The following is a 115,343-nucleotide window of genomic DNA, read 5'->3' on the forward strand; positions in this document are numbered from 1 at the left end:
ACTGGGCAACCGCGGAAGACCGTATGGTGCCGTGGCATCGTGCGCGCAAGATCCCCCTCACCTGTGAAGCGGTGGCTCGCAAGCGCCACGCCATCCACGCATTCGCCAGCCAACTGGAAGGCGACCCGCAGATCGGCCTGCCGCCGGTGCTGGCGCCGTATGTGGTGGAGCGCCTGCTGCAACCTTTTGAAGTGGTATTCGTATGAGTGTGGCTACACCTTATTTCGACCAATTGTTCGCTGAAAACGATGACCCCTGGGCTTTTCGCCAGCGCTGGTACGAGCGGCGTAAACGCGCCCTGACCCTGGCGCTGCTGACCAAGCCACGCTACGCGTCGATCTTCGAGCCCGGCTGCGCCAATGGCGAGTTGAGCGTTGAACTGGCAGCGCGCTGCGATCGCCTGCTGTGCTGTGACACTGCGGCGGCGGCGGTCGCTCTGGCGCGCACGCGGCTGTTGGGCTGCCCCCATGCACAGGTGCGCCAGAGTCGATTGCCCGCGCAGTGGCCTGCCGGCCAGTACGAGCTGATTGTGCTCAGCGAGCTGTGCTATTACCTGGACGCCGACGACCTGGGCCGCCTGATCGAGCGCGCCCTCGCCTGCCTGAGCGCCGATGGGCAGATCCTGGCCTGCCACTGGCGCCCGCCCATCGAGGGTTGCCCGCAAACCGCCGAGCAGGTGCATGCCCTGCTGGAAGCGCGGCTGGGCATGCCGCGTATCGCCAGCCATCACGACCACGACTTTCTCCTTGACCTGTGGAGCCGCGACGGCACCTCGGTCGCCACCCTTGAGGGCCTGCGATGATCGGCATTCTGATTCCGGCGCACAACGAACAAGCGCTGTTGGCCGAGTGCCTGGACGCCGCGCTGAAAGCGGCCCGTCACCCCGATCTGCTGGGCGAAACGGTGCAGATCCTGGTCATGCTCGACAGTTGCAGCGATGGCAGCGCCGCGATTGTCCAGGCCTACCCGGTGCAGTGCCTGGAAGTTCAGGCACGCAATGTCGGGCACGCCCGGGGCGTCGGCGCGCGGCATCTGCTGGACCTGGGCGCGCGCTGGATCGCCTGCACCGATGCCGACAGCCGCGTGGCCCCGGACTGGCTGGTGGCACAGTTGGCGCTGGAAGCCGATGCGGTGTGCGGAACCGTCACGGTAGACGGCTGGAGCGAAGGGTTCGACCCCGCCGCGCAGATCCGCTACCACCAGGGCTACGAAGCGCGTGACGGTCATCGGCATATCCACGGCGCCAACCTGGGCGTGAGCGCCGACGCCTACATCCGTGCCGGTGGCTTTGAGCCCCTGGCCTGCCATGAAGATGTGCAACTGGTGCGTGACCTGGAGCGCTGCGGCGCATCGATTGCCTGGAGCCATCGTCCGCAGGTGATCACCAGCGCACGCCTGGAAGCCCGAGCCACGGGCGGTTTTGGCGATTACTTGAAAAGTCTGTTGGCCGGCGCTGAAAAAAACGCCGTGGCGCCACGGTAAAGCGCGGGATCCTTGTCTATGCTGAGGACGCCTTGCTGGTAATTCAGGGTTGAATTGCCATGCACCCATCACGGCGGAGTCCGTGGTGACTATAAGAGAGTCGTCCCGTCAACGGGGTACGACCGCGTCTCACTCGACAAGGATGTGACACCCATGAAGCCTGCCTCGCTGAGCGAAGGCCGTCGCGGCCCCGCCCAAATCTGGAACAGTGCGCCGCAACTGGCGCAAATCCCCCTTGTCGCCCCCACCGCCCTGGTACCACCCGGTGCGCGCGTGGTGGTGGTTGCGCCCCACCCTGGCGACGAAGTGCTCGCATGCGGGGGGCTGCTGCAACTGTTCAGTCAACTGGAACACCCTCTGCAACTGATCTCCATCACCGACGGCAGCGCCAGCCACCCAGGCTCCCTGGTCTGGCCGGCGAGCCGCCTGAGCGTGGTGCGCCCGCAGGAAAGCGCCGAAGCGCTGCGGCGCCTGGGCATGCCGTTGCACAGCCTGAAGTGGATTCGCGGCGGTTTCTGCGACAACGCGCTGGCGGGCCGCGAACCGCAGTTGAGCCAATTCATTGCGCGCTACCTGCACCCTGGCGACGTGGTGTTCACGACCTGGTGCAACGATGGCAACCGTGACCACGACGCCGTCGGCCGCGCCACGGCCACGGCCTGCGACCTGATAGGCGCACGACTGTATGAATTGCCGGTATGGGCCTGGCACGGCCCGGTCCGCCAGGCGGCGACAGTGCCTTGGCCGAGGGCGCGCAAAGTGCGCCTCGACACCTGGAGCGTGGCGCGCAAGCTTCACGCGGTACACGCTTATGCCAGCCAACTGGCCGGCGATCCGGAGATCGGCCTGGCGCCGATCCTTGCCCACGTGCTGCTGGAGCGCATGCGCGAGCCGTATGAAATCGTATTGATCTAAGCTCGTCTGTACCTGTTATTTCTGACAGTAGCGTGGGATTGCAAAGCTGACTACCGTTGAAAAAGCGCTGTGCCCCTTCAGGCGCAGTCGAGAAAGCCATGCCAACTCCCTGCATTGGCCGGTGTTTTCGAACAGGTAACCCGCACTCCCTGCTCCGTATCGCGCAACGCGTTGTCATGGTCTGGCCCGCACCCCCTGCCACGGGTGCTGGAGTAACCGAGCCTTTCAGCGAGGACGAATCATGCGTACACGGATGCTTCTTCTGCTGCACCTGCTTGCACTGGCGGCGACGCCATTGGCCTCTTACGGCGCATGCAGCATCAACAACACCCCCGGCAATGACACTTCCACCTGTGACAGCGGATCGACTCCCGGCTTCATCGACACCGGTGGCAATAACAGCCTCACGGTGAGCGGCACGGGCCAGGTGTCAGGGTCCGTGACCTTCGGTGCAGGCAACGATAGGACCGAGATCAACGGCCCGGGCGCCAAAATCGTTGGCGGACTGAGCCAAGGAGCGGGCATTGACGACTTCATCATGAGCAGCGGCGAAGTCAAGTTTGTGGATCAGGGTGACGGCCTGGATACCTTCAGGATGACAGGCGGTGTGATTGTCGATGAGTTCAGCGCCGGCGATTACGCCGTCATGACGGGAGGCACCATCGGCAACGTGAATATGAGGCTCGACGACAATACGTTTCTTATGTCCGGCGGCAAAATCCTGCGCAACCTTATCACCGGCTTCGGAACGGACTTGGTCAGACTCTCGGGCGACGCAGAAGTGGTGGGCAATATCAGCGTCAGCGGCGGCGACGATATCGTGGAAATCCTGGGCGGCAAGGTCGGGGGGAGCGTCCTGCTCAGCGCCGGCAAGGATAGGTTCCTCTGGTCCGGGGGTACGCTGGGGAAGCTCGTGGACGCTGGCTTGGATGACGATATTGCGGTGTTGCAAAACCTGCCCCTCACCAACGAGACGAAAACCACGCTGGACGGCGGCCTGGGCAACGATACGCTGATCTTCGATCACAGCCAGGTCAGCAACAATCCAAGCCAGTACGTGAACTGGGAAACCGTGAATTTGACCAACGGGACGACGCTTACCCTCGAGGGTAAATTCGTGCTGGGCGACAGCGCCTCGAACACCGGCACCCTGACCATTGATAAGACCAGTGCAATCCTGGCCGGCACGGGCTTCATCAACTCCCTTGGCGGTAAGCCAGTGACGCTGGACAACCAGGGCCTGATCGACATGACGGGCAATACCCGCGCCAGCGACTCACTGACCGTCAGCGGCACCTACAAAGGCAACGGCGGCCGGCTCGCGCTGCAAAGCGTGTTGGGCGCCGACGGTTCGGCCAGTGACAAACTGGTGGTCAACGGCGGCCCGATACAGGGCACTACGCCGATCGACATTAAGAACCTGAACGGTGCCGGCGCACAGACCGTGCAGAACGGCATCCTGGTGGTCGAGGCCATCAACAATGCCAGCGGCGCGGCCAGCGCATTCAGCCTCGGCAAGCCCGTGTCCGCCGGTGCGTACGACTACTACCTGTTCAAGGGCGGCGTCACAGCCGGCACCTCGGAAAACTTCTACCTGCGCTCGACCGTCCCGGCCAAACCGACCGACCCGGTCATCACCCCCGTGCCCACGCCCGACCCCGAGGGGCCGCCGCTGCCGCCCAACCCCGGCATCACGCCGCTGCCGATTTATCGGCCGGAAGTGTCGGTGTACGCGGTGCTGTTCCCTGCCGCCCAGCAGATGGTGCAGGACATGCTGGGTACCTACCACGAACGCATGGGTGACCAGAGCCAGCAACAGCAGACCGGCGCATTTCCGGCCGGCTGGGGCCGTGTGTATGGCAACAGCCGCCGCCAGGGCTTCGCCGGCACCGTCAGCCCGTCGCTGAACAGTTCCGTATCGGGCTTCCAGATAGGCAGCGATGTCTACGCAGGCCAGCTCGACAACGGCCTGCAGCACCGCGTGGGGTTCTTTGTCGGCCACAGCACCCTCAAAGGCAACGTCAAAGGGTTCAGCGATGCCCGGCTGGACCAGGACACGGGCAAGACGACCCTGCGCGGTGACAGCCTGGGCCTCTACTGGACGTTGATCGGCGCCAACCAGGCATACCTCGACCTGGTGCTGATGGGTACCCGCTTCGACGGTCACAACGAATCAGACCGTGGCGTGAAGATGAAAACCCGTGGGCATAACCTCACCGCTTCGGCCGAAGTCGGCTGGCCGCTGCCGATCAGCGACACCTGGGTGGTTGAACCGCAGGCTCAGGTCATCGTCGGCAAGACCCGGCTGGATCGGCAAAACGACGGCATCTCCGATGTGTCCTATGACGCCGATACCAGCCTCACCACGCGCCTGGGCGTGCGCCTGCGCGGCGACTATCAGGTCAGCGGCATGCCGTTGCAGCCCTATGCACGGGCCAACGTCTGGCACACCCGCGCCGGCCAGAACACCGTGCGGTTCGACGATGTCACCGACATCGACACCGAACAGAAGTCCACCACCCTGGGGCTGAGTGCCGGCGCCACGCTCAAGGTTGCCACGGACGTCAGCCTCTACAGCGAGGTGGGCTACAGCCGGAACCTGGACAGCAACACGTTTAATGGCCGCCAGGGCACGCTGGGCCTGAGAATGGAGTTCTAGCAAACCTGTGTATCGCAGTGTGTATACCGCCCACTGCGATACAAAACCTTTAACCCGGCGAGTTTTCCGAAACAGGCCAGATACAGCGCGGCGTTCAACTGGGTGCCAGGTATCCATCGCGCCGCAGGAGGCTCGCCATGCACAATCCATCGACACGCCGCTTCATACGTCATCCACTCGCCCTGGCCTTCGCGCTGTTGCCCTTGGGCATGGTCGGCCTGGCCCGGGCCGAAATGCCCGAGGTGAACACACCGATGCAAATCGCCCCGTCATCCGGGCTGGGCGCGCTCAAGCACATCAAGGCCGGCCTGCTGGATGTGGCCTACGCGGAGGTCGGCCCTGCCGACGGCCCGGTCGTAATCCTGCTGCATGGCTGGCCCTACGATATCGACAGCTATGCCCAGGTCGCGCCATTGCTCGCGGCCAAGGGTTACCGCGTACTGGTCCCCTACGCCCGCGGTTACGGCGGCACCCGGTTTCTGTCGGACGCGACCCCGCGCAACGGTCAACCGGCGGCGTTGGCCAGGGATGTGATCGACTTTATGGACGCGCTGAACATCCGGCGCGCGGTGCTCGGCGGCTATGACTGGGGCGCACGCTCAGCGGATATCGTCTCGGCGCTGTGGCCCGAACGCGTCAAGGCGCTGGTCTCGGTCAGCGGCTACCTGATCGGCAACCAGGCCGCCGGCCAGAACCCCCTGCCGCCCAAGGCTGAGCAGCAATGGTGGTATCAGTTCTACTTCGCCACCGAGCGCGGCGCCGCCGGTTATCGCAAGAACACTCACGATTTCGCCAAGCTGATCTGGCAGACCGCGTCGCCGAAGTGGGCCTTTGACGACGCCACCTTCGAACGCAGTGCCAAAGGCCTGGACAACCCCGATCACGTGGCCATCACCCTGTTCAACTACCGCTGGCGCCTGGGTCTGGTGAAGGGCGACGCCCACTACGAACCCCTGGAACAGCAACTGGCCAAAGCCCCTGCTATCCAGGTTCCTACCATCACCCTGGAAGGCGATGCCAACGGTGCTCCGCACCCGGCGCCCGAGGACTACGCCAAACGCTTTACCGGCAAATACCAGTTCCGCCTGATCAACGGCGGCATCGGCCACAACCTGCCGCAGGAAGCGCCCGAGGCATTTGCCAAGGCGGTAATCGACGCCGATCACTTGTGATGAAGCACCAATGGCTGGCGCCCTTTTCCCGTGGGTTGCAGGAGAAGCAGTATCCAGCGATGTGAAAAATTCGTTAACTAATTCTGCCCCAAGGCTTTTTCCTACAGACTCAATCTGCCAAACTCACGCGAATAATTCTCAACACCTTTATCATTAGCCACGGACGGCACGCGGGAGAGTCAGTTTCATGTCTGTGCAATCACCTGGCGGCAATGTTTTTTCACTCAGTCTGATGACCTTGGCGGTGTGCCTGGCCACCCCACACGCGGCGGTCGCCGCCGACACCCCGGCACCGGCCGCCACGCTGGAATTGGGCGCCACGCAGATCTCCGGCGAAGGCCAACTGGGTGAAACCACCGAAGGCACGCAGTCCTACACCACTGGCTCGATGAAGACCGCGACCAAGCTGCCGCTGACCCTGCGCGAAACCCCACAGGCGGTCACCGTGGTGACGCGTCAGCGCATGGACGACCAGGCGATGACCAGCATCAACGACGTGGTCAACGCCACGCCGGGCCTGTTCCTGAACTACTCCAACGGCCCTGGTCGGCAGTCCTACACCTCGCGTGGCTTCGATATCGATAACCTGATGTACGACGGTATCCCAAGTGGCTACAACGGTGCGTCGGTGGGCGCGCAGCCGAACCTGGCGATGTTCGACCGCGTCGAAGTGGTGCGCGGCGCCACCGGCCTGGTCACTGGCGCGGGCAACCCGTCAGCCGCCATCAATATGGTGCGCAAGCGCCCGCTGGATGAGCAGAAGGTCACCCTCACCGGCGCCGCCGGCAGCTGGGACGATTATCGCGGTGAACTCGACGCCTCCAGCCCGCTCAACGACAGCGGCACCCTGCGCGGCCGAGTGGTGACGTCCTACCGTGATGCCAACAGTTTTATCGACAAAGCCGAAAACAGTCATGGTCTGTTCTACGCCGTCACCGAAGCCGATCTGAGTGAAGACACCACCCTGACCCTGGGTTTCTCCAATCAGAAGGATAAGACCAACTACTTCTGGGGCGCCTCGATGATCGGCCAGGACGGCCACCACCTGGATCTGTCGCGGTCTTACAACCCCGGCACCGACTGGGAAAACAAGGATCAGGAAATCAACACAGTCTTCGCCGAACTGCGCCAGCGCCTGGCCAATGACTGGAGTCTGCAGGTCAACGCCAACTACGCCGAACAAAACGCATTGTTCTCCGGTTCGTATCAGTCGCGCTGGGTCAACAACACCCTGGCACGCACGGTGTACCAGGCCAAGTACGATGAAAACCAGGCCGGGGTCGACGCCTTCGTCAGCGGCCCGTTCCAGGCATTCGGGCGCAGCCATGAACTGGTGGTCGGCGCGAGCAAGCGCATCTACGACATGACCACCCACAACTACAGCCCCTACGACACCAACTGGCCGCTGACGGCGGGCAAACCGGACTTCGTGCACACCAACAACGAGCGCGAAGTCACCACTCAGGACAGCGTCTACGTCACCACCCGCCTGAGCCTGGCCGACCCGTTGAAGTTGATCCTCGGCGGGCGCCTGGACTGGTACGACTACGATAACCGCGATGGCGACGGCGACTACCACGTCACCCGCAACCTCACCCGCTACGCCGGCCTGATCTACGAGCTGGACGATAACCACTCGGTGTACGTCAGCTACAGCGACATCTTCACCCCGCAAAAAGAAAAGGACACCGGCGCCGCGCCGCTCAAGCCTATCGTCGGCAAGAACTATGAGGTCGGCATCAAGGGCGAATACCTGGGCGGTGCGTTGAACGCCAGCGTCGCGCTGTTCCGCATCGACCAGGAGAACCGCGGTGTGCAGGTGGTGGCACCGAACTGCCCGCAGGCCTCATGCTACGAAGCCTCCGGTGAGATCCGCAGCCAGGGCATCGACTTCGAACTGCAGGGCGCATTGACCGAAAACTGGCAGGTCGGCGGTGGCTACACCTACGCACGCACCCACACCATCAAGGACGACGCCAAACCGCAGTTGGTCAACAAGCAGTTCGATACCGACGTCCCGGAACACCTGTTCAAGTTGACCACCCGCTACAACTTCCAGGGCCCACTGGAAAAACTGCGGGTGGGCGGCAACATCTCCTGGCAGAGCCGCCTGTACAACGACATCGCGTTGGCCGACGGCAGCACCTACCGCCTGCAACAAGGCGCCTACGCCGTCACCGACCTGATGGCCGGCTACAAGGTCAACGACCACCTCGACCTGCAGGTCAACGCCAACAACATCTTCGATCGTCGCTATTACTCCACCATCGCCAACTCGGCGAGCTATGGCGGCGACGCCTACGGCAACCCGCGCAACATGATGCTGACGGCCAAATACAGCTTCTGAGGTTCCAGGCAACGCGCGCCGGCGGACACTACCGCCGGCGCTAGTGCTGACGGCGGCAACGCATCAGCGTTGCCCGCACCACCAGCTTGTGAAACGGGCGAATCAGCACAATGTAGACACGCCCCAGTCGATTGTGGGTGTGCACCGCCGTCGTGGCGATCAGGACTTCACCCTGCTCGTCGCGCCGTCGAAGCAGCGAAAGACGAAAATCCAGGTGGCTGTCATTTTCCCCCAGCACCATCTCGTCAGCGCTTTGCTCAAGCACCGGGAAAAAGTCGATATGGGCTTTATCGGAATGCGCGCGTCGCACCTCGCCGGAGGTCCGTACGCCCAACGGCCCCATCACACCATCGCGGATCGCTATCAGCACCTTGAACCACACAGGCGGCGAACCCAAGGCGCGTACGGCGAGGTCATTGATAGAGACGTCAGCCGCCTCGATAGGAACGACAAAACTGTCAAGCAACTGCGCGTTCGCGTACCAGTCACGGATCAGGCTTTCTGGCGGTGGATCGATAGGCCGGGCAAGCATCGTCATGTGAGGGGGTTCCCTGAATGAATGCAGCTGAGTCGTGAGACTGGTCGGCTGTCAGGCCACCATCGGGGGCAAGCCCCCTCCCACATTCAAAACGTTATCGATCGACCTGCTTGGCATCGATAAACGGCACCGTACTGTTTGGCAACATGGTGGTCGGCAGTACGCCGTTCCAGCGCTCGGCCTTGGTCAGCTCGATCAGGTTCTGGTTGCTGGCCAGGGCCTTGGCGCGGGCCTGGATCGCGTCGGCTTCGGCGTTGCCGCGCAAGCGCGTGGACTCGGCATCCGCCTTGGCCTGGGCCAATTGCGAGTCGGCCTCGGCTTGGGCCTGGGTCACCCGGATCTGCGCCTGCACCTGCTCGGTCTGCAGCATTTGCTCGCGAGTTTTGACTTCCACTTCGGCCTTCATGCGCAAGGCAATCGAACGCTCGTAGTCATCGCTGAAGTCGATGTTTTCGATCTGTACGCTGTCGATCACCACTGGCCCAACCACCGAATCGCGGATGGCCTTGGTCACATCCGCGACAAACTTGCCACGATTCTGCACCGCCGACACCGCGTTGTACTGGCCGAACACGTTTTCCACCTGGGTCGGCACCTGACGGGCGATCAGGCGGTCACGCACGCCATCCAAGTCCTTGTAACTGGTGTACACCTTGGCGACATCGCTGGTAGGAATGTGCCAGGAAACCGAGACCTGCAACTTGGCGGTCTGCTGGTCCTTGCTGTACGCCTGGAGGTTGGCGTACTGGGTAGCCTGGCTTTGAATGCTGATAAACCGCACCGACTCAATGAACGGCAGCTTGAACGACAAGCCCGGCTCCACCACGCCTATCATCGCACCGTTACGCAACAGCACACCCCGCTCGGTCTCATCAACCGTGAACCAACTGGTGGCCAGAGACACCACCACGACCAAACCCACCGCTGCAGCGGCATAGGTAACCATTTTATTCTTCATCGAAACGTCGCGTCCCTTCGTTAAGTTGGCGGCACGATACCCTGAACCGCGTCCCAGGTGGGGTGATAAGTACGCGGACGTTGCAGTACTGATAGGGACGTCACAGTCCAACTGCCGGGCGACGGTCAAAGAAGCCTGCATAGCGCCTTCGTCGACTCACTGATACTCGATGGTAAATGCCACTTTCGCCTGCACCGGCCCGGCCGCTATTGAATAGGCACTTCTGCATGATCGACTCCCTGTCACAGAACTACTTATAGGTGATGGTGAAATTTGCCGTGGCATTCGCTGCCCCTGGCTGCGGGCCGGTGGCAGCGGTGCTGGTCTGGATGTAGCGCGCACCGAATTGCAGATTGGTCACCCCGTCCTGCACCTGCGCCACCGGGACGTCCACGCCCAAGGGCAACGGGGTGCCGTCCTGCTTGAGTACCTGCACCGCCACGCCCTTGGCGGTGGAGGAGGAGTTCAGGCCGAGGATGCCCCCATCAGCGTTAATGATCGTCGAGCCTTTGGCGCCATCCAGACGGATATTGGCGTTATTGCCCTTGAAGTAGTTCCAGCTGGGGTTGTTGGCGTAGGTGCCCGCCAGGCAGCTGTTCAAGGTGATGCCAAACGGCTGGGTATCGGTGAACGTCCCTTTGCCGTTGAATACACGTTTTTCCCAGGACCGCATCGGCACTTCGATGATGTTGCCGGTGGCTTGGGGCAGGCTGCAGCCTGCGACCGTCACGCTGCCGTTGATAAAGCCTTTGACCCACTCCAGCGGCGTGCCGGTATCGTTGAGGTCAATGCGGTAAATTTGCAGGTTATTCAAATCGTGGCGCCCCGGCGCGATAGGTCCGGTTTTTACCAGATAGGCGTTGTTGTGAAAGTTGTAAGTGTAGCCACCCGAATTGCAATCGGTATAAACCCAAGGAAAACTCTCGCTGCTAGTCGCCAGACATAAGAACGCAGGTTTGGCGACGGTCCTTACGGCCACACCAAGGCCGGGGATATTGGTTTCGTAAATCGCACCTTTGATTGAATTGCCCGCGGCCACCGCCGCCATGGTTGGTGCCTTAGGCAGCAACATGACGGCCTCTACCGTGAGCGGCTGGGTCGGACAGCCCAGCGATAGCCAAGTGTCGACAATGCCGGGGCCGACTGCGGAGCCCAGCGGAGCATCCTGAGGAATATAGGCATCGCCGAAATCGTATGTGTTGACCGTCGGTTTTTTATCGAAGCACTCCGCCCACGCCGACTCCCCAAACAGCACCTGCGCCACACCCAACGCCAGCAGCGACGTCAATGTTTTGAACCCACCGAGGCGCTTTGCCCCGGCCTTTTTCGCGTTAGAAATCTTCATTTGCTTGGTACTCCACACACAGCATCCATCACCCGATAGCCATCGGTGACCGGTGCCTGACTTATATCCAGGCGGATCGCGCAACGTTGCGCGGCTTGCTCGCCCCATTTCATGGTGTAAGTCTTGCCGTCGCCCACCGACAGCAGCACTTGCCCGCCCTGCCCGACCACGCCGGCCACACCGTCGGTGTCATCCATCACAGTGGTGCCGAACGGCAGCAACGAGCCGTCTTGCAGGCGCACGTTGAGCAGGACTTTTTCCGAGCGGCTGGCGGCGAAGGTGGTCTTGACCACCGCGCCGCGACGCGGCGTCACGTTACTCACGCCCTCGGCAATGTCGACATTGGTGTCCACCGCGCTGGTGTCCACGGCGATACGGTTCTTGCGGTACGGTGTGACATACGGCACCAGGGCATAGCCCTTTTTGTTGGTGACGGTGCCCGGCGCGTTGAGCAGGCCCACATTCGGCGTGTCCTTGACCTCCACCAGCGCCACGGTTTCGCCCAGGGTCTGGCCGAACTCGATGCCATCGGCATGGCCGAGTACCGAACCGCTGGCGCTCACCGACGTCTGCTTGTAGCCCTGCCCAACGCTGACGCCGGCGCCCAACTGGGCGAACGGCGCGCGGTAACCGAGCAATACCGAGCCAGTGCTGCCGCGGGTTTCGCCGTGATTGGCGTCGACCGAGTAGTTGAGGTTGCCGTCGCGACCACTGAGCCCGGCGCGCTGGTCGAACGTGCCGTCGGTGTTGCGGGTGACGCTGTAGCTGCCGGTGTTGCGGGTTTGCCCGAACGGCATCGACACGGTGAACACCACTTGGTTGCTCTCGCCGAACGAGTCGGTCAGGGTCTTACTGGCGTAGACGCCGTAGGTCACGCCTTTGTGCTGAGTGTTGAACCCCAACTGCATCTGTTTATCGGTGCGGCTGGAACCCCAATAATTCTGTTGGCTCACGTTCAAATACAGCGAGCCGTAGCTGTCCAGGGCCTGGTTGATACTGGCCTCGACTTTGGTGCGCTTGCTGATACCGCCGTATTCGTTGGGCTGCTGCAGCGCCACCGCGTCACTGAAGTCCTGATAACCCTCGGTGGAATAGCGATAACCGGCGAAGCGTACCGACGTACCGGTCTCGAACGCCTTGCCGTAGCGCACACCGACACTGCGGCCCTTCTCGCTCGTGCCTTTGGTTGAAAGGCCCTGAGGGATGTCGGTCTGCGCCTGGGTCACGTCCAGCGACACCGCGCCGAGGCTGCCCAGGCTCTTGCCTACGCCCACCACGCCGGCACGATAGAAATCCGCACCGAGCAGGCCGCCGTATAAAGTCAGGTCAAATGGCAGCCCGTAGGCCAGCGAGCCCTGCACGAAAGCCGGGCGGGCACCGCCGGATGAGTCGTTGTACTCGCCCACGGTGGCGCTGTAGCGCCACGTCTTCTCACGCAGCATGTTGCCCAAGGTGGCATATGGCTGGGTGAAGCGGCGCTCACGGCCGTCGGCTTCGGTGATGATGATTTCCAGATCACCGCTGCCACTGGCGGCGTTCAGATCGTCGATTTCGAACGCACCCGGCGCCACGTAGGTGGTGTAAAGCGAATAGCCGTTCTGGCGCACCTCGACCTTGGCCTGGGTGTCGGCAATGCCACGGATCACCGGGGCGTAACCTTGCATCGAGTCGGGCAGCATGCCCATGTCGGATGCAATCTGTGCGCCGCGAAACGGGATGGTGTCGAACACATCGCCCGGGGTGAAGCTTTCGCCCAGGGTCAAGGTGCCCTTGATCGCAGTGAGGTCACGTTGCGCATAGGTGTTGCTGCGCTGCCAGGAGCGTTGGCCATGGTTGTCCTGGCGGAACGAAGAGCTTGAGCGAAAACGCCAGTCGCCCAGGTTGAAACCACCGTTGGCGTACAGACTGTATTGGCTGCCGTGGCCCTGGGCATCGCTTTGGGTCTGAGCCGCCGAAAACTGGTAGTTGAGCATCGCGGCATTGATGCCACGGTCCCAATCCTGCGGCGCCACGTAACCGGCGGCGTCGCGGCGCAGGGCAATCTGCGGCACACTGATGTCCAGGGCCAGGCGATGGGCGTCGAAGCTCACCGAGGCACCTTCGATCATGCTGGGCAAATCCACGCAGTCCGGCAGCGCCTCGCCCGGCTTCACGAAGGCCTCGAGCTTGATTCCCAGGTCCTTGAGGAAGGCTTCGGACAGGCACGCTTTAACGTCACCGCTGGCCGCGTCTTTGGCGAACGTCATGTCCCGACGGTCGAAAAAGCTCTGGTTCAAACGCACCAGCACCGGGTAAATCCCTGGGCCGATTGTGCCGTTATTGGCGATGGCATCCAGGTCGAGGTTAGGCCCGGCGTTGGCGCCGCCGAAACTTTGCATAAAGCCGGAATCGAATTTATCGCCACTGTCGGCCTGTGCCACGCTGCCCAGCAGCGCACTGAGGACGGCAACACACAATGGCAATGGCACCGATGGAATCGACGAACGTGGCGTGGTGAAGGTGGCGCTTCGCATAACGATACTCGACAAGCAGCCCCCGCGAAGTCACAGCGGCGAGCAGATTAAAAAAAGGGCGAAAGTGCGGCGTTAAGGCATGTTGCCCAGCGGGGCGGTCAGCGGTTCGGCGTACCCGCCAAAGTCGTTGATGAAGCTGAACATCACTTCACCGTTGTTGCCTTTAAAGCCCGGCAGTGCAAAACGCTGGGTGCTCATTGGCGCAACCATCTTCGGCTCCACCACTTCCACTTGCTGTGGACCGGCGCTGACTTTCACCGCGATAAACGACACGTGATAAGCGCTGGGGTTGTTCACTTGCAACGCGGTCTTGCCGTTGTCCTGCACCAGGCTCCAGCGCAAGGCGTTGGGCGCGTCGTAGGCCGAGCCGGGCAACTTGGCCGGGCGATAGAACAGTTTGATGCGGGTACGCATGGCCACTTTCAGGGTGTTTTCATTGCCTTTGCCGGCCACCGGGATTTCCTGGGCGTTGAAATAGAACACCGACTCACGGTCTTGCGGCAGCGCGCCTGGCACCTTCTGGATGCGCACCATTTGCTCTTTGCGCGGGTCCAGGCGGAACAGCGGCGGCGTGGCCACGAACGGTGTGGTGGTGGTGTTGTCGTCGGCCGCGGTGTTGATCCAGGTCTGCACCGCATAAGGTTGCGCGGTGGTGTTGCTGACCATGATCGAAGCGTCGCGCTTGTTGCCGTCGAACACGATACGGGTGCCGCCGAGCATCACGCCGGCCTGGCCGGCAGTGCTCAACAACACACTGCCCAGTACTACGGCTGCCAGGGGCAACCGCTTGGAAAAAAGGGATAGAGCGTGCATCTGATTCATCCTCCTGCCGCCCGGGGCCAGGCCCCGAGGCGTGTGGGACGACAGCCGCGCGTCTCGCGGCTGTTCATCGGCCGACTTACTGGTAGTCGACGGTGAACGCAGCCTTGGCGTTGGCCGGGCCGGAGGTCGCCGTGCCGGTGGCGATGTAGTTGGCTGTAAAGCGCAGCGGTTGGGTCAGGTCCAGGTACGGAGCGGAGCCCAGCCCCAGTTGCACGTCGTTGCCGTCTTTATCTTTGATCTGTACAGCGACATTGCTGGCGTGTCCGGCGTCCGGGGTGATGCCAATCCATTGGCCGCTGGCGCTGGCGGTGCCGCTCAGGGACAAGAACTTGACCACCGCTTTCTTGCCAGTGACGCTGCAGCCTGGGGCGGTAGTGTCGATGGTCAGGGTGAACGCGCCACCACCAGCCACGGCACCGGCAGTTGCCAGGGAGCTGGCAGGGACGCTGCCCAGAGACACGTCGCCGGCGCCGGCCGAACCGTTCAGGTCGCTGACCACTACCGGGCACGTGTTGTCGGTCACACTGCCGACGAAGTTGATTTCGCCGTCAGCGGCCATGGCAGCCTGAGAACCAGCAGCCAGAACCAGAGCAGCGACCAAACCTTTGAGAGCAAACTTGTTCATTTTCATATTCCAGATAAGAGAGATGTGGGGAAGCGTGAGTGCTTCGATTCGTCGTGATCGCATTGCCGCCCGGGCGGTGTATTGTGCGTCTCAACGGGGCTCATTATCTGGAGGGGGGTACCCTTTCCACGTAGGACTAATGCCGCACGCCTGTAGGAATTTTCCTAGCGCTATTTAAAGGGCAACACGCTTCAGACCAGCTCATTGCGCCGCGCGAAGGCGGCCAGGCACACCACCGACTTGACCTTCAGCTTCACGATCAAACGGGTTTTGTAGTTGCTCACGGTCTTGATGCTCAGCAGCATGGACGCGGCGATTTCCGGGTTGCTCAAGCCCATTGCCAACTGCTGCAGGATGGCCAGTTCTCGATCGGTGAGGCTATGGATCAGCTTCAGGTCCTGGCTCTGCACTTCGCTGCGCGCCACCGAATGCATGCCCAGGTTGGGAAAGAAGGTGTAGCCGTCCATCGCTGCCCGCACTGCCTTGACCAGGTAGTTGAGGTCGTCGGCCTTGGAGATAAACCCGGCGGCGCCGGCGCGCATGCTGCGCATGGAATAGAACAGCGCCGACTGCGAGGTCAGCACCAGAAATTTGCATGACAGGCCCAGGGCGCGCACGCGGGCGATCACTTCCAGGCCGTCGAGACGTGCCAGGGTAATGTCCAGCACCATCAGGTCGGGCCGATGCTCGCGCGCCAGTTGCACCGCGTCGGCGCCGTTGTCGGCCTCGGCGACCACGTTGAACTGCTGCTGTTGCAGCACCATCCGCACCGACGCGCGAATGCACGGATGATCGTCCGCCACTATTGCTTTGAGCATAAGCCCCTCTCTGAATCGCCGCCCCGGCAACGGGGCTCAGTAGTAAACGATCTGCACCACCATCACCGCGTCGAACGGCCCGACTTTGGGGTCACCCAAGGGCACCAGGGTCGCGTTGAACGGCACGTCGATATGGCTGACGTCCGCCGCGAAGTTGGCCAGGGGAAACGGTTCGTTGATCGGCACCTGGTTGTTGCGCGCATCGCGGATCTCGATGCCGAACTGGCTGTCGCTGGCTGGCAGGATGTAGTCGCCTTGCACGCTGTTGCTCAGGAACGTCGCACCGATGTTGAGCGCGCTGCTGCATTTCTTTTCCAGTGCCAGGCTCAAAGGTTTGGTCGGACGCGGCGGCGAGAAGCCTGTGGACGACTTGCCGACCGCGCCGAAGTCGACGATGCCCGGTTCCGGCGTAACTTTAACGTCCACCGTGCAGGCCGTGCCGACGATGTTCTGCAAGCCACTGAGCTGGAACCGAAAGTTGCCGAACGGGTTACTCGGCCCACCGTTAAGGCCGTATAAACCGTCGAACTGGAATACGTCGTAGGTGTCCTGGGATGGCCGTTGCAACGGCAGCAAGCCGCGCTTGCGGATGACCACCTGGAACGCAATGGTCGGGTTAACCAGGGAACACGCCAGCATGTCTTCGGCGCTGTGTGCATCCGGGCAACCAGGGGAAACAAACCCGCTGTCCACACCTTGTGTGGGGTTGGCACTCCAGTCACCGTCCCAGGCCGTCACCTGCCTGTACACCAGGCCGAACTCGATGCCCCATGGCGTAGCGTCGAGGCCTGCGGGGTTACCGTAAAAATAGATCGGGTCGTTTTCAGCGTAGTGAATATCGAATTTCTTCCAGCACTTGGCAGAAATCACATGGGTCTTGGAGCGCCAGATGATGGTGCCATCGGGCACCGTGTCCGGCACCGAAACCGGGCCGATATAATCCGTCAGGTAGCTGCCATCGCTCAGCGACGTGCACTGCATTCCCCAACTGACCTGGGCGCACAACAGCAGCAATGCGGCCAGGCACAGTTTGCCAAGCGTCATGGTTTGACCCCGGTGCAGGTTTCTCCGGCGCATTTGAACAACGTGTCTGACTGCCCGCCGAAGTCATTCATGTTGGAGATGCGCAGCGTCTTGAAGCTCGTATTCGCCAAGGCAAAGCGTGCACCGGAAAACGGCGCGATCATGGTCGCAGGCAGCGGCACCGAGGTTTTTTCCTCTCCCGTCAACAGACCGACCACGGTGATATGGAACGGCGAAGGGTTGTCCAGCAGCAGTTGCTTGCCGGCGCTGTCGATCTTCACGTTCAAACGCAAGGCCAGATCTTCGCCACGCTCGCGCTTGACCACCGCCGGGCGGTAAAACAGCTTGATCTTGGACTGTAAGGCGATCTGCATCGCGTTCACCACCTCGGTCTTCGGCGGAATCTCGCGCACATTGAGGTAGAACACCGATTCGCGATCCTTCGGCAACCCCAGCTCCGGCAGCTTGACGATGCGCAGGATGCTGCTCTCGTTGGCCTCCATCCGCTGCAACGGTGGCAGCACCATGAACGGCGCGGTGACCTTCTGCCCCGCTTCGTTCTCGATCCAGGATTGCACCACGAACGGCAGTTGCGGGTTCTTGTTGCTCAGGGTCACGCTCACCGAGGGAGCGCTTTCCTCAAACACCAGGCGGGTACGGTCGGGGACCACGGCGGCATTGGCCAGTAAAGGCGCGCTGGCGAGCATGGCCAGGACCAGGCGGGTAAACAGGCGGTGTGCGTTTACAAAGGAAGTAGGGTGCATGGTGTTTCTCCAAAAAGTTCAGGTTCGCGCCGCTATGGCGCGCGATTCAAAGGCATTGCACAGGCTTGGGAATATCGGTGAGGGCTTGGTCCGTGGGCAGCTTGCCCACTGCACAGTGCTCGGTGTCGTTCCAGCGCACGACCAGGCGGATGTCGGCGCTGATCCCCAGCAGATAGGTCACACCGCCCTCCCCTACGATGCCCAGCTCACGGTTGTTCTGCGCGTCCTGCACCGAGGCGCCGAAGGGCACCGGGCGGCCGTCGGAGCGGGTCAGCACGATGTAGGCGTTAAGGCCCTGGCGCGCGGCGAAGTCGACGTAGCCGATCGCACCCTCGGTCAACGCCAGCCGCTGCACAGGGTTGGAAACCTCGGTGTTGAGCGGCAGTTTTTCCATGTTGATGCGCGCGTCGTAGCCCTGGAACGACGGCACACCATCCAGTACGGCATAACCGTTTTTGTTCGAATGGACCTGACCGGTCAGCGCCACGTCCGGCACACCATTGGTGGACACCAGCAGCCGCGTGTCACCGTTGATGCCGTTACCGTGGGCCGATACGCCATAGCGGGTGGCGATCAACGAACTGTCGATTTCACCGGTGACCGAGCTGTAGGTGCTGCCGTCGGTGGACACCGACGCGTTGGCGCGGTACGTCGACGTACGCTTGCCCACATAGGCGTTGACGTAGCGGTTATCGCTCACGCCGCCGTACACCTGATAGTTCAGGCCATCACCATCGTCGTGGCTGTAGCCGACACTGCTCGACGCCCCGCCGCTGCTGGAGCGCTGCATGCTGCTGGAGATGGTCGAATTGCCGCCCAGGGGCACGGTCACGCCCAGGTAGATCTGCGAGTCGTAGCGCCGACTGCTCTGGGATTGGTACGCCGACAGGTTGACGTTGACGTTCCTGACGTTACCCACCGAGAAACTGCGCGCCAGCGTCAGCCCGAAGCGTTCGGTCGGCGAGGCGTTCCAGTAGGTGGAGTGGTCGTAGGAAAGGGTGGTCGACAGCCCCGAGAATCGCTTGGAGAGCATCACCGAATAGCGCTGTTTGCTGGCATTGGACGCATAGGCGTCCGGGTCGCCCACAAACTGCGAAAAGTTGGTAAAGGTACGGTCGGAAAACCGGTAGCCCAGAAAGCGCAGGTCGGTACCCAGGCTGTCGAAGTGCTTGGAATAGTTGATGCGGTACGAGTTGCCCACCACTTTTTCGCCACTCCAGCGCAGCTTGGCACGCGAGGTGGTGACATCGGCGGACAGCGCACCCAACGCACCGAGGTCCTTGCCCACGCCGACTGCGTTCGACAGGTAGTCGGTAGCCGCCAACACGCCGCCATAGACCGTCCAATCCAAAGGCAAGCCATAGGCCACTTCCGAGGCGACGAAACCAGGCTCGATACTGCCGCTGCCGTTTTGGCGGGGCTCACCGGCGCTCACCTTGTAGCGCAACTCGCCGGCACGGGCCAGGAACGGCACGGCGGCCGTGCTGACGCTGAAGGTTTGCTCGGTGCCGTCTTCCTCGCGCACGGTCACGTCCAGTGTGCCCTGGGCGCTGCTGCCCAGGTCCTGAATCGTGAAGGCGCCAGGAGTGACCGTGGTCGAATACAGCACACGACCCTGTTGCGACACCGTGACCCGCGCATTGGTGCGCGCCACCCCATTGATCAACGGCGCATAGCCACGCAGACTCGGCGGCAGCATGCGGTCGTCACTGCTCAGGCTGACGCCGCGCAGGGCAAAGGTGTCGAACACGTCGGAGTTCAGGTAATCCTCGCCCACCGACAATTTCGAGCGAATCGACGGCAGCGCGCGGTAGGCATACAGGCGGTTGAGCTGGAACGCCTTCTCTCGCTCGCCACGGTCCTGGGTTGTCGACTCTTGCTGGGCCTGGTAGTCGGCGCGCAGGCGCCAGGCGTCGATATTCACCCCGGCGGTACCGTAGCTTTGCAACGAGCGCGAACTTCCCGAGCCGCCCGCACCCCAGGTCTGCCGGTTGTTGGCGATCACGCGGTAATCGAGCATCGCCCCATCGAGGCCATCGCTCCAGGCGGCAGGCGGGATGTAAGTGGGATCGTCATACTCGAATGCAGCCTGAGGCAGGCTGATCGCCAGGCGCGCGAGGTTTTTCTGGTATTTGACGCTGGCCCCTTCGATGCCGCTGAGGTCGACACACTGGCCGTCGGCCAGGCGCGGTAGACCTTTGAACACAGCCGGCTTGAGGCCAAACGTGGCCACCCATGCTTCGGGCAGGCAGGCATAACTTTCCTGCCCGCTGGCATCGGCTTTGAATTCAACGGAACGGGTGCCGAAATAACGCTGGTTGACACTGGTGTCCAACAAGTAAGTGCCAGGCACTGTGTATTGCGCACGCGTGAACTGACCGAGGCTGATATCGTCATTATTGTCGATATTCAGAAACTCGTTATTGAACTCCACGGCATAGGAATACTGCGCAGCGGAAGTTAATAAATAGATCACGATAAGTTTGCGGCAGTACACGGAAAGTACCCTATCAATTTGTTTTGGCAGGCAAGAAAAAAGGGGCTTTCACCCCTTTTATCCAGAGCTGCTTAAACCGTTGAATCAGTTGTAAGCAACGGTGAAGTTGGCGACGCTGTCTGCTTCACCGGTGGTTACGGAAGCGGCGGTGGCTTCGTACATGGCAGCGAAACTCACTGTGTTGTTACCGTTCAGCAGCAAGGTCGGAGCAACCTGCTCCTTGCCGTTTTCCAGCAGTTCGCCGGCACTGCTCTGCAGGCGGATACCGACGTTCTGAGCCAAACCGGTGGTGGCGAACAGGGCCGGAACAGTTGGATCAGTGGTGCCAGTGAAGGTGAAACGGGCGTTCTTGTAAGTCGTGGTATCACAATCGGTCAGGACGATGTCGAAGCCTTTCGGCTCCGAGCGGTCGGCAATTTTCTTGAACCGGTTGGAAGGCACCTGGCCCAATGGCACGGTCTGGTCCAGGGAGTTGGCATCAATGCCGCATGCGCCGGAAACGATTTCACCGGTAAAACGTATAACACCTGGGTTGCCGGTTGGTGAAGACGCCGCGTTGGCGAAAGAAGCAAGGCTCATAACTACGGTAGCGGCGGTAACAGCGACAATCTTTTTCATTTAATGTTTCTCAGAGAAAGTAAGTGATCGGACCAGTTGGCCTGGCTTCGCAACCTTATCGGTAGTGGCAACTTCACTTATTTTAAGCACAAGTGCTGAATCGACGACTGAAGCCGAACAACTCCATCGCGCTGGTTATCCCCATAACGCTTTAATGTTCAACCAGCTTTCGAAACAGTGATGCCGTACTGACTTAGTAAAGAGGCCTGAGCAATGTTGCTCCGAGGAGAATAATGCGCGATGGGACTTACCGCTCTCGTAGGGGTTTTCTCTTCGAGATGTAGGAATTTTCCGCAGGACAATTCAATCGCGATCAGCTCACCCAGATTGACGAAACCTTGCGCTGAAGCGAGCAAGCTTGTTTGCGCGGGGCGCGCAGCGGCCCCAAACCGGACGGCTGGGGTTTATCGCAGAGAACACCGTTTAAAGATGCGGCTCAAGCCGTTCTTTCAAACGTTCCATCGCGCCCAGCAACAGGTCGACGGCTTCGGGCAGTGTCGCGGCATCAGGGCTGTCACAGGCCACTTCCAGGGCTTCGCAGCAACGGATCAGTTCCTCGGCGTGGATAATCCGCGCGCCGCCCTTGACGCGGTGCGCCAGGTCGGCCAAGCCCGGCAGATCGTGCTGGGAAAACAGCAGCATCAGGCGCGCCATGTCTTTGTCATTGCTGAGCATCAGGTCGTTGAGCAGGCGACTGATGGACGCGGCGTCGCCTCGCGTCAGTTGGCGCAGGCTGGTCATCTCGATACTGTCCGGAGCGTCATCACGCCGTGACGGCGGCTGTTCTTCCAGCGGCGGCAGCTGCGGCAGCTGCGGTGCGACAGAGGCCAGCCGTGCGCTGAGGTGCTTGAGGCTGATGGGCTTGAACAAACAGTCATCCATACCCGCAGCCAGGCAGCGATCTTTTTCCTCGGCCTGGGCATTGGCCGTGAAGCCAAGAATCAGGCACGGAGCCAGCTCACGGCTGCGCTCATCGTCACGGATCGCGCGGGCCAGTTCGTAGCCGTTCATGATCGGCATGTTGCAGTCGGTGATCACTACATCAAACGGGCGCGACAGCCAACTGCGCAGCCCATGGGCGCCATCCTCGGCGTCCTCGACCCGGTGGCCCAGGTAGCTCAGCTGCTGAATCAACAGCAGGCGGTTGGCCGGGTAATCATCGATAACCAGAATATTCAGCGGCCGCCCAGGCGCCTGGACCTCCAGCGCGGGTGGTGCGACTTCAGTCAGCGGTGCCATCACCGTCAGGTTCAACTGCACCACCACCTGCGTGCCCCGCCCCACCACGCTGTGCAACTGCAGTTCACCGCCCATCATTTCGCACAACGTGCGGCTGATCACCAGACCCAGGCCGGAGCCGCCGTGCAGCGACTGGTTGTTGGAATTGGCCTGGCTGAACGGTGCGAACAGGCGTCGCTGATCGGCCTCGGAAATGCCGCAGCCGGTGTCCTCGACCTCAAGGGTGATACCCAGGCGCTCATGTTCGGCGCTGCCATTGACCCGCACGCTCAATCGCACCTGGCCGCTCTCGGTGAACTTGATCGCGTTGCTCAGCAGGTTGGACACCACCTGTTTAAAGCGCATCGGGTCGATCAGCACATCGCAATAGGTGCCGGCATCCAGCTCCAGCACCAGGCGTAGATGTTTCTGCCGTGCCACGCCATCGAACACCCGCACCACCGACTCAAGCAGTTCGCGCAGGTTGGCGCGCTCCGGGGTCAGCGACAGACGCCCGGACTCAATGCGCGCGATGTCGAGGATGTCGCCGATCAGGTCCAGCAGACCGCGGGCCGCGCCTGAGGCCACCTCGATAGCGAAGCGATCCATCACGCCCTGGTCGGCTTTTTTCAAGGCCATTTCCAGCATGCCGATCACCGCGTTCATCGGCGTGCGGATTTCGTGACTCATGGTCGCCAGGAAGATGGTCTTGGCGCGGTTCGCATCGTCGGCGCTCTGCTTGGCGCTTTGCAACTGCGCCAATAAGTGCTGACGCTCGCTGACATCAATCCAGCCGGCGATCATCCCGGCCACTTCACCGTCGTGGCCGCGGTACGGCAGGATCCAGTGATAAATCGTCAGCACACGCCCGTCGGGCATGGTCAATGGTCGATCATGGGCCTGGGAAGTACCCTTCTCCATCGCCTCCAGGTAATCGCGGTGATAGTCGGCGGCTTCGCCGATGCCCCCCAGGCCGCCATCGATCAGGGTTCTACCGATCACCGTGTCACGCTCGACATTGAAGACTTGCAGATAACCGGCGTTGCAGATCACCAGCCGCCCCTGACGGTCGCGCACGTAAATCGGGTTGGGTGTGCCGTCGATCAACACCCGCATGAATTCCATCTGGTCATTCAGCGCCAGCTCCGCCAGTTCGCGGCGCCGCACCTGGCGACGTAAGTACGCGATCCAGGCGATAGCCAGCAGCAGCAGGACACTGGCAAACACGAAGCCTTGGATAATCGCGCTGCGATGACGCATCCAGTAGCTGTCGTCAGTCAGCAGTTCACCGCGCCAGTTGTCGCTCAGTTCATCCATCTCTTCGGGGCTGATGCTGAGCAGGCCCTTTTCAAGGATCGAATAGAGTTCCAACGCACCCCGGTCGGTGGCGAATGCCACGCGGGCCGGCTCGGTGCCGACGGTGCTGCCGATCTGTAAACGGTCGCGGTATTGCCGCGAGATCAAGTAGCGCGCGCTGACCAACGAATTGATCGCGCCATCGGCGCGGCCCTGGGCGACCATTTCCATGGCGTCCAGCGAGCTTTCGGCGGTGACCGTGCGCACCTCGGGAAAGGTCTCGTGCACGTATTGCTGCAACAGATTACCGCTGATCACCGCCAAGCGCTTGCCGGCCATCTCATCCAGGATGCGCGGCGCACCATCGCCCGCCGGCGTTACCAGCACAAACGGCACGGTCAAGTAAGGCCGGGTGAAGCGCAGCTCGCCTTCGCGCTCGGAGCTGGGGGTGAAAGCGGCGAGCATGTCAGCCTTGCCCGTAGCCACCTGGCTGACCAGGTCGTTAACCGAGTCAAGGTGCACCACATCGAACTTGAGCCCGGTGCGCAGGCTGATCTTGGCCAGCACATCGGCGCTGATACCACGAAAACGCCCGTGCTCATCCAGAAAAGTAAACGGCAGGAAGTTCTCGTTAATGGCGACCTTGATGCGCGGATGTTTTTTTAACCAGGCGTACTCGTTACGGCTCAAGTCGAGTTTCTGTTTACCCAATACCGAAGTCCCTCCCGCCCCCCAGCGACGCAGGATCGCCATGCGTTCGTTGGTCGGAATTGCCGCCAGAGCCTTGTCGACCACCTGCACCAGGGCGGCATTATGCGGCGCGAAGGCGAACGCGAACGGCTGAACTTCCATGCGCGAGAAGTCCGCCAGCTGCACATTATTGAGGTAATTTTTGCTGATCAGGTAGTTGGAGGTAATCGCATCGCCCAAGTACACATCGGCCTGGCCGAACGCCACGGCACCGAGCGCGCTGAGCGCCGAGGTGTACAGGCGGATATCAGCCTTCGGGTAGTAATCCTCCACAGCCTTGGGCGGCAGGTAATTGTCCAGCATCGCCACCTTCATGCCGGCGAGGTCATCGCTCAGCACCGGGGCCTCGCCCTCACGGGTGACCAACACCGGTTGGTCGTCGGCATAGGCGCTGGACATCAGCAGCGCTGCATCCTGCGCCTCGTACCCGTTGGCGCCGCCGACCATATCCACCCGGCCCTCTTTGAGCGCCGTCAATGCCTCGGTTCGCGAAGGGTAACGATGGACCACCACCGGGGTGTGCAGCAATTGCGCGATCAACTGCGCATAGTCGGCGGTGAGACCTTCATAGTCGCGGCCGCTGACGCTGATGCCGAGGGGGGGAAAGTCCGGCGCGGAGGTCCCCAGCACCAGGCTGCCCTTCTGACGCAGCAACCGCCATTCCTGCTCATTGAGCTGGACCTGGTAATCCTTGACGTCGGAACGGCCGAGTACCTTCAACACCATCGGTTCCTGATCGGCCCGTGCCGTCATCAACAGAAACGGTGCCAGCACCACTACCAGCCAGCTGCGCAGTAATGAGCGCATCTAGATCAGGTTATTGCGCTTGGCGAAATCGGCGAGGTACACCACCGATTTCACGTTGAGCTTTTCGATCAGCCGAGTTTTGTAAGTGCTCACCGTTTTGGCACTCAACAGCAACCCGTCGCCGATTTCCTTATTGGTCAAGCCGATGGAAAGTTGCTGCAAAATCGTCAACTCACGGTTGGACAGGCTCTGGATTAAGTCCAGGTCGGTGGCGTCGGTGTCTTTACGCCGCACCGAGCTGTTAGGCAGGTCCGGGAAAAACGTGTAGCCGCCCATCACCGCCTTGATTGCCTTGACCAACTCATCCAGGCCGTGGGTCTTGGAGATATAGGCCGCAGCGCCGGCTTTCATGCAGCGATTGGAATAGAACAGCGGCGACTGAGACGTGAGCACTAGAATCTTGCTGGGCAGCTCCAGTGCGCAGATGCGATTGATCACTTCCAGGCCGTCGAGCTTGGGCATGGCAATGTCGAGGATGATCACATCCGGGGCGTGCTCGCGTGCCAGCTGCACGGCGTCGGCGCCATTGTCGGCTTCCCAGACCTCGCCATAACCTTCCTGCTTGAGCAGCATGCAGACCGAAGAACGAATGAAGGGGTGGTCATCCACCACTAATGCTGTGTTCATTTGAACCCCTGTAAGGCATCACTAAAACTGGCCATGGGTACGACAGGAATGCGCAAGCGTGCAGGTTGAACGCGGCAAACCTTATCGCACAGCCGACAGCCAAGTCGCCATAAGCTGTAGGAAGTATCGTCGCTTTTCTGAAGAACCTAAACTTTCTTTAAAACCGGTGCCGGCAGCGTCTCCAACCATCGCAGGAAAACACCCGCATTCATCGGCAATGCCAGGTGGTAACCCTGGCCGATGCGGCAGCCCATGGCCGTCAATGTGTCCTGCATGGTCTGGCTGCTGACCCCTTCGATCACCAGTTCCATGTGCAACGCACGGGTCAAGGCCAGCGCGCCCGCCACTACGGCGCGGCTGCCGGGGTTGACCAGGTCGTGGATCACCGAACCGTCCAGTTTGAGCTGGTTGAACGGTAGTTGACCGAGCATCTTCAACGACGAAAACCCCATGCCGAAGTCATCCACCGCCAAGGAACAGCCGAGCATGCGCAGGCACACCAGGTTTTCCTGGGTGGCGGGTTTCAGGGCCAACAGGCCGTTTTCGGCCAGTTCGAAGGTGAAGGACTCACCGGGCAGTTCATGCCACAGCAAGGTGCGCTGGATATGCTTGACCAGTGCCGGGCCGTCGAGCTGCGAGGCGTGCAGGTTGAATGACAGCTCCAGATCGATCCCCTGCAGGCGCAGTCCCTGCAGCAGGCCCATGGCCTGGTCGAACAATTGCTTGAACATCTCGTCGATCAGGTTGTATGCCACCATCCCCGCCAGAAACACCTGGGGCAACAGCACGCCTCTGGACGGGTGTTCCCAGCGCACCAGCACTTCGGCGCCCGCCAATTGCCCGGTGTCCATGACGCGTTTGGGTTGGTACCAACCACGAAATTCCCCCAGGGCCAGGCCCAGGCGCAGATCCGCCTCACTGGGCAGCTCCATATTGGCGAGCGAGGCACTGCTCCCAGCGTCGGCGGGTCGACGGTACTGGCTCAGCACTTTGTGTAACGAACGCAGGCTCAACGGGCGGTCGAAGACGCCGATCAGCGCCAGGCCACCGAACGACGGCATGTGCCCCAGTGCACGGCGAATATCCGGCGGCGTATCAACCGCCAGAATCAGCGCTTCGGCCAGGCCTTGCTGACTGACTCTGTCCAGAAACTCCAGGCCCTGGCGATCGCGACCGGTGATGTCACACAGCACCACATCCACTGCGCCCTGTTGCCGTAAATGCATCAATGCCTGATCGCCATCCACGGCCAGCACCAGATCGCGCGCTCCCAGACGCTGGAGCATCTTAACCAGCGCACTGCGCTTGAAACCTGGGTTCTCAACAACCAGCACACGTGGATAAGCCATCGGCTCAAGTCCCTTGGCAGCGAACAGTGTCTAGATGGCCAGCGCCGAATGGGCGCACGAAGAATCTGTATTGGTCGTAGGCAGCGAGTTCAGATCGTAGATGTAGGCGCTGCGAATATTGCGGCTGCGCCGGATAAAGTCAGCCATGTCCACACCGGCTTCGGTCGCCAGGGAAGCATTGACGATGACCAGGTCGAAGATCCAGGCATCGGCCTGGGTCAGCACGTCAAGTTCGTGGTAAGACGCTACCGGCGCGATGCGATACTGGCCCAGCAGGTTCAAGCGTTTTTCGATCAGCAGCCGTTGGCTGTGACGTTTGTCGGCGATCAGTATCCGCAGGCGTTGCATGGTCATGGCAGTCGGTTCCCGCACAATGAATGGAGTGGTCGTTTGCTTACAAGCGATAGGCCATCCTAGGCAGGGACCGGCTCAAACAGAGAAGGAAAACGCCCGCAACCGTGTAGGGCTTTTCCTACAGATTGTTGGATGGCGATGGTTGCCGTTGCAGCCATTGCAGAAAATTCGCTTCATTCATTGGCCGCGCGTACAGATAGCCCTGACCCACTTCACCACCCAGGGCCAACAATTGCGCGCGTTGCGTCGGGGTTTCGATGCCTTCGATCACCACGTTCATGCCCAAAGCGTGACCGAGGGCCAGGGTGCCACAGATCACCGCTCGGCAACGTGGCTCGTCGTCCAGCGTGCGGATGAACTCACCATCAAGCTTGATCTCGTTGAAGGGCAACTGGCACAGGCGCTGCAACGAGGAAAAACCGGCGCCGAAATCATCGATGGACAAGCGGCAGCCCATCATGCGCAAGCGCACCAGGTTTTCCAGGTTGGGCACGGCAGCCTCCAGCAGCCCGACTTCCGTCAGCTCAAAGGTCAGGCACGAAGCGGGTATGGCATGCAGACGCAGGATGCCCTTGATGGTCGCCACTAACGCAGGGTTGGCCAACTGCGACGCGTGCAAGTTGAAGGCGGTGTTTACCTGGAGGTCAAGTTCGCGCAGTCGACGTTGAAAGCTCAGCACCTGATCGAGTTGCGCGAACAGCAGCGTATCTATCAATTCCAGGCGTTCCAGCACCGGCATGAAGGACGCCGGCGTCACTACCCCCAATGTCGGGTGCTGCCAACGGCACAATATCTCCGCCCCGCAAACCTCGCCGGTCAGCAGATTGAATTTGGGTTGATACCACGGCTGGAACTGCTGCTCGGCGATGGCGGTGCACACCTGCTCCTCGGTGGCCAGCCACACTTCTGGTCGCGCCTGTTTACTCACCGATGAATTCAAGTATCTGTTGATCAACTGCCGCAGCACATCACACGGCAACGGTTTGCCTACATCGCCGAGCAAATCCAGCCCTAGGATTTTGATGATCTGATGGATCGACCGACGCAGATCGGCGGGCAGCGAGCTGCTGATAATGATCGACTTGACCTGCCCTGACACACCTACCCGCTTCAAGAACTCCAACCCGTCCATGCCCTCCATTTGCAGGTCGCACAGAGCAATATCCACCCGTCCGACGGCATCCAGCACCGTTAACGCCTCGTAGCCATCGCTGGCTTCGAACACCTCATCACAGCCGAGGGAACGCAAGAGGTTTACAGCGACGGAGCGCTGAAAAACATGATCTTCGAGGACCAGAACGCGAAGCGGTAAACGGGACATGGGCGGCGGCTCTTGGGTTGGACGGTGCAAGTCTGCGTGCGATCGGGCTCTATTTGCGCATGAAAAAGCCTTTCTGCGTGTAGGAAAATTCCCAGCAACATCACCATGCTCCAAGCGGACGTTATTCCGTCATCAATGGGCATCATAGTAAGAGGCTCGCCAGCGCCAGGAGCCCATCAATGATTCGCAAAGCACTCCCCTGCGACGCCCCGGCGATCGCCCAGGTGCATATCCGCAGCTGGCAGCACGCCTATCGTGACCTGATGCCTGCCCACTACCTGGACTCCCTGGACGCAACCCTGGCTCGCCGTGAAACACACTGGCGACGCGCGCTTGAGTCCGAGCAGTCATGCGTATGGGTCGCACAACTGAACGAGCAAGTCATTGGTTGGATCTGCGTCGGCGCCAGCCGTGACGAAGATTCTACCGGGGGCGATGTGGGTGAGATCGAAGCCCTCTATGTCATCGCCAGCCATTGGCACACCGGCGTCGGGCTGGCGTTGTGGAACGCCGGTGTGCGGGCGCTGAAGGCACAGGGCTTTAAGCGCGTGACACTTTGGGTCCTGAGCGGTAACGAACGGGCTCGGCGTTTTTATCAGCGGGTGGGGTGTCTAGAAGAAACCGGCAGTCGGCGCCCGCTTGAACGGGGTGGTGCCAGCCTGGCAGAGGTGAGATACGGCTTCTCCTTACACACAACATAACGCTGTGGTGGCCACAGAGAAGCTCTAGAGATTGCCCCGCCGCCCCGCCCAACCTTATGCTCGAACGCTCCCCGCTCACCCGCACCCGGAGCCGCCATGGACCTCGCCACCCTCGCCCTCTTCCTCCCCGCCTGCTTTGCGCTGAACATGGCGCCCGGCCCGAACAACCTGCTGTCGGTCAGCAACGCGACGCGCTATGGCTATCGCACCTCGTGCCTGGCCGGCGTCGGCCGCCTGTTGGCGTTCGCCGGGATGATCGCCCTGGCCTCGGCCGGCCTGGCGGTGGTGCTGCAAACCTCGGAGCTGCTGTTCTACGTGATCAAGCTGCTCGGCGCGGCGTATCTGTTGTATCTGGCGGTGCAGCTATGGCGCGCCAATCCCGAGGCGCCGGCCGACTCCGCGACCGCCAAAGTCGGCGTGTGGGTGCTGGCGCGTCAGGAGTTTCTGGTGGCGGCGGGCAACCCCAAAGCCATCCTGATCTTCACCGCCTTCCTGCCGCAATTCGTAGTGCCCGATCAGCCCGTCACGCCGCAATTCGCCGTGCTCGGCGCGATGTTCCTGGTGCTGGAATGGATTGCTATCTGCCTCTACGCCTTTATGGGCCTGCATATGCGTCGCTGGTTTGCCGAGCCGCGTGGCAAGCGCTGGTTCAATCGCTGCTGTGCAGGGTTGTTGTCGGCGGCGGCGTCCGTGTTGCTGATGGCCCGCCGGGCGTAAAGCGCGTGGTCTAGACTGTGCCCACCCCTTCACGGCGGAGACCGATCATGCCCAGCAAAAATACCGTCTGCCTCTGGTACGACGGCACGGCCGAAGACGCCGCGCGCTTTTACGCCAAGACCTTTCCAGACAGCGGCGTGGACGCCGTGCACAAAGCGCCCGGCGACTACCCGTCAGGTAAGCAGGGCGACGTGCTGACGGTGGAATTCCGCGTGATGGGCCTGCCGTGCCTGGGCTTGAACGGCGGGCCGATATTCCCGCAGACAGAAGCATTTTCGTTCCAGGTGGCCACTGACGACCAGGCCGAGACGGATCGTTACTGGCACGCGATCATCGACAACGGCGGCCAGGCCAGTGCCTGCGGTTGGTGCAAGGACAAGTGGGGCGTGTCATGGCAGATCACGCCGCGGGCGTTGACCCAGGCGATTACCCATCCCGACGCCGCCACCGCCAAGCGCGCCTTCGACGCGATGATGGGCATGGGCAAGATCGACATCGCCGTCATCGAAGCGGCGGTGAACAGTCCCCAGCTTGGCAAAAAAATCTAAAGATCAACCTCCGGCGGCCGTCACCCTGGCATCCCCGAATGGACTCAATGAGGCTCATGTGCGCGTTTTAACTTCTGTATTGCTTGCCGGTGGCATCGCCAGCCTGTCCGGTTGTGTCACCCAGTCCGGCAAGGTCGAGCAGATGCTCGCCGACACGCTGGCCCAACCGCTGGTGGAAAACAGCATCGTGCGCGAAGGCGACCTGCTCAGTTTCGAGCTGCTGATGCCCGACTCCACCGGCGGCGTGCGGCGCACCATGCAGTTCGAGGCGGCGTGCTCGACCAGGCAATTGCACCTGCTGTACCTAGATGGCTCCCAGCGCGTGTACCCGCTCAAGGCCGGGCGCTATACCGAGGCGCGCAAACTGTCTGACACGCTGTACACCGCGTTGGCCGCCAACCAGACATTCGTGCGTGCCTGTGCCGAAACGCCAGCACCGGACTGGCGCCTGGTCCAGACCGATGCGCGCGATAACTGGGTGCTGCTCGACGCCGCCAGCCTCAAGACCGTGCAGGGTGAAACCCGTTTCTGGGCCGCCTTCGATAACCCGACGGTGCTCAATGACCTGCCCTATGACGCGCCCTATGCGCAAAAACGCCAGCACTTTGCGGTGTCCTGCGCCAGCGGCACGTACAAGGAACTGGCCGGCTACGACCTGGACGTGCGCAACCGCGTGAGCGATGGCCGCGTCGACAGTTTCCCGACGCCACAACCCATCGCCGGCAGCGACGCCGACTATGTATTGCTGTTCAACACGGTGTGCGCCAACCCCGAAAAAATCGCCAAGCTGGCGCCCTTCAAGCCGCGCCTGAAAGCGCCGGCGATCATCGCCCTGTCGTCGGTGCAGCCCCAGGTGCTGGCCGCGCTTGCGCCGTTCAACCAGGACAAGCCCGCGCGCACCTTGAAGTACGTGCACTTCACCGGCACATCGACCCTCAAAGGCAAGACGTCCAACAGCACCAGCGAGCACTTCATCAGCCAGGACAAGGCCAGTGGCCAACTGCAGATCGTCCATCGCGGCGACGGCTATGAGTCCCAGTCGGTGAGCTGGCGCAACCTGGTCTCGCTGGTATCGAAGACAACGTACGGCGGCACCGGCATGGCCGAAAGCTCGACCTTGACGCAGTTGAGCTTGACCGGCAATTGGAAAGCCTTGCCCGTCGGCGAAACCGTGGTCTACCAGACCACCCGCTCGACACTCAACAGCCTGGTGGGCAGCTATAACAAGGTGCAGACCAACCGCTGCGTCGTCGAACGCCAATTGCCGGCCCGCGAACTCAACCCCAACCTGCTGGGGAACGCCAAGGCCTTGTCATGCCGCACCGATGACGATAAGTACAACCGCGTCGAACATCTGTACTACCTGAGCGATTACGCCTACTTCTACGAATCGAGCACGGACAAGAACGAGTTTTTCTACGCCGATACGCGCATCGATAAGTTCGAATAACAGGTAACACTTCAGCGTCTGGCTTTGGGGCCGCTGCGCAGCCCAGCGCAAGCAAGCTTGCTCACCACAGGGAAGCGCGGTGCGACCACTCTCTGTGGTGAGCGGTTTCTTGTGTTGAACGGGCCTTTTTAGTGAGCAGTCCTTTTGTGGTGAGCAAGCTTGCTTGCTCACCACAGGGGAGCGCGGTGCGACCACTCTCTGTGGTGAGCGGTTTCTTGTGTTGAACGGGCCTTTTTAGTGAGCAGTCCTTTTGTGGTGAGCGGGCTTGCCCCGCGCTGGGCTGCGCAGCGGCCCCTCCCATCCACCGTGTACTTTCAGGTAAACCCCACCGCCTGGCTTTGGGGCCGCTGCGCAGCCCAGCGCAAGCAAGCTTGCTCACCACAGGGAAGCGCGGTGCGACCACTCTCTGTGGTGAGCGGTTTCTTGTGTTGAACAGGCCTTTTTAGTGAGCAGTCCTTTTGTGGTGAGCGGGCTTGCCCCGCGCTGGGCTGCGCAGCGGCCCCCTCCCATCCACCGCGTACTTTCAGGTAAACCCCAGCGCCTGGCTTTGGGGCCGCTGCGCAGCCCTGCGCAAGCAGGCTTGCTCACCACAGGGGAATTGGACAAGACACACTCGTTGCGGCGGGCCTGTCTTTTGCTGTGGTGGGCAAACTGCGCCAAAGGCTTATCGGATGGACACCGCCGCTCGCGCGCTGTGCAGCTTCTTGTAGCTGTCGATCAAGCGCAAGTGCCGGTCCAGTCCTTCGAGCTTCATGCTGGTCGGGGTCAACCCATGGAACCGCACGCTACCGTCGACCGAGCCGATCACCGCATCCATGCGCTCATCGCCGAACATGCGCCGGAAGTTGGCCTCGTAGTCCGCCAGTTCCAGGTCGTCGTCCAGTTCCATCTCCAGCACGGCGTTGAGCGCTTGGTAGAACAGCCCGCGCTCGGCGGTGTTGTCGTTGTACTGCAGGAACATCTCCACGCACTCCTTGGCCTCTTCATACTGGCGCAAGGCAAGGAAGATCAGCAGTTTCAGCTCCAGGATGGTGAGTTGGCCCCACGCGGTGTTGTCGTCGAACTCGATGCCGATCAGGGTGGTGATGTCGGTGTAATCGTCCAGCTCGCTTTCGATCAGGCGCTCAACCAAGGCCTCCAGCTCTGCGTCGTCCAGGCGGTGCAGGTTGAGGATATCGGCGCGGAAAAACAGGGCCTTGTTGGTGTTGTCCCAGATCAGATCTTCCACCGGGTAGATTTCCGAGTAGTCCGGCACCAGGATCCGACAGGCCGTGGCGCCAAGGTGGTCGTACACCGCCATGTAGGACTCTTTACCCATGCTATCGAGAATGCCGAACAACGTTGCGGCTTCCTCGACGTTGGAGTTTTCGCCCTGACCGGAGAAGTCCCATTCGACAAATTCGTAATCCGAACGGGCACTGAAGAAACGCCACGACACCACGCCGCTGGAGTCGATGAAGTGCTCGACGAAATTATTCGGCTCGGTCACCGCCTGGCCTTCGAACGTCGGCTGCGGCAGGTCGTTCAGGCCTTCGAAACTGCGGCCCTGCAGCAGTTCGGTGAGGCTGCGCTCCAGCGCCACTTCCAGGCTCGGGTGCGCGCCGAACGAGGCGAACACGCCACCGGTGCGCGGGTTCATCAGGGTCACGCACATCACCGGGAACTCACCGCCCAGCGACGCATCCTTGACCAGCACAGGGAACCCCTGGGCCTCCAGGCCTTGAATGCCGGCCAGGATGTTCGGGTACTTGGCCAGCACCTCGGCGGGCACATCCGGCAGGGCGAATTCACCTTCGATGATTTCGCGCTTCACCGCCCGCTCGAAAATCTCCGACAGGCACTGCACCTGGGCTTCGGCCAGGGTGTTGCCGGCACTCATGCCATTACTGAGGTAGAGGTTTTCGATCAGGTTGGACGGGAAATACACCACCTCGCCATCCGAGCGGCGCACGAACGGCAGCGATACGATGCCGCGCTCTTCGTTGCCGGAGTTGGTGTCGAACAGGTGCGAACCACGCAGTTCGCCGTCGCGGTTGTAGACCTTCAGGCAATAGGCGTCGAGGATGTCTGTCGGCAGTTCATCGTTCGGACCGGGCTGGAACCAGCGCTCATCCGGGTAATGCACGAACGGCGCGTTGGCCAGCTCTTCGCCCCAGAACTGATCGTTGTAGAAGAAGTTGCAGTTGAGCCGCTCGATGAACTCACCCAGCGCCGACGCCAGGGCGCCCTCTTTGGTCGCGCCCTTGCCATTGGTGAAGCACATCGGCGAGTGCGCATCGCGGATATGCAGCGACCACACGTTCGGCACGATATTGCGCCACGACGCGATTTCAATCTTCATGCCCAGGCCCGCCAGAATGCCGGACATATTGGCGATGGTCTGCTCCAGCGGCAGGTCTTTACCGGCGATATAGGTTCCGCCGTCGGACAGCGCGCTGGGCATCAACAAGGCCTGGGCGTCGGCGTCGAGGTTGTCGACTTCTTCGATCACGAATTGCGGCCCGGCCTGCACCACTTTCTTCACGGTGCAGCGGTCGATGGAACGCAGGACGCCTTGACGGTCCTTATCGGAAATGTCCGCAGGCAACTCGACCTGGATCTTGAAAATCTGGTTGTAGCGGTTTTCCGGGTCGACGATGTTGTTCTGCGACAAACGAATATTGTCGGTGGGGATATTGCGTGTCTGGCAGTACAGCTTCACGAAATACGCCGCGCACAGCGCAGACGATGCCAGGAAATAATCAAAGGGGCCCGGCGCCGAGCCATCGCCTTTATAGCGAATGGGCTGGTCGGCAATCACCGTGAAGTCATCGAACTTGGCTTCAAGCCGGAGGTTGTCGAGAAAGTTGACCTTAATTTCCATGCGGGCACACCAGAATAACGGGCTAAACAAAAATGGCCGCCATTATGGGGTTTTTCATCGGGAAGTTTCAGGCTTTTGACCAGCGGCGGATCAATTGCCAAATGAATATTAACTTTTTGTGACTTGCCGCCGATGGACTGGGCGCAACCAGGGAGTAGTCCGAATGCGCAACAACCAGCCCGTAACACAGCGTGAGATTTCCCTCGCGCCGCAGCAGAAACTCATCTCCGCTACAGACGTGCAGGGGATGATCACTTACTGCAACGACGCTTTCGTCGAGATCAGCGGTTTCAACCGCGACGATCTGATCGGCGCCCCGCAGAACATCGTGCGCCACCCCGACGTGCCACCGGCCGTGTTCGAACACATGTGGAAAGCTCTCAAGCAAGGCCAGCCCTGGATGGGCATCGTCAAAAACCGCTCGAAGAACGGCGACCATTATTGGGTCAACGCCTACGTCACGCCGATCTTCGACGGCAGTCGGGTGGTAGGTTTCGAGTCGGTGCGGGTCAAGCCCACCGCCGATGAAATCCGCCGCGCCCAAACCCTCTATCAACGCATCAGCCACGGCAAAACCGGCGTACCGCGCCAGGACGCGTGGCTGGCCGGCCTGTTGAACGGTGTGCCGTATGCGGCCAGCGGTATCGCCGGCAGCCTGGCCGGGTTGTTTCTCAGCGCACCGGTGGCCGTCGCGGTTGCTGTAGCGGTGGCGTTGCCGATAGGCATGCTCTGCTCAAGGGCACGCCACGGCAGCACGCTGCGCCTATTGCAAGGGGTCGAGCCCTCCACGTCGGATGCGTTGATCGCGCAGATGTACAGCGACGCGCGCGGCCCGCAGGCACGTTTGGAAACCGCGTTCCAAAGCCAGAACGCGCGCCTGAAAACCTGCCTCACCCGCCTGCAGGACAGCGCTGAACAACTCAGCACCCTGGCCGGGCAATCCGACCAGTTGGCCAGCGCCAGCGCCCGGGGCCTGGACCGCCAACGGGTGGAGACCGAACAGGTGTCCGCTGCCGTTAACCAGATGGCCGCGACGACGCAGGAAGTCGCCAGTCACGTACAGCGCACCGCCGACGCCACCCAGCAAGCCAACGTGCTCACCGGCCGCGGCCGCGAAGTGGCGCGCGATACCCGTCACGCCATCGAGCGGCTGTCGGCGGTAGTCGGCGAGACCGGCGTCTCCGTGGCGCAACTGGCGCGTGACAGCGATGAAATCGGCACCGTGGTCGACGTGATCAAAGGCATCGCAGACCAGACCAACTTGCTGGCGCTCAACGCCGCCATCGAAGCCGCCCGCGCCGGTGAGCAAGGTCGCGGCTTTGCGGTGGTGGCCGATGAGGTTCGTCAACTGGCCCAGCGTACCTCACAGTCAACGACCCAGATCCACGCGTTGATTACGCAACTGCAAACGTCTTCCAGCAACGCGGTGCAAAGCATGCACAACGGTCAGCGCCAAGCGCAGGAAGGCGTGGCGCGGGTGCTCGAAGCAGACCAGGCGCTGGCGGGGATCAGCGAGGCGGTGTCGCATATTACCGAGATGACCACTCAGATCGCCGCCGCCACCGAAGAACAAAGCGCGGTGGCCGAAGAGATCAGCCGCAACATCACCACCATCGCCGAACTGGCCGACCAAACCTCGATGCAGGCCCGTCAATCGACAGACCTGAGCAGGGAACTGACCGACACAGCGTCGACTCAGTACGCGTTGGTTGAGCGGTTCAATCGCTGAAGCCGCGACAACGGTGTGACCGAGGTGCATCACCGGCAGCATCAAGGCTGCCGGCGATACATCCCGGTCAGGTAGTCGGGAAAGTCCGGCTCTGCGTTGTGCCTGATCACCGCGAAATCTTTTACCAGTTGGATGTGATACGGCCCGGTGCCTTTGCTGGCCAAAGGTGCACGCACGATGATCAGGTTCTCGGTTTCCATCGGCACGCGCTGCTGCGTGGTGACGATAGGTTTTCCGCTGGCGGTGTCGTGGAGGGTCACGCTGAATTGCGCCACTTCGCGGCCCTGGGCATCGCGCTGGGGCAGGATCTTCAAGTCCAGGTCACCGTCGCGGCCCAGGTAGTCGTCGCGCATCTGGTAATGGCCGCTGCGCTGGTCGCGGGCTACGTCGCCGTACTTGGGGTACTCCGGCTCGCGGTCCTCGACATGCAGTTGCACTGCCAACTGCGACGCACCTTTCTTGCCGCTGCTGACCCAGGCGCCGCGGTAGTCGAAGGGTGCGACGCTGTCACGGGTGATCTGCCAGGTGCCGGTCTGATGGCCGTCGTCAGCCGATTCGTGCAGGTAAACGAAGGGTTTGTCCTCATAGTCGCCCATCGAGCCCACCAGTTTGATCGGTTTGCCGCTGCCACTTTTGGTGTAGCGCACTTCGCCGATCAGTACCTCGCCTTGCTGCTGATACCAGAGTTGCACCGGGATCTTGCCGTTGAGAGTGCCGGCGAGCATCTGCGGATCTTCATTGACCGGCCCTTCCAGGCGCGGGGTTTCACGCCACTGGCCGTCCTTCCATTCGCCGCTGGTGCGCAGCATGTAGCCTTTGGGCATGCTGGTGCCGTCGTCGCTTGCCGGTACTTCTTCCTGCGTATAGGCGCTGAGTCGCACCAGCTCGCCGTGGCGCATCTGCCAACGGCTGGCGCGCGTCCAGCAGCAGCCCCGGTCGGTTTGCGAATGGATGATGCCGTCCTTGGGATTGACCGAGAACATGCCGCCGGAGGTCTCGTTCGCCAGGTCGGTGAGTGGGCGATTGAACACCCAGCGTGGCTGCTGCGGATCTTGCAGGTACACGTCGTAGTTCGACTGAAAGCCCGCATCGGCGCCGTCGCCGTTACGGATCGCCAGATCCTGGCGACCGTCCTGGTTGATATCGGCGAAATACACCACGCCATTTTCGCCGACCAGGCGCCACTCCAGAGTCTTGCCGTCGCCGTCGAGCGGCACGCTGGCAGCAGGCGTGCGCAGTTGCTGGAGGATCGCCAGGGTGGTTTTATCGCGCAGGGTGACCAGCGCCGGCGCCAGTTGCTGCAGGTCTTGCGGCACGTCAGGAAACAGCACTTCCAGCAGAAACCGGCCGCTGGGGTCATTCAGCGAAAACGAGCGGGGCTCGGCCATGGCCGTGGTCGCGAACATCGTTGAGACAAACACTGCGCTGACGAGCGAACGCATGGAAAGCATCCTTGCTGAAATCCGGGGGCCGCAGTGTAAAGGCAAACCGCGAAGGCTTCGAACAAATTGCTGTGGGCGCGCGGGCGGGCTGTTATGTTGCGTGCTTCTTATGCCTAGGGAGGTGTCATGGAACCGTTAGCCGACAACGCAGCCTTGCTGCTTATCGACATGCAGCAAGGCATGAACCAGCCGACCCTGGGGCGGCGCAACAACCCGGATGCCGAGCGGCATATGCAGCAATTGCTCGTCGCCTGGCGCCAATGCGCGCGTCCGGTGGTGCATGTGCGGCATATCTCCCGTTGAGCAACCTGGCGATGGACTATGCCAACGTGGTCGAAAGTTCACAGATACTGGACTTAAAGGCTGACACATAAACCTGTGGTAAGCGGGCTTGTCGAATCGTCGCACCGCCCGCGCTGGGCCGCGAAGCGGCCCTGTTCCCAGACACCGCGGTGTGCCAGGCAAAAACGCCTGGCAGGTTTTGGGGCTGCTGCGCAGCCCAGCGCAGGGCAAGCCTGCTCACCACAATAACCTCACATTGCTCAGGCTCTGTGTTCTATCGAAGAGGTCTAGATACCTGTGCCTATCGGGGCAGGCTCCCACATCGTGCTCTGTGTAGGTCAGGATTCAGCAAGACACTTGCACCTCCACCATCCCACCCTTCAACCGCACCGGCCACACCCGCAGGCGCTGGCGCGGGGTTTCCAGGCATTGGCCGTCGTGCAGGCGGTAATGCTGTTTGTAGATCGGCGCGGCCACCACCAGCTCGCCCTTGAGGCTGCCCACCAGGCCACGGCCGATTACATTGGCGCCGGACTCCGGGTCGTGGTTGTCGATAGCGTAAAGCGTCTGTGCTTCGGCGTCGGGCAGGTAGAACAGCGCCACCTGTGCGCCGTCCAGCCACACCACCACGCCGGAATTGCGCACCAGGTCGGTTTCATTGCAAACGGCTTTCCAGCTGGCGAGTGTACGTAAGGTATTGGGCTGGCTCATCAGGCAATCTCCTCGGCGACGGCAATCAGGTTGAGTTCGGCGGCCATGATCGGGCGACGCTGGCCGCGTTCCTGGACGAAGTGAATGTCCGGGTCCGGGCGTTTGTCGTTGACGAAGGTGCGGAAGCGCTTGAGTTTTTCCGGGTCTTTGAGGGCGTTGGCCCATTCGCATTCGTAGCGGTCGACCACCTGTTGCATCTGCGCTTCCAGTTCGGCGCCCAGGCCCAGGCTGTCGTGCACGATCACATCCTTGAGGAAATCCAGGCCGCCTTCCAGGCTTTCGCGCCACACCGAAGTGCGTTGCAGCTTGTCGGCGGTGCGGATGTAGAACATCAGGAAGCGATCGATGTAGCGAATCAGCGTAGCATCGTCGAGGTCGGTGGCGAACAGTTCGGCATGCCGTGGACGCATGCCGCCGTTGCCGGCGATATAAAGGTTCCAGCCTTTTTCGGTGGCGATCACCCCCACGTCCTTGCTCTGGGCTTCGGCGCATTCGCGGGTGCAACCGGACACCGCGAACTTGAGTTTGTGCGGCGAACGCAGGCCCTTGTAGCGGTCCTCGATCAACAGCGCCATTTTCACGCTGTCCTGCACGCCATAACGGCACCACGTGCTGCCGACGCAGGATTTGACCGTGCGCGTGGACTTGCCATACGCATGCCCGGTCTCGAAACCGGCCGCGATCAGCTCGCCCCAGATGTCCGGCAATTCGTGCAGTTGCGCGCCGAACAGGTCGATGCGCTGGCCGCCGGTGATCTTGGTATAGAGGTTGTATTTTTTCGCCACCTCGCCGATCACGATCAGCTTGTCGGCAGTGATCTCACCGCCCGGTATCCGTGGCACCACCGAGTAGGTGCCGTTCTTCTGCATATTGGCCATAAAGGTGTCGTTGGTGTCCTGCAACGGCACCAGCGACGGGTCCATGATCGGCTGGTTCCAGCACGAGGCCAGGATCGAGCCCACCGCCGGTTTGCACACGTCACAGCCGATGTGACCACGGCCGTGCTTGGCCAGCAGTGCTTCAAAGCTGAGCACCCCTTCCACACGCACCAGGGCATACAGCTCCTGACGGGTATAGGCGAAGTGCTCGCACAAACGCTTGTCGACACTGACGCCACGGGCCAGCAGTTCATGTTCGAACACCTGCTTGAGCAACCCGGCGCACCCGCCGCAGCCGGTGCAGGCCTTGGTCTGCGCCTTGAGCACGCCGAGGTCGGCGCAGCCGCCGTCGATGGCTGCGCAGATCGCGCCCTTGGTGACGTTGTGGCACGAACACACCGTGGCCGATTCCGGCAACGCGCCGGGGCCGAGGGTTGGTGCGCCGGCCGAGGACGGCAGGATCAGGCTGGCGGGTTCGGCCGGCAAGGCGATGCCGTTCTGCAGGTATTGCAGCAGCGTGTCGTAGTAGCTGTTGTCACCCACCAGCACCGCGCCGATCACCTGCCTGCCGGCGGCATCCACCACCAGACGGCGGTAGCTGGCGGTGGCCTCGTCGATAAACTGATAGCTGCGCGCGCCCGGCGTGTGGGCGTGGGCGTCACCGATGGAACCGACGTCGACGCCGAGCAACTTGAGTTTGGTCGACATGTCCGCCCCCACAAACGGCTCGGCGCCCTGCCCGCACAGCAACGCCGCCACGCCACGGGCCATCTGGTAGCCGGGCGCGACCAGGCCGAACAGGCTGCCGTTCCACGAGGCACACTCACCGATTGCGTAGATATGCGGATCGCAGCTCTGGCATTCGTCGTTGATCACCACCCCACCGCGCGGGCCGATCTCAAGCCCCGCCTGGCGCGCCAGAGCGTCCTGGGCGCGAATACCGGCGGAAAACACGATAAGGTCGGTTTCCAGAAATTCGTCGTTGGCGAAATTCATGCGATAGCGATACTGCTCGCCAACGCTGATCGACTGCGTGGCACGGGACAAATGCACGCCGACGCCCAGTCGTTCGATCTGCGCCTTGAGTGCCAGGCCGCCGAAGTCATCCAGCTGCACCGGCATCAGGCGCGGCGCGAACTCCACCACATGGGCTTCCAGGCCCAGGCTTTTGAGGGCGTTGGCCGCTTCCAGGCCGAGCAGCCCACCGCCGACCACCACACCGCGCCGCGCATTGGCGGCGGCCGCACGGATGGCGTCGAGGTCCTGCAGAGTGCGGTACACCAGGCGCGAGTCACCTTCGGCGCCCTCTATCGGGGGTACGAAGGGATATGAGCCGGTGGCCAGCACCAGCTTGTCATAGGTGACGCGACCCTGGGCGGTGACCACCTGGCGCTGGGCGCGGTCGATATCCAGCACCTGCACGTCAAGGTGCAGGGTCACGCCCGGCGTCTGGTACAGCGCCGCGTCGGACAGCGCCAGCGACTCGGCATCGCGGCCGGTGAAGTATTCGGATAAATGCACGCGATCATAGGCGCGCATCGGCTCTTCGCTGAACACATGCAGTTGGTAGTGATCCAGCGCGCCGCGTTCGATCAACTGCTCCACGCAGTGATGACCGACCATGCCATTGCCGACGACGATCAGGGTTTGCAGCTGGTTCAGACTGGCGTTATTGGCGTTCATATCAGCACCCGACAAAACTCATCACGGTTTGAAAAAAGCAAAAAAAAACGCCTGAAACCTTACGGTTCCAGGCGTCTTTGCCTGTTCTTATACGGTTGGCATCGGACGACTTCGCCGATTCCACCGCTGTTGCCCATGTTGTCGATCGTCGTTGACCGAAGGGGGTTACCGGTGATCTTGCAGGCTCTGTGCCAACCTGTCGCAACCCCGTACCCACAGCCTCCACGCCCGCGCCCCCCTGCCGAACACGCCTCCAACTGGTGCGCAGCGCGTCATAAAAGGGCACAGGACGCTTGCTCCCGCGAGTTCGCGCGGCGGCGGCAAGCACCCTCACCACCATCAGTACGGCACCTTGAACAACCTGGCGCGCCGCTTGCTAGGTACAGCGCCACAGAGCAGTCAACGCTGATTGCCCATCCACGACAAAGGCGCCGTGTAATCCCCGTTCCAACGGAGGGTTACGCGGCGCTTTTTTTTGCCGGGCAGAAAAGATTCGAGGGTTATCGATGGCCAACCAACGCGTACGCAGTGTGTGCCCCTATTGTGGCGTGGGCTGCGGCATCGTCATGCAGGTCGAAGACAATAAGGTGGTCAAGGTGATCGGCGACCCCGACCACCCCACCAATGCCGGTCGCCTGTGCACCAAGGGCAGCACCTGCGGGCAAGCCATCGCCGAGTCCGGGCGCATGGAAAATGCCTACCTGCGCCAGGCCCGCGACCGCGACCCGGTGCGCATCGCCATGGACGAAGCCATCGCCAGGACCGCCGGGCGCCTGCGCAACGTGCTGGAGCGGCATGGCCCCGATGCATTGGCGTTTTATGTGTCCGGGCAGATGTCGCTGGAAGCCCAGTACCTGGTCAACAAGTTAGCCAAGGGCTTTGTCGGCACCCGCCATATCGAATCCAACTCGCGGCTGTGCATGGCCAGCGCCGGCAGCGGCTACAAGCTGTCACTGGGTTCCGATGGGCCGCCGGGCTCCTATGAGGACTTCGACCGCGCCGACCTGTTCTTCGTGATCGGCGCCAATATGGCCGACTGTCACCCCATCCTGTTCCTGCGCATGATGGACCGGGTCAAGGCCGGGGCTAAGCTGATCGTGGTCGACCCACGGCGCAGCGCCACCGCGGACAAAGCTCACCTTTACTTGCCGATCAGGCCCGGCACCGACCTTGCGTTGCTCAACGGCCTGCTGCACCTGTTGGTGAAAAACGGCCATACCGATCCGGCCTTTATCGCCACCTTCACTGAGGGTTGGGAGGTCATGCCTGCGTTCCTGGAGGACTACTCACCGCAGCAGGTCGCCGCCATCACCGGCCTGGCCGAAGCCGACATCCGCCAGGCCGCCGCCTGGATCGGCGAGGCTGCCGAGTGGATGAGCTGCTGGACCATGGGCCTCAACCAGAGCACCCACGGCACCTGGAACACCAACGCCTTGTGCAACCTGCACCTGGCCACCGGCGCCATCTGCCGCCCCGGCAGCGGCCCGTTCTCCCTCACCGGCCAACCCAATGCCATGGGCGGGCGTGAGATGGGCTACATGGGCCCTGGCCTGCCGGGGCAGCGCTCGATGCTGGTGGAGGCCGATCGCGCCTTTATCGAAGACCTCTGGCAGATTCCCGCCGACCGCCTGCCGCGCCAGGCCGGCGACGGCACCGTGGCAATGTTCGAGCAGATGGCCGCGGGGCAGATCAAAGCCTGCTGGATCATCTGCACCAACCCGGTGGCCAGCGTGCCCAACCGTCAAACGGTGATCGATGGGCTGCAGGCCGCTGACCTGGTCATCACTCAGGACGCCTTCCTCGACACCGAAACCAACCGCTACGCCGACATCCTCTTGCCCGGCGCGTTGTGGGCCGAAGCCGAAGGCGTGATGATCAACTCCGAGCGCAACCTGACCCTGATGCAACACGCCGTGGAGCCGCCGGGCGAGGCCCTGGCCGACTGGCGGATCATCGCCCGGGTCGCCTGTGCGATGGGCTATGCCGAAGCGTTCAGCTACGCCAATGCCAGCGAGGTGTTCGAAGAAATCAAACGCGCCTGCAACCCCGCCACCGGCTACGACCTGCGCGGCGCCAGCTATGGGCGTCTGCGCGAGACGCCGCTGCAATGGCCGCTGGCGACGGCCGAGTCGGCGCCGCGCAACCCGATTCGCTACCGCGAGCACGGCGCGCTGCGTTTCGCCACCGCCGGCGGCAAAGCCCAGTTCTTTGCGCGCCCGCACATGCCCCCGGCGGAACTGCCCGACGACACCTTCCCATTCGTGCTCAACACCGGCCGCGTGCAGCACCAATGGCACACTCTGACCAAGACCGGCAAGATCGCCACGCTGAACAAACTCAACCCCGGCCCCTTCGTCGAGATCCATCCCGACGACGCCGCGCGCCTGGGCATCCGGGCCAGGCAACCGGTGCAAGTGCTGTCGCGGCGCGGGCGCGCGGTGTTACCCGCATTGATCAGCGACCGCGTGCAACCGGGCCACTGTTTTGCGCCATTCCACTGGAACGATGTGTTTGGCGAACACCTGGCGATCAATGCCGTGACTTCGGACGCGGTCGACCCGATTTCATTGCAACCGGAATTCAAATGCTGCGCGGTCAGCCTGGCGCGCGTCGAGTTGATCGACCATCAGTTCCTCGACACGCCCCCCCAGGCGGCCACCGACCTTCCCGCTCGCGCAGAGCAATCCACCCTGTCGCGCATCGACGCCTTCGCCGAAATCGCCGGCCTGCGGCCCCTCACCCCGCCACCCTTGAGCGACAACGAACGCACCTACCTCGCCGGTTTCATCAGTGGCCTGCGCGCCGACAGCGCACGCCAGCCAGGGGAGGTGCCGGTGTTGCCGCCGAACGCGCCGCTGGCCGGCGAAGCGCGGCTATGGGTCGATGGTTTACTCGGCGGGCTGTTCAGTCGCGCGCACGCGACGGGTGTCAGCACGCTGCCCGCCGCACCTGCCTTGACCTTGCTGTGGGCATCCCAGACCGGCAATGCCGAAGCATTGGCCGAGCGCTGTGCCCAACGCCTGCGCGAGGCCGGTATCAGCGTCGAGCTGAGCGCGATGGCGGATTTCCCGGCGAGCCGACTGGCAAGCACCCAGAACCTGGCGCTGATCAGCAGCACCTTCGGCGACGGCGACCCACCGGACAACGGCGAAGGTTTCTGGCACAGCCTCAGCCGCAGCGAAACGCGCCTGGAATCCCTGCGTTTTGCCGTACTGGCCCTCGGCGATCCAAACTATGACCAGTTCTGCAACCACGGCAAACGCCTCGACCAACGCCTGCTGGAATTGGGCGCCACGCGCCTGTTGGAGCGTGTCGATTGCGATACCCAATTCCACGACCGCGCCGATACCTGGCTGCTGCGCCTGCAGCACAGCCTCAACCCGACCAAAGCGCCCGCAGCCGCCACGCCCGCCGGCAAGACCAAGCTGTATGGCTCGCGCCTGTTGCTCAACCGCCACCTCAACCCGCACAGCCGCCATAAGGAAACCCGCCAGTTCGCCCTGGACCTGGCCGACTCCGGCCTCAGCTATGAAGCCGGCGATGCCCTCGGCGTAAGGCCGCGTAACTGCCCCGAACTGGTCCACGAACTGCTCGCGCTGACCGGCCTTAAAGCATCGACCAGCGTCAATATCGAGACCTTCGGCGAGGTCTCTCTGCAACAGGCGCTGACTCAGCATTTTGAAATCGCCCGGCCCAGCAGCGAAACCCTGGCGTTTATTGCCGAGCGCAGCGCTGACACGGGCCTTGAGCAGTTGCTGCGGCCCGAACACAAAGCCGAACTGAACGACTGGCTATGGGGTCGGCAACTGGCGGACGTGTTGCAGGCCTACCCGATCGAGTGCTCGGCCGCCGAACTGTTGGGCACGCTGCGGCGCCTGCAACCGCGCCTCTATTCGATTGCCTCCAGCGCCAAGGCCCACCCCGGTGAAGTGCACCTGACCGTCGCGGCCGTGCGCTATGGCAAACGCAAAGGCGTGTCTTCGACCTTTCTCGCCGACCGCGTCGGCGACGGTGAAGTGCCGGTGTTCGTACAGCCGTCCAAGCATTTCCGCGCGCCCAGCGACGGCGATGTGCCGATGATCATGATCGGCCCCGGCACCGGCGTGGCACCGTTTCGCGCGTTCCTGCAGGAGCGTCGTGCCCTCGGGCATCAAGGCCGCAACTGGTTGTTCTTCGGCGAGCAGCACGCCGCCAGCGACTTCTATTACCAGGACGAACTGCAAGGCCTGCAGCGCGACGGTCTGCTCACCCACCTGAGCCTGGCGTTTTCCCGCGACCAGGCGCAAAAGGTCTACGTGCAGGACCGCCTGCGCGAACAAGGCGCCGAGCTGTGGCGCTGGCTGCAGGACGGCGCCAGGGTGTACATCTGCGGCGACGCCCGCCAGATGGCCAAGGATGTCGATCAGGTACTGCGCCAGATCGCACAAACCCACGGCGGGCTGGACCCGGAGCGTGCCGTGGACTATTGGCGCCAGCTGAGCGAGCAGAAGCGTTACCTGCGTGATGTGTACTGATTGGATACAGAACAATCACCGATTGTATTGTGTACAAAAAACCCTAAAGATTTACCCAGACCACGCCGAAACAGCGGTGATAGCAAATCGCCTCGCTTCTTTCCGAACGCGAGTCGCTTTGGCCGCCCCTCCACGCTGATGGTCATCTTGATGAAAATAAAGAACAAGCTTGTACTGGCGTTTGTCTCGGTCGCATTTATCCCGGTCAGCCTGGTGGCGGTGATTTCGGTCATGAACACGCGCAGCCAGGCGGTGGAGCAATTCATCGACGGCAGCACTCGGGAGATTCGCCAGATCGACGGCAATATCCGCCAGTTCTTCGACGGCACTTTGCAGAACGTCGATCAGATGGCCACCGATTCTGTATACACCTCCGTCAGCACCCTGAAGAATTACCAACCCGCCGACGCGCCCGCTCAACCGATGCCCGCCGAAGCGCAAACGGTGATCGAGCGCTTCGCGCGCTACGGCGCGACCCACCCGGCGGCGGCGATCCTGTCTATCGGCCTGGAAGACGGCACCTACGTCAAATGGCCGGATGACCCTCAGTTGGCCAAATACGATCCGCGCGCACGCCCTTGGTACAAAGCGGCGATGGCCAGCCCCGGCAAAACCGTGCGCACACCGGCCTATTACTACGACAAAGACGACGTGGCCCTGGTGGGCACGGCGCGCGCCATGCTCGACGGTGCCGGCAAGCCCAAGGGTGTATTCGTGGTCAGTGTGTCGCTCAAAAACCTCACCGAACTGGTCAAGAGCATCAAGCTCGGTGACAGCGGCTATGTGATGCTGATCGAAGACGGCGTGGTGCTGGTCGACCCGCGCGACGCCGCCCACAGTTTCAAACCGCTCAAGGACCTGGGCACGGCTTACGCGCAACTGGCCCAGACGACTCAAGGGTCCACCGAGGTGGAGATCGAGGGCGTGCGCTACATGGCCAACGTGTGGACCTCCCCTGGTCTGGGCTGGCGCTATATCGGCCTGATCGAAAAAGCCGAAGTGATGGCCGAAGCCACCCGCATGACCTACCTCACCGCGATCATCGTCGGCGTGCTGGTGCTGATTTTCGGCCTGATCGCCGCGGCGTTTTCCAAAGTGATCGTCAAGCCGATCGGCCAGGTCAGCACGGGCCTGCAGTCGATCGCCGAGGGTGAAGGCGACCTGCGCCATGAGTTGCAGGTGCAGGGCAAGGACGAAACCGCCGAACTGGCAGGCTGGTTCAATAAGTTCCTCGCCGCCATTCGCCAGTTGATCCAGCACATCGGCGCGGCCTCGGCCAACCTGCATATCGCTTCGAAGGTCAACAGTGAGGTGGCCCACAACATGAATGAAGCCGCCGGGCGCCAGCGCGAAGCGGTGGAACTGGTGTCCACTGCATTCAATGAAATGGTGGCCACGGCCAACGAAGTCGCGCGTTCCTGCAGCGGCGCGGCCGAATCCGCCGAGAACGGCCACCGGCGCGTGGCCGAGGGTAAACAGCAGATCGAAGCGACCACCGACAACGTCAACCGCCTGGGCCGCCGCTTGAGCGAATCGTCCCAGGCCATGGTCGAGCTGGAGGCCGGCAGCCGCAGCATCAACCAGATCCTCGGCACCATCCGCGCGATTGCCGAACAAACCAACCTGCTGGCCCTCAACGCCGCCATCGAAGCCGCGCGCGCCGGCGACCAGGGCCGCGGCTTTGCCGTGGTGGCCGACGAAGTCCGCGCCCTGGCCAAGCGCACCTCCGACTCCACCGGCGAGATCGAGCACCTGCTCGGTACCCTGGAAACCAAGACCCAGGAAGTCACCCAGAAGATGGGCAGTTGCATGGACCTGTCGAAAGCCAGCGTGTCGTCCATCGAGAACGCGCGGGACAGCTTCGAAGGCATCCAGACCTCGGTCAACGAAATCCGCGACCAGAACCTGCAGATCTCCGCCGCCGCCGAAGAGCAGCACAGCGTGGCCGAAGAGATCAATCGGCATATCCAGCAGATCTACGACGAAGCGCGCCTGGTGGAAAGCCTGGCCAACTCGGCCCAGGACGACTCGGGTCGGCTGTCGAAGCTGTCGGATGAGTTGAATGGCTTGGTGGGGCGGTTTAAGTCCTGAGGAGGGTGTCGCGCTGGTGTGAAACCAACCACTCCAGAAACACCTGCAGCCGCGCGCAGAACTGATCGCTCGCGGCGCCAGGGTTGCGCGCTTCAAACAGAAAGAACGCTACCTGGGTGACCATCGCCGGTTGACTCTGGAGGAACATCGCCACATGTTCTTCCAGTGTTTGTGGCCATATCGTTGCCGCTTCCGGGCGCAATATCTGCGTCGCCCTGATCAGTTTGCGCGACGCTTCCCGCTGCAAGCGCAGCCGATCCGACTCGATAACCGTTTGCCCGATAGCGCAGATATAGGTGTTCAATACCGAATAGACGTCTCCATTTAACGCCAGCGCGATTTCACGGCATGGGCGAAACCGCTCGAAATGGACGGAGAGGTCATTGCCCCAAATACAACGACACTGATGCTTGAGCCAGAACCCCCAAAGGTTGCGGTTTTCAACCGCCATTACCTGCGCGCGCTCGCCGATATCGAAGTCGACTTTGGTGACGTGCGGGTGTCGCCGTTCAAGTTCACGGCGAACGCGTTCCAATTGCTCTGCTACCTGCGGGGTCTGCGGCTCGCGCAGCACCAGTGTAAGGTCCAGGTCGGAATGACCGGGGGTCGCGTCACCCCGTGCGACGCTGCCGTAAACATACAAGCCATCGAGCCCCAACGTTTGCTGCGACAGCAGTGAGCAGGCATCCGCCAACACCGACTCATACTCAGCCTGCACGGGCGCCTGCGCCACGGTGAGGATAAAACCCTCGGTGTCCAGGCCTTGTGACGCTGAAACGCTCACGGCCGATGCACTTCAATTACCAGCCCCTCAACCTCGCTCGGCACGCAGAAGTGCCGGGTGATCAGGTCGAACTCGGCGTCGGTGGCGGCAAAGTCGTGTTCGCCGCCGGCATTGCGTGCATGCAGGCGGGCGCGGCAGGTGGCGTCGTCCAGTTCCAGGTAGTGCAGGCAGTGCGGCACTTGGGCGCTGTGTGCCAGGCTCAGCAGCCATTCGCGATTGGCCAGGGTGTTGGCCGGAAAATCCAGCACCACATTGACGCCGGACTTGAGCAGGTCGATCACCAGCGGCCCCATCACGCCGCGCAGGCGTTGAGCACTGCGCAGGTAGTCGGCGATGGACAGCACCTCACCGGGGTACAGTTGCGCCAGCCAAGTGTCTTCGCTGAGCAGGACCGCGCGGTGTTCCGCCACCAGGCGCCTGGCCAGTGTGGATTTGCCGGCGGCGATCTTGCCGCACAACAGGTGCAGGGTGGGCATGCCGGGAAACTCCTTTTTGTTTAACTGGCCTGTGACTGCCAGTATTCGTAGAACGCTGACGATGCCACGTTCTTGTCCTTGGCTTCCAGCATGATGTCGAAGCGATCCAGAAACTGCAGGGCGTAGTCGTTGGTCCAGCGGTTCCACATCTGCTCGCTGTGGGCGTACAGCTCGCGCTTGGAGACCACCTGCAACAGCGCCGTCATTTCCAGCTTGTGTGCGGCGTCGAACCCCAGGTCCTGCAGGCGCTCCTGGGGCTGGGAGTAGTGCATGGTGGGGCGCACGCCGCGCCAGCTGTCGATCACACGGGCCACCCGAGGCGAGTCGGGGTCGATATAGGCTTCCTCGTGAATCCAGCAATGGTGGATATCGAGCACCACCGGTGCCAGGTCGGCGACTTGCAGGCAGTGGTCAAGGCCGTAGGTTTTTTCATCGTTCTCGAAGGTGATGCAATGGCGCGCCACCTCCGACAGTCGCGCCCACACCGCGCGGGTGCCTTCCACGCCAAGGCGGCCGGCGATATGCACGTTGCATTTGAGGTCCTGAAAGCGCCGGCCGTAGCCCATCATGCGGATCATGTCGGCGTGGTACTCAAATTCGGCCACGCTGTTTTCCACCACATTCGGGTTTTCCGAGCCAAGCACACAGTATTGGCCGGGATGAAACGACAGGCGAATGTCCGAGGCCCGCGCCAGCTCGCCGATGGCGGCGAAGCCCTCAATCAATTGCGCCTGGATAGCCGGGTCGCGGTAGACAGGCGCCACTTTGGGATGGCTGTAGAACGGTAACAGATCACTGCTCAGGCGCAGCATGCGCAAGGTCGGTGGCAGCGTGGCGACGTAACTTAGCAACTGCAATTGTGCTGCCAGGTTGTGGGTGACCACTTCGACCAATTTGTCACGGGCGACGCCGGGGTCGACGCTGTCCATCCAGCGCAATGTGGTGGTGCGCGGGTTGAACGGGCCTTCAATCAGTTTCAGCGCGCTGGTCGAGAGCACGCGGTCGGGGTGTTTGTACTGGCAGGCAAAGCCGATGCGAGGGTGGGTCATGGAAGGGCCTGGACTGAGTGAGGGCGAGATCATAAGGGCTTGGGCCGAGGAACACGCCACGCGGTTCATAATATTTCGACACGTATCCTCGGTATAACATCTATGAACTTTCCTACAAATGACACGCTCCTTTCCTATGCGAAGTCACTGCGTCCCTGAGCCCAGGGCGCTGCACGATAAGGAGCCGCTTCCCCCATGACTACCCTCCCCACCTACCCCGATATCCGGCCCGGTCCGCTGCACGCGACCCTGCTGGCCGGCAGCGTGCCGCTGTTTTTGGGCGCCCTGCTCAGTGATATCACCTACGCTCAGACCTTCCAGATTCAATGGGCCAACTTCGCGTCCTGGTTGATTGCCGGTGCACTGGTGTTCTGTGGCCTGGCCCTGGTGTTCGCGCTGGTCAACCTGCTGCGCGCCACCCACAAAGCCGGACGCCCTGTCGCCTATGTACTGCTGCTGTTGGCCACTTGGGTGCTGGGGTTGATCGATGCGTTCCAGCACGCCAAGGACGCCTACGCCATGATGCCCGCCGGCCTGGTGCTGTCGGCAATCGTAACCGTGCTGGCAATCCTCGCCACCTGGACCGGCCTGCGCACCGGAGGTGCCCGATGAAAACCTGCCATGCATTGACCGTGATAAGCACCGCCCTGCTGCTGAGTGCCTGTGGCGCTGAAGGCGACAAGACCCAGGCGCGCGGCCCCGATCCCAAATTGCCCGAACAACAAAGCAGCCTGCTGCCGAGCATGAAGATCGCCGAGCCAACGCCCTGGGGCGAGCAGAAACCCACCGTACCCGAGGGCTACAGCGTCACGGCGATTGCCACCGACCTGGCCATCCCACGCCAGACCCTGGTATTGCCCAACGGCGATATCCTTGTCGCCGAGGGCCGGGGCGGCAGCGCGGCCAAGCTCAAGCCCAAGGACGTGATCGCCAGCGTGATCAAGGCCCAGGGCAACACCCAGGTCAAGGGCGGCAACCGCCTCACCCTGCTGCGCGACGCCGACGGTGACGGTACCTACGAGCTCAAGACAGTGTTCGCCGATAACCTCAACGCGCCCTACGGCCTGGCCTTCGCCGAGGGCAAGCTGTACGTGGCCAACCAGGACGCGCTGGTGCGATTCGACTACACCGATGGCCAGACCAAGGCCAGCGGCGCGCCGGTCAAAGTCACCGACCTGCCGGCGCAGATCAACCACCACTGGACCAAATCCCTGGCCGTGAGCGCCGATGGTCGTCAGTTGTATGTGGGTATCGGTTCCAACAGCAACATCACCGAGCGCGGCATGGAAGTGGAAATCGACCGTGCCATGGTCTGGCAGATCGATGCCCAGACCGGCGCGCACAGGCCCTATGCAACCGGCCTGCGCAACCCGACTGCGCTGACGATCCAACCGGATTCCGGGCAATTGTGGACAGTGGTCAACGAGCGCGACGAACTCGGCCCCGACCTGGTACCGGATTACCTGAGCTCGGTGCGCGAGGGTGCATTCTACGGCTGGCCCTACAGCTACTGGGGCCAGAACGTCGATCCGCGCGTGCAACCGCAGAACCCGGCGAAAGTCGCGGCGGCGATCAAACCCGATTACAGCCTGGGTTCCCATGTGGCCGCCCTGGGCGTGGACTTTTCCCTCCCGGCGCTGGGCGAGCGCTTTGCCGACGGTGTGTTTGTCGGCGAGCACGGCAGTTGGAACCGCGATCAGCCGGTGGGCTACAAGGTGATTTTCGTGCCGTTCAAGGACGGTAAGCCGGCCGGTGAACCGCTGGACTTCGCTACCGGCTTTCGCGGCGAGGATGGCAAGACGCGTGGGCGTCCGGTGGGGGTGACGGTGGACCCGAAAGGCGCATTGATCATCGCCGACGACCTGGCCAACACCGTGTGGCGGGTAACGCGCAATCGTTGATCGCGCGCTGCCGGAGCGGTGTGCCCGCTCCGGCAGATTGATTTACAGGTCAGTGATTTCCTTGTGGCGTGGCACCAGGGTCTTCATCACGCTCCAGGCCACCAGATACGCCAGGGCACAGATCGCGAACATGATCATGTAGCCGGTGTGGATGTCATTGATGGACTTGTAGTAGTCAAATACCCAGCCGCCGATCTTGGTCATCACTACACCGCCCAGCCCGCCGGCCATGCCGCCAATGCCGACCACCGAGGCCACGGTTTTCTGCGGAAACATATCGGACACCGTGGTGAAGATGTTGCACGACCATGCCTGGTGCGCCGAAGCACCGACGCCGATCAACAATACCGGCACCCAGAAGCTGATGTAGCCCAACGGCTGCGCCAGCAGGACCACCAATGGGAACAGCGCAATCACCAGCATGGCTTTCATGCGGCCGTCGTAAGGGGCGTCGCCTCGGGCCATGAAGTAGCTGGGGAACCAGCCGCCGCCGATGCTGCCGACCATGGTCATGCTGTACAGCACGGCCAGGGGCATCACGATATCGGCGCCTTTCATGCCGTATTGCGCCGCCAGGTAGGTGGGCAACCAGAACAGGAAAAACCACCACACGCCGTCGGTCATGAACTTGCCGAACGCAAAGGCCCAGGTTTGGCGATAGGTGAGCAACTTGAACCACGAGACTTTTTTCGGCGTGGCGCCTGCAGGTGCCTGGGCGAACGGCTGAACGGTCTGGTCGCTGCGGATGTAAGCCAACTCCTCGGCCGACAGGCGTTTCTGCTCTTCAGGCTTCTGATACAGCCCGATCCATACCGCTACCCATACGAAACCGAGCATGCCGATCACGATGAAGGCGGCTTCCCAGCCCCACAGGCCGGCGATCAGCGGTACGCAGATCGGCGCCAGGATCGCACCGACGTTAGCACCGGAGTTGAAGATACCGGTGGCCAGCGAGCGTTCTTTTTTGGGGAAGTATTCAGCGGTAGCCTTGATCGCAATCGGGAAGTTACCCGCCTCACCAACCGCCAGCACCGCGCGGGACAGCATGAAGCCGGCAATCGACACCGGGATCACCGCCAGCCCGATGGCGCCACTGATGGCGGCGATGCCCTCGCCCATCGGCACGGAGAACGCATGCATCACCGCACCCGTGGACCAAATGGCGATGGCGATCACATAGGCCGCCTTGGTACCGATTTTGTCGACGAAGCGTCCGGCGAACAGCATGGAAATGGCATACACAAACTGGAACACGGCGGCGATGTTGGCGTAATCGGTGTTGCTCCAGCCGAATTGCGTCGACAACTGCGGCGCCAGCAGGCTGAGCACCTGGCGGTCGAGGTAGTTGACGGTCGTGGCGAAAAACAGCATCGCGCAGATGGTCCAACGATAGTTGCCGACGGCCTGGCCGACACGATGGGCTTTGATGGGCTCGCTTAGATTCATGGCATCACTTTTTATTTTTGTTAGATAGGACATACGCAACGTCATATGTCGTCGTACAACTGCGACTTTTATATCGGGCCGCGTGGACGCTGTCAATCCGGCATTACCGGTAAATTAGGCAGCCTCGTTCAAGCAAGGTCATATGATGACAAGGCGGGTAATCACCGTTTTATCAGCGGGAGAAACGCGGTGTGCTTTTGAGGGGCTGCTGCGCAACCCAGCGCGGGGCAAGCCCGCTCACCACAAAAAAACCGCTCACCACAGCGCTGTTGGTCAGCCCTCAGGCCGGTTCAGTCGCTGGGCGGCAAACCCGCAGCACCAGGCTCGGTGCCTGGCCGGGAACGTCGTCGAGCAGGCCGTGGCGCTGCATGCCGATCTTCTCCAGCACGCGGATCGACGCCGTGTGGTCCGGACGCACCAGCCCGAACACTTCGGGCAATTGGAGGGTTTCGAACGCCAGTGTCAGCGCGTCGCGGCCCAGTTCGGTGGCATAGCCCTGCCCCCAGGCCTGAACGGCAAAGCGATAACCAAGGTTGATACGCTGCTGGCCGAGGTAATTCATAGGCGCGATACCACCAAAGCCGATGATGTGGCATGGCGTGTCGCGATGGGCAATCGCCCACCAGCCGTAGCCGCCGCTGGCCCACTGCGCCATCCATCTGTCGAGCAGCCGTTGTGCATCCGCCCAATGCTGCATAGGCCCCGCCGGGTTGAACAGATTCGTCTGGGGGTCGCCGAAGATCGCGAACAATCGCTGCACATCATCGAGTTGTGGCGCACGGTAAACCAGGCGTGAGTGGCTGGACGGCATTCGCTGATTGCTCCTTAGGGGTTAAGGCCACTCACCCTATCCGCAAAAAAACGCAAATAGCGGTGAATTATTTCGCATGCACTTGTATCTGAAGTGACAGAGCGGTGCTATCGCAGTGATAGCACCTCCCCTGTTCTGTTTTAGAGTGGTCCGCATGAAATCACGTAAGAAAAGCGTCAATCCCATCGGATTGAATGACATCACCATTGTCGATGACACCAAGATGCGCAAGGCGATCACCGCTGCTGCACTGGGTAACGCCATGGAATGGTTCGACTTTGGCGTCTACGGGTTTGTCGCCTATGTGCTGGGCAAGGTGTTTTTCCCGGACGCTTCGCCCAGCGTGCAAATGATCGCCGCGCTGGCCACCTTCTCTGTACCGTTTTTGATTCGTCCGCTGGGTGGCCTGTTCTTCGGCGCCCTGGGCGACAAGTATGGGCGGCAGAAAGTCCTGGCGGCGACCATCGTGATCATGTCGCTGAGCACCTTCGCCATCGGCCTCATCCCCGGCTACGACAGCATCGGCATCTGGGCGCCGATCCTGTTGCTGCTGTGCAAGATGGCGCAAGGTTTCTCGGTGGGCGGCGAATACACCGGCGCATCGATCTTCGTCGCCGAATACGCGCCGGACCGTAAGCGCGGCTTCCTCGGCAGTTGGCTGGACTTCGGTTCCATCGCCGGCTTCGTGCTCGGCGCCGGTGTGGTGGTGCTGATCTCCAGCATCCTCGGCGAAGCCCAGTTCGAGTCCTGGGGCTGGCGCCTGCCGTTCTTCCTTGCCCTGCCTCTGGGCATGATTGGCCTGTATCTGCGCCACGCACTGGAAGAAACCCCGGCGTTCCAGCAGCACATGGACAGCCTCGAACAAGGCGACCGCGAAGGCCTGTCCCACGGCCCGAAAGTCTCGTTCAAGGAAGTCGCCACCAAACACTGGCGCAGCCTGCTCACGTGTATCGGCATCGTGGCCGCGACCAACGTGACGTACTACATGCTGCTCACGTACATGCCGAGCTATCTGTCCCACAATCTGCATTACAAAGAAAACAGCGGTGTGCTGATCATCATCGCGATCATGGTCGGCATGCTGTTCGTGCAACCGTTCATCGGATTTGTCAGTGACAAGATCGGCCGCAAACCCTTCATTATTGCCGGTAGTATCGGCCTGCTGTTGCTGGCGATCCCGGCCTTTATGCTGATCACCAGCGGCAAGATCGGTCTGATCTTCGCGGGGCTGTTGATCCTGGCCATCGTGCTGAACTTCTTTATCGGCGTCATGGCTTCCACGCTGCCGGCGATGTTCCCCACGCACCTGCGCTACAGCGCGCTGGCCAGCGCGTTCAACGTCTCGGTGCTGATCGCAGGCCTGACCCCGACCGCCGTCGCCTGGCTGGTGGAAACCACCAATGACCTGTACATGCCCGCCTACTACCTGATGGCGTTTGCGGTGGTCGGCCTGATCACCGGCCTGACGATGAAAGAAACCGCCAACCGCCCTCTGCGAGGTGCGGCTCCGGCTGCCTCGGACATGGAAGAAGCCAAGGAACTGCTGCAAGAACACCATGACAATATCGAGCAGAAGATCGAAGATATCGACGCCGAGATCGCCGAGCTTGAAGCCAAGCGTGAAAACCTGGTGCAACAGCATCCTCGCATCAACTAAGACCTGTCCGTGCGCGGTGGCCACCACCACCGCGCCTTTGGAGTGTTCAGCATGCTTTCCAGCGTCACCGCACCACTGTCATTGCTCAGCCCGGAAGAACGCGCCGCCATCGCCGAAATCGAAGCCACCACCAGCATCCTGCAACTCGTCACGCGTCTGACCGGCATGCGCTTTGCCGGCATCGCCAAATTCACCGACCTGGAATGGGTGGTGTGCTCGGTGCATGACCCTTTCGACATGGGCATCCATCCGGATGACGTGCTCGATCTGGAAACCACGCTGTGCAGTGAGTTCTGCATCAACCCGCAGACCCTGTTCATCCCCCAGGTCAGTCAGAACGGCCGCTTCGCCACGCGTCCGGTGGTCAAGCAGTACGCCATCGAGAGCTACGCCGGTGCTCCGATTTTCCTGCCCGACGGCCGTCTGTTCGGTGCGCTGTGCGCGCTGGACTCCAAGGCGATGCTGTTCGACGACCCCAACCTCGCCGAAACCCTGAGCCTGTTCGCGCGCCTGATCGGCTGCATCTTCTTCGCCAACCTCACTGCCCACGAGCGCTAGTGGATGCCTCGGCGCAGCCCGGCGATATCGCGCTTGGGCGGCAAGCCGAACAGTCGACTGTATTCGCGGCTGAATTGCGACGGGCTTTCATAGCCCACCCTGAAGGCCGCGCTGGAAACGTCGTGATGCTCGTTGAGCATCAACCGGCGTGCCTCGTTCAAGCGCAACCATTTCTGATACTGCAACGGGCTCATCGCCGTCAGCTGGCGAAAGTGATGGTGGAACGTGGCCGCACTCATCTGCACGCGCGCCGCCAGCTCATCCACACGCAGCGTCGCGTCGTAGTTGAGCTTTAACCAGTCGATGGCTTTGGCGATGCGATAGCCCTGCCCGTCCACGGCACAGATGCGTCGCAGGCGACCGGCCTGATCGCTCTGCAGGAGCCGATAATGGATCTCGCGCTGGATCAACGGCGCGAGCACCGGGATAGCGGCGGGTTCATCCAGCAACGCCACCAGACGCACGAACCCATCGAGCAGGCCGCCGGTGACGGTGCCGATACCTACGCCTGTCAATGCGGCCCGCTCACGGGTGGGCGGCGTCTCGCCCTGGGCGATCAACTCCGCAAGCATGCGCAGGTCGAGCTTGAAGGTCAGGCCCAGGCACGGCTGCTCGGCGCTGGCGCGCACCACCTCGGAATTGGCCGGAATATCCAGGGACGTCAGCAGGAAGCGCGCAGGGTCATAGCCGTAGCCATGGCCGCCGACCCACAACTGCTTTTCGCCCTGCGCCACCAGCACGATGCATGGCTCGACCATGCACACCACGGGAGGCTGCGGCCATTCACGTCGATAGAAACCCAGGCCTGGAATCGGCATCGGGCGGTCGCCGGGGCTTGGCACATGCCGGGCAATCGACTGGATCAGCGCGTCCAGGGGCGCTTGATGGAGGTTCATAAGGGGCTCTCTGCTGTGGTCAGTGCACTGTAGCGCGCCACCGCGATACTGTCCCGGTGGGCACGCATGACTCAGAGGATCAGGCAAGTAATCCAGGGTAACGCACTACAGATGCCCGGAGGTCTTGAGGACAATAGGCACACCCCTTTCCTCCAAGGATCATCCGATGAAACGCCTCTTGCTCGCTCTGGGTTTGCTGGTGACGTCTTTTTCTTCACTGGGAGCCGATATGTCCAACGGTGCCGACAACTTCTACACCAGCCCACAAGTGACCGTCGAAAAGGTCTCTTTCAATAACCAATACGGCCTGCGGGTGGCGGGCAATCTGTTCGTGCCCAAGCACCTCGCCCCCGGCACCCGAAGCGCCGCGCTGGTGGTCGGCCATCCCATGGGCGCGGTCAAAGAACAAAGCGCCAATCTCTACGCCACCAAAATGGCCGAACAGGGTTTTGTCACGCTGTCCCTGGACCTCTCGTTCTGGGGCGAAAGCGCCGGCCAGCCGCGCAATGCCGTGCTGCCTGACCTGTATGTCGAGGATTTTAGTGCCGCCGTGGATTTCCTGGGCACTCGGCCCATGGTCGACCGCGAACGCATCGGCGTGATCGGTATCTGCGGCAGCGGCAGCTTCGCGATTGCGGCGGCCAAGATCGACCCGCGTTTCAAAGCCATCGCCACGGTCAGCATGTACGACATGGGCGCGGCCAACCGCAACGGTCTCAAGCACGGCATGACCCTGGAGCAACGGCGCAAGGTCCTGCTGCAGGCGGCCAACCAGCGCTATGTGGAGTTCCAGGGTGGCGAGACCGCCTACACCGGCGGCACGCCGCTGACCCTGACCGGGGACGCCGTGGGTGACGAGTTCTACGACTTCTACCGCACCCCGCGTGGCCAGGTCACGCCCGACGGCGCCTCGGCCCAGACCACCACGCGGCCGACGTTGACCAGCAATGTGAAGTTCATGAACTTCTATCCGTTCAATGACATCGAGACGCTGTCCCCGCGCCCATTGCTGTTGATCGCAGGTGCCGACGCACACTCCCTGGAATTCAGCGAGGACGCCTACCAGCGCGCCGCCGAACCCAAGGAACTGCTGATTATCCCAGGGGCCGGCCATGTAGACCTTTACGACCGGGTCAACCTGATTCCCTTCGCCAAGCTCGGCGCCTTCTTCAAGCGCCAATTGCAATAACCGACGAGCGCGGTGGCCTGGATCACCGGGCTGCCGCCGTTTGCGCTCTACAGGATTCATGTTCATGAACGCTACCCCGCATTCCCCGCGTTGGGGCGCCGTATTCGCGATGGCGCTTGCCGCTTTCACTTTGGTCGCCTCGGAATTCATGCCGGTGAGCCTGCTCACGCCGCTGGCCACGGACCTGCATATCAGCCAGGGCCAGGCCGGCCAGGGCATATCGGTGTCCGGGCTGTTCGCCCTGCTCACCAGCCTGATGATCGCCGCGGTCGCCGCGCGGATGGACCGCAAGCGCCTGCTGCTGGGCTTGACCGCGCTGATGATCGTGTCCGGCACGGTAGTGGCGATGGCGCCCAGCTTTCAGGTGTTCATGCTTGGCCGCGCGCTGATCGGCGTGGCGATCGGTGGTTTCTGGTCGTTATCGGCGGCCACTGCCATGCGCCTGGTGCCCGAGGCCCAGGTGCCGCGTGCCTTGGCGCTGGTCAATGGTGGCAACGCCTTGGCGACAGTGATCGCGGCGCCGCTGGGCAGTTTTCTCGGCGGCATCATCGGTTGGCGCGGAGCGTTTTTCTGCGTGGTGCCGGTGGCGGTGCTGGCGTTGGTGTGGTTATGGGTGAGCCTGCCATCGATCACGTCACCGCGACGGGCCGGCACCGGCAACGTTTTTGCGTTGCTCAAGCGCACGCCGGTGGCCCTGGGCATGCTCGCCGTGAGCGCATTTTTCATGGGCCAGTTCATGTTGTTCACCTACCTGCGCCCGTTTCTGGAAGACGTGACCCACGTCAGCGTGACGCTGCTCTCGTTGATTCTGCTGGTGCTGGGCGTTGCAGGGCTGGCGGGCACGCTGCTGATCGAACGCTTTGTGCAACGCAACCTGTATCGCACCTTGACCTTGATTCCCCTGGCGATGGCCGTGATCGCCCTCGCCTTGGTGAGCTTTGGCGGTTCAGCCGTCATCACCACACTGTTGCTGGGGCTCTGGGGGCTGGTGGCCACCGCCGCGCCGGTGGGTTGGTGGACCTGGCTGGCCCGCACCCTGCCCGACGCCGCCGAAGCCGGCGGCGGCCTGATGGTGGCGATCATTCAATTGGCCATTGCGGCCGGGGCTATGCTGGGCGGCGCGGTGTTCGATCTGCTGGGCTATCAGGCTACGTTCGAACTGAGCGCGGCGGTCCTGTGCGTGGCGGCGATCCTGGCCTGGGCCACGGCCCGCGTCAGCCGGCGCGCCTGCGGCCATAACGCCGAAGGCAGTCTCGCCTGAGTTGCTAAATATTTCTGAGGGAGCGCCGATAAACTGTCATATCCATGACTTGCAGCGACGCCCTGCGGGAAATAATGCCAAATACTCTCGCTCCTATCGTCCGTACCCTCTCCACCCGCACCAGCCTTTCGCTGACCCGCACCTCACTGCTCAATTTCATGGCCTTGTTGGCGTGTGTGTTTATCGCAGCGGCTTATTCTCTGGTGTACATCGCGCACGACCTGGACCACACCGAGCAGGTCGAAAGCGCTTTTTATACGCGCAAAGCCATGCAGTCGCTGGAAAAATCCCTGCGCTTGACCGTCAAGGACTACGCGTTCTGGAGCGATGCCTACAAGCATCTGCACGTCACCGTCGACACGGAATGGGCCTACGTGCGTGAAAACGTCGGCCCGACGCTCTTCAAGGATTTCGGCTTCCAGGGGCTGTTTGTGGTCAACGAGGCCGACCAGACGGTCTACGCCGTGGTCGAGGGCGAAATGCAGAGCGTCGAACTCAGCCAATGGCTGGGGCAGCCCATCACCGGCATTCTTGAGCAGGCCCGCGCCGGTGCCGAGGACCAGGCTCCGGTCACGCGTTTTATCAACGTACGCGGCAGCCCCGCGCTGGTGGCCGCCGCAGCCATCACCCCAGGCACCGATCCCACGGTCACCGTCGATGGCCGGCTGCCCTCGGTGCTGGTGTTCGTCGACCTGCTCACCGCCGACAAGCTGGCGCTAATCGGCCGTGAATTCGGCGTGAACAATCTGCACATCGCCACGCCCGATGACATCGGCAATGTGCTGCTGGTGCCCCTGGGCGAAAACGGCGACGCCGGCAGCCTGCATTGGGACCCCGAACGTCCCGGCCTGCGCCTTATAGGCATTGGCCTGCCGCTGCTGAGCCTGGCCGCATTGCTGGTGTGCCTGATGGCCTGGGTGATTTCACGCCGGGCCACGGCGGACGCCCTGGCCCTGGATGCCAGCCATGCCTCGCTGCAGAACAGCCAGAACGCCTTGGCCACCAGCGAAGCGCGTTTTCGCGACGTGGTGGAGGCCAGCTCCGACTGGGTCTGGGAAATCGACGCACACTGGCGCTTCACTTACCTGTCGGAGCGTTTCCAGAGTGTCACCGGGCTGGACCGCCACGCCTGGATCGGCGCGGCCATGGTTGACCTGCTCGGCACCGAGGCAGGCCTGCTCTCGCAATGGCTGGGCGACCCCGAGCGCCGTCCGGACTTGAGCCTGCAATGTCGCTACGTAGATGCCCAGGGCCAGGAGCGCATGACCCGCCTGGCCGCGCGGGAAATGCCTTGTGGGGGGTTTCGTGGCACCGCGACGGACGTCACCGAAGAAGTCGAGGCACGCCGGCGTATCGAGTTCCTGTCCCAGCATGACGCGCTCACCGGGCTGGCCAACCGCACGCGCCTGCAGGCATTCCTCAATGGCAAGCTCAAGACCTTGCCATCTCCGGACCGTCCGCTGGTGATGCTCAGCCTGGACCTGGACCGCTTCAAACCGGTCAACGACCTGCTCGGTCACGCCGCCGGCGACCGGGTGCTCAACGAGGTCTCCGGGCGCCTGGCCGATTGTGTACGCCACGGCGACCTGGTGGCCAGGGTCGGCGGCGATGAGTTTGTGTTGATCCTCAGCGATGCCGGCACCCAGGACGAGGTCGAGAACCTGTGTCGACGCTTGATCGCCTCCATCGAGCAGGCCGTGCGGATCGACGAGCAGGAGGTGTTTATCAGCGCCAGCATCGGTATCGCCCTGGCGCCCAATGACGCCGGCAACGTAACCGAGCTGTTGCGCTATGCCGACATTGCGCTCTATGAAGCCAAGTCCGCGGGGCGTAATACCTGGCGTTTCTACTCCGGGGAAATGAACGCGCGGATCATCGAGCGGCGCCGCCTGGAAAGCGACCTGCGCTTCGCGATCAAGCACGCCGAACTGCGCCTGCACTTCCAGCCGCGTTACCGCATCACCGACGGGCAAATGGTCGGCGCCGAAGCACTGGTGCGTTGGCAACATCCGGTGCGTGGGCTGATCGCGCCGGACACATTTATTCCGATTGCCGAAGAGTCCGGGCTGATCCTGGCGCTGAGCGACTGGGTCCTGGAAACGGCCTGTGCTTATGCGGCGCGCTGGCCGGACCTGCTGTTTGTGTCGGTGAACCTGTCGCCCACCGAGTTCAAGCGCGGCAATCTGGTGGAGCGCGTGCAGCAGGCGTTGCAGGCCTCGGGCATTGATCCGGCGCGGGTCGAGCTGGAAATCACCGAAAGCGTGATGCTCGAAGACGCTCCCGGCGCGCTGGAAGTGATGCATGCCCTCAAGCAGCTTGGGGTGCGCATCGCCATGGACGATTTCGGCACCGGCTATTCATCGCTGAGCTACCTGCGCGCGTTTCCGTTCGACGGCCTGAAGATCGACCGCAGCTTTCTCAATCGCCTGGAAGAAAGCGAGGATGACAAGGCTATTATCCAGGCCATCGTCGGCCTGGGTCGCGCACTGTCGCTGACGGTAACCGCCGAAGGCATCGAGACCGCCGAACACTTGGCGATGCTCAAGTCGGTGGCCTGTGACGAGGGCCAGGGCTATTTCCTGAGCCGCCCGCTGGACATCACTGCGTTCCATGGGTTGCTGGGCTGACGCGACGGCTTAGGTAAAAAACTGACTCGGCGTTTTGCCGAACTGTTTCTTGAACATGCTGGTGAAGGCGCTGGGGCTGTCGTAGCCCAGCGTCAGCGCCACGTCGATGATTTTCTCGCCCAGCGCAATGCGCTCCAATGCCAGTAACAGGCGCGCCTGCTGGCGCCACTGCCCGAAGGTCATACCGGTGTCTTTGCGGAACAGACGCTGGATGGTTTTCTGGTCCAGCGCCAGCCGCGCGCTCCAGTGGGCGACGGTGGAGGCATCACCGGGATCGTGCTGCCAGGCCTCGCAGATCTGCCGGATACGCGGGTCGGCCGGCTGCGGCAGCGACAGTGGCAAGGCCGGTAACAACGCCAGCTCATCCAGGATCAAGTGCATGATGCGCGCGTCCCGCGAGTCTTCTGCGTACGGCGGCTTGAGGCTGACCGATGCCTTGATCAGCTCGCTCAGCAGCGGCGAAATGCTCACCGCCTTGGTCTCGCTCGGCAAATTCGGGAAACTTTCGGGACGCACGAACACGCTGCGCATTTTCAACGCGCCCACGCAGCGCAGGGAATGAACATGACCGCTGGGCATCCAGAAACCGCGATGGGGCGGCACGGTCCACTGGTTGTGCGCCGAATGCACCACCATCACACCCTCGGTGGCGTACAACAGTTGGTGCTTCTCGTGACTGTGGTCGGGGATCACCCAGTTTTCCGGGTAGTCGGTGGCCGAACTGATCACGGCCCAGTCGCCCTCGTCGATCTCGCGCAGGAATGTGTCCAGTGATTTGATCATTTCGCCCTTTTTGCAATGATTGCCGCCCCAATTACGCGAGACAGGCATTTGCGCCGAATCTAGCATAAACACCGCGTCCAGATAGAGAGCAGCGATTCATAGCATCGCTGCCCGTCTCCACACCGTTTGCTGCCTTGTATGGAATGCCTGCATGTCGACCCTGACCGCCTCACCTGTCGCCACCCCGAGCCCACCCCAAGCCAGTCCGCTGGTGCTGCGCGTCATCGGCGCCTGCGCCCTGGCGCACCTGATCAATGACCTGATCCAGGCGGTGCTGCCGTCGATCTATCCGATGCTCAAGGCCAACTATGGGTTGAGCTTTACCCAGGTGGGCATGATCACCCTCACCTTCCAGCTCACCGCTTCGCTGCTGCAGCCGTGGATCGGCTATCACACCGACCGTCATCCCAAACCGTGGCTGCTGCCGGCCGGCATGGTCTGTACGTTGGTCGGCATCCTGCTGCTGGCGTTTGTCGGCAGCTTCGCGGCGATCCTGCTCGCCGCCGGCCTGGTGGGCGTGGGCTCGTCGACCTTTCACCCGGAAACCTCGCGCGTCGCGCGCCTGGCCTCCGGCGGTCGCTACGGCCTGGCGCAATCGACCTTCCAGGTCGGCGGCAACACCGGCAGCGCATTCGGCCCGCTGCTGGCGGCGGCGATTATCATCCCCTACGGCCAGGACCATATCGCCTGGTTCGGCCTGTTTGCGGTGTTCGCCATCGGCGTGTTGTATGGCTTGAGCCGCTGGTATCGCAACCACCTCAACCTGTTCAAGCTAAAGCAGGGCGGCCAGGCCACCCACGGCCTGTCCAAGGGCCGCGTGACGTTTGCCCTGGTGGTGCTCGCGGTGCTGGTATTTTCCAAGTACTTCTACATGTCCAGCCTGACCAGCTACTTCACCTTCTACCTGATCGAAAAATTCCACCTGTCGGTGGCCAATTCCCAGCTGTACCTGTTCCTGTTCCTCGGTGCAGTGGCCGCGGGCACGTTCTTCGGCGGGCCGATCGGCGATCGCATCGGGCGCAAGAAAGTCATCTGGTTCTCGATCCTCGGCGCCGCGCCGTTCACCCTGGCGCTGCCCTATGTCGACCTGTTCTGGACCGCCGTGCTCAGCGTGGTGATCGGTTTTATCCTGGCCTCCGCGTTCTCGGCCATCGTGGTGTTCGCCCAGGAGCTGGTGCCGGGCAATGTCGGCATGATCGCCGGCATCTTCTTTGGCCTGATGTTCGGCTTCAGCGGGATCGGCGCAGCCTTGCTCGGCCTGCTGGCGGACAACCACGGCATCGAATATGTCTACAAGCTGTGTTCGTTCCTGCCGTTGGTGGGGATACTCACGGTGCTGCTGCCGTCGACTAAAGGGGTTTGACCGCCGGCCATCGGATGGCGGTATGCCATTACGGTTTATGTTCTGAAAAACCTGTGTGTGCGCTTACAATTCGCGTTTAAACGCACACCAGGCAGTTCTGCACGCTATGACGCTCGACCCACCCACGATCCTGGCCCTGACCGTCGCCCTGGCGGCCGCGGCTGCACTTTACCTGTTGATTGAATGGCGCAGTGTGCGCGAACCCTCCTTGCTCTGTTGGAGCGCCGGTTTCGCCACCATCACCGTCGGCTCGACCCTGGCGCTGCTGCGTATCAATGGCTACCTGGTGATCGGCATCTGGTTCGCCAACGGTTTGCTGGTGAGCGCACATTTTCTGTTTTTGCTCGGGGTGGCGCGGTTTACCCAAGTGCGTTTGTCAGCGCTTTGGGCACTGATGCTGCCGGTCTGGCTTGGCATGCTGATGCTGCCGGCCGACCTGCCGTGGTCAAAGGCGATGTTGGCGGTGCAGTCGCTGCTGGTGGCGTTGCCGACGTTGCGCGCCAGTTCTCTGCTGCGTCCCCATGGCAAATCCCTGAGCGTCGGCGCGGTGCAACTGCGCTATGTTTTATTGATTCATGGCGCTTTCTACGTGGCCAAGGCTGCGTCGGCGGTGGTTCCCGGCACCTTGATCGACCTCGCGGCGTTCAAGGGCGAAATCATCCAGGTGTCACTGGTGGAAGGCGCCATGGCGATCATGCTGATTGCGCTGTCGATGACCGGCTCGGAACGCTATCGCCGCGAACAGCACATCGCCCGCCTCGCCGCCCGCGACCCGCTCACCGCGCTCTACAACCGCCGCGCCCTGAACCTGCGCGCGCCACGCCTGCTGGCCCAGGCGTCGGCCGCACAACCGGGCGCACTGCTGCTGATCGACATCGATCACTTCAAAAGCGTCAACGACCTGCATGGTCACAGCGCCGGTGACCACCTGCTGATCGCATTGAGTGAAATGATCCGCAGCGTCACCCCCGACGGCGCCTTGGCCGCGCGCCTGGGCGGTGACGAATTCGCCATCCTGCTCAATGCCACCAGTGCGCAGGGGATCGTGGAACTGGGCAATCAACTACGCGGGCAATTCCAACAACTGGCCTGCCAACGCTTCACCACGCCGCAACCGGTGACACTGAGCATCGGCGCCCTGCTGTTCGACCAACCGCCGGCCAGCCTGGCGGCGTTGATCGAACAGGGGGATGCCACGTTGTATGAATCCAAGCGAGGTGGGCGTGACCGGATTCAGTTGGTGAGTGGGACGGGGGCTGGCGTTTGAGGCGCCGACTGTTGTGCTGAGCCGATTCGCTACCGCAAGCAGCATCTACCAGAGCGGAGCTATCTGCGCGCTGGCGGGGTAAAACCCTTCACCACGAGATACAACAACGGCCCCACCGATACGAACACCGCCGTCAGCAACCAGTACGGCAGCACCGACACCATCGGCCGCCCGCGCCGACGCGTATCGCGATACATCCACACGCAGGCCAGCACTGCCATCAAGTACAGGTCGATAACCACCTGCGCCGTGTCCGGGCGTGACAGCAGTTGCCGGCCAAAAGCCAATAGCGATTGCTCGGCAGTGAGCAGGGTCACAAGGGTATACAGGGAAAACCCCAGCAACGCGGCCAGGGCAATGAAAGGTCTGTGCATAGTCTGCTCCTTGATGTGATCGAGCATCACCCTAGTGATAAGGTGACGCTCCTCGCAATGACCAAGGAGGTCATGAATTGGCCATGGACACCCCTTCGACTGCCGGCGCACAACTGCGCCAATTGCGCCGCCGCGCCAAGCTGAGCCAGTTGGAACTGGCGCTGGTCACCGGTGTGTCCCAGCGCCATCTCAGTTGCGTCGAAACCGGCCGCGCGAGGGCCAGCCCCGGCACGCTGCATAACCTGCTCAGCGCGCTGGACGCACCGTTGGAGCAGTGCAACCGCGTGTTCCTGGCGGCCGGCTACGCGCCGCGCTATACCGCCACTGCGCTCGCCGCGCCCGGCATGGCGGCGGTTCGCGAAGCCGTCAGCCATGTGCTGCATGCCAACAACCCCGCGCCGGCGATCCTGCTGGGCAGTCATTGGGAGGTACTGGCCGCCAATGCCAGCACTGGGGTGTTGTTTGAACTGGTCGGGATCGCGCCCCAAGCCACTGACGGCCTGAACCTGATGGCCACGCTGCTACAGCCGGGCGGCCTGGGCGATCACTTGATCAATGCCGAAGAAATCCGCAGCGTGGCTTGGCAACGCGCCAGCCGCGAAGCGTTGGGTAACCCCGAGTTGGCCACGCTGTTGGCCGGCTTGCCGGCGCCGGACGTCACCGAATTGCCAGCGTCTATGCCGCCGCTGGTGCTGACGCGCGTCCGTTCGCGCCGGGGCGAGTTGAGCTTCCTATCGACCTTCACCACCTTCGGCATGCCCCAGGACATCACCCTCACCTCCTTGCGCATCGAACACCTGATCCCCGCCGATGCGCACACGTGGGAAGTAATGCGCGGTGCCTATGCGGACTATTGCGCGCTGGTTTTGTGAAATATCTGTCCGTAGACTGCCGCCATACCTCCCCTCTGAAGGCGGCGAAAAAACGTGATGCAAGTTACTGAAGTTTCCATTGCCCAGCTGCGCGCGGCGCTTGAATCCGGCCAGACCACTGCCGTTGAACTGGTCAAGGCCTACCTGGCGCGGATCGATGCCTATGACGGTCCGCAAACGGCCACCGCGCTGAACGCCGTGGTGGTGCGCAATCCCCAGGCGCTGGAAGAAGCGCGGGCGTCCGATGCGCGGCGAGCCAAGGGTGAGACCCTTGGGCCATTGGATGGCATTCCTTACACGGCCAAGGACAGTTACCTGGTCAAAGGCCTCACAGCGGCCTCCGGCAGCCCGGCGTTCGCCAAGCTGATGGCCTGTCGTGACGCGTTCACCATCGAACGCCTGCGCGCCGGTGGTGCGATCTGCCTGGGCAAGACCAATATGCCGCCGATGGCCAATGGCGGTATGCAGCGCGGCGTGTACGGCCGTGCCGAGAGCCCCTACAACGCCGATTACCTGACCGCGCCGTTCGCCTCCGGCTCGTCCAACGGTGCCGGTACCGCGACGGCGGCCAGTTTCGCCGCGTTCGGCCTGGCTGAAGAAACCTGGTCCAGCGGCCGTGGCCCGGCCTCCAACAACGGTCTATGTGCCTACACGCCGTCACGCGGGGTGATTTCGGTGCGCGGCAACTGGCCGTTGACCCCGACCATGGACGTGGTGGTGCCGTTTGCACGCACCATGGCCGACCTGCTGGAAGTGCTCGACGTGGTGGTCGCCGAAGACCCCGACACCCGTGGCGACCTGTGGCGCCTGCAACCCTGGGTGCCGATCCCCAGCGTTACCTCGGTGCGCCCTGCTTCCTATGCTGAACTGGCTGTCGACAGCACAACCCTGGCGGGTAAACGCTTCGGCGTGCCACGTATGTATATCAATGCCGACCCTGAGGCCGGCACCAGCGAAAAACCCGGTATCGGTGGCCCGACCGGGCAGAAGATCCACACCCGCGCGAGCGTGATTGACCTGTGGCAGGCCGCGCGCCAGGCGTTGGAAGCTGCCGGCGCGGAAGTGGTCGAGGTGGATTTCCCGCTGGTGTCCAACTGCGAAGGCGACCGCCCGGGCGCACCGACGGTGTTTACCCGTGGCCTGGTGTCCAAGCAGTTCCTGCACGATGAATTGTGGGAGCTTTCCGCATGGGCCTTCGACGATTTCCTGCGCGCCAATAACGACCCGGCCCTCAACCGCCTGGCGGACGTCGACGGCCCGCAGATTTTCCCCCACGACCCCGGCACCCTGCCCAACCGCGAAGACGACCTCGCGGCCGGCATGGACGAGTACGTGCGCATGGCCCAGCGCGGTATCACGCCGTGGAATGAAATCGCCAGCGTCCCCGACGGCCTTCGGGGCCTGGAACAGACCCGACGCATCGACCTGGAAGACTGGATGGACAGCCTCGGCCTCGACGCGGTGCTGTTCCCCACCGTGGCCGACGTTGGCCCGGCGGATGCGGATATCAACGAAGCCAGTGCCGACATCGCCTGGAGCAACGGCATCTGGGTGGCCAACGGCAACCTCGCCATCCGCCACCTGGGCGTGCCTACCGTCACCGTACCGATGGGCGTGATGGCGGATATCGGCATGCCGGTGGGGCTGACGTTTGCCGGTCGGGCATACGATGACTCGGCGTTGCTGCGCTACGCCTCGGCGTACGAAGCCACCGGCAGCAAACGCCTGATCCCACCGCGCACGCCGCCACTGAACGCACACTAACGTGTCCATCTGATTCTCGGCCAGGGGGAGGCAACGAGCATAGCGATGCGCCAGTTCGACAGGAAGCCGTACGTCCCCATGCACTGTATTAGGACGTCATACCAGTTAAATCGAACACGAAGCGCCTTATATTCAGGGATATTTCAAAATTTAATTTCCTTACCCTTTCAAAATATTGCATGGTTGTACGACGACATCGAATGTCGTCTCTCTCAACAACAATAAGGAACGCCCCATGCAGAATATGAAAGTGCTGATCGGTTTTCTGTGCCTGTTCAGCGGCTATGTCGCTGCCGCCCCCGCCGCCGATGACAAGGACGTCGCCCAAGCCGTCGACCACCTGACCCAAGCCATGCTGCACAAGGACATCAATCAGTTACAGGCCCTCACCGCCGAAAAGCTGACCTACGGCCACTCCAGCGGCAAGATTCAGAACAAGCAGGAATTCATCGCCGACATCGAGACCGGCCGCAGCGGCTTCAAGACTCTGGAAATGCAGAAGCAGACCATCACCTTGAGCGGCGATACCGCGCTGGTGCGCAATCACTTTCACGCCCAGGCGGTGAACAGCGGTGTCGAGGTGCCCACCGATATCGAGAACTTCCAGGTCTGGCAGAAACACAAAGGCCACTGGCTGCTGATCGGCCGTCAGGCCTTCAAGTTCTGATTCCCCGGTGAGCCGGCGCGGCTCACCACATCACGGCACTGCGCACCTTGAGCAATGCTTCGCGCAGTGCCGGCATGTCCACCGACCCCAGGGCCAGGCGCAGTGCATGCGGCACATGGGTCGAGACCGCGAACGGCTCGGCGGTGGACACCGACACGCCCTGGCGCTGCAGTTGCATCGCCACCTGATCGGCGCGGGCATCTTCGGCCAGGGGCAGCCATAAGAAATACGAAGAGGGATGAGCGGTGTAAGCCAGCCCCTTGAGCACCTGGGCCGCCAACGCCTGGCGCGCCCGCGCATCCTCGCGCTTTTGCGCTTCCAGCTGTGCCACGGTGCCGTCTTCGAGCCAACCCACGGCGATTGCGCTCATGACGCCGGGCACGTTCCAGGTGGTCGCCATGACGCTGCGCTCCAACGCCTTGACCCAGGCCGGTGGCGCGGCGACAAATCCTACCCGCAGGCCAGTGGCGACACTTTTGGATAACCCGCCGACATACACCGTGCGCTCCGGCGCCAGCCTGGCCACGGGTGGCGGCGCGTCCTCGGCGAGAAACGCGTAGGCCGCGTCCTCGATAATCATCAGATTGTGTTGTTGGGCGATGTGCACCAACCGCTCGCGCTGCGCCAGGTCCATTACCCAGCCAAGTGGATTATGCAACGTCGGCATGCTGTACACCGCGCGCACCGGACGGCGACGACACAACGCCTGCAGGGCGTCCAGGTCCGGGCCGTGGGCGTTGGCCGGCAGGGCCAGGATTTCCAGGTGCAGCGTGTCGGCCAGCACCTTGAACCCCGAGTAGGTCAGCGCATCGACAGCAATCACATCGCCGGGCTTGAGCAGCGCCATCATCGTCACCGCCAGGCCATGTTGCGCGCCGCTGACCACCAGCACCTGGTCGGCGGTTACGCATAATCCGCGGCTAAGCAAATGCCGAGCGACAGCGGCGCGCTCGTGCACGCGGCCGGCGTGCGGCTGGTAACGCAGCAATGCCTCCAGGTCGCCCGACAGCGCCAACTGACGCAAAGCCGTGCGCAGCAGGTCAGCCTGACCAGGCAACGACGGGTAGTTGAAATTCAGGTCGAGCAGCCCCGCCGCCACGTTCATCTGCCCGCTGCCCTGCCCCGGCGGCAAGGCGATTTCACGCACAAACGTACCGCGTCCGGTTTCGCCACTGACCAGGCCCATGACCTCCAGCTCGGTGTACACCCGGCTCGCGGTGGCCAGCGCAAGGCCATGTTCGGCGGCCAACTGACGGTGCGTGGGCAGCCGAGTACCGGGCGCCATCGCGCCTGAGCGAATTGCCTGGGCGAAGCGATCGACCAGCAGTTTGTAACGGGCTCGTGGCATGCAAGGTGTATCCATGACAATTTTTTGATTGTGCCAATGCTCGCTCCTAGGATGACGCCCACGCAACTTCTCTTTTTCAGGCAGACCTCATGGAACATACGCTCGACACCCCGGACACCCGCGCACAGGGCTGGATCAACGGTTTTATCGGCGTGGTGATTTTCAGCGGTTCACTGCCGGCCACGCGCCTGGCGGTAATGGAATTCGACCCGGTGTTCCTGACCGTGATCCGCGCCACCCTCGCCGCGCTGCTCGCGGTAGTGCTGCTGTGGGTGTTCAAGGAAAAACGCCCCACACGCCAACAGTGGCTGCCCCTGGTCATCGTTTCGCTGGGCGTGGTGATTGGTTTTCCCCTGCTGACTGCCCTGGCGCTGCAATACGTGACCTCAGCCCATTCCATTGTGTTTATCGGGCTGTTGCCGCTGGCCACGGCGGTGTTTGCGGTGTGGCGCGGTGGCGAGCGGCCGCGCCCGGTATTTTGGTTGTTCTCACTGTTGGGCAGCGCGCTGGTGGTGGGCTACGCCTTCGCGCAGGGCCTGACCGCCGCCCCGGCCGGTGACCTGCTGATGCTACTGGCGGTGCTGGTGTGCGGCCTGGGATACGCCGAGGGCGCCACGCTGTCGCGCAGCCTGGGCGGTTGGCAGGTGATCTGTTGGGCGCTGGTGGTGGCGCTGCCGGTAGTGGCGCCACTGAGCCTGCTGCTGGCGCCGTCGAGTGTCACCGCGATCAGCCTGCCGGCGTGGCTGAGCCTGGGCTACGTGGCGTTGTTCAGCATGTTGCTCGGCTTTGTATTCTGGTATCGCGGCCTCGCTCAGGGCGGTATCGCCGCGGTCGGCCAGTTGCAGTTACTGCAACCATTCTTCGGCCTGGCGCTGGCGGCTTGGCTGCTGCATGAACAGGTCAGCCCAGGCATGCTGTTGGTGACGCTGCTGGTGATCGCGTGCGTGGCGGGCGCCAGGCGTTTTGCGCGGTGATACACCGTCTCTGGGCGGCATCATTACCTCAGCGTTTTATTCCCATTCCTCGTTTGTCCTGCTAAACAGAGTTATCGCCACGGAATAAAAGGATGCGACATGCACGCCCCTTCACTGCAGGACACCACCGCGCCGGAAGGCGTCTGTTACGGCTGCGGCAGCAGCAATCCCCACGGCCTGCACATCAAGAGCCGCTGGGATGAAGACCGCGTCCATGTGATTGCCGAGCACCAGCCGGACGCCCGCTACTGCGGCTGGCCGGACTTGGTGTATGGCGGCCTGATCGCGATGCTGGTGGACTGCCACTCCAACTGGACCGCCATGGCTTATCACTACCAGGCCGAACAACGCGAACCCGGCAGCGAGCCGCGCATCGACTGCGTCACCGGCAACCTGGGCATCAAATTCATCAAGCCCACCCCCATGGGCGTACCGCTGACCTTACGCGCGCGGGTCGAGGGCGATGTCGGGCGCAAAACCCAGGTGATCTGCGAGGTGTACGCCGGCGGCGTACTCACGGCCATCGGCGATTCGGTATTTGTGCGTGTCGATACCGGCCAGTTGGCCGCCGCTGCCCACGGTCGCACCGACTGAATCCGGGTACCTTTCACTGCCACCGTTTAGCGAGGACTGCATCGATGGAACGCTTGAGCGCCAAAGACTTCGCCCCCGAACTGCTGGAACTCTATGACGGCTATGCCCATGGCACGATCAACCGTCGCGAGTTTCTCGACCGCGCCGCGCTGTTCACTTTCGGCGGGCTGACCGCGTCGGCGTTGCTGGCGGCGCTGAGCCCCGACTATGCCCTGGCCGAACAGGTGAAATTCACCGACCCTGCCATCGTCGCCGACTACATCACCTACCCCTCGCCTCAGGGCCACGGCACAGTACGCGGCTATCTGGTGCGCCCGACACATGCCAGCGGCAAGCTGCCGGCGGTGGTGGTGGTGCATGAAAATCGCGGTTTGAACCCCTATATCGAAGACGTCGCGCGGCGCCTGGCCAAGGCCGGATTCATCGCCCTGGCGCCGGACGGCCTGACCTCGGTCGGCGGTTACCCCGGCAATGATGAAAAAGGCAAGGCGCTGCAAGAGCAAGTCGACCCGACCAAACTGATGAACGATTTCTTCGCGGCCATCGAATGGCTGATGAAGCACGACAGCGGCAACGGTAAGGTCGGTATCACCGGTTTCTGTTATGGCGGCGGGGTAACCAATGCGGCCGCGGTGGCCTATCCCGAACTGGGCGCTGCTGTGTCGTTTTATGGGCGCCAACCGGACACGAAGGACGTTGCACGCATCAAGGCGCCGATCATGCTGCACTTCGGCGAGCTGGACACGCGCATCAACGAAGGCTGGCCGGCCTATGAACACGCGTTGAAGGCGGCCGGAACCCTCTATGAGGCGTATATCTACCAGGGCGCCAACCATGGCTTTCACAACGACTCGACACCGCGTTACGACGACGCGGCGGCGAACCTGGCGTGGGAGCGCACATTGGGGTGGTTTCGCAAATACCTGGCGTGAGAGCGACTGTGAGCGGGGTTGCCCGCCTGGAGCTGGAACATAAAACGCTTCTTGCAGTGAGCAGGCTTGCCCTGCTCATAACAGCAAGCTGAGGGTCAGTGTTCCAGGGCATATCGCCGGCAGTGGTTGAGGTAGCCTTGCTCATGGCTGCCTACCAGTTGCACCACGCTGGTCCATAACCACGACGGCGCGTCCAGTTGCCGGGTGCGGTTCTCCTGGAGGACCGCCATCCAGGCCTTGCGGGTGGCGCGGTCCATCTGTCGGGCGTGGGCGATACCGACCACGCGGGCCAGGTAACCGGCGGCGTGCATGGCGTCGGTTTCGCTCAGTTCGTCCAGTTCCAGCTTCATGTCCTGGGGCAGCAGTTCCCGGATAAAAAAACCATGGTCCAAAAAGCGCGTCGCCACCATGCGTTCGCCCAATCCCGGCGACAACTGACGCGCGCCCTCAACCACGCGGCGACCATTGTCTCGTGGCATCTTCGCCCGGGACGCACGGGGTGCCGCCGCGCCCACGGCTTCCTTGATATCGATCAGGCAGTACTCCTGATCATCTTTGTCACCCACACCGAGCAACACTGCATAACGCAGCAGCCCGAGGGAACTGCAGCCCTTGACCCAATACGCCGAGTCCAGCAACTCGACCTTGGCATCCTTGGGCCGCCCCTTGAGCGAGGTGACCAACTGCTGAATGTCATCCGAGGCGCAGACGTTTTCCAACGCACTTTTTTCCGCCCGCGACAGCGACCAGAAGTGTTTGCCCAGCGGGATCGTCGGCCGCACGCTCTCGATCCGTTCACGCGCCAAATGCTTCCAGGTACGCGCCACCGCGCTGCGCATGCCGGCCTTGACCTGGGAGGGGCGTGGCGGGGCTTCGTCCGGCTTGTCTTTGAAGGCTTGTTCGTAACCCTGCATCATTTCTTCGAGCATGCGTGCGGTGGTCACCCCTGGCAGGTCCGAGCCACGCGCGGCCGTGGCCAGGGACAGGGCCAGGCGCACCAGGTCATGGGCCGGGTTGCCGATCACCGTTTGGTCGAGGTCGCGGATATGCATGTCGATGCGGCCGTCGGTGTCCCCGGTCGGGCCCAGATTACCGGCGTGGCAGTCGCCACAGATCCAAATCGCCGGGCCATGGGGCAAGCGGCGTCCGGGCAGGCTGTGCAGCCACTCGTAGAATTGCACGGTGCTGCCCCGCACATAGGCGTGGGCCGAGCGCGCCATCTTCAGATTGCGCAGTTGAGTCAGGTGCGGCATGCGGGCGGAGGGGCGCGGAATTTTCATGAACAGCCTCAGGTCGGGGCCACAGTAGATCGCCGAGCCAGCGAGAATGTTTCATTTTGTTTCAAGAAGATGGCAGAAGGACAGCTTCGTCTTCACCGGCCTGGGTTTGCAGCCAGCCCTTGAACGCCAGCATCGCCGGTGTCTCGGCCCTGGACTGCAGGCGCGTCAACCAATAGCTGCCGGTGGTAATGCCCACGTCGAAAGGCTGGCGAATCAGATCGTTTTCCAATTGCCGCGCAAACATCACCGCCGGTGCCAACGCCACCCCGATCCCCTGCAACGCGGCATCCATCATCGCCAGCGAAGAGTCGAACACGATACTGCGTGGCACAAGGGTATCGGCGGGCAACCCAGCGGCGTGAAACCACAGGTTCCATTCATCGGCGCGGTAGGAGCGCAGCAGCGTGTGCTTCAACAGGTCGTGCGGCGCGTGCAGGTGCTCGGCGATCGCCGGGATGCACAGCACCGTCAGCGGCGCCGCCAGCACGTGGCAGGCATCGGTGCCATGCCAGGCACCGGCGCCGAAACGTACTGCGTAATCCAGGCCTTCGGCAGCCACATCGACACGGTTGTTGTGGGTGGACAGGCGCAGGTCGATCAGCGGGTAACGTGCCTGAAAGTCCGAAAGGCGCGGCAACAGCCAGCCCACCGCGAAGGTGCCCACCGCACCCACGGTCAGCACTTCGCGGTAATGCCCGCCTTCGAACTGCCCCAGGGTCTGGGCGATGCGGTCGAAGGATTCACGCAGCACCGGCAGCAGGGTTTCGCCTTCGCGGGTGAGCATGAGCCCGCGCGGCAGGCGCTTGAACAAAGTGACATTGAGTTGGGCTTCCAGGCTTTTTACCTGATGGCTGACCGCCGCCTGGGTAACGCACAGCTCGATGGCGGCGCGGGTGAAGCTCAGGTGGCGAGCCGAAACCTCGAAGGCGCGCAGGGCATTGAGGGGCAAATGGGAACGCAACATCAGCTAGCCCAAATTTTTCTAATGGCTGGGACGAGATATCATCGTTTGTCGAGTCAGTGAAATCCACCTAGATTTGCGGCGCCTGCGCAGGCCTTGATTGTCATCGCACCACTTATTAGGGAAGCCAACCACCATGCGTCACTCCGTACGATCACTCGCCCTCTCTAGCCTGCTGCTCAGCGCCGGTCACTGTCTGGCCGATTCGGACCTGCGCCCCGTGGTCAACGCCAGCGTCGAACCGCTGATGCAGCAGCAAGGCATCACCGGTCTTTCGGTGGCAGTGATCCACAAAGGCCAGGTGCAATACTTTAATTACGGCCTCGCTTCCAGAGACACGCGACAGCCCGTGACCGAAAACACGCTGTTTGAAGTGGGTTCGGTCAGTAAAACCTTCGCCGCCACGCTTGGCGGCTACGCCCAGGCTACCGGCAAACTTAAGCTCACGGACCCGGCCGCCCAGCACCTGCCGGCTCTCAAGGGCAGCGCTCTAGAACGTATCAGCCTGCTGCAATTGGCGACCTACACCGCGGGCGGCCTGCCGTTGCAGATTCCCCAGGCGGCCGACAATGCCGACAACATGCTCAGCTACTTCCAGCACTGGACACCCGCCTACGCCCCCGGCACGCAGCGGTTGTATTCCAACCCGAGCATCGGCCTGTTCGGCTATCTGGCCGCGCGAAGCCTGGGGCAGCCTTACCACGTCGCCATGGAGCAGACGCTGCTGCCCAAACTAGGCCTGAAAAACACCTACGTAAACGTGCCAGACGAGCAAAAACCTCGTTACGCCCAGGGCTATGACAAGCAGGACAAGCCCGTGCGCGTTTCCCCTGGCGCGCTGGACAGCGAAGCCTATGGCATCAAGACCACCGCCCGTGACCTGGCGCATTACGTCATCGCGAACATGCACCCGCAAACCCTGGAGCAACCGCTGCAACAAGCCATCGCCACCGCCCATAGCGGTTATTACCAAGTAGACGGCATGACCCAGGCTCTGGGCTGGGAGTACTACCCTTACCCCATCGCGCTGCAGGCCCTGATCGACGGCAACTCCACGCCGATGGCCATGCAACCCCACGCGGTCGGTTGGTTTGCCACGCCCCACGCGCAACCGGCCAATGCGCTGTACAACAAGACCGGTTCCACCGGCGGTTTTGGCGCGTACGTCGCGTATGTGCCAGCCCAGGACAAAGGCGTGGTGATCCTGGCGAACAGGAATTACCCGAACGCTGAGCGGGTAAAGGTGGCGCATGCGATCCTGAGCGCGCTGGCACCCTAACTGGCTCGGGCGCCACAGCCGTTATTCGGCGTACGCCCAGGTCATGCGAAACGACGCCCCGCCCCATTCCGAATCCTGCACTTCGACCTGCCCGCCATGCCACTGGGACACCCGTTGCACCAGGGCCAGGCCGAGGCCGAAGCCGCCGGTGCGACGGTCGCGACTGGCGTCCAGGCGCATGAACGGCTGGAAGATTTTCGCGCGGCCGTCCTCGGGCACGCCGGGGCCGTCGTCACATACACGCACTTCATAGCCGCTACCGAACGCGATCAGCGACACCTGTACCCGCCGCTCGGCGTAACGGATGGCGTTGCGCAACAGGTTGATCACAGCGCGAGCCATAAAGCGCGGCTCAATCTGGATAAAGTCCACCTCACACACCCGCAGCGATAACTGGACGCCGGCCGCTTCGGCCTCCAGCGCCACGCTGGCGATAACGCTGTCGAGCCAGCTGTGGGCTTCGATGCGCTCGCGGGTTACCTGCGTGGCGCCTCGCTCCAGGCTGGCGTAGGTGAGCAACTCCGAGACCATCTCTTCCAGCTCGCCCAGGTCGGCGTACATGTCGGCAATCAGCTCGCCGCGCTGGCGTGGGTCGGCCTGTTGCTTGAGCTGGTCGAGTTCGAACGACAGCCGCGCGATCGGCGTGCGCAGTTCATGGGATACCGCGTTGGTGAGTTCGCGCTGATTGGCGATCAGGCTTTCGATGCGCTCGGCCATCTGATTGAAGTGGCCGGCCAGCTCGCGCACGGTGGAACGTCGCGGCAGCAGGATACGTGAGCCGAGGTCGTTATCACCAAAGCGTTGGGCGGCCAGGCGGATGTGCTCCAGGTCGCGCCAATGCGGGCGCACCCAAAAATACAGGACAACGGCCAGGCACACGCCGAGAAACCCATAGGCCCACATATACAGCCATTTAGGCTCTTCCGGCAGCTTGATCTCCAGCAATTGCGGGCCACCGTCAATATCGGCGAGGAACTCCATAAAGTCGCCACGTACCACCAGCCGCCCCTCGGCCAGCAGCGCTTGCTCGCGAGCCGTCAGTGCCTGAGCATCCTTGAGCACCAGTTGCAGACGCAGCCCGTAATAAGGTTGCAGCTCAGCAAGCCGAGCCTGGCGCTGTGTAACGGGCAGCGGCCGCAATTGTTCCACCAGGCCGTAAGCCGGGCCACGCAGGGCCTCGCGGTTGTAGGTTTCGTTGGCCTCGGGCAGCAACTCGTCGAAGGTGTAGTTGACCAGCCAGATCGCGCCCGCCAGCCCCAACGCCAGGATCAGATACAGACGCAGGTAAAGTCGCAGCACCTAGACCTCCCACGCAAACGGATTGAACAGGTAGCCCTTGCCCCAGATGGTCTTGATGCAGACCGGTTCGCGAGGGTTGTCGTTGAGCTTGGCGCGCAGCTTGCTGATGTACACGTCGACGCTGCGGTTGAGCCCGTCGAAGGCGATACCGCGCATGCGGTTGAGAATGTCATCGCGCGACAGGATGCTGCCGGCGTTGCTGGCCAGCAGCCAGAGCAGTTCGAACTCCATGGTGGTCAGGTCGATGCGCTCGTCGCCCAGGCTGACCACCCGGCAACTGCGGTCGATGGCCAACCGGCCGAACGCCAGCGCGCCACGTACCGTGGGCTCGGGCGCCTGCCTGCGTTGCAGCGCACGCAGGCGCGCAAGCAGCACGGGTGGTTTGATCGGCTTGATCACGTAGTCGTCGGCGCCGGACTCCAGGCCCAGGATATGGTCCAGGTCGTCCTCCTTGGCGGTGAGGATCACAATCGGTGTGTCCGACACGCGACGGATTTCACGGCACACCTGCAGGCCGCTCTGGCCCGGCAGCATCAGGTCGAGCACCACCATCTTCGGGGTGAAATCCAAAAAGGCTTCCAGGGCCTCGTCGCCCCGGTGCACCACTCGCACGTCAAAGCCATGCTGCGACAAAAAATGTGCGATCAGCCCTGCCAGTCGTTCGTCGTCCTCGACCAGCAGAACCTTGCCCAGCCCCAGGTTTTCCATAGGTTCTCAGTGTGCAAACGGCGATTGATTGAAGAGCGGGCATTATAGATGGCAAGCTGCACCACTTGAGTGGTCGGCCAACTCCCGACAGGTCAAGCTTCATGTTTTTAAGAGTTTTTAACAAATAGCCCGCAGTTTTTAACGCCAACCCCAGGGAGCTGTATGCGTAAGGATTACCTGGCGTTCTTCATCTCACTGCTTGTGTCGCGGCTGGCGGACCAGATTCTGTTGTTTATCGTGCCCCTGATCGTGTTCCAGACCACCGGCAGCGTGGCCTGGGCGGGCCTGGCGTTTTTTTGCGAGTCGCTGCCGCGCTACCTGGCGTTCCCGGTGTGCGGGGCGTTGTGCGATAAGTTTTCACCGGTGCGCATCCTGCATATCAGCCAGGTCTACCGGGCACTGGTATGCGCAGTGACGGTAGCGTTGTATGGGCTGTTCGATGGCATTTATTGGCTGGTGATCCTGTCGGCACTGTGCGGGGTGCTGACGACCCTGGGCATCATGGCGCGGGAAGTGGTGATGCCCCATGGTTTCCCACAGTACAGCTACGCCAAGACCCTGTCCTATTCACAGATTGCCGATCAGAGCGGCCTGGTGCTCGGCCCGCTGCTGGCGGCGCTGCTGCTGCAAGTCTGGAGCTGGCCGTGGGTGGTGGCAGGCGTGGCCGGGCTGTTCGTGGTGGCCGATCTGGCCATGTTGATCTGGCAGCGCCACACCACAATCCACCTACCGAGCCATGCCCAGCACGGCGATATCTGGCTGCAGCCGCTGCGCATCGCCTTCGGCCACATAGGTCGACTGGCGGCACTCAAGCGCATCATCACCCTGGCGGTCGGCGTCAACCTGATCGTCGGCGTAACGCTGGCGACCTCGGCGGCCATGGTCACCGGCCAGTTCGGCGCCGGCAAGGACAGCTACGCCCTGCTCCAGGCTGCGGGGGCGCTGGTCACCATTGGGATTCTGTTCTATCTGGCTCACTCGGCATTGCCCATGAAGCTCATGGGCGGGCTGGGCTATTCAATGATTGCCGTGGGTGCGCTGATCACGGCGATCAGCCCGGATGTGTGGGCCTACACCCTGGGTTTCCTGCTGATCACAGGCTTTGACAAGATGTTCAATGTGTACCTGCGCAGTACCCGGCAGCGGGTGATTCCGGTGCAGGACTTCGGCAAGACCGTAGGCGTGATCACCCTGCTCAACAACCTCGCCCAACCCTTGGCGGGCTTGATGGTTGCGCTGCTGGCCGCGCCTGTCGGCACGCAAACGGTGATCCTGTTACTGACCGGGATCACCGCGCTGATCGGCGTCGCGGTAGCGTCAGGCTGGCACGCCACTGTGAAAGCGGAACTCGATGTCGGGTGACTCGATCAGTTCCTGCTCCGCCGCCCTTACCCGCTCGATCACCTGGGCAATGTCCCTGGCGTCGCCATACTGGTAGGCCAATTTCAAATAGCCCTGGAAATGCCGCGCTTCGCTTTTGAGCAGGCCAAAGTAGAACTTGCCGAGTTCTTCGTCCAAATGCGGCACCAGCGCTTCGAAACGCTCGCAACTGCGCGCCTCGATAAACGCGCCGACCACCAGAGTGTCCACCAGCTTGACCGGCTCATGACTGCGCACCACTTTGCGCAGTCCGGAGGCATAACGCCCGGCGTGCAGTTGGCGCAGTTCCACTTTGCGCTTTTTCATCAGGCGCATGACCTGCTCGTGATGCACGAGTTCTTCCCGGGCCAGGCGCGACATCATGTTGATCAGGTCGACATGGGCGTAGTACTTGGCCATGAGGCTAAGCGCGGTGCTGGCGGCCTTGAATTCACAGTTCTTGTGGTCGATCAACAGGGTGTCCTGATCGGCCAACGCGGCCTGGACCCAGGCGTCAGGGGTACGGCAACCGAGGAATTCGTGGATTTCGGGCAGGTTCATCGGGCTCACGGGCAAAGGATCACAAAAGGGGGGCGATTATACCGACCGCGCCGCAGACCACCAGCCACCGGGCTTGATGTGCATCAACATGACGTCCGGCGGGCAGCAACTATAGTTGTTCCACGCTCACCCTTTTGGAGATCCGATCATGCAAGCCATTCGCAGCATCCTGGTGGTCATCGAGCCCGCGCATTCGGAAGGCCTGGCCCTCAAGCGCGCCAAGCTGATCGCCGGGGTCACCGGCGCGCACTTGCATTTGCTGATCTGCGACAGGAAACACGAGCATTCGGCGCTGTTGAGCCTGCTCAAGGCCGGCTTGCAGGAAGACGGTTACAGCGTGACCACCGAGCAGGCGTGGAATGAAAGCCTGCATGACACAATTATCGACGTGCAGCAGGCCGAGGGCTGTGGGCTAGTGATCAAGCAGCACTTTCCCGACAGCCCGCTTAAAAAGGCGCTGCTGACGCCGGCGGACTGGAAACTGTTGCGCGTGTGCCCGACGCCGGTGCTGCTGGTGAAGACGTCCACGCCTTGGGCGGGCGGGGTGATTCTGGCGGCGATTGATGTGGGCAACAACGACGCAGAACACCGCGAGCTGCATCACGCGATCATCGACCATGGCTTCGGCATCGCCAGTCTGGCCAAGGCGCAGTTGCATGTGATCAGCGCCCATCCTTCGCCGATGCTGTCGGCGGCGGACCCGACGTTCCAGCTCAAGGAAACCATCGAGGCGCGTTATCGCGAGCAGTGCAAGGCGTTCCAGGCTAAATTCGATGTGGATGACGCACACCTGCACGTCGAAGAGGGCCCGGCGGACGTATTGATCCCCCATCTTGCCCACACACTGAAAGCGGCCGTGACCATCATCGGCACAGTGGGGCGCACCGGCATTTCCGGATCGCTGATCGGTAATACGGCGGAGGTGATACTGGACGCGGTGGACAGCGATGTACTGGTGCTCAAGCCGCAGACCTTGATGGATGACCTGGGGGCACTGGCGACCAAGGCCTGACGCCGACTCCCCCATACCACCGAGATCCAATGTGGGTGGGGGCAAGACCCTCCCCCATTTGGATGTGTGTTGTCAGTCAGCGAGTGCATCGTTCAAGAAGGCCGGGGCGATATAGCGCTGGTAATGGGCCTCGGAGAGGATAAAGAACTCACGGTCGATGGCATCGCGCAGTTCCGGCAAGGCCCACTCGCGAAACTCCGGCAACAGCACCATGCCGTACGCCTCCAGGTTATTGATCACCCGCGCCCCGCGAGCAATCAACTGGTACGCCCAACAGTACGCGGACTGGTGCGGCACAAAACGGATCTTGCGCTGCTCCAGTTGCCCGCGCAGTTTGCCAGGGTCGAACACTTCCAGCTTGCCGGCCATCACCTGCACCAACAAGTGCTCCAACCGCAGCCAGACCGCGCGTTTTTCTTCTTCGTTATAGCCGTTCCACTGGATCACTTCATGGTGGAAGCGCTTGCAGCCACGGCAAACGAGGTCGCCGTAAACGGTGGAGCACAGGCCTACGCAGGGGGTTTTGATGGTTTGGTTGGACATGGGCGGCGGCACGCAAATCAGTGAAACAGTGCGTCATGTTAGCCCTTTGTCTAAGGTTGATCACCCGGCAAACGTGACATGGCAACTTACCTTTAAATTTTTTTTGCCGTAGAATCATCCGGCCTTGTAAGGCGCCAATAATCCGCTGGAAGCTGTTTTCAAAGCGTCACGAGCACAGTCGTTCCTTCAGAACGGTGTTGGCGATGGTGAACGACCCGGTAGGTCGAGCATCAGCGCCAACCCTCATCAGCTCCGTTCTGCAGGCGTAAAACTTTGAAAGCAGCTTCTGTGAGAAATGCCGGCAGCGCTGGCTTTGCGGCCCAAAAAGCCCCCGAGCGCACGCGTGCCGATCATTTCTGGATGAGCGTCCCGTGGGACCACTGATGAGGGTAATAACTGTGCTTGAAGCCTACCGCATACATATCGAAGAGCGTGCAGCCCTGGGTATCGTTCCCCAGCCGCTTAATGCCGAACAAACCGCAGGCCTGGTCGAGCTGCTGAAAAATCCTCCGGCTGGCGAAGAAGAATTCCTCGTTGACCTGATCACCAACCGCATTCCACCAGGCGTTGACGAAGCTGCCTACGTCAAGGCCGGTTTCCTGTCCGCCCTGGCCAAGGGCGAAGCCACTTCCCCCCTGATCGACAAGAAACGCGCCGTTGAGCTGCTTGGCACCATGCAGGGCGGCTACAACATCGTGACCCTGGTCGAGCTGCTCGACGATGCCGAGCTGGCACCTGTTGCCGCCGCTCAACTCAAGCACACCCTGCTGATGTTCGATGCCTTCCACGACGTCGCTGAAAAAGCCAAGAACGGCAACCAACACGCTAAAGCCGTGCTGCAGTCCTGGGCCGATGGCGAGTGGTTCAAGAACCGTCCGACCCTGGCCGACAAGATCAGCCTGCGCGTGTTCAAGGTCACCGGCGAAACCAACACCGACGACCTGTCCCCTGCCCCGGACGCCTGGTCCCGCCCTGATATCCCGCTGCACGCCCTGGCCATGCTGAAAATGGCGCGCGAAGGCATCGTGCCGGACGAGCAAGGCAAGACCGGCCCGATGAAGCAGATCGAAGAGATGCGCGGCCAAGGCTTCCCGATCGCCTACGTCGGTGACGTGGTCGGTACCGGTTCGTCGCGTAAATCCGCCACCAACTCCGTACTGTGGTTCTTCGGCGACGACGTGCCTTACGTACCGAACAAGCGCGCCGGTGGTTTCTGCTTCGGCAGCAAGATCGCTCCGATCTTCTACAACACCATGGAAGATGCCGGCGCACTGCCAATCGAATTCGACGTCACCAACATGCACATGGGCGACGTGATCGACCTTTACCCGCATGCCGGCAAAGTCTGCAAACACGGCACCGACGAAGTCCTGACCACCTTCGAAATGAAGACCCCGGTGCTGTTGGACGAAGTCCGCGCCGGCGGCCGTATCCCGCTGATCATCGGCCGTGGCCTGACCGAAAAAGCGCGTGCCGAGCTGGGCCTGGGCCCGACCGATCTGTTCAAGCTGCCAGAAGCCCCGGTCGATACCGGCAAAGGCTTCACCCTGGCGCAGAAGATGGTCGGCAAGGCGTGCGGCCTGCCGGAAGGCAAAGGCGTGCGTCCAGGCACCTACTGCGAACCGAAGATGACCACCGTGGGTTCCCAGGACACCACCGGTCCGATGACCCGTGACGAACTCAAAGACCTGGCGTGCCTGGGCTTCTCGACCGACCTGGTGATGCAGTCCTTCTGCCACACCGCGGCCTATCCAAAGCCGATCGACGTGACCACCCACCACACCCTGCCTGACTTCATCATGACCCGTGGCGGCGTGTCGCTGCGTCCAGGCGACGGCATCATCCACAGCTGGCTGAACCGCATGCTGCTGCCGGACACCGTCGGCACCGGTGGCGACTCCCACACCCGTTTCCCGATGGGCATCTCGTTCCCAGCAGGTTCCGGTCTGGTCGCGTTCGCCGCCGCCACCGGCGTTATGCCGCTGGACATGCCGGAATCGATCCTGGTGCGCTTCAAAGGCAAAATGAAACCTGGCATCACCCTGCGTGACCTGGTTCATGCCATTCCTTACTACGCGATCCAGGCTGGCCTGTTGACCGTAGAGAAGAAAGGCAAGAAAAACGCCTTCTCCGGCCGCATCCTGGAAATCGAAGGCCTGAACGACCTGACCCTGGAGCAGGCGTTCGAGTTGTCCGACGCCTCGGCCGAACGTTCGGCTGCCGGTTGCACCATCAAGCTGTCCAAAGAGTCCATCACCGAGTACCTGAACTCCAACATCACCCTGCTGCGCTGGATGATCGGCGAAGGCTACGGCGATGCGCGCACTCTGGAACGTCGCGCCCAAGCGATGGAAGCCTGGGTCGCCAACCCGGAGCTGATGGAAGCCGATGCCGACGCCGAATACGCCGAAATCATCGAAATCGACCTGGCCGAGATCAACGAGCCGATCCTCTGCGCACCAAACGACCCGGACGACGCTCGTCTGCTGTCCAGCGTTGCCGGCGAGAAGATCGACGAAGTGTTCATCGGTTCGTGCATGACCAACATCGGTCACTTCCGCGCTGCCGGTAAGTTGCTGGAACAGGTCAAGGGTCAGCTGCCAACCCGTCTGTGGCTGTCGCCGCCGACCAAGATGGACGCTCACCAACTGACCGAAGAAGGCTACTACGGCATCTACGGCAAGGCTGGCGCACGCATGGAAATGCCGGGCTGCTCGCTGTGCATGGGTAACCAGGCACGGGTAGAACCGAACTCCACCGTGGTGTCGACGTCGACCCGTAACTTCCCGAACCGTCTGGGTGACGGCGCGAACGTCTATCTGGCTTCGGCTGAGCTGGCGGCAGTCGCTTCCACCCTGGGTCGCCTGCCGACCGTCGAGGAGTACATGGGTTACGCGGCCAAGCTGGACACCATGGCCAGCGATGTCTACCGCTACCTGAACTTCGACCAGATCGCCGAGTTCCGCAAGATCGCGGCCAGCGCCAACATCCCGGTGCTGCAAGCTTAACGGTGTGTTGATGTGAAAAACGCCGCGTATCGCAAGATACGCGGCGTTTTTTTATGTCTGGAACAAGCCATTACTCAAGGCAAAACAATGGTGGGAGAGGTCAAGCCCCTCCCACACCACTCAAGCCATCAGCGAATACACCAACGCCGTAATCGCCACCAAACCGACCGCCGTGACAAACACGTTGGACGCCTGCCCACGGTACTTGGCCATGGCCGGTACTTTGCGAATGGCGTACATCGGCATCAGGAACAGGATCGACGCAATCACCGGGCCGCCCAGCGTCTCGATCATGCCGAGGATGCTGGGATTGAGCGTGGCGACGATCCAGCACACCACCAGCATGAAGGCGGCGGTCATGCGGTCCAGGGTTTTGGCGGCCGGGCGGCGACCGGTTTTGAGCACCAGGCCCTTGAGGCCTTCGCTGGCACCGATGTAGTGGCCCAGAAACGACTTGGCAATCGCCACAAACGCGATCAACGGCGCAGCAAATGCGATGGTCGGGTTGTTGAAGTGGTTGGCCAGGTACGACAGGATCGACAGGTTCTGCGCCTTGGCTTCGGCCAACTGGGCCGGCGACAGGGTCAGCACGCAGCTGAACACAAAGAACAACACCATCGCCACCATCAACAGGTGCGCGCGGGACAGGATCTGCGAGCTGCGCTCATCGGCATGGGCGCCGTACTGGCGCTTCTGATCCACCGCAAACGCCGAGATGATCGGCGAATGGTTGAACGAGAACACCATCACCGGAATCGCCAGCCACAGCGTATTGAGCAACGCCGCCGGCGCCGGCACCTCGCGGGCGGTGCTGAGGATGCCACCGATCCAGTGCGGCACCAGGTACACCGCCAAAAACAGCAAGGCGACGATAAACGGATACACCATCAGGCTCATGGCCTTGACGATCACCTGCTCGCCGCAGCGCACCACGGCCAGCAGGCCCAGGATCAGCACGAACGACAGGATCGCCCGTGGCGGCGGCAGAATGTGCAACTGGTGTTCCATGAAGCTACTGACGGTGTTGGTCAGCGCCACGCTGTAGATCAGCAGGATCGGGAAAATCGCAAAGAAGTACAGCAGCGTGATCAGCGCCCCGGCCTTGATGCCGAAGTGCTCCTCTACCACGTCGGTAATGTCGGAGCCTTCACGACCGGACAGCACGAACCGCGTCAGGCCACGGTGGGCGAAGAACGTCATCGGGAATGCCAGCAGCGCCAGGATCACCAGGGGCCAGAAGCCGCCCAGCCCCGCGTTGATCGGCAAGAACAAAGTACCGGCGCCGATGGCGGTGCCGAACAGGCCGAGCATCCAGGTGGTGTCCTGGCGGCTCCAGCGCGTGAGGGTTGCAGGTGTCGTTGCATAGCGTTCATCGACGCTATTGGCCTGATCATTCATCCGGTCGGATCTCCGCATTTACACGGCCGGGACGAGTCAGAAAAACCTGACAGGCAGCGCCCCGACCATAGAAGGGCCCGGATTGTCCGGGATTCTCGTGAAGAAGCAAAGACTTAGCTGAGGAATGGTTGACCGGTGCAGGCGCTCACAGGGGCGAACGTGCCCGATCCTACGAGCAGTAAATTTTCCTTCCCGATAAAACGCTCTGTCTTACAAATCCCGCATACTGGTGCTCTCTAACCCCCAAGGAAGAGCCTTGCGATGACCACCACTGTCCTGGTCCTGGTTGAAACCATCAACGACTACCTGCCCATCATCGAGAGTAACGATTTTCATGTGATCCTGGCCCCGACGCCCGCCGAACGCGCCCACGCCATCAAGGCCCACGGCGGGCAGATCCAGGCCGTGCTGACCCGTGGTCCGCTGGGCTTGTACGCCGAGGAAATCGCCGCGCTGCCGCTGCTGGAGATCATCTGCGTGATCGGCGCCGGCTATGAACACGTCGACCTGCAGGCCGCCAGCAATCGCGGGATCGTGGTCACCAACGGCGCCGGCGTCAACGCGCCATCGGTGGCCGACCACGCCATGGCGTTGTTGCTGTCACTGGTACGGGGTATCCCGCAGAACGATGCGGCCGTGCGGCGCGGCGAGTGGCCCAAGGTGATGCGCCCGTCCCTGGGCGGCAAGCAGTTAGGTATTCTCGGGCTCGGCGCCGTCGGCCTGGAGATCGCCAAGCGCGCGGCCCTGGGCTTTGGCATGGAGATCAGTTACCACAATCGCCAACCACGGGATGACGTGGACTACACCTACTGCGCCACGGCCCTGGATCTGGCGCGCACCGCAGACTTCCTGATCCTGGCCACGCCGGGCGGCGACGGCACCCGGCACCTGATCGACCGACGTGTGCTGGACGCCCTCGGGCCCCATGGTTATCTGGTGAATATCGGACGCGGCAGCGTGGTGGTCACCGCCGACCTGATTGCCGCGCTGGAACAGCGCCGCATCGGTGGCGCAGCCCTGGATGTGTTCGACGACGAACCCAAGGTGCCCGACGCCCTCAAACGCCTGGGCAATACTGTGCTCACCTCCCATGTCGCCGGTCTGTCGCCCGAAGCCGCGCATGACACCGTGCAGCGCGTGGCCGACAACCTGGTGGAGTACTTCGCCGGGCGCCCGGTGCTCACCCCGGTCGCCCTGCCCCCGCCCGCAAAATGACCGATCAGGCACGTTGATCATCGTGCAACACGCTAACCTATTAAACCGCCCCGACCTTGTGGCTGGGCGGTGGCGCGCATTAGATTAGCCAATAGTCCGAGGCCTTTAGAATAAGCAGAAGGGATAAGCATGGCGCTGAACGACCAATCCACCCAGATTCGCCCCGGCGAAGAACTCGATGCCGGCCTGATCGATCCCTACCTCAAGGCCCATATCCCGGGGTTGAACGGCACGCCCACCATCAGCCAGTTCCCCGGTGGCGCCTCCAACCTGACTTACCTGCTGGAATACCCCGATCAGGAATTTGTGCTGCGCCGCCCGCCCTTTGGGCACAAAGCCAAGTCCGCCCACGACATGGGCCGTGAATTCCGCATTCTCAACCAGCTCAAAGACGGGTTCCCGTACTGCCCCAAAGCCTACGTGCATTGCACCGATGAGTCAGTGATCGGCGCCGAATTCTATGTGATGGAACGCGTCAACGGCATCATCCTGCGCTCCGACCTGCCCGCCGAGCTGGGCCTGGACGCCGCCAGGACCGAAGCACTGTGCAAAAGCTTTATCGACAAGTTCGTCGAACTGCATCAGGTGGACTACAGCGCTTGCGGCCTGGCCGACCTGGGCAAGCCCGAAGGCTACGTGGCGCGGCAGATTCGCGGCTGGGGCGAGCGCTACGAAAAAGCCCTGACCCCCGACGCGCCGAAGTGGGAGGCGGTACGCGCCTGGCTCAACGACAAGATGCCGGCCGATCACCCCACCTCCAGCATCGTGCATAATGACTACCGCTTCGACAACGTGATCCTCGACCCCCGTAACCCGATGCAGATCATCGGCGTGCTGGATTGGGAACTGACCACCCTGGGCGACCCACTGATGGACCTGGGCAACTCCCTCGCCTACTGGATCGAAGCCGCCGACCCTGCACCGGTGCAATTGATACGCCGCCAGCCGAGCAATGCGCCAGGTATGCTCACCCGCCGCGAGTTCGTCGACTACTACGCCGAGCGCTCGGGCATCCGGATCGACAACTTCGATTTCTACTACACCTACGGCCTGTTCCGCCTGGCCGGCATCGTGCAGCAGATCTACTACCGCTTCTTCCATGGCCAGACCCAGGACAAACGCTTTGCGCAGTTCATCCAGATGAACGCACTGCTCGAGCAAATGAGCCTGAATGTCATCGGCAAATCAGCCCTCTAAGGAACCCTCATGTCCAAGACCCACCTGTTCGACCTCGACGGCAAGATCGCGTTTGTCTCCGGCGCCAGCCGTGGCATCGGTGAGGCCATCGCCAAGTTGCTGGCTCAGCAAGGCGCCCACGTAATCGTCTCCAGCCGTAAGCTCGAAGGCTGTCAGCACGTAGCCGATGCGATCATCGCCGACGGCGGCAAGGCCACGGCGGTGGCTTGCCACATCGGTGAAATGGAGCAGATCAGCCACGTGTTCGCAGGCATTCGCGAGCAGTTCGGGCGCCTGGATATCCTGGTCAATAACGCCGCGACCAACCCGCAATTCTGCAACGTGCTGGACACCGACCTCGGCGCGTTCCAGAAAACCGTGGACGTGAATATCCGTGGCTACTTCTTCATGTCCGTGGAAGCCGGCAAGCTGATGCGCGAAAACGGCGGCGGCAGCATCATCAACGTGGCCTCGATCAACGGCATCTCGCCCGGCATATTCCAGGGCATTTACTCGGTGACCAAGGCCGCAGTCATCAACATGACCAAGGTGTTCGCCAAGGAATGCGCCGAATTCGGCATTCGCTGCAACGCGCTGCTGCCGGGCCTGACCGACACCAAGTTCGCCTCGGCACTGGTCAAGAACGACTCGATCCTGAAAATGGCCCTGGCACAGATCCCCCTCAAACGCGTGGCCGCCCCCAGCGAGATGGCCGGCGCGGTGCTGTTTCTGGCCAGCGATGCGTCGAGCTACACCACAGGTGTGTCGCTGAATGTGGACGGTGGTTTCCTGTCCTGAGTGCTGCCACAGCGCGACAGATCGATTTGCGGGTAACCTTGGCGCAGATCGATCTGTCTCAGGATGAAACATGGAACTGCACCTCGTCATCAACGGGCGTAAAGACCTGGCGGCCCAGCTTTATCAACAGTTGCGTGAAGCCATCTGCGCCGGGCGCCTGGCGGCGGGTGCGCAACTGCCACCCAGCCGCTTGCTGGCCAAGCAATTGGGCCTATCGCGCAAGACCGTGTCCGATGCCTACGCCACTTTGACCTATGAAGGCCTGCTGGTAGGCAGGATTGGCCGTGGGACCTTCGTCAACGCATGGGCGCCGCAGCCTGATCGCGTGCAGGCCGCCACCGACCTCGCGTGCGCCGCCAACCTGGCGAAGTGGCAAGCGCTGCCCTCCCCCATGCATCACCCCGCCGGCGACAAGCGCCTGCGCTATGAATTTATCGGCGGCGCCACCACCCGTCAGCAGTTCCCTCAGGATGAATGGCGCCGCTGCACCCAGCATGCCCTGCGGCGCATCGCCGAGCACAGCGGGTTCTACAGTCAACCCGAAGGGCTGCCGGAATTGCGCAGCGCCATCGCCGGGCATATCGCGTTTTCACGCGGGGTCAATTGCCGCGACAGCGACATCGTGGTCACCAACGGCGCGCAACAGGCGCTGGACCTGCTCGCCCGCGTGGTGCTGGAACCGGGCAGCGTCGTCGCGATGGAAGACCCCGGCTACAGCCCCGCGCGGCAGTTGTTCATGGCGATGGGGGCCAGCGTCGCCAGCGTTCCGGTGGACGACCAGGGCATTGAGGTGGACAAGATCCCCGACGGCACGCGGCTGATCTATGTCACGCCCTCGCATCAATTTCCCCTCGGCATGCCCATGAGCCCGGCGCGGCGCGAAGCCTTGCTGGCGCGGGCGTTCGAGCTGGGCGCGATCATCATTGAGGACGACTACGACAGCGAATTCCGCTACGAGGGCCGCCCTACCGATTCGCTGCAAAGCCTGGACGGCCGCGGGGTAGTGGCTTACGTGGGCACCTTCTCCAAGACCCTGCTGCCCGAATTACGCCTGGGCTATGTGGTACTGCCGCCGGCGATCCACGGCGCGGTGCTCAAGGCCAAGCAACTGACCGACCAGCACAGCTCAACGTTGCCGCAATGGGCGCTGGCCAAATTTATCAGCGACGGCTATCTGCTCAAACACATACGCCGCTGCCACGCGGTGTACGCCGCGCGCCGCGAACGCATCCTGCAGCGCCTGGCGGGCGATCTGTCGCCGTGGTTCGAAGCAATACCCACGGTGGCCGGTTTCCACCTGGCTGCCCTGTGCAAGGTGCCGGTGAACATTGCACGGCTGAGTGAGCTGGCGCGCCAGGTGGACGTCGGCTTGTACCCGCTGGAGGTGTTCTTTCATGACGCGCCGGTGCGTGGGGGCTTGATTGTCGGGTTCGGCGCCATTGAACTGCTCGATATCGACCCGGCCCTGGACAAGGTCCGCGATATTCTGCTGACGATGGATGTACCCATGCCTATCGGGGTTAAGCCTCCTCCCACAGTTTCAACCGCGCCGAGTCGGCAATTCAGGGGCGCTTGAACTGGCGCCGCAGCGCTTCAATCCGCGGGCGACATGCGCATCCTTCGAGATGATCATTGACCATCCCCATCGCCTGCATCAGCGCATACATCGTGGTCGGCCCCACGAACGTCCAGCCACGTTTCTTCAAAGCCTTGGATAAACGCACCGAAGCCGGCGATGTCGGGTTGCCGGTCCAGTAAGCCAGGTCCACCACGGCCGGGCGCTCTTCCGGGCCGGGCTCGAAGGCCCATAACCACTGCGCCAGCGAGCCGGTCTCCTCCACCAGCTCACGCGCGCGGCGTGCATTATTGATCGTGGAAACGATTTTGGCCCGATTACGCACGATGCCTGGGTCCTGCATCAGGCGCTGGATATCCGCCTCGCCATACTGCGCCACGCGGTGGAAATCAAAGCCGTCGAACGCCGCACGAAACTGCTCGCGCTTGCGCAGGATGGTGATCCACGCCAGCCCCGCCTGAAACCCTTCCAGGCAGATCTTCTCGTACAACTGGCGGTCATCGGCCACCGGCACGCCCCACTCATGGTCGTGGTAATGCAGGTATTCCGGCGCGGCACCGCGCCAGGCGCAGTGTCGGTGCCCATGCTTATCGGTGCTCAAACCTGGTGTGTCCATTCGCCCCCCTTCTGTGCCGAGCGCCGGATGATAAGCGAAAAATTTTGCACGCCGCCAACCGCTCAAGCATCGCCCTTACCGACCCACTGGTCAGACCGGGACCTGCCAACCGCCGAATTATTACTTGTGATTTCAAAAATACCTGGCCTAGACTGGCCCCGCACTGGACTTACCGGTATGACCACAACAATTAAGCCCTGGAACCACCAGGGCACCGAATAGAGATCCCTCCCATGCTCAGATGGTGCTCGCGTTCGATTTTCCTGCAAGTCGTGATCGGCCTGATGCTAGGCGTTGTTTGCGGCCTGGCCCTTCCCGAATTCTCTTCGCAACTCAAACCCCTGGGCGACGGCTTTATCAAGCTGATCAAAATGCTGATCGGCCTGATCGTATTCTGCGTGGTGGTCAGCGGCATTTCCGGTGCCGGCGACCTGAAAAAAGTCGGGCGCATCGGCCTCAAGTCGGTGATCTATTTCGAAGTGCTGACCACCATCGCCCTGGTGATCGGCCTGGTCATGGCCTTCAGTACCGGCATCGGCACCGGCGCCAACATCCACTTGGAACAGCTCTCCTCCGCCGGCCTTAATGAACTGGCCGACAAGGGCCAGCACATCCGCGGCACCAGCCAGTTCCTGATGGACCTGATCCCCAACTCGGTGATCGGCGCCTTTGCCGACAACAACGTGCTGCAAGTCCTGCTGTTCTCGGTGCTGTTCGGCAGTGCGTTGAACCTGGTGGGCGAAGCGGCGTCGGGTATCTCGCGACTGATCAACGAACTGAGCCATGTGATTTTCCGCATCATGGGCATGATCGTGCGCCTGGCGCCGATCGGCGTGTTCGGCGCGATCGCCTTCACCACCAGCACGTACGGCCTGGACTCCCTGCAGCATTTGGGCAGCCTGGTCGGCCTGTTTTACCTGACCTGCTTTGCCTTTGTGGGATTGGTCCTCGGCGTGGTGATGCGCCTGTCGGGCCTGCGCATGCTGCCGTTGCTCAAGTACCTGCGCGAAGAGTTGCTGATCGTGATGGGCACCGCATCGTCCGACGCCGTGCTGCCACAGATCATGCGCAAACTGGAACACCTGGGCATCGGCAGCTCCACCGTGGGCCTGGTGATTCCGACCGGGTACTCGTTCAACCTCGACGGGTTCTCGATCTACCTGACCCTGGCCATCGTATTTATCGCCAATGCCACCGGCACACCGCTGTCGATGACCGACCTGCTGACCATCCTGCTGGTGTCGCTGATCACCTCCAAGGGCGCCCACGGCATTCCCGGTTCCGCACTGGTGATTCTGGCGGCGACCCTCACGGCGATCCCGGCGATTCCGGTGGTAGGCCTGGTGCTGGTGCTGGCAGTGGACTGGTTCATGGGCATCGGCCGCGCGCTGACCAACCTGATTGGTAACTGCGTCGCCACTGTCGCCATTGCCCGTTGGGAAAAAGACATCGATATCCAACGCGCCAACAAGGTGTTGGACGGCCAGCAAGGGTATGCCTTCCAGGCCAAGAAACCGGTATTGCCGGCGCATCAGGAATTCTAACGCTGTCTCATGGGCAACGCTGGCTGATGTGGGAGGGCTTGCTCCCTCCCACCTGACTGTATTAGCAACATTAAGGAAGTATCGACGTGATCAGCAGCTCAACCGTCGTCAATTCAGTGGTAGAAAAACTCCGCGCCGCCCTGGCACGAGGCCAATGGCGCCGCGGCGAAATGCTCCCCGGCCAGCGCGAACTGGCCGAACAGATGGGCATCAGCCGCCCCAGCCTGCGTGAAGCTGTGATCGTGCTGGAAACCCTGGGCCTGGTGCGCTCCATGCCCGGCAAAGGCGTGGTCGTGCTGGAAACCAGCGTCAGCGAACCGCAGTCGAGCGATGCCGTAGCCGACGCCAGCCTCGAAGATATCCTGCAACTGCGCTACACCCTCGAACCCTTTATTGTCGGCCTGGTGGCCCAGTCCATCAGCAGCAAGGAAGTCGGCCAGTTGCGCCTGACCCTGATGGACATGCGCGAAGCCCTGGATGCCGGTGATGCTGAAGCCGGCATGAACGCCTACGTCGACTTCCACGAGGAGCTGTTCGCGCTGACGTCCAACCCGATCTTCCAGAACGTGGTGCAGCAGACCCGCAACGCCCTCAAGCAAAGCGCCCAGGTGTTGCGCAACTCGCCTGAACACCTGGCCGAACGCCTGCAGGAAAACGAGGCCGTGGTGCGCGCGATACGCAACAAGAACAGCGCCCTGGCCAGCGCCGAAATGCGCCGGCATATCCTGCAGGAAGGATTGCGCATGGGCATTGCACTGAACATTCCGGACGACCATCTCGGCAGCTGATTTTTTTGGAGACAGTCCATGACCGCTCACGCCCTGCAACGCGACCCGATCCAGCCAGCCCTGCGCCTGGTGGCCGGTAAAAAGCCATCGGTGGACGACATCTACCCGCAGTTGTTCGATGCCATCCTCGAACAACGCATCGCTCCTTCCAGCCGTTTTACCGAAGAAGGCCTGGGCGACACCTTTGGCGTGAGCCGCAGCGTGATTCGCCGGGTGCTGGCCAAGCTGTCCCATCAGCAAGTGATCATCCTGCGGCCCAACCAGCGCGCCCAGGTCGCCGCGCCGGACAGTCTGCAAACCCGACACATCCTCGAAGCCCGGCGCATAACCGAAATCACCGTGGTACAGCTGGCCTGCGCCCAGGCTACCCCGACACAGATCCGCCAACTGCGCGAGCTGATCGCCCGCGAGCGCGAGTGCATCGAACACGACCAGCGTGGACCGGCGATTCGGTTGTCCGGGGAGTTTCATCTGCAATTGGCGGCGATGGCAGGCAATGCGCCACTGGCGCAGTTCCTCAACAGCCTGGTGCCGTTGACGTCGCTGGTCATCGCCCAATATGAAGCGAAAGCCTGCACGTATTGCGCGTGGCAGGAGCATGTGGCGATTGTGGATGCGATTGAGCAGCGCGACTCAAACACTGCAGTGACCCTGATGACCCAACACCTGGATCACCTGGAAAGCAAATTACTGAAACACCACTGACCTTCAGATAAATGAAGATCCAAATGTAGGAGGAGGCCTGCCCCCATGGCAGTGTGTCAGTCAACCTAACCATGGCTGATACACCGCTATCGGGGGCAAGCCCCCTCCCACAGTTTTGTCCGCGCCAGGCTTGGTGCCAGGGTGCTTTCTATGCCTCTTGTCAGCCAAGACCGCACAAAAACCTGAAGCAAACTCAGATCCAAATGTGGGGGGGTTGCCCTCCCACAGTTCTGTCCGCGCCAGGCTTGGTGCCAGGTGCTTTCTATGCCTCTTGTCAGCCAAGACCGCACAAAAACCTGAAGCCAACTCAGATCCAAATGTGGGATGGGGCCCGCCCACAGTTCTATCCGCGCCAGGCTTGGTGCCAGGGTGCTTTCTATGCCTCTTACTAGCCAAGACCGCAAAAAACCTGAAGCCAACTCAGATCCAAATGTGGGAGGGGGCTTGCCCTCCCACAGTTATGTCCGCGCCAAGCTTGATGCCAGGGTGCTTTCTATGCCTCTTGCTAGCCAAGACCGCACAAAAACCTGAAGCCAACTCAGATCCGAAATGTGGGAGGGGGCTTGCCCCCGATGGCAGTGTGTCAGTCAACCTATCCATGACTGATACACCGCTGTCGGGAAAAAGCCCCCTCTCACTGGGTTTCACCGGAATATCAAGCCGGTTGCAGCACCGACTGACCGCTCAACGCCAGGTCCAGCAGTTCACGGTTGGCCACCGCGTACATAGCGTAGTCCGTGCCGACCGCGGCACGAATTTCCACCATCATTGCACGCCAGCGCTCGGCCATGTCCTTGTGCTGTTCAAGCCACAAGGCCACGCGGGCTTCCATGTCTTGCGGCGCGTCGGCCATCTGCAGAACAGAAATGGTGATCGCGCGCTGCTGAAAGTCCACATCGTCGCGGAACGCTTCGCGGGCCTGGGCCTGCCAGTTGTTGGCTACCGGCAGATCGCTGATCTGCTGCAGGTACCATGGCAGGTCCAGTGCGCTGCCGACGGCAAAGTAGGCCTTGGCCACTTCGGCGGCGTCATGCCCGGTTACGTCAGCGGCTTCGATGATCGGCAGCAAGGTGTACAGGTGCGTAGTGCCTGCAACCATGCGCGCCAGCAATTCCGGCACGCCGGCTTCGGTGTACGCCTGGTAGCGGGTCTGCCAGCCTTCGCGGGTCGGGCCTTCCAGCAGTTCGTCGAGCTTGAGGCCCAACGCGGCCAGGTGCGGACCGAAGTGGGCGGTGTCACGACCGGCATCCTGCTCGTTGCGGCGGCTGCGCAGGAACCAGCGCGTCGCGCGGCGCCCCAGGCGCATCAACTCGTCCATCAGCTCCAGCTGCACCTCGGCGGAAACCTGGTGATCCAGGGCCTCGATCTGGCGGAACCAGTGCGGGAGATGGAAGATGTCACGCACGATGACATACGCACCCGCCACGTTCGCCGGGCTCATGCCGGTCGACTCTTTGAGTCGCTGAACGAAGGTGATGCCCATATGGTTGACCAGATCGTTGGCGATCTGGGTGCTGACGATCTCACGCTTGAGGCGGTGACGACGCATGGCTTCGCCGAACTTGGCCACCAGGCTCGGCGGGAACGCGGTCTCCATGTCACGGGTGAGGTACTCGTCATCCGGTACCAGCGACTTGAGCAGCGCTTCCTTGAGGTCGATCTTGCTGTACGAGATCAGCACCGACAGCTCGGGCCGGGTCAGCCCCTTGCCATTGGCGGCGCGCTCGGCCAGTTGTTCCTCGGTCGGCAGGTACTCAATGGCGCGGTCCAGTTTGCCACGGCCTTCCAGGTCGCTCATCAGGCGCTTGTACTCGGCGGCACGCTCGTAGGCCTTGCGCGCGGCCAGGGACAGGGCCTGGGTCTGCTTATAGTTGTTGCCCAACACCAGGTTGCCGACTTCGTCGGTCATGCTCGCCAGCAACTGGTTGCGTTGCTTGTCGGTCATGTCACCGGCCTGCACCACTTCGTTGAGCAGGATCTTGATGTTCACTTCGTGGTCGGAGCAGTCCACGCCACCGGCGTTGTCGATGAAGTCGGTGTTGGAACCGCCGCCATTGAGGCCGAACTCCACGCGACCCAGCTGGGTCATGCCGAGGTTACCGCCCTCGCCTACTACCTTGCAGCGCAGCTCGTTGCCGTTCACGCGCAACGCGTCGTTGGCCTTGTCGCCCACATCGGCGTGGCTTTCGGTGCTGGCCTTGACGTAGGTGCCGATGCCGCCGTTCCACAACAGGTCCACCGGCGCCTTGAGCAAGGCGTTCAGCAGTTCGGTCGGGGTCAGCTTGTCGGCCTGGATGTCGAAGCGTTCTTTCATCTGCGGCGAGATGGCAATGCTCTTCGCGCTGCGCGAGAAGATACCGCCGCCTTCGGACATGATGCTGGTGTCGTAGTCGGTCCAGGCCGAACGCGGCAGCTCGAACATGCGCTTACGCTCGACAAAGCTGGTGGCCGGGTTCGGGTTCGGATCGATAAAGATATGCAGGTGGTTGAAGGCTGCGACCAGTTGCAGCTTGTCGGACATCAACAGGCCGTTACCGAACACGTCGCCGGCCATATCGCCGACGCCGACGACAGTGATGCTGTCTTCCTGCACGTTAATGCCGCGTTCACGGAAGTGACGCTGCACACCGACCCACGCGCCCTTGGCGGTGATGCCCATTTTCTTGTGGTCATAACCGGCCGAGCCACCGGAGGCGAACGCATCGCCCAGCCAGAAGCCGTAGTCGATGGCGATGCCGTTGGCGATATCGGAGAACGTCGCGGTGCCTTTGTCGGCTGCGACCACCAGGTACGGGTCATCGTCGTCATGACGCACGACGTTGGCTGGCGGCACCAGGGCGCCGTCTTTCAGGTTGTCGGTAATGTCCAACAGGCCGGAGATGAAGATGCGGTAGCAGGCGATGCCCTCGGCCGCGATCTCGTCACGGCTGCCGCCCAGTGGCAGGCGACGCGGCAGGAAGCCGCCCTTGGCACCCACCGGCACGATCACCGAGTTCTTCACCTGCTGGGCTTTTACCAGGCCCAGCACTTCGGTGCGGAAGTCTTCTTCACGATCGGACCAGCGCAGACCGCCGCGCGCAACGTTGCCGAAGCGCAGGTGCACGCCTTCGACCCGTGGCGAGTACACGAAGATCTCGAACTTCGGCACCGGCTTGGGCAGCTCGGGAATGGCGCGCGGGTCGAACTTGAAGCTGAAGTACGACTTGTTCTGGCCGTTGGCGTCGGTCTGGTAGAAGTTGGTGCGCAGGGTGGCCTTGATCAGGTCCAGGTAGCGACGCAGGATGCGGTCTTCGTTGAGCACCTGAACGTCGTCCAGGGCGCTGAGGATCGCTTGCTCCAGGCGCTGCTGCTTGTCTTCCAGGTCATCGGCGGTGAGCTTGCGCGCCAGGTAGAAGCGGGTCTTGAACAACCGGGTCAACTCGCGGGCGATGTCGGTGTGGTTGTTCAGGGTGCTGGCGATGTAACCCAGATCGAAGCCCAGGCGGATCTGCTTGAGGTAACGGGCGTAGGCACGCAGCAGCGCGACATCGCGCCATGGCAGGCCGGCGGTGAGCACCAGACGGTTGAACGCATCGTTCTCGGCATCGCCATGCACGATGTGCACGAACGCGTCCTGCAGCGTGTCGTTGAGCTGCTGGATATCCAGGTTCACGCCTTCGGCGGCGATGAACGCGAAGTCATGGATCCAGAACTCGCGGCCGTTGGCATGGCGCAGGCGGTACGGGAATTCACCCAGTACGCGCAGGCCGAGGTTCTCCAGGATCGGCAGCACGTCGGACAGCGCCAGCGGGGTATCCGCGTGGTAGAGCTTGCAATGCAGCTCGCGCTGGCCGGAGACCTGGCCCAATGGCTGATAGAAACTCATCACCAGCGGGTTGGCTTCGGTGAGGCTGAGCAGGTGCTGCATGTCGACCACGGCCGAATGCGCGGCGAAACGCTCACGGTAGCCGGCCGGGAAGCCTTTCGGGAAGTCCGCCAGCACGTTGGTGCCGTGGGCTTCGCCGAAGCTTTCCACGACCAGGCTGGCGTAGTCGTCCTGCCAACTGCGGCAGGCCTGGATCACTTCCTTTTCCAGTTGCAGCGGGTCGATGTCCAGGCGGTTCTTCGGGTCAACCCGCAGAATCAATTGCACACGCGCCAGCACGGACTCGGAGAAGAAGGTCCAGAACTCACAGTCGCTGGCCTTGAGACGATCCATCAACACTTGCTGGATCTTCTGGCGCACTTCGGTGGAGTAGATGTCGCGCGGCACGTAGGCCAGGCAGTAGCAGAAACGACCGTACGGGTCTTTGCGCAGGAACACGCGGATCTTGTTGCGTTCCTGGATCTGCACGATCGACATCACGGTGCTGAACAACTCGTCCACCGGGGTCTGGAACAGGTCATCACGGGGCAGGACTTCGACGACCTGCGCCAGTTCCTTGCCCAGGTGCGCCTTGGCCTGGAAGCCCGAGCGGCGCTCGATTTCCGCCACCTTGCGACGGATATAGGGAATCACGCGTACGCTTTCGCCGTACACCGACGAGGTGTACAGGCCCATGAAGCGGCATTCCTTGATGACCTTGCCGTCGGCGTCGATCTCGCGGATCGACACGTAGTCCGGGTAGGCCGGGCGATGCACGCGGCTTGGGTGCGCGGCCTTGGCGAAGGACAGCACAGTCGGCTCGCGCAGGTAGGACACGGCGTAGTCTTCGATGCGCAGGTCTTCGGCGGTGAGGCCGGCGCGCAGCAGCTTGGTCAGACCGAGGAACGAATTGGCGTCATATTCGATATGACCGCCGTCCGCCTCGTCACGTACCACGAATTCTTCATAGCCCAGGAAGGTGAAATGGTTGCCCACCAGCCATTCCAGGAAATTCTTGATCTCGGCTTTTTCTTCGCCGTCGATGCTGAACCGGCTGGCGTCGATACCGGCCAGCAGGTCCTGGACCTTGGCTTTCATCGGCTCGAAATCGGCCACGGCCACGCGCACTTCGCCCAGCACCTGCTCCAGCTCTTTGCTCAGCACGTTCAGTTCGGCGGCATTGGCACAGCGGTCGATCTCCAGGTACATCAGCGATTCCTGCCGGATGCTTTCGCCCTGGGTGCCTTTGGGCAGAATCTCCTGCAACTCGCCCTTGCTGCCGCGACGCACGCTGAGCACGGTGGTTTGCAGGGTGTGAATGCTGTAGCCACGACGGTTGAGCTCGGTGCGCACCGAGTCCACCAGGAATGGCAGGTCATGGTGCAGCACTTCGACCGCGGTGTGGGTCGACTGCCAGCCATGACGTTCGTAATCGGGGTTGTAGACCCGCACTTGCGGTTGGGTGTGATCAAAGCGCTCAAGCAGGCGCCAGGCAGACAGGGTGCAACCGGCCAGGTCGGAAAGGCGACGCTGGGTCAGTTCGTCCAGGGAAATAATGCCGAAGAATTGTTCAGCGAACAGCGCCACTTGTGGCAGTGCCTGTTCACTGATGTGCTGCGCCAGTGCCGCTTGCAGTTGGTGCTGGAAGTCGGCCTTGCTGGCTGCGGTGAAGAACGCCATCTGTGGTACTCCGCTTGGGCTTGTTATTGATGGAAGCGTCGCGTGTTATCCCCTTGGGGGGAGACCGTCGACTCTGTTCGCAGGTAACGAGTTAAGCACCATAAACGAATCAGGGTGACAGGTGGGTGAAGCTGGACAAGACAGTCAGGTCACATACAACTTCCATAAGATGCGCACCTTGCCGGGTGACGGTACGACGGGCAGGTCAGGCGCCTGGAACGTGCGCATCCGTTGCGCAGCTTAACGAGTGTAGGAGGACGGCTCTTGCAGCGCTGCGACATATTCGGTCATCGGTACGCAGGCGTGGGGTTGCGACGGGTGCAACCGTTGTCTCTCGCAAGCAAATCTTCGATTTCAAGCCTGCGAGCACCAAAAAATGACTGACATTGACGCCAAAGTCATGCTGCCGATGCGCCCAGGAAGCAGGACCGAAATTCGCCTACAGCCTGAACCTATAAACATCTTCAACCTATTGAACTCCAAGCTGAACCTTTATAAGCCATACGAAGCACGGAAATACTAAAAGAAAATAACTACGTTCCGCTAGGAACTTTCCTACAAGGCTGCCGGAAGCCAATTGCACAGCTGCGATTGAAAGAGGAAAACCGTGATGCTACTAATTTAAGCGCTTGCGAAATTTCTCGCGAGAGAAGTACCTACCAATAAAACACTTAGAATAAAAATATCGAGGTAATAAAAAATGGGCAAGAAACGCTCCGAAATTACAGTACCTACTTTCGCAGGGCTCACACAGGCCATGACTAGTTCAGATGGTTTCCTGGCGACCGAAATTAACTTCTTCGCCACCTTGACTGACTGACATTGCCTCATCATCACGGAAAACGCAAAAAATACCGAAAGGGGTTTCCCTTTCGGTACTAATACGAGGGAAATTCTATGTCAGAGCGAGAATTAACGACTCACACAGCTATCTCCAGAATCTATTCCATAATTCATTCACTGAATCTCACCGCAACGGTCAAATACGCAACAAAAAACAAACTTGTTGCAACAGCAGAGCTTTTCGATAAACAAGGAATCTTAGTAGAGTCCGGCGCTGGAAAAGGGTCCGAATCGCTTGTGGGTGCACTAGCCGAAAGCCTGGAGCATTTCGCCACATTCCACATCAATCAAAGCGAGGTCGCAACTCAGCCCGGCGATATGATCGCCAACCAAATCGGCGTTGAATGTGATGGTTTTTTAAGTAGCCTTGCAAATAATGAAAGCTCTATTGAATGCTATAAGCTTCAAAGCCTTGATAAACGGCATGACATATATGTACCTACTATTATTTTAAATCCGCAACCAACAAAAAATAACTTCACCACCACAAGCCAGACATCATGCTTTCTGCATCGATACTCCTCCAATTCCGGAACAGCGTTTGGATGCACCGAAGCTGAAGCTTTATTGCATGGAATACACGAAGTTATTGAAAGACATATTCTTTCTCAGCTGTTTATTGACATCTGCTCACTGGGCGAAAACAAAAATTTATATTCACCTTCAGCATCACTTCTTGAAACCGCGTTAAACTATGATGCATCCTCGATGATCTCAGCCAAAAAACTGAAAATCATTATTATAAAAGACGTATTCGATGTGTTTTTTGCCATCGCACTGCCCCATGCTGGACCCGGAGATATGCACCTTTCCCCCATTGGCTCGGGATGCTCACTGGACATAAAAATCGCCATACAACGCGCAGTATCGGAACAATTTCAAACTGAGGCTTTATACGGACTTGATGAAGAAGCAAACGACCTAAAAATCTTAAAGTTTTTAGCGAGCTCCAAAAAACTTACACCACTCATCGACTTTAACACCGTGAAAAACCTAAAGCTTCCGCTCATGGAGATGCCGAACGAGCGCAGGGCCTCGACGGTACAACAGCAAATTACAACCCTGAACCAGTCGCTTTCTCGCGCCGGAAGAAAAATATACTATAGAACCCTTGCGCGATTTGATGAGTGTGTAGTAACACAAGTATATATACCCGGACTGGAAAGGTTCAATTTGATCCGACAAGGATGCCTGGTAGCACCTCAGCAGATCCTGCTCGATCACAACGCAAAAGATCAAACCGTGGCGCCATCATGCTGAACCTTCTTTACAAAGCCTGCAGAGACCATAAAAGCCTACTGACCTTCACTCTGACGACAACTTTATTACTGAAAATACTGGTATTGGCGCCACCGTTGCTTTTCGGCGGAATAATTGATGCGCTCGGCACAAATCCCAAGGGTTATCAAATTTTACTTCCCAGTTTGATTGCAGCGTTCATTTTGGCAGGATGCGTACATGCGGCAATCAACCCAGCACAAAACCTGCTCTTATCAAAACTTGTTCAATCCATTATTAGGGACGCCTCCATTCATTGGGTTACACAACTAATACGAAAAGAATTTGATGCATTCAATACCTGGCGAATAGGACACTTCATCAAATCGGTAGAAAGAGGATTGACGGCACATGAAAAGTTACTGACATTCTTCATTACAACGGGACTCCCTATTTTATTGGAATTCATAGTAGTGGGCGGCGCGTTTCTTTACATGGGCGGCCTAACTATTTTCCTCGCACTAAATGGGTGCGCTCTTGTTTATGCGTTTGCCACCTACAAAATCATTCTCTGGCGAAGACTCCACCTCACTACTGTCAACGAACAGGAAGATGAATTAAGCGCAGTTTTATTCAACACCTTGAGTGCCGGAAAAACAATAAAACTGGAGGGTGCTGAAGAGTCCGCATCCCGCCCGTTGAATCTTGCTTTCAAACGCTATGCGGATGCCGCCATCACTGTGGCCAGTTCGAGTGGTTATTTGAGTGGGGCAAAGATCCTGTTCATCAGCTTTTCGACAGGAGCGCTGTTAGCCTGGGGAGTATTCAATCAGCTGTCTGCGACGCCAAGCATCAGTGTCGGACAATTGGTAGCCATTTTCTCGATCGCCAGCAGCTACTTACTCAACGTCACAAACCTGACAGAAGGTTATCGGGTGCTTGATCAATTCTTGGCTGACCAGCGCAGACTTGAGCATCTGTTGACGCTGCCTAACTTCGACGACGAAACCCGGCAAGCAGTACTCCCGAAATATTCAGAATCGACGTTGGCCCTTAAACCATGCTTTGTAACGGCGGATGGTTCGTCCCGAATAAACGTCAACACCACGCTGAGTTTTACCCAAGGTCAATCGGTAGCAATCACAGGCCCGAGTGGCGCCGGTAAATCAACGTTATTGGAAGCGCTCGCAGGGTTGAATCTTTCGCTGAGAGATAATCTGTACATCAATGGAGTGGCTGTATCCGACCTGAATGCAAAAGCTCATTTGGACTGCATCAGATATTGTCCTCAATCACCACAGTTTTTAGAGGGCGCTTTTGAGCACTCTGTTTTATTTGGGGTAGATAGATCCTCGGGCTTGGAACAAGCGATACGGCAATTGCAGGTTGAAGCGGTGGTCGACCATCGCAGCCTGGCCGAAAACGCGACTAATGTGTCAGGGGGTGAAGCCAAACGCCTGTCACTATTGCGACTGATCAATAAACCTGGTCATTTTAACTTGTTCGATGAACCCAGCGCTTCGATTGAGCAAACACTGGCAGTACCTGTGTGGGATCTGCTTTTCGAAACGTTCGGTAAGCTCGGCTTGATTTGTGTAACCCATGACTTGCGCCACCTGGAGCGCTTTGATCGCGTCATCATCATGCGAGAAGGAGCTATTGTGGATGACGGCCCGTGGCACGAGTTGCAGGTAAAACCAGCCATCAGGAAGCTGTTGGATAACATGCCCGCCCACGAGTAAGTCTCTGCACGAAACTCACTGCAATGGCACAATTGCCGGCGCCGTGCCTCCACCCAACAGGATTCCCCATGCTTCAGTTAAAAACCGACGCCCTCATGGCCACCCCATGCGACGAAGAAGAAGACAATATGGCGATGCTCTGCTGCCATGGCAAAAACGGCGAGATGTTCATGCTCAGCCGCTACCCGGACGAAGAGGAAGTCGAGCTGACCTGGGACTACGAGCCGTCGACCCTGGATGGGCTGAAGGTCACGCTGGGCGACACGACGTTGCGAATAGAACTGGCTGCCGGTGATGCTGATGCGCTGGGTGGCAAGGATCAACTGGAGATTACCCACGCCACGGCCGCATCCGACTTGGGCGAGGTGGAGGACACCTTGCAGAACATCCTCAAAGGCACGGGCACCTATACTCGGATTTAAAGGCGAGCCCCGCCCGCATTGCCGGTGTTCACAACAGAAAGCGCACCTTCGCACATAATTCCTACAAGTTTTGCCAAAAATAGCCGTTACGCCGTTAGTCGCCACGCCCCTCGATGCATTAAAGTAATGCCCCCAGCCCGCTGTTCGTTTCACAGCACGCGGGCTCTTCTTTCCAGGAACCGTCATCGATGGAACATCGTGAAGCGCTGCTTGCGCTGCGAACCTTTCTTTCTACGCAGATTCTCGGCCAGGAAAAGCTCATCGAGCGCCTGCTCATCGCCCTGCTCGCCGACGGCCATATGCTGGTCGAAGGCGCGCCGGGCCTGGCCAAGACCAAGGCCATCAAAGAGCTGGCCGAGGGCATCGAAGCGCAGTTCCATCGTATTCAGTTCACTCCCGACCTGCTGCCCGCCGACATCACCGGCACCGAGATCTATCGCCCGGAAACCGGCAGTTTCGTGTTCCAACAGGGGCCGATCTTCCACAATCTGGTGCTGGCGGACGAGATCAACCGCGCCCCCGCCAAGGTGCAATCGGCCCTGCTCGAAGCCATGGCCGAACGCCAGGTCAGCGTGGGGCGCAGCACCTACGACCTGTCGCCGTTGTTCCTGGTGATGGCCACGCAAAACCCCATCGAACAGGAAGGCACCTACCCGCTGCCCGAAGCCCAGCTCGACCGTTTCCTGATGCACGTCAAGATCGGTTTTCCCGATGCCACCGTGGAGCGGCGCATCCTGCAGCAGGCGCGCGGCGAAGCGCTCAACGGTGAAACCAAACCCGAGCGCCGCGTCAGCCAGCAGGCGATCTTCGCCGCTCGCAAGGAAATCCTCGGCCTGTATATGGCCGATGCGGTGGAGGAGTACCTGGTGCAACTGGTTATGGCCACGCGCACACCGGCCAAGTTCGACCCGGAAATGGCCGAATGGATCGCCTACGGCGCCAGCCCGCGCGGTTCCATCGCCCTGGACCGCTGCGCACGCGCCCACGCCTGGCTGGCCGGGCGCGACTTCGTAAGCCCGGAAGATATCCAGGCCGTACTGTTCGACGTGCTGCGCCACCGCATCATCCTGTCGTTCGAGGCCGAAGCCGCCGGGATCGACCAGGACCGCGTGGTGCAACGCATTCTCGACGTCGTTGCCGTCGCTTGAAGGCTATGAATGCCGGTGATGGAATCCGCGTCACGCTCAGCGAGCTGATTGAAATGCGCCACCGCGTGCGTGAAGTGCAGCTGTTTTCCACGCCGAGCCAGCGCAGCCCTTTGATCGGCCTGCACCATTCCAAGCTGCGCGGGCGCGGTGTGGACTTTGACCAGGTGCGCGTGTACCAGGCCGGCGATGACGTGCGCACCATTGACTGGCGCGTGACTGCGCGCACTCAGGAGCCGCACACCAAGCTGTTCCACGAAGAGCGCGAGCGCCCGATTTTCATCATGGTCGAGCAAAGCTGCCGGCTGTTTTTCGGCTCCGGCCAGATGTTCAAGTCAGTGCTCGCCGCCCAGGCCGCCAGCCTGATCGGTTGGGCGGCGCTGGGGCATAACGACCGGGTCGGTGGGCTGGTGTTCGGCGACAACGAGCATTACGAAATCAAGCCACGCCGCAGCAAGCAAAGCCTGCTGCAATTGCTCAACCGCCTGGTGCGGGTCAACCAGAGCCTGAATACCGAAACCCGCCCCGAAGCCGATGCCTTGGGCATGGCCCTGCGTCGTGGCCGCGAGGTCCTGCGCCCGGGCAGCCTGGTGATCGTGATCTGCGACGAACGCGCGTTGAGCGACGGCGCCGAGCAGCAATTGAGCCTGCTGTCGCGCCATTGCGACCTGTTGCTGCTGCCAGTCTGCGACCCGCTCGACCATGCCCTGCCCGCCGCCGGGCTGCTGCGCTTCGCCGAACGGGGTGCGCAACTGGAACTGGACACGCTCAATTACGATCTGCGCCAGGCCTACAAGGCTCAGGCCGAAGCCCGCATCGCCCGCTGGGAATTGCTCGCGCAGAAACTACGTGTCTTGCTGATGCCCTTGAGCACCCAGAGCGAAATGGTCGAGCAACTGCGCGAATACCTCAACCCGCAACGCCCGGTTAAAAAGCAATGAGCAGCCTCGATCAACTGCAACCGCTGATTGCCCCGCCGGCCATTGGTTTCTGGCCGCCCGCGCCAGGCTGGTGGCTGTTGCTGTTGCTGATACCGCTGCTGGGCTGGGGCCTGTGGTCGCTGCGCCGTTTTTTGCCGACCCGCCGCCCGGCGGTGCGCACCGAGCAACCGCTGGACCCGCTGCGCATCGCCGCCCTCGCCGAGCTTGCGCTGATGCCCAAGCCCTATGACGGCGCGCCCGCCGGCGCCTGGCTGCAGCAACTCAACGGCCTGCTCAAACGCCTGTGCCGCAACGACTACCCCTACAGCCAGAGCCATACCCTCAACGGCCGAAAATGGCTGGCATTCCTCGACAATCGCTGCCCCGCCGCGGGCCTGACGCGCTGGATGGTGCTGGTGGAAGGTGCGTACAAGCCCGAATGCAAACTCGACGACAAGGCCATCGCCGGCCTGACCCAGGCCGTCGACACCTGGATCCGCAAACATGTTTGAGTTCGCCTGGCCATGGGTCTTCCTCTTGCTGCCGCTGCCCTGGTTGATGCGGCTGATCCTGCCGGCGGCCGACAGCGGCGAACCGGCGCTGAAAGTCAGCTACCTCAGCGACCTCGAAGGCCTGGCACGCCGTCGCGCGCGCTCCAACCTGCCGGGCTGGCGCCAGCAAGCGCCGTTCGTGGTGCTGTGGCTGCTGTTGCTGACCGCCGCCGCGCGCCCCGAATGGCTCGGCGAACCCTTGCCGATCGCCGCCAGTGGCCGCGACCTGCTGGTGGCGGTGGACGTTTCCGGCTCCATGGACTTCCCCGATATGCACTGGCAGGACGAAGACATCAGCCGCCTGAACCTGGTCAAACACCTGCTCGGCGATTTTCTCGAAAGTCGCGAAGGCGACCGCGTGGGCTTGATCCTGTTCGGCAGCCAGGCCTACCTGCAGGCGCCCCTGACCTTTGACAGGCGGACCGTGCGCACCTGGCTGGACGAGGCGCGCATCGGCATCGCAGGCAAGAACACGGCCATCGGCGATGCCATCGGCCTGGCCTTGAAACGCCTGCGCCAACGCCCGGCCCAGAGCCGCGTACTGATCCTGGTCACCGACGGCGCCAACAATGCCGGGCAGATCGACCCGCTGACCGCCGCGCGCCTGGCCGCCGAAGAAGGCGTAAAGATCTACCCCATCGGCATTGGGGCCGACCCGGAGCAAAACGGCTCGCTGGGCATCCTCGGCGTCAACCCCAGCCTGGACCTTGACGAACCCTCGCTCAGGGCGATTGCCGAGGCCACGGGGGGCCAGTACTTTCGAGCCCGGGATGGCGCGCAGCTGCAAGCGATCAAGCAGACTCTGGACACCCTCGAACCGGTTGAGCAGCAACCCACCCAGGCCCGCCCGGCACACGCGCTGTACAGCGCGCCGCTGGCGCTGGCGTTGATCCTGAGCGTGTTGCTGGTGATCCAGGAACGTTGGCCGAACAACGCGCTGCAACGCGGCTTCGATAAATTGGCCAGCAAGGGTTTATTCCTGCCACCCAAGCCGCAGTGGCGCCAACGTCTCAAGCGCCTGCGTTTACGGGGGCGCCGATGATCGCTCTGTGGCCGCACTGGTTTCGCCCCTGGTGGCTGTTGCTGCTGCCATTGCTCGGCTGGTTGCTGTGGCAACTGTGGCACCGGCAAAAACGCGCCGGGCGCTGGCAGGTCATCCTGCCGCCGGCCTTCCATGCCGTGCTGCTCAGCGGCGGCAGCGGCCGCGAAAGCAAATCACCGTGGGTCGTGCTGGGTATTGCCTGGCTGCTGGCGGTACTGGCCTTGCTCGGTCCGAGCTGGCAACGCGTGGAACAGTCCAGCCAGAAACCTGCCGACCCGCTGGTGGTGCTGCTGGAGCTGACCCCGGAAATGCTCGCCACCGATGCCCCACCCAACCGCCTGGAGCAGGCGCGGCGCAAGCTGTATGACTTGCTGCGCGCCCGCAGCGATGCGCAGACCGCCATCGTGGTGTACGCCGGCAGCGCCCACACGCTCGTGCCCTTGTCGGACGACCTGGCCACCAGCGGCAACCTGCTGGAAGCCCTGCGTCCCTCGATCATGCCCGAGCCGGGGCACCGCGCCGACCTGGCCGTGGAAAAAGCCCTGGCCCTGCTGAACCAGGCCAGCCTGGGCCAGGGGCGTCTGTTGCTGATCGGCTCGTCGTTGTCCAAACAAGAGCGCCAAGGCATCCGGCTGTTGCTGCAGAGCGCCCAGGCGCCGAGCCTGTCGATCCTCGGCATCGGCAGCCGCGAGGGCACGCCCGTGGCCCAGGAGAGCGGTGAGTTCCTCAAGGACGAACAGGGCGCAATCCTGGTGCCGCGCCTGGACAGCCCGACCCTCAAAGCCTTCGCCAGCGAAATGGGCGGTCGTTATCGCGCTGCACGCCTGGATGACAAGGACCTGCGCCAGCTCGGCGTACTGGACGCCCCGCAAGCCATGCGCGACGACGGGCAACGCCTGCGCCTGGATACTTGGGCCGACCAGGGTTACTGGTTGCTGCTGCCGTTACTGATGCTCGCCGCCTGCGCCGGGCGCCGGGGGTGGCTGTTCTGCCTGCCTTTGTTGCTGCTGGGCGCGCCCCAGCCGAGCTACGCGTTCGAGCTGCAGGATTTGTGGCTGCGCCCCGACCAGCAAGGCCAGTACCTGCTGAAGAAAAAACGCCCCGCGCAAGCCGCCGAGCGTTTCGAAGACCGGCAATGGCAAGGCGTGGCGCTGTATGAGTCGGGCAACTACGCCGAAGCGGCCAAACGTTTTGCCGAAAGCAATGACGCGTTCGCCCACTACAACCGCGGCAACGCCCTGGCCAAGGCCGGCGAGCTGGAGGCGGCGGTGGATGCCTACGACCAAGCCCTCGAAGCCCAGCCCGACCTGCACCCGGCGCTGAAAAACAAAGCCCTGGTCGAAGCCTTGATACAGGAACAGGCCCAGGCGCAGGCCGAGCAAAAACCCGAGCAACCGGCAAAAAACCCGGATGACGAAACACCCCAACCCAGCCAGACTGCGCAACCGGGCGCCGATGGGCAGACCGCCACCGGCGGTGAAGAGTCCACCCAGGGCCAAGGCAAATCCGGCAGCACCGATACCCAGTCCGGCGTCAAACCCACGACTGGCAGCAACGAGGTGCCGGGCAGCGAGCTGGGCGACGAGCAAACCACCACGCCGCCGCTGCGCCGCTCCGACGCCAGCCTGAGCGAACAACGCCAGGCCCTGGAACAATGGCTGCGGCAGATTCCGGACAACCCCGGCGAACTGCTGCGGCGCAAATTCTGGTACGAACAGCAACAACATCAGGACAAGACTCGATGAGCCGCCCCACCCTACTGCTTCTGCTCGCGTTATCGACCAGCGCCGCCCAGGCGGCGAACCTGGTTGCCAGCGTCGACCGCAGCCGGCTGAACTCCGGTGAAACGGTGGAGCTGACAGTGGAGTCCAGCGATGCCACCCAGTTCGGTAAACCGGACCTGTCGCCGCTGGATGCGCAGTTTGAAGTCAGCGGCACGCGCCAGATCAACCAACTCACCACCCTGGGCGGCGACAACCACGCCACCACGCGCTGGATCATCACCTTGCTGCCCAAGGAAAACGGCACGGTGGTGATCCCGCCCCTGCAAGTGGGCGACCTTCAGACCCAGCCGATCAGCCTGCAGGTCATGGAAACCGCCAGCCAGAACACCAGCGCGGAACTGGCGCCGGTGTTCGTCGAAGCCAGCCTCGACCAGTCCAGCGTGTATGTCCAGGCCCAGGCGCTGTTGACCGTGCGCGTATACCACTCGGTGTCGCTGTATGACGACAGCAGCCTCACGCCGTTGCAGATCGCCGACGCGCGCGTCGAGCAACTGGGCGAATCGCGCACCTATGAAAAAGTCATCAACAGTATTCGCCATGGCGTGATCGAAACTCGCTACGCCCTCTACCCCCAGCACAGCGGCAGCCTGGAGGTGGGTGCGCAGACTTTCAGCGCCACCTTGGTGGAAGCGCGCCCGCCCCAGGACAATACGCTGCAGGGCACCAAGCCGGGCAAGCTGATCCATGTCAGCTCCGCACCCTTGCGGCTGACGGTCCGGCCCAAGCCGTCGCTCTACCCTGCCGATGCGCCCTGGCTACCGGCCCGCAGCCTCACCTTGAGCGAAAGCTGGAACCCCGAGCCTGCGCAGGTGCAAGTGGGTGACTCGCTGACCCGCAGCCTCACGGTCAAGGCCGAGGGTCTCTCCAGCGCACAACTGCCGGCCCTGCCCAGCACCGACATCGCCGGCCTGCGCCGCTACCCGGACCAACCGGTGCTGGCCAACCAGACCAGCGAGCGCGGCCTGGTCGGCAGCCGCGAAGACCGCGAGGCGCTGGTGCCCAACCGCGCCGGCGCGCTGGAGCTGCCGGCCGTCGACGTGGTGTGGTGGAACACCCACGAAGACCACCTGGAGCGCACCAGCCTGCCGGCGCGCACCCTGCAAGTGGCCAACAACCCCAGCCTGGTGGTGGACACCCCCGCCACGCCGACCATCATCACCGCCCCGGACGACAGCCGCCTGTGGCTGTGGCAACTGAGCACCTTGCTGCTGGCCTGCACCACCCTGCTGGGCTTCGGCCTGTGGTGGCGCGCGCGTCGGCAACCCGCCGTGCAGCGCGCGACGCAAACCGGCCCGAGCCCGCGCACCCTGCTCGACGACCTCAAGCGCGCCACTCAGGCCAACGACCCCCAGGCCACTCGCCAGGCCCTGGACGCCTGGGCGCGCCAGCAACCGGAAACCCTGGCGGACATGGCGGCGCGCTTCGTGCCGCTGTCGGACGCGCTGGATGGGTTGAACGGTGCGCTGTACAGCGAGAGCGGCCAGTACTGGCTGGGCGAAGACCTGTGGCGCGCGGTCAAAGCCATCCCCATGGCCGAGCGCGAACCGGACCCGGCCACGGACACCACCAGCTTGCCACCGCTGTATCCCAAATAAGCCCCTACATCCCTGACACACCACACATAAAAAGTCGGGAGGGGGCTTGCCCCCGATAGCCATGGGTATCTACACAACTTTCAGATCCTGACAAATCCCCCTGTGGCGAGCGGGCTCGTCCCGCGTTGGGCGGCGAAGCGGCCCCAAAAGCAGCCTCTACAGAGTGTCTGATACAGCGCATTCTTCTTTACTGGGGCTGCTGCGCAGCCCAACGCGGGACAAGCCCGCTCGCCACAACAGCCCTATCTGCCGGGCGTTCAGCGTTGAACCAAAGTTGTGTAGATACCTATGCCCCGATAGCGGTGGGTCAGTTGTAGATGAGCGGACTGACACGCCGCTATTGGGGGCAAGTCGAATCGTCGCACCGCCCCTCCCATCTTTAACCTGTGCTGCCTGATCGACATGCATTGTTAAAGGCCAGCAATCCATATCCCTTTAATTTGCAGGACGTTTCCTAGACAATCCCACGGCCTTGCGCCTGCTTGTTCCACTGGCTAGCCTTCGCTCCGTCGCTGCCTATCAGCGATCAGGGGTGAGATCCTGTGAACAGAAAGCCAAGCGCCACAACCGCGAGCAACATGCTCTATGGCGGCTGTGTGCGGGCAGACTTCGGTCTGACCGGGTGCTTCCTGACCGGTAATCTCACCCCGCACATAGCTGCCACCTTTCGCCGAGTGAGATCGGTAAAAGATTGGCTCCCACTTTTCAGGAGCTTCACTCATGAACAAAATCGTCCCCGACCCACCCCGTTTCACCCTCGACCGCGACATTCTCGACCGCGCCCTGCGTCATTACCTGCAACCCGACTCACCGCCATCCTTCACCGTGCACCACGACCTCAGCTTCGAAGACGCCCTCGCCCAGCTCTGCGACCTGCTGCGCTGCGCCGCCGCCACCGCATCCGACACCACCCAGGGCTTGAGCGGCGAGCAGCGCCATATGGCCGGCGCCACGCAGCACCTGATCGACATGGCCAGCACCCTGGCCGACCGCGCGCTGGAGTGCCTGCACGCTGGGTGATAGCGCAAATGGGCTGGTTCCCAGTAATGAGAGTCAGCCCACTCCCTCCCTGCCACCCGTCGTAACTGTGATTTCTGACAGTAGCCAGCCGCCCAGCCCCTGCCCTTACATACCTGAACGTTAAGACCGACCGGTGATGCGCTCAGGAGCAATGGCAAATCATGAACAAACTCACGTCCTATGCGCTGCTCGCGCTCTTGTTGTTGGTGTGCTCGCGCAGCTTTGCCGTCGAGGAGCTGTTTATCCTCGGCGATGCGGTGTCGGCCCAGGCCAGCGTCGCGCAACCGCGCAACGCTGCCTTGCAGGCACTGCTCAGCGACCCGACCACATCGCAGGTTAACCAGGTGACCCTGCACCCTCGGTTGCTGACGGCGGGCACCAGGAACCTCGCGCTGCCCCTGGAGGATGGCGTGGTTGTGGTCGCCGACAGGGTTGAATCGTACCGCCAGAAGCCGGGCATGCTGGTCTGGCATGCGCGCCTGCCGGACCAGCGCAGCCACGCCCGGCAGGCCTCTACCGCCCATAAAGAAGTGCCCGAAGATGGCCTTAATACCGTGACGCTGGCACGTCACGACGACAACATCACCGGTTCAATTCGCTATAAGGGCCAGCTCTACCTGCTGATGCCGATAGGCGATGGCAGACACGTGATCGTCAAGGTGGACGAAACCCGCTATCCGGGCGATGCCGAACGGCCCGCCGGGAGCACCGGCAAGCAGGGCGCCAAAACACGGGGTACCCGCCCCTCGAAAGAAGCTGCCAGCCCCCTGAGCACGGTGCGCGTGATGCTGGTATTCACCAACGGCGCCAGGATGGCATGGCCGGACATGGACGGGCTCGCAACGCTGATGTTCGCCGAGGCCAACCGTGGCATGACCCTAAGCGAAGTGCCGGTGTTTTTCCAGAATGCAGGGGTTTATCACCTCGACTACGACGATATTTCTGGCGCGGATGGCTATGACGCGATGTTGAAAAGTCTGCGGGACCCCACAGACGCCACCCTCGGCGCACCCGTGCATGCCTTGCGCGAACAGCAAAAAGCCGACCTGGTAGTGTTGGTTACCAACGCCAGGGGACTGTGCGGGTTGGCGTATGTGAACGCACCCAAAGCGTATGCATTCAGTGTTTTAAGCTGCCCGACCGGCAACTACGTCTTTGCCCACGAGATGGGCCACAACTTCGGGTTAAGTCATAACTCAGACGTGCCGGCAGGCGTCCATGGCGACGGCTTCGGCTACCGGCAAACCACCCAGCCGCCCTTCTGGCGCACGATCATGTCATACGAGTGCCTGTCGCCTGTTCAGTGCCCAAGGGTGAACTACTGGTCCAACCCCGATCACACCTACGACGGCTTGCCCATGGGCGTGGCAAAGATCAATAACAGCGCACGCGTCATCAACCTGCGACGGGACACGCTGGCAAACTTTTACCCGGCCTTTATTGGCGAGCCGCCTGCCGCCCAGCTGCGTGTGCCGCAGGAGGTCGATGCCAATCAAACCTTTCTGGTCAGCGTCATCGCCGCCGACTCACGTCGCAACCCGTTGCGCTACCACTGGACAGCCGCCGACTTCATCCCCAGCGAGGGCACGACGGCTTCGCTCACCCTCACAGCGCCGGACGTTGCGCAAGACACCCACTACCCCATTTCGGTGGATGTCTCAGGCACCTACGGCACCACACGCCTGAACGCG

The 115,343-nt window shown here is 61.8% G+C and carries 88 protein-coding genes and 4 pseudogenes (2 of these 92 only partly in view); 54 read left to right on the forward strand and 38 right to left on the reverse strand.

Translation table 11 applies throughout. The features are described 5' to 3' along the window. From G7025_RS07590 to G7025_RS07620, 7 genes are all read left to right on the forward strand, one after another. Nucleotides 1-206: the final stretch of a PIG-L deacetylase family protein gene (locus G7025_RS07590; RefSeq protein ID WP_181077820.1), read on the forward strand. The gene continues 553 nt to the left of window position 1, outside the view; the window shows 206 of its 759 coding nt (coding positions 554-759); the start codon falls outside the window, past its left edge; its stop codon occupies nucleotides 204-206. Then, nucleotides 203-802, forward strand: a complete 600-nt coding sequence (locus G7025_RS07595) for an SAM-dependent methyltransferase (RefSeq protein WP_181077822.1) — start codon at nucleotides 203-205, stop codon at nucleotides 800-802. Before G7025_RS07590 ends, G7025_RS07595 begins: the two co-directional genes overlap by 4 nt. Then, entirely contained in the window at nucleotides 799-1,482 is a 684-nt protein-coding gene (locus tag G7025_RS07600) for a glycosyltransferase (RefSeq protein WP_181077824.1), read from the forward strand. The genes G7025_RS07595 and G7025_RS07600 overlap by 4 nt, the downstream gene beginning before the upstream one ends. Nucleotides 1,483-1,635: 153 nt before the next feature. Further along, nucleotides 1,636-2,397: a PIG-L deacetylase family protein gene (locus tag G7025_RS07605; protein ID WP_181077826.1), complete on the forward strand. Its 762-nt coding sequence runs from the start codon at nucleotides 1,636-1,638 to the stop codon at nucleotides 2,395-2,397. A gap of 241 nt (nucleotides 2,398-2,638) precedes the next feature. Then, nucleotides 2,639-5,056, forward strand: coding sequence for an autotransporter family protein (locus tag G7025_RS07610; protein WP_181077828.1), 2,418 nt, complete (start codon nucleotides 2,639-2,641; stop codon nucleotides 5,054-5,056). A 137-nt stretch (nucleotides 5,057-5,193) separates the two neighbouring features. After that, the gene (locus G7025_RS07615) at nucleotides 5,194-6,228 is read left to right on the forward strand and encodes an alpha/beta fold hydrolase (RefSeq protein ID WP_181077830.1); all 1,035 of its coding nucleotides are present in this window, start codon (nucleotides 5,194-5,196) and stop codon (nucleotides 6,226-6,228) included. A 187-nt stretch (nucleotides 6,229-6,415) separates the two neighbouring features. Then, the gene (locus G7025_RS07620) at nucleotides 6,416-8,575 is read left to right on the forward strand and encodes a TonB-dependent siderophore receptor (protein WP_181077832.1); all 2,160 of its coding nucleotides are present in this window, start codon (nucleotides 6,416-6,418) and stop codon (nucleotides 8,573-8,575) included. A 40-nt stretch (nucleotides 8,576-8,615) separates the two neighbouring features. Here the strand turns inward: G7025_RS07620 and G7025_RS07625 are convergent, their stop codons facing one another. The 16 genes from G7025_RS07625 to G7025_RS07700 all read right to left on the reverse strand — a co-directional run bounded on the left by G7025_RS07625 (nucleotide 8,616) and on the right by G7025_RS07700 (nucleotide 28,818). Beyond that, a complete protein-coding gene (locus tag G7025_RS07625) occupies nucleotides 8,616-9,113 on the reverse strand; it encodes a DUF2867 domain-containing protein (protein WP_219855203.1) in 498 nt (165 codons plus the stop codon). Between the two features lie 94 nt (nucleotides 9,114-9,207). Beyond that, nucleotides 9,208-10,059 (reverse strand): prohibitin family protein, encoded by an 852-nt coding sequence (locus G7025_RS07630; protein WP_375139324.1) that lies wholly within the window; start codon nucleotides 10,057-10,059, stop codon nucleotides 9,208-9,210. 262 nt (nucleotides 10,060-10,321) lie between these two features. Next, nucleotides 10,322-11,416, reverse strand: a complete 1,095-nt coding sequence (locus G7025_RS07635; RefSeq protein WP_181077836.1) for a fimbrial protein — start codon at nucleotides 11,414-11,416, stop codon at nucleotides 10,322-10,324. After that, nucleotides 11,413-13,929 (reverse strand): fimbria/pilus outer membrane usher protein, encoded by a 2,517-nt coding sequence (locus G7025_RS07640; RefSeq protein ID WP_181077837.1) that lies wholly within the window; start codon nucleotides 13,927-13,929, stop codon nucleotides 11,413-11,415. The genes G7025_RS07635 and G7025_RS07640 overlap by 4 nt, the downstream gene beginning before the upstream one ends. A 72-nt stretch (nucleotides 13,930-14,001) precedes the next feature. After that, a complete protein-coding gene (locus G7025_RS07645; RefSeq protein ID WP_181077838.1) occupies nucleotides 14,002-14,742 on the reverse strand; it encodes a fimbrial biogenesis chaperone in 741 nt (246 codons plus the stop codon). An 85-nt stretch (nucleotides 14,743-14,827) separates the two neighbouring features. Next, nucleotides 14,828-15,376, reverse strand: coding sequence for a fimbrial protein (locus G7025_RS07650; RefSeq protein ID WP_181077839.1), 549 nt, complete (start codon nucleotides 15,374-15,376; stop codon nucleotides 14,828-14,830). A gap of 191 nt (nucleotides 15,377-15,567) precedes the next feature. Further along, the gene (locus G7025_RS07655) at nucleotides 15,568-16,194 is read right to left on the reverse strand and encodes a response regulator transcription factor (protein ID WP_181077840.1); all 627 of its coding nucleotides are present in this window, start codon (nucleotides 16,192-16,194) and stop codon (nucleotides 15,568-15,570) included. A gap of 36 nt (nucleotides 16,195-16,230) precedes the next feature. Continuing rightward, complete coding sequence (locus G7025_RS07660) at nucleotides 16,231-17,238, reverse strand: fimbrial protein (RefSeq protein ID WP_253507900.1); 1,008 nt, start codon at nucleotides 17,236-17,238, stop codon at nucleotides 16,231-16,233. Then, complete coding sequence (locus G7025_RS07665) at nucleotides 17,235-17,981, reverse strand: fimbrial biogenesis chaperone (protein WP_181077842.1); 747 nt, start codon at nucleotides 17,979-17,981, stop codon at nucleotides 17,235-17,237. The genes G7025_RS07660 and G7025_RS07665 overlap by 4 nt, the downstream gene beginning before the upstream one ends. Nucleotides 17,982-18,027: 46 nt before the next feature. Next, complete coding sequence (locus tag G7025_RS07670; protein ID WP_308811961.1) at nucleotides 18,028-20,457, reverse strand: fimbria/pilus outer membrane usher protein; 2,430 nt, start codon at nucleotides 20,455-20,457, stop codon at nucleotides 18,028-18,030. A 105-nt stretch (nucleotides 20,458-20,562) separates the two neighbouring features. Continuing rightward, nucleotides 20,563-21,096 (reverse strand): fimbrial protein, encoded by a 534-nt coding sequence (locus G7025_RS07675; RefSeq protein WP_181077844.1) that lies wholly within the window; start codon nucleotides 21,094-21,096, stop codon nucleotides 20,563-20,565. 423 nt (nucleotides 21,097-21,519) lie between these two features. Further along, nucleotides 21,520-25,167, reverse strand: a complete 3,648-nt coding sequence (locus G7025_RS07680; RefSeq protein WP_181077846.1) for a transporter substrate-binding domain-containing protein — start codon at nucleotides 25,165-25,167, stop codon at nucleotides 21,520-21,522. After that, nucleotides 25,168-25,794 (reverse strand): response regulator transcription factor, encoded by a 627-nt coding sequence (locus tag G7025_RS07685; protein WP_181077848.1) that lies wholly within the window; start codon nucleotides 25,792-25,794, stop codon nucleotides 25,168-25,170. It abuts the gene before it with no gap. A gap of 146 nt (nucleotides 25,795-25,940) precedes the next feature. Further along, nucleotides 25,941-27,143: an EAL domain-containing response regulator gene (locus tag G7025_RS07690; RefSeq protein ID WP_181077850.1), complete on the reverse strand. Its 1,203-nt coding sequence runs from the start codon at nucleotides 27,141-27,143 to the stop codon at nucleotides 25,941-25,943. Between the two features lie 30 nt (nucleotides 27,144-27,173). Next, nucleotides 27,174-27,497, reverse strand: coding sequence for a hypothetical protein (locus G7025_RS07695; protein ID WP_181077852.1), 324 nt, complete (start codon nucleotides 27,495-27,497; stop codon nucleotides 27,174-27,176). A gap of 118 nt (nucleotides 27,498-27,615) precedes the next feature. Further along, on the reverse strand, nucleotides 27,616-28,818 hold the full coding sequence (locus tag G7025_RS07700) for an EAL domain-containing response regulator (protein ID WP_181077854.1): 1,203 nt from the start codon (nucleotides 28,816-28,818) through the stop codon (nucleotides 27,616-27,618). Between the two features lie 179 nt (nucleotides 28,819-28,997). Between G7025_RS07700 and G7025_RS07705 the strand changes: the two genes are divergently transcribed. The 4 genes from G7025_RS07705 to G7025_RS07720 all read left to right on the forward strand — a co-directional run bounded on the left by G7025_RS07705 (nucleotide 28,998) and on the right by G7025_RS07720 (nucleotide 32,234). After that, nucleotides 28,998-29,519: a GNAT family N-acetyltransferase gene (locus G7025_RS07705; protein WP_181077855.1), complete on the forward strand. Its 522-nt coding sequence runs from the start codon at nucleotides 28,998-29,000 to the stop codon at nucleotides 29,517-29,519. A gap of 96 nt (nucleotides 29,520-29,615) precedes the next feature. After that, complete coding sequence (locus G7025_RS07710; RefSeq protein WP_181077857.1) at nucleotides 29,616-30,236, forward strand: LysE family translocator; 621 nt, start codon at nucleotides 29,616-29,618, stop codon at nucleotides 30,234-30,236. Nucleotides 30,237-30,283: 47 nt separating this feature from the next. Next, on the forward strand, nucleotides 30,284-30,784 hold the full coding sequence (locus tag G7025_RS07715) for a VOC family protein (protein WP_181077859.1): 501 nt from the start codon (nucleotides 30,284-30,286) through the stop codon (nucleotides 30,782-30,784). Between the two features lie 58 nt (nucleotides 30,785-30,842). Further along, nucleotides 30,843-32,234 (forward strand): hypothetical protein, encoded by a 1,392-nt coding sequence (locus tag G7025_RS07720; RefSeq protein WP_181077861.1) that lies wholly within the window; start codon nucleotides 30,843-30,845, stop codon nucleotides 32,232-32,234. Between the two features lie 664 nt (nucleotides 32,235-32,898). Here the strand turns inward: G7025_RS07720 and G7025_RS07725 are convergent. Then, a complete protein-coding gene (locus G7025_RS07725) occupies nucleotides 32,899-35,097 on the reverse strand; it encodes an OsmC domain/YcaO domain-containing protein (RefSeq protein WP_181077863.1) in 2,199 nt (732 codons plus the stop codon). Nucleotides 35,098-35,344: 247 nt separating this feature from the next. Between G7025_RS07725 and G7025_RS27245 the strand changes: the two are divergent. Both G7025_RS27245 and G7025_RS07730 read left to right on the forward strand, forming a co-directional pair. After that, nucleotides 35,345-35,533 (forward strand): annotated as a pseudogene (locus tag G7025_RS27245) (PAS domain-containing protein); the annotation flags it as partial. A gap of 186 nt (nucleotides 35,534-35,719) precedes the next feature. Then, nucleotides 35,720-36,826: a methyl-accepting chemotaxis protein gene (locus tag G7025_RS07730; RefSeq protein WP_431196899.1), complete on the forward strand. Its 1,107-nt coding sequence runs from the start codon at nucleotides 35,720-35,722 to the stop codon at nucleotides 36,824-36,826. Between the two features lie 41 nt (nucleotides 36,827-36,867). Here G7025_RS07730 and G7025_RS07735 read toward each other — a convergent pair whose 3' ends face one another. Continuing rightward, nucleotides 36,868-38,268, reverse strand: a complete 1,401-nt coding sequence (locus G7025_RS07735; RefSeq protein ID WP_181077867.1) for an XAC2610-related protein — start codon at nucleotides 38,266-38,268, stop codon at nucleotides 36,868-36,870. Nucleotides 38,269-38,394: 126 nt separating this feature from the next. Between G7025_RS07735 and G7025_RS07740 the strand changes: the two are divergent. Next, nucleotides 38,395-38,568 (forward strand): annotated as a pseudogene (locus G7025_RS07740) (cysteine hydrolase); the annotation flags it as partial. A 327-nt stretch (nucleotides 38,569-38,895) separates the two neighbouring features. Here the strand turns inward: G7025_RS07740 and nirD are convergent. After that, nucleotides 38,896-39,261, reverse strand: a complete 366-nt coding sequence (gene nirD, locus G7025_RS07745; RefSeq protein ID WP_181077869.1) for a nitrite reductase small subunit NirD — start codon at nucleotides 39,259-39,261, stop codon at nucleotides 38,896-38,898. Continuing rightward, nucleotides 39,261-41,822: a nitrite reductase large subunit NirB gene (gene nirB, locus G7025_RS07750; RefSeq protein WP_181077871.1), complete on the reverse strand. Its 2,562-nt coding sequence runs from the start codon at nucleotides 41,820-41,822 to the stop codon at nucleotides 39,261-39,263. Before nirB ends, nirD begins: the two co-directional genes overlap by 1 nt. Before the next feature lie 506 nt (nucleotides 41,823-42,328). On the opposite strand from nirB, the gene G7025_RS07755 reads away from it, so the two are divergent. The 3 genes and pseudogenes from G7025_RS07755 (at nucleotide 42,329) to G7025_RS26995 (ending at nucleotide 48,427) form a co-directional block, all read left to right on the forward strand. Next, nucleotides 42,329-46,336 carry a bifunctional nitrate reductase/sulfite reductase flavoprotein subunit alpha gene (locus G7025_RS07755; RefSeq protein ID WP_181077872.1) on the forward strand — a complete coding sequence of 1,336 codons (4,008 nt, stop codon included), beginning with the start codon at nucleotides 42,329-42,331 and terminating at the stop codon, nucleotides 46,334-46,336. A 231-nt stretch (nucleotides 46,337-46,567) separates the two neighbouring features. Next, nucleotides 46,568-47,572, forward strand: a pseudogene (locus tag G7025_RS26990) (cache domain-containing protein); the annotation flags it as partial. Between the two features lie 87 nt (nucleotides 47,573-47,659). Next, nucleotides 47,660-48,427: a methyl-accepting chemotaxis protein gene (locus G7025_RS26995; RefSeq protein WP_370694778.1), complete on the forward strand. Its 768-nt coding sequence runs from the start codon at nucleotides 47,660-47,662 to the stop codon at nucleotides 48,425-48,427. Here the strand turns inward: G7025_RS26995 and G7025_RS07765 are convergent. From G7025_RS07765 to G7025_RS07775, 3 genes are read right to left on the reverse strand one after another with little or no spacing between them, the layout of a single operon-like run. Beyond that, entirely contained in the window at nucleotides 48,417-49,211 is a 795-nt protein-coding gene (locus G7025_RS07765) for a nucleotidyltransferase domain-containing protein (protein WP_313064402.1), read from the reverse strand. The genes G7025_RS26995 and G7025_RS07765 overlap by 11 nt on opposite strands. Beyond that, nucleotides 49,208-49,687 (reverse strand): AAA family ATPase, encoded by a 480-nt coding sequence (locus G7025_RS07770; protein WP_181077876.1) that lies wholly within the window; start codon nucleotides 49,685-49,687, stop codon nucleotides 49,208-49,210. Before G7025_RS07770 ends, G7025_RS07765 begins: the two co-directional genes overlap by 4 nt. A gap of 20 nt (nucleotides 49,688-49,707) precedes the next feature. Continuing rightward, nucleotides 49,708-50,736, reverse strand: a complete 1,029-nt coding sequence (locus G7025_RS07775; RefSeq protein ID WP_181077878.1) for a UV damage endonuclease UvsE — start codon at nucleotides 50,734-50,736, stop codon at nucleotides 49,708-49,710. A 195-nt stretch (nucleotides 50,737-50,931) separates the two neighbouring features. Between G7025_RS07775 and G7025_RS07780 the strand changes: the two genes are divergently transcribed. Continuing rightward, on the forward strand, nucleotides 50,932-51,348 hold the full coding sequence (locus tag G7025_RS07780; RefSeq protein ID WP_181077880.1) for a DUF2231 domain-containing protein: 417 nt from the start codon (nucleotides 50,932-50,934) through the stop codon (nucleotides 51,346-51,348). Continuing rightward, nucleotides 51,345-52,637: a PQQ-dependent sugar dehydrogenase gene (locus G7025_RS07785; protein ID WP_181077881.1), complete on the forward strand. Its 1,293-nt coding sequence runs from the start codon at nucleotides 51,345-51,347 to the stop codon at nucleotides 52,635-52,637. Before G7025_RS07780 ends, G7025_RS07785 begins: the two co-directional genes overlap by 4 nt. 42 nt (nucleotides 52,638-52,679) lie before the next feature. On the opposite strand, the gene G7025_RS07790 is transcribed toward G7025_RS07785, so the two are convergent. Further along, the gene (locus G7025_RS07790) at nucleotides 52,680-54,083 is read right to left on the reverse strand and encodes an MFS transporter (RefSeq protein WP_181077883.1); all 1,404 of its coding nucleotides are present in this window, start codon (nucleotides 54,081-54,083) and stop codon (nucleotides 52,680-52,682) included. Nucleotides 54,084-54,363: 280 nt separating this feature from the next. Beyond that, nucleotides 54,364-54,894, reverse strand: a complete 531-nt coding sequence (locus G7025_RS07795) for a GNAT family N-acetyltransferase (RefSeq protein WP_181077885.1) — start codon at nucleotides 54,892-54,894, stop codon at nucleotides 54,364-54,366. 154 nt (nucleotides 54,895-55,048) lie between these two features. Here G7025_RS07795 and proP point away from each other — a divergent pair, with 154 nt between their 5' ends. Then, entirely contained in the window at nucleotides 55,049-56,551 is a 1,503-nt protein-coding gene (proP, locus tag G7025_RS07800) for a glycine betaine/L-proline transporter ProP (protein WP_181077887.1), read from the forward strand. 51 nt (nucleotides 56,552-56,602) lie between these two features. Next, nucleotides 56,603-57,109, forward strand: coding sequence for a GAF domain-containing protein (locus tag G7025_RS07805; protein WP_181077888.1), 507 nt, complete (start codon nucleotides 56,603-56,605; stop codon nucleotides 57,107-57,109). Here G7025_RS07805 and G7025_RS07810 read toward each other — a convergent pair. Further along, nucleotides 57,106-58,005, reverse strand: coding sequence for an AraC family transcriptional regulator (locus G7025_RS07810; protein ID WP_181077889.1), 900 nt, complete (start codon nucleotides 58,003-58,005; stop codon nucleotides 57,106-57,108). The two genes, G7025_RS07805 and G7025_RS07810, sit on opposite strands and share 4 nt — an antisense overlap. Before the next feature lie 166 nt (nucleotides 58,006-58,171). Here G7025_RS07810 and G7025_RS07815 point away from each other — a divergent pair, with 166 nt between their 5' ends. The 3 genes from G7025_RS07815 (at nucleotide 58,172) to G7025_RS07825 (ending at nucleotide 63,082) form a co-directional block, all read left to right on the forward strand. Next, nucleotides 58,172-59,194 (forward strand): alpha/beta hydrolase, encoded by a 1,023-nt coding sequence (locus tag G7025_RS07815; protein WP_181077890.1) that lies wholly within the window; start codon nucleotides 58,172-58,174, stop codon nucleotides 59,192-59,194. A 64-nt stretch (nucleotides 59,195-59,258) separates the two neighbouring features. Further along, nucleotides 59,259-60,455, forward strand: coding sequence for an MFS transporter (locus G7025_RS07820; RefSeq protein ID WP_181077891.1), 1,197 nt, complete (start codon nucleotides 59,259-59,261; stop codon nucleotides 60,453-60,455). Between the two features lie 74 nt (nucleotides 60,456-60,529). Then, on the forward strand, nucleotides 60,530-63,082 hold the full coding sequence (locus G7025_RS07825) for a bifunctional diguanylate cyclase/phosphodiesterase (RefSeq protein ID WP_181077892.1): 2,553 nt from the start codon (nucleotides 60,530-60,532) through the stop codon (nucleotides 63,080-63,082). 9 nt (nucleotides 63,083-63,091) lie between these two features. Here G7025_RS07825 and G7025_RS07830 read toward each other — a convergent pair whose 3' ends face one another. Further along, nucleotides 63,092-63,913, reverse strand: coding sequence for an AraC family transcriptional regulator (locus tag G7025_RS07830; protein ID WP_181077893.1), 822 nt, complete (start codon nucleotides 63,911-63,913; stop codon nucleotides 63,092-63,094). Nucleotides 63,914-64,016: 103 nt separating this feature from the next. Between G7025_RS07830 and G7025_RS07835 the strand changes: the two genes are divergently transcribed. Beyond that, complete coding sequence (locus G7025_RS07835; RefSeq protein ID WP_181077894.1) at nucleotides 64,017-65,228, forward strand: MFS transporter; 1,212 nt, start codon at nucleotides 64,017-64,019, stop codon at nucleotides 65,226-65,228. Nucleotides 65,229-65,334: 106 nt separating this feature from the next. Continuing rightward, nucleotides 65,335-66,495, forward strand: a complete 1,161-nt coding sequence (locus G7025_RS07840) for a GGDEF domain-containing protein (protein WP_181077895.1) — start codon at nucleotides 65,335-65,337, stop codon at nucleotides 66,493-66,495. Between the two features lie 59 nt (nucleotides 66,496-66,554). Here the strand turns inward: G7025_RS07840 and G7025_RS07845 are convergent, their stop codons facing one another. After that, on the reverse strand, nucleotides 66,555-66,869 hold the full coding sequence (locus tag G7025_RS07845) for a DUF2834 domain-containing protein (RefSeq protein WP_181077896.1): 315 nt from the start codon (nucleotides 66,867-66,869) through the stop codon (nucleotides 66,555-66,557). Between the two features lie 83 nt (nucleotides 66,870-66,952). Here G7025_RS07845 and G7025_RS07850 point away from each other — a divergent pair, with 83 nt between their 5' ends. The 3 genes from G7025_RS07850 to G7025_RS07860 all read left to right on the forward strand — a co-directional run bounded on the left by G7025_RS07850 (nucleotide 66,953) and on the right by G7025_RS07860 (nucleotide 70,172). Then, the gene (locus G7025_RS07850; protein WP_181077897.1) at nucleotides 66,953-67,741 is read left to right on the forward strand and encodes a helix-turn-helix domain-containing protein; all 789 of its coding nucleotides are present in this window, start codon (nucleotides 66,953-66,955) and stop codon (nucleotides 67,739-67,741) included. A 54-nt stretch (nucleotides 67,742-67,795) separates the two neighbouring features. Then, nucleotides 67,796-69,505 (forward strand): amidase, encoded by a 1,710-nt coding sequence (locus tag G7025_RS07855; protein WP_181077898.1) that lies wholly within the window; start codon nucleotides 67,796-67,798, stop codon nucleotides 69,503-69,505. A gap of 235 nt (nucleotides 69,506-69,740) precedes the next feature. Next, a complete protein-coding gene (locus tag G7025_RS07860) occupies nucleotides 69,741-70,172 on the forward strand; it encodes a nuclear transport factor 2 family protein (RefSeq protein ID WP_181077899.1) in 432 nt (143 codons plus the stop codon). A gap of 22 nt (nucleotides 70,173-70,194) precedes the next feature. Here G7025_RS07860 and G7025_RS07865 read toward each other — a convergent pair whose 3' ends face one another. Further along, nucleotides 70,195-71,520: an aminotransferase-like domain-containing protein gene (locus G7025_RS07865; protein ID WP_181077900.1), complete on the reverse strand. Its 1,326-nt coding sequence runs from the start codon at nucleotides 71,518-71,520 to the stop codon at nucleotides 70,195-70,197. A gap of 89 nt (nucleotides 71,521-71,609) precedes the next feature. On the opposite strand from G7025_RS07865, the gene G7025_RS07870 reads away from it, so the two are divergent. The 3 genes from G7025_RS07870 to yghX all read left to right on the forward strand — a co-directional run bounded on the left by G7025_RS07870 (nucleotide 71,610) and on the right by yghX (nucleotide 74,020). Beyond that, entirely contained in the window at nucleotides 71,610-72,494 is an 885-nt protein-coding gene (locus G7025_RS07870) for a DMT family transporter (RefSeq protein WP_181077902.1), read from the forward strand. 99 nt (nucleotides 72,495-72,593) lie between these two features. Next, nucleotides 72,594-73,088 (forward strand): PaaI family thioesterase, encoded by a 495-nt coding sequence (locus G7025_RS07875; RefSeq protein WP_181077904.1) that lies wholly within the window; start codon nucleotides 72,594-72,596, stop codon nucleotides 73,086-73,088. Between the two features lie 44 nt (nucleotides 73,089-73,132). Continuing rightward, nucleotides 73,133-74,020, forward strand: a complete 888-nt coding sequence (gene yghX / locus G7025_RS07880; protein WP_181077906.1) for a YghX family hydrolase — start codon at nucleotides 73,133-73,135, stop codon at nucleotides 74,018-74,020. 95 nt (nucleotides 74,021-74,115) lie between these two features. Here the strand turns inward: yghX and G7025_RS07885 are convergent, their stop codons facing one another. Together G7025_RS07885 and G7025_RS07890 are read right to left on the reverse strand one after the other, a co-directional pair. Beyond that, complete coding sequence (locus G7025_RS07885; RefSeq protein WP_181077908.1) at nucleotides 74,116-75,300, reverse strand: DUF2252 domain-containing protein; 1,185 nt, start codon at nucleotides 75,298-75,300, stop codon at nucleotides 74,116-74,118. A gap of 61 nt (nucleotides 75,301-75,361) precedes the next feature. Further along, entirely contained in the window at nucleotides 75,362-76,264 is a 903-nt protein-coding gene (locus G7025_RS07890; protein ID WP_181077910.1) for a LysR family transcriptional regulator, read from the reverse strand. Between the two features lie 133 nt (nucleotides 76,265-76,397). Here G7025_RS07890 and ampC point away from each other — a divergent pair, with 133 nt between their 5' ends. Beyond that, nucleotides 76,398-77,540, forward strand: a complete 1,143-nt coding sequence (gene ampC / locus G7025_RS07895) for a class C beta-lactamase (RefSeq protein ID WP_181077912.1) — start codon at nucleotides 76,398-76,400, stop codon at nucleotides 77,538-77,540. Nucleotides 77,541-77,561: 21 nt separating this feature from the next. Here ampC and G7025_RS07900 read toward each other — a convergent pair whose 3' ends face one another. Then, entirely contained in the window at nucleotides 77,562-78,839 is a 1,278-nt protein-coding gene (locus G7025_RS07900; protein ID WP_181077914.1) for an ATP-binding protein, read from the reverse strand. Next, a complete protein-coding gene (locus tag G7025_RS07905) occupies nucleotides 78,840-79,547 on the reverse strand; it encodes a winged helix-turn-helix domain-containing protein (RefSeq protein ID WP_181077916.1) in 708 nt (235 codons plus the stop codon). It lies immediately after the preceding gene. Between the two features lie 162 nt (nucleotides 79,548-79,709). On the opposite strand from G7025_RS07905, the gene G7025_RS07910 reads away from it, so the two are divergent. Then, on the forward strand, nucleotides 79,710-80,909 hold the full coding sequence (locus G7025_RS07910; RefSeq protein WP_181077918.1) for an MFS transporter: 1,200 nt from the start codon (nucleotides 79,710-79,712) through the stop codon (nucleotides 80,907-80,909). On the opposite strand, the gene G7025_RS07915 is transcribed toward G7025_RS07910, so the two are convergent. Next, nucleotides 80,865-81,467, reverse strand: coding sequence for a tRNA-(ms[2]io[6]A)-hydroxylase (locus G7025_RS07915; RefSeq protein WP_181077920.1), 603 nt, complete (start codon nucleotides 81,465-81,467; stop codon nucleotides 80,865-80,867). The genes G7025_RS07910 and G7025_RS07915 overlap by 45 nt on opposite strands. A gap of 148 nt (nucleotides 81,468-81,615) precedes the next feature. Between G7025_RS07915 and G7025_RS07920 the strand changes: the two genes are divergently transcribed. Then, nucleotides 81,616-82,479 (forward strand): universal stress protein, encoded by an 864-nt coding sequence (locus G7025_RS07920; protein ID WP_181077922.1) that lies wholly within the window; start codon nucleotides 81,616-81,618, stop codon nucleotides 82,477-82,479. A gap of 72 nt (nucleotides 82,480-82,551) precedes the next feature. Here the strand turns inward: G7025_RS07920 and G7025_RS07925 are convergent, their stop codons facing one another. Further along, entirely contained in the window at nucleotides 82,552-83,022 is a 471-nt protein-coding gene (locus G7025_RS07925; RefSeq protein WP_181077924.1) for a DUF1289 domain-containing protein, read from the reverse strand. A gap of 398 nt (nucleotides 83,023-83,420) precedes the next feature. Between G7025_RS07925 and acnB the strand changes: the two genes are divergently transcribed. After that, nucleotides 83,421-86,030: a bifunctional aconitate hydratase 2/2-methylisocitrate dehydratase gene (gene acnB, locus G7025_RS07930; RefSeq protein WP_181077976.1), complete on the forward strand. Its 2,610-nt coding sequence runs from the start codon at nucleotides 83,421-83,423 to the stop codon at nucleotides 86,028-86,030. A 120-nt stretch (nucleotides 86,031-86,150) separates the two neighbouring features. Here acnB and G7025_RS07935 read toward each other — a convergent pair whose 3' ends face one another. Next, the gene (locus G7025_RS07935; protein WP_181077926.1) at nucleotides 86,151-87,428 is read right to left on the reverse strand and encodes a serine/threonine transporter; all 1,278 of its coding nucleotides are present in this window, start codon (nucleotides 87,426-87,428) and stop codon (nucleotides 86,151-86,153) included. Between the two features lie 261 nt (nucleotides 87,429-87,689). Between G7025_RS07935 and G7025_RS07940 the strand changes: the two genes are divergently transcribed. The 4 genes and pseudogenes from G7025_RS07940 to pdxR all read left to right on the forward strand — a co-directional run. Further along, nucleotides 87,690-88,643, forward strand: coding sequence for a 2-hydroxyacid dehydrogenase (locus tag G7025_RS07940; RefSeq protein WP_181077928.1), 954 nt, complete (start codon nucleotides 87,690-87,692; stop codon nucleotides 88,641-88,643). A 129-nt stretch (nucleotides 88,644-88,772) separates the two neighbouring features. Continuing rightward, nucleotides 88,773-89,840 (forward strand): phosphotransferase family protein, encoded by a 1,068-nt coding sequence (locus G7025_RS07945; protein WP_181077930.1) that lies wholly within the window; start codon nucleotides 88,773-88,775, stop codon nucleotides 89,838-89,840. Between the two features lie 9 nt (nucleotides 89,841-89,849). Beyond that, entirely contained in the window at nucleotides 89,850-90,617 is a 768-nt protein-coding gene (locus G7025_RS07950) for an SDR family oxidoreductase (RefSeq protein WP_181077932.1), read from the forward strand. Nucleotides 90,618-90,687: 70 nt separating this feature from the next. Further along, a pseudogene (pdxR, locus tag G7025_RS07955) lies at nucleotides 90,688-92,106 on the forward strand (MocR-like pyridoxine biosynthesis transcription factor PdxR); the annotation flags it as partial. A gap of 73 nt (nucleotides 92,107-92,179) precedes the next feature. Here pdxR and G7025_RS07960 read toward each other — a convergent pair. Further along, the gene (locus tag G7025_RS07960; protein WP_181077935.1) at nucleotides 92,180-92,809 is read right to left on the reverse strand and encodes a DNA-3-methyladenine glycosylase I; all 630 of its coding nucleotides are present in this window, start codon (nucleotides 92,807-92,809) and stop codon (nucleotides 92,180-92,182) included. A 218-nt stretch (nucleotides 92,810-93,027) separates the two neighbouring features. Between G7025_RS07960 and G7025_RS07965 the strand changes: the two genes are divergently transcribed. The 3 genes from G7025_RS07965 to G7025_RS07975 all read left to right on the forward strand — a co-directional run bounded on the left by G7025_RS07965 (nucleotide 93,028) and on the right by G7025_RS07975 (nucleotide 95,846). Continuing rightward, a complete protein-coding gene (locus tag G7025_RS07965; protein ID WP_181077978.1) occupies nucleotides 93,028-94,353 on the forward strand; it encodes a C4-dicarboxylate transporter DctA in 1,326 nt (441 codons plus the stop codon). Nucleotides 94,354-94,439: 86 nt separating this feature from the next. Further along, a complete protein-coding gene (locus tag G7025_RS07970) occupies nucleotides 94,440-95,141 on the forward strand; it encodes a FadR/GntR family transcriptional regulator (RefSeq protein WP_181077937.1) in 702 nt (233 codons plus the stop codon). Nucleotides 95,142-95,159: 18 nt separating this feature from the next. After that, the gene (locus tag G7025_RS07975) at nucleotides 95,160-95,846 is read left to right on the forward strand and encodes a GntR family transcriptional regulator (RefSeq protein ID WP_181077939.1); all 687 of its coding nucleotides are present in this window, start codon (nucleotides 95,160-95,162) and stop codon (nucleotides 95,844-95,846) included. Between the two features lie 655 nt (nucleotides 95,847-96,501). Here G7025_RS07975 and G7025_RS07980 read toward each other — a convergent pair. Further along, nucleotides 96,502-101,370 (reverse strand): NAD-glutamate dehydrogenase, encoded by a 4,869-nt coding sequence (locus G7025_RS07980; RefSeq protein ID WP_181077941.1) that lies wholly within the window; start codon nucleotides 101,368-101,370, stop codon nucleotides 96,502-96,504. 897 nt (nucleotides 101,371-102,267) lie between these two features. Between G7025_RS07980 and G7025_RS07985 the strand changes: the two genes are divergently transcribed. From G7025_RS07985 to G7025_RS08035, 11 genes are all read left to right on the forward strand, one after another. Beyond that, on the forward strand, nucleotides 102,268-103,473 hold the full coding sequence (locus G7025_RS07985; protein ID WP_181077943.1) for a YcaO-like family protein: 1,206 nt from the start codon (nucleotides 102,268-102,270) through the stop codon (nucleotides 103,471-103,473). Further along, nucleotides 103,467-105,173 (forward strand): ATP-binding cassette domain-containing protein, encoded by a 1,707-nt coding sequence (locus G7025_RS07990; RefSeq protein ID WP_181077945.1) that lies wholly within the window; start codon nucleotides 103,467-103,469, stop codon nucleotides 105,171-105,173. Before G7025_RS07985 ends, G7025_RS07990 begins: the two co-directional genes overlap by 7 nt. 68 nt (nucleotides 105,174-105,241) lie before the next feature. Continuing rightward, the gene (locus G7025_RS07995) at nucleotides 105,242-105,595 is read left to right on the forward strand and encodes a hypothetical protein (protein WP_181077947.1); all 354 of its coding nucleotides are present in this window, start codon (nucleotides 105,242-105,244) and stop codon (nucleotides 105,593-105,595) included. 188 nt (nucleotides 105,596-105,783) lie between these two features. After that, nucleotides 105,784-106,743 carry an AAA family ATPase gene (locus tag G7025_RS08000; protein WP_034098224.1) on the forward strand — a complete coding sequence of 320 codons (960 nt, stop codon included), beginning with the start codon at nucleotides 105,784-105,786 and terminating at the stop codon, nucleotides 106,741-106,743. A gap of 5 nt (nucleotides 106,744-106,748) precedes the next feature. Continuing rightward, nucleotides 106,749-107,681, forward strand: a complete 933-nt coding sequence (locus G7025_RS08005; protein WP_181077949.1) for a DUF58 domain-containing protein — start codon at nucleotides 106,749-106,751, stop codon at nucleotides 107,679-107,681. Beyond that, nucleotides 107,678-108,172: a DUF4381 domain-containing protein gene (locus G7025_RS08010; protein ID WP_181077950.1), complete on the forward strand. Its 495-nt coding sequence runs from the start codon at nucleotides 107,678-107,680 to the stop codon at nucleotides 108,170-108,172. The genes G7025_RS08005 and G7025_RS08010 overlap by 4 nt, the downstream gene beginning before the upstream one ends. Further along, nucleotides 108,165-109,253 (forward strand): vWA domain-containing protein, encoded by a 1,089-nt coding sequence (locus tag G7025_RS08015; RefSeq protein WP_181077952.1) that lies wholly within the window; start codon nucleotides 108,165-108,167, stop codon nucleotides 109,251-109,253. Before G7025_RS08010 ends, G7025_RS08015 begins: the two co-directional genes overlap by 8 nt. After that, nucleotides 109,250-110,998 carry a tetratricopeptide repeat protein gene (locus G7025_RS08020; protein WP_181077954.1) on the forward strand — a complete coding sequence of 583 codons (1,749 nt, stop codon included), beginning with the start codon at nucleotides 109,250-109,252 and terminating at the stop codon, nucleotides 110,996-110,998. Before G7025_RS08015 ends, G7025_RS08020 begins: the two co-directional genes overlap by 4 nt. Beyond that, on the forward strand, nucleotides 110,995-112,632 hold the full coding sequence (locus G7025_RS08025; RefSeq protein WP_181077956.1) for a BatD family protein: 1,638 nt from the start codon (nucleotides 110,995-110,997) through the stop codon (nucleotides 112,630-112,632). The genes G7025_RS08020 and G7025_RS08025 overlap by 4 nt, the downstream gene beginning before the upstream one ends. 720 nt (nucleotides 112,633-113,352) lie before the next feature. After that, entirely contained in the window at nucleotides 113,353-113,652 is a 300-nt protein-coding gene (locus tag G7025_RS08030) for a DUF6124 family protein (RefSeq protein WP_181077958.1), read from the forward strand. A gap of 161 nt (nucleotides 113,653-113,813) precedes the next feature. Next, nucleotides 113,814-115,343, forward strand: partial view of a M12 family metallo-peptidase gene (locus G7025_RS08035; RefSeq protein ID WP_181077960.1) — the 5' portion only. It continues 750 nt past the right edge of the window; 1,530 of the gene's 2,280 nt are visible here — the first part of the coding sequence; the start codon lies at nucleotides 113,814-113,816; its stop codon lies off the right edge, out of view.

The organism is Pseudomonas lurida (assembly GCF_013522705.1).
Taxonomy (GTDB): domain Bacteria; phylum Pseudomonadota; class Gammaproteobacteria; order Pseudomonadales; family Pseudomonadaceae; genus Aquipseudomonas; species Aquipseudomonas quebecensis.

Excerpts from the sequence above, each read along its gene's own strand:
- G7025_RS07920 (WP_181077922.1), top strand. The coding sequence starts at position 81,616 with ATGCAAGCCATTCGCAGCATCCTGGTGGTCATCGAGCCCGCGCATTCG.
- G7025_RS07635 (WP_181077836.1), bottom strand. The coding sequence starts at position 11,416 with ATGAAGATTTCTAACGCGAAAAAGGCCGGGGCAAAGCGCCTCGGTGGG.
- G7025_RS07815 (WP_181077890.1), top strand. The coding sequence starts at position 58,172 with ATGAAACGCCTCTTGCTCGCTCTGGGTTTGCTGGTGACGTCTTTTTCT.
- G7025_RS07830 (WP_181077893.1), bottom strand. The coding sequence starts at position 63,913 with ATGCCTGTCTCGCGTAATTGGGGCGGCAATCATTGCAAAAAGGGCGAA.
- G7025_RS07820 (WP_181077891.1), top strand. The coding sequence starts at position 59,259 with ATGAACGCTACCCCGCATTCCCCGCGTTGGGGCGCCGTATTCGCGATG.
- proP (WP_181077887.1), top strand. The coding sequence starts at position 55,049 with ATGAAATCACGTAAGAAAAGCGTCAATCCCATCGGATTGAATGACATC.
- G7025_RS07935 (WP_181077926.1), bottom strand. The coding sequence starts at position 87,428 with ATGAATGATCAGGCCAATAGCGTCGATGAACGCTATGCAACGACACCT.
- G7025_RS08005 (WP_181077949.1), top strand. The coding sequence starts at position 106,749 with ATGAATGCCGGTGATGGAATCCGCGTCACGCTCAGCGAGCTGATTGAA.
- G7025_RS07785 (WP_181077881.1), top strand. The coding sequence starts at position 51,345 with ATGAAAACCTGCCATGCATTGACCGTGATAAGCACCGCCCTGCTGCTG.
- G7025_RS07675 (WP_181077844.1), bottom strand. The coding sequence starts at position 21,096 with ATGAAAAAGATTGTCGCTGTTACCGCCGCTACCGTAGTTATGAGCCTT.
- G7025_RS07650 (WP_181077839.1), bottom strand. The coding sequence starts at position 15,376 with ATGAACAAGTTTGCTCTCAAAGGTTTGGTCGCTGCTCTGGTTCTGGCT.
- G7025_RS07640 (WP_181077837.1), bottom strand. The coding sequence starts at position 13,929 with ATGCGAAGCGCCACCTTCACCACGCCACGTTCGTCGATTCCATCGGTG.
- G7025_RS07865 (WP_181077900.1), bottom strand. The coding sequence starts at position 71,520 with ATGCCACGAGCCCGTTACAAACTGCTGGTCGATCGCTTCGCCCAGGCA.
- G7025_RS07680 (WP_181077846.1), bottom strand. The coding sequence starts at position 25,167 with ATGCGCTCATTACTGCGCAGCTGGCTGGTAGTGGTGCTGGCACCGTTT.
- G7025_RS07960 (WP_181077935.1), bottom strand. The coding sequence starts at position 92,809 with ATGGACACACCAGGTTTGAGCACCGATAAGCATGGGCACCGACACTGC.
- G7025_RS08000 (WP_034098224.1), top strand. The coding sequence starts at position 105,784 with ATGGAACATCGTGAAGCGCTGCTTGCGCTGCGAACCTTTCTTTCTACG.
- G7025_RS07905 (WP_181077916.1), bottom strand. The coding sequence starts at position 79,547 with ATGGAAAACCTGGGGCTGGGCAAGGTTCTGCTGGTCGAGGACGACGAA.
- G7025_RS08015 (WP_181077952.1), top strand. The coding sequence starts at position 108,165 with ATGTTTGAGTTCGCCTGGCCATGGGTCTTCCTCTTGCTGCCGCTGCCC.
- G7025_RS07950 (WP_181077932.1), top strand. The coding sequence starts at position 89,850 with ATGTCCAAGACCCACCTGTTCGACCTCGACGGCAAGATCGCGTTTGTC.
- G7025_RS08030 (WP_181077958.1), top strand. The coding sequence starts at position 113,353 with ATGAACAAAATCGTCCCCGACCCACCCCGTTTCACCCTCGACCGCGAC.
- G7025_RS07795 (WP_181077885.1), bottom strand. The coding sequence starts at position 54,894 with ATGCCGTCCAGCCACTCACGCCTGGTTTACCGTGCGCCACAACTCGAT.
- G7025_RS07780 (WP_181077880.1), top strand. The coding sequence starts at position 50,932 with ATGACTACCCTCCCCACCTACCCCGATATCCGGCCCGGTCCGCTGCAC.
- G7025_RS07915 (WP_181077920.1), bottom strand. The coding sequence starts at position 81,467 with ATGAACCTGCCCGAAATCCACGAATTCCTCGGTTGCCGTACCCCTGAC.
- G7025_RS07770 (WP_181077876.1), bottom strand. The coding sequence starts at position 49,687 with ATGCCCACCCTGCACCTGTTGTGCGGCAAGATCGCCGCCGGCAAATCC.
- G7025_RS07605 (WP_181077826.1), top strand. The coding sequence starts at position 1,636 with ATGAAGCCTGCCTCGCTGAGCGAAGGCCGTCGCGGCCCCGCCCAAATC.
- G7025_RS07845 (WP_181077896.1), bottom strand. The coding sequence starts at position 66,869 with ATGCACAGACCTTTCATTGCCCTGGCCGCGTTGCTGGGGTTTTCCCTG.
- G7025_RS08025 (WP_181077956.1), top strand. The coding sequence starts at position 110,995 with ATGAGCCGCCCCACCCTACTGCTTCTGCTCGCGTTATCGACCAGCGCC.
- G7025_RS07850 (WP_181077897.1), top strand. The coding sequence starts at position 66,953 with ATGGACACCCCTTCGACTGCCGGCGCACAACTGCGCCAATTGCGCCGC.
- G7025_RS07870 (WP_181077902.1), top strand. The coding sequence starts at position 71,610 with ATGGAACATACGCTCGACACCCCGGACACCCGCGCACAGGGCTGGATC.
- G7025_RS07835 (WP_181077894.1), top strand. The coding sequence starts at position 64,017 with ATGTCGACCCTGACCGCCTCACCTGTCGCCACCCCGAGCCCACCCCAA.
- ampC (WP_181077912.1), top strand. The coding sequence starts at position 76,398 with ATGCGTCACTCCGTACGATCACTCGCCCTCTCTAGCCTGCTGCTCAGC.
- nirB (WP_181077871.1), bottom strand. The coding sequence starts at position 41,822 with ATGAACGCCAATAACGCCAGTCTGAACCAGCTGCAAACCCTGATCGTC.
- G7025_RS07990 (WP_181077945.1), top strand. The coding sequence starts at position 103,467 with ATGCTGAACCTTCTTTACAAAGCCTGCAGAGACCATAAAAGCCTACTG.
- G7025_RS07875 (WP_181077904.1), top strand. The coding sequence starts at position 72,594 with ATGCACGCCCCTTCACTGCAGGACACCACCGCGCCGGAAGGCGTCTGT.
- G7025_RS07860 (WP_181077899.1), top strand. The coding sequence starts at position 69,741 with ATGCAGAATATGAAAGTGCTGATCGGTTTTCTGTGCCTGTTCAGCGGC.
- G7025_RS07600 (WP_181077824.1), top strand. The coding sequence starts at position 799 with ATGATCGGCATTCTGATTCCGGCGCACAACGAACAAGCGCTGTTGGCC.
- G7025_RS07655 (WP_181077840.1), bottom strand. The coding sequence starts at position 16,194 with ATGCTCAAAGCAATAGTGGCGGACGATCATCCGTGCATTCGCGCGTCG.
- G7025_RS07945 (WP_181077930.1), top strand. The coding sequence starts at position 88,773 with ATGGCGCTGAACGACCAATCCACCCAGATTCGCCCCGGCGAAGAACTC.
- G7025_RS07710 (WP_181077857.1), top strand. The coding sequence starts at position 29,616 with ATGGACCTCGCCACCCTCGCCCTCTTCCTCCCCGCCTGCTTTGCGCTG.
- G7025_RS07805 (WP_181077888.1), top strand. The coding sequence starts at position 56,603 with ATGCTTTCCAGCGTCACCGCACCACTGTCATTGCTCAGCCCGGAAGAA.
- G7025_RS07615 (WP_181077830.1), top strand. The coding sequence starts at position 5,194 with ATGCACAATCCATCGACACGCCGCTTCATACGTCATCCACTCGCCCTG.
- G7025_RS07620 (WP_181077832.1), top strand. The coding sequence starts at position 6,416 with ATGTCTGTGCAATCACCTGGCGGCAATGTTTTTTCACTCAGTCTGATG.
- G7025_RS07925 (WP_181077924.1), bottom strand. The coding sequence starts at position 83,022 with ATGTCCAACCAAACCATCAAAACCCCCTGCGTAGGCCTGTGCTCCACC.
- G7025_RS07735 (WP_181077867.1), bottom strand. The coding sequence starts at position 38,268 with ATGCGTTCGCTCGTCAGCGCAGTGTTTGTCTCAACGATGTTCGCGACC.
- G7025_RS07840 (WP_181077895.1), top strand. The coding sequence starts at position 65,335 with ATGACGCTCGACCCACCCACGATCCTGGCCCTGACCGTCGCCCTGGCG.
- nirD (WP_181077869.1), bottom strand. The coding sequence starts at position 39,261 with ATGAGCCAGCCCAATACCTTACGTACACTCGCCAGCTGGAAAGCCGTT.
- G7025_RS07610 (WP_181077828.1), top strand. The coding sequence starts at position 2,639 with ATGCGTACACGGATGCTTCTTCTGCTGCACCTGCTTGCACTGGCGGCG.
- G7025_RS07690 (WP_181077850.1), bottom strand. The coding sequence starts at position 27,143 with ATGGCTTATCCACGTGTGCTGGTTGTTGAGAACCCAGGTTTCAAGCGC.
- G7025_RS07885 (WP_181077908.1), bottom strand. The coding sequence starts at position 75,300 with ATGAAAATTCCGCGCCCCTCCGCCCGCATGCCGCACCTGACTCAACTG.
- G7025_RS07645 (WP_181077838.1), bottom strand. The coding sequence starts at position 14,742 with ATGCACGCTCTATCCCTTTTTTCCAAGCGGTTGCCCCTGGCAGCCGTA.
- G7025_RS07695 (WP_181077852.1), bottom strand. The coding sequence starts at position 27,497 with ATGACCATGCAACGCCTGCGGATACTGATCGCCGACAAACGTCACAGC.
- G7025_RS07980 (WP_181077941.1), bottom strand. The coding sequence starts at position 101,370 with ATGGCGTTCTTCACCGCAGCCAGCAAGGCCGACTTCCAGCACCAACTG.
- G7025_RS07910 (WP_181077918.1), top strand. The coding sequence starts at position 79,710 with ATGCGTAAGGATTACCTGGCGTTCTTCATCTCACTGCTTGTGTCGCGG.
- G7025_RS07595 (WP_181077822.1), top strand. The coding sequence starts at position 203 with ATGAGTGTGGCTACACCTTATTTCGACCAATTGTTCGCTGAAAACGAT.
- G7025_RS07790 (WP_181077883.1), bottom strand. The coding sequence starts at position 54,083 with ATGAATCTAAGCGAGCCCATCAAAGCCCATCGTGTCGGCCAGGCCGTC.
- G7025_RS07660 (WP_253507900.1), bottom strand. The coding sequence starts at position 17,238 with ATGACGCTTGGCAAACTGTGCCTGGCCGCATTGCTGCTGTTGTGCGCC.
- G7025_RS07725 (WP_181077863.1), bottom strand. The coding sequence starts at position 35,097 with ATGGAAATTAAGGTCAACTTTCTCGACAACCTCCGGCTTGAAGCCAAG.
- G7025_RS07755 (WP_181077872.1), top strand. The coding sequence starts at position 42,329 with ATGGCCAACCAACGCGTACGCAGTGTGTGCCCCTATTGTGGCGTGGGC.
- G7025_RS07775 (WP_181077878.1), bottom strand. The coding sequence starts at position 50,736 with ATGACCCACCCTCGCATCGGCTTTGCCTGCCAGTACAAACACCCCGAC.
- G7025_RS07625 (WP_219855203.1), bottom strand. The coding sequence starts at position 9,113 with ATGACGATGCTTGCCCGGCCTATCGATCCACCGCCAGAAAGCCTGATC.
- G7025_RS07985 (WP_181077943.1), top strand. The coding sequence starts at position 102,268 with ATGTCAGAGCGAGAATTAACGACTCACACAGCTATCTCCAGAATCTAT.
- G7025_RS26995 (WP_370694778.1), top strand. The coding sequence starts at position 47,660 with ATGAATGAAGCCGCCGGGCGCCAGCGCGAAGCGGTGGAACTGGTGTCC.
- G7025_RS07685 (WP_181077848.1), bottom strand. The coding sequence starts at position 25,794 with ATGAACACAGCATTAGTGGTGGATGACCACCCCTTCATTCGTTCTTCG.
- G7025_RS07705 (WP_181077855.1), top strand. The coding sequence starts at position 28,998 with ATGATTCGCAAAGCACTCCCCTGCGACGCCCCGGCGATCGCCCAGGTG.
- G7025_RS07715 (WP_181077859.1), top strand. The coding sequence starts at position 30,284 with ATGCCCAGCAAAAATACCGTCTGCCTCTGGTACGACGGCACGGCCGAA.
- G7025_RS07630 (WP_375139324.1), bottom strand. The coding sequence starts at position 10,059 with ATGGTTACCTATGCCGCTGCAGCGGTGGGTTTGGTCGTGGTGGTGTCT.
- G7025_RS08010 (WP_181077950.1), top strand. The coding sequence starts at position 107,678 with ATGAGCAGCCTCGATCAACTGCAACCGCTGATTGCCCCGCCGGCCATT.
- G7025_RS07700 (WP_181077854.1), bottom strand. The coding sequence starts at position 28,818 with ATGTCCCGTTTACCGCTTCGCGTTCTGGTCCTCGAAGATCATGTTTTT.
- G7025_RS08020 (WP_181077954.1), top strand. The coding sequence starts at position 109,250 with ATGATCGCTCTGTGGCCGCACTGGTTTCGCCCCTGGTGGCTGTTGCTG.
- G7025_RS07890 (WP_181077910.1), bottom strand. The coding sequence starts at position 76,264 with ATGTTGCGTTCCCATTTGCCCCTCAATGCCCTGCGCGCCTTCGAGGTT.
- G7025_RS07810 (WP_181077889.1), bottom strand. The coding sequence starts at position 58,005 with ATGAACCTCCATCAAGCGCCCCTGGACGCGCTGATCCAGTCGATTGCC.
- G7025_RS07975 (WP_181077939.1), top strand. The coding sequence starts at position 95,160 with ATGACCGCTCACGCCCTGCAACGCGACCCGATCCAGCCAGCCCTGCGC.
- G7025_RS07825 (WP_181077892.1), top strand. The coding sequence starts at position 60,530 with ATGCCAAATACTCTCGCTCCTATCGTCCGTACCCTCTCCACCCGCACC.
- G7025_RS07665 (WP_181077842.1), bottom strand. The coding sequence starts at position 17,981 with ATGCACCCTACTTCCTTTGTAAACGCACACCGCCTGTTTACCCGCCTG.
- G7025_RS07940 (WP_181077928.1), top strand. The coding sequence starts at position 87,690 with ATGACCACCACTGTCCTGGTCCTGGTTGAAACCATCAACGACTACCTG.
- yghX (WP_181077906.1), top strand. The coding sequence starts at position 73,133 with ATGGAACGCTTGAGCGCCAAAGACTTCGCCCCCGAACTGCTGGAACTC.
- G7025_RS07995 (WP_181077947.1), top strand. The coding sequence starts at position 105,242 with ATGCTTCAGTTAAAAACCGACGCCCTCATGGCCACCCCATGCGACGAA.